The sequence below is a fragment of the Mesorhizobium sp. M1004 genome, assembly GCF_040318795.1.
Lineage (GTDB): Bacteria > Pseudomonadota > Alphaproteobacteria > Rhizobiales > Rhizobiaceae > Mesorhizobium.
This window is the reverse complement of the sequence record NZ_JAMYNB010000004.1, coordinates 338383-452185: the sequence shown is the minus strand read 5'-3', so window position 1 is coordinate 452185 and position 113803 is coordinate 338383. Positions and strand designations below refer to the sequence as shown.

Sequence of the window (113803 nt, the reverse complement as noted above, 5' to 3'; positions counted from 1 at the left end):
GCCGGCAAGACGGCGCAAGAATTCGTGCCGTAGCGCTCCAGTTTCGAGCACGCGCTGCGTCATGTACCCATCCTCTGCCGCAAGCCCGCGAGGATATGCCCGAGCGGCGCGTTGGACAGCGTGATGGCAATCAAGATGATCGCCCCGACGATCATCTTGAAAGCATAGGGAGAGATGCCGAGGAGGTTCAGCCCGTTTTGCGTCACCGACACAAGAAACACGCCAAGGATGCAACCGAGCACGGTGCCGCGCCCGCCACCCAGTCTGGCACCGCCAAGGACTACCGCTGCCAGCACGTCCAGCTCGCGCCCCACCAATGCGTTGGGCACGACTTCCTGGGAATAGTGCACCTGCACAAGTCCCGCGATCCCGGCCATCAAACCAAGCCAGCCGAAGGCAATGAAGTGCATCGCCGCGATGTTGATACCGAGGCGACGGGCGCCCTCCGGGTTGTCGCCAAAAGCGTATAGCTGCCGTCCCGTGGTGGTATACCGGATAAGCCCCCAGGTGGCGGCGACGCAGACCGCCATGATCGCAACCGGCAGTGTTAGCTCGGCCCAATTGCCATTCGCCTGTTTGAACTCGAAAAGCACAGTGCGATGCGTCCACCATGCAGGCAGATTGTAGATCGATACACCGTGCGTGAAGAACATCAGCAGGCCGAAAAAAATATTGAAGGTGGCGATGGTGACAACGATTGAAATGATCTGGAAATAGTAGATGAGGCCGGCGTTCACCGCACCCAGGGTGATCCCGACAATTGCCGCCAAGGTGAGGCCGATGAACCAATCACCACCTCCCATTTGGGCTAGAGCCAGCGCCACGACGTATTGAACCACTGACGCGGCCACAGCGAAGGAGATGTCGATGCCTCCCGCGATCAACACCACCAGCAGCCCAACCGCGAAGATCAGATTTGTCGAGCTTGTGTTGAGCAGGTTGAAGAGATTGGCAATGGTGAAGAATTTGTCGCTCGCAACCGAGAGACCTGCGCTCATGATGAGAAGAACCACAACGAGCCATGTCTCGGTGGGATGAGCCCGGAAGAGCTTGCCGCGGTTACGCATAGACGGCAGCTTCCAGGTCACCGAGCGGGATGGCGTGCGGATCGTATTCGGCGACTATCTTGCCCGCAGCCATATGAAGGATACGATCGGCGTTGAAATAGACCTCCGGCACTTCATCGGATATCAGCAGAATCGCCAGGCCTTCGGCAGCGAGCTTGGCGACAATCTCGAAGATGCCGGCCCGCGCGCCAACGTCCACCCCCACGGTTGGCGAATCAAGAATGATCAGTTTCAGGCCGACCGCCAGCCATTTGGCGATGGCCACCCTTTGCTGGTTGCCGCCCGAGAGCGTGGAAATCGCATCGGTCTGCCGCCCGACTTTTATCGCCAATTCCTCGATCCAATGATTGACGAGCGCGTCCTTCTTCTCCGAGGAGATCAGCCCTCGATCAAGGATCTTGTCGAGCACCGGGATAACGGCGTTGTCGGCGATGGACTGAGCTTGTATGAGACCAAGGGACAAGCGGTCTTCGGAGAGATATCCAATACCCGCGCGGATTGCGTCGCGGTTGGAGTTCAGATGAAGAACCGTCCCGTTGAGTGCGATGCTGCCGCCGTCTGGGCGCAGCATGCCGAAAATAGAAAGCGCGAGTTCTGTGCGACCGGCGCCGAGTAGCCCGGTCAGGCCAAGCGTTTCACCTCGCCGTATTGTCAGCGAAACGTCGTCATAGTCGCCTGCGCGGGTCAATCGATCGATCTTCAACACGACGGGTGATCCACTAAGGTTTCTCGTGCTCACGGTTTGGTCGAACGTCTTGCCGGTCATCAGTTCGGTGAGGCGTGATTGGGTCATTCCGGCGGTCGGGAACACCCCAACGACCTTACCGTCGCGCAGAACGGTGACGCGACTTGAGATCTCCAGAACTTCCGCAAGGCGATGGCTGACGAAGACGATGGCCATGCCTTCATTCGAGAGTGTTCGAACGATCGCGAGCAACCGGTCTGTTTCCGATTGAGTAAGCGACGATGTGGGCTCGTCCATGAAAATAACCTTCGCATCGCCGGCGAGCGCCCGGGCGATGGCGACGATCTGACGTTGGGCGATTGCAAAGCTACGCAGAGGCGCGTCGACATCGAGGTCGGCGCCAAGCCGCACCAACAGCCCTCGCGCCACCTCGCGAATGCGCGAATGATCGACGAGCCGAGGCATGTTGCCGAGGACAGTTCTGATCCCGATATTTTCCGCGACTGTCATTTCAGGAAACAGTGCGAGGTCCTGCCAGATGACTTCCACCCCGGCGCTGCGCGCCGCAGCCGGCGACATGATGTCGACAGACTTTCCGGCGATCGACATGTTTGCGCCGGCTAGCGGCTGACAAACGCCGGTGATTACCTTGATCAGGGTGCTCTTGCCGCTGCCGTTCTCACCGGCGATGCATTGCACTTCACCCGGGAGAACCTCGAAGGCGACATCCTGGAGGGCTCTAACGCCACCAAATGTGACGCTTATGTTGCTAAACGACAGAACCGATGGGAGGTCCTGCGTCGTAGACGCGACGAGGTTCACGGCGGGCCCTTCTGAAATGACAAGGATGGGGCGTGCCGGGATTGATTTGCCACCCCGGCACGCCAGCCATGGTCCGCCATCTAAAGCCCTAGGGCTGCAAGACCATCGACCGTTTCGACCGTGATAGGCTGCACAGCGTCCACGATGATGGTGCCGGTTTTGAAGTCAGGGTGAACGACACCCAGACCTTCGATCGTCATGCCGTCGGTGATTTCACCGCCGCCCGCCAGAAAATCAGCCATCGTTACGAATACTTTGCCCGCTTCCAGAGGATTCCACATATAGCCGCCGTCAATAATGCCGGATTTGAGCATTGCGCTGCCTTGGCTAGGCGAGAATGAACCGACAAGAACCACCTTGTCACCAAGCTTCTGCTCCTCGATCGCGCGTCCGGCGCCGATCGGTCCCTGACTGCCGAACGTCAGGAAGCCGCCGAGGTCAGGATTGGCGGCAAGCACATCCAGAGCCGTCTTTCGGCTGTCATCGGCGCTCTCGGCGACGCCATATCTGTCGCCAACCATCTGCATGTCGGGAAAGTTCTTCTTCAGGTAGGCGATTGCAGCATCGGCCCAGGCATTGTGTGCGGGCACAGTAAGAGAACCTACGTACACCACGTACTTGCCTTTGCCGCCCATTTTCTCGGCAAATAGCTTAGCATGGGCCTCACCGAAACCAACGGCCGAGACCATTTCGAAGTCCCAATCAGCGTTCACCTGGTCCGGCGATTCATGAGTTATAACCTTGATGCCCGTTTCGCGCGCCTTTTTTAGAACTGGCTCGAGAACGTTTGCATCATTCGGCACGACCCCAATTACGCTGACGCCCTGAGCTATCAGGTCTTCGATCGCGCGGACCTGAAGTGCCGGGTCGGCGCTGGTCGGCCCGACCATGAAGCCGTCGTCGCCAAGCTCTTTCGACTTTTCCTTTATTCCCGTTTCCATCGCATTGAACCAGGGAATACCGCCGATCTTCACGACGACTCCAACCTTGATGTCCTTCGCCAGTGCAGCATCCATTGTGGCGACCGAAAGAGCTGCGCCGAACGCCGCCGCGAGTATAGTTTTTGCTAACATTTAGTTCCTCCCTGATTGACGAGTTTTTCAGTTGCCTATTGCCCATGTCGGCTTTGTTTGGCCCACCCCTTTGGGCCCTACGGCATTGACGCACTCGGCGCCGCATTCCTCCCAGAACGCGCCATAAAAGACTTTGAATGCCGGCCGGTCAAGGTGCTAAATAGATTTAGCAAGGCGGTCACGCCACCAGCGTCTAAAAACATTTCTCGATTGATGTAAACGATCCGCCCTTTCGCACTCAGGCTGCACCCGTAGAAACGACATGCGATCGCCCGCGAGCCTTGGGTCGAGGCGGTGCTACCCAGATCCGAGGTGCTGATGAACGGAGTTGAACTTCTGCAACGATGTCTCGTGACAAAGAATTGCTAGTGGTCGATGCTCGATTTGGATGCCGAATCCCAATCTTCTTGGGCGCCGTCATGCTCTCCGGTTCGCCCAAAGCTGGTCGGTACGGTCACCAGCGGAAAGTGGTCTATCGAATAATTCTCCAGAAGCGAAAATCCTTCAGCAATCATCACCTCGACATTCTGTCGGACCATGGTCACATCGAAGGGCAAATGCGCCGCGAATGGATCCCAGTCGAAGCTTCCGACAACAACCCGTCCAAGCTCACTTGAGGCTAGCGTCGAAGTGAACCGCAATGTTCCTTCAAGAGCGGTCACGCCGTTGACGAACATACCTGAGGGCAGATGCCCAAGCTGAGCGTATCGTGCAGCGAGAGACCGAGCAGCGTTGGTCGGTGCGTATCCGCAGCAGTCAATCGTGCCCGGGCCCGTAACAATCCCATGCGCTGCCAGCGCATCGTGAAAACCCAGCAAACGGCTACGTGTTGCGTCATCATCGCTGACCCCGCCAAAGAAGAAGAGATCTTCGGTGGAGCCCCCTCGTTCTTTCAATTTCTGAACAATGATCTCTGTGAGCGCCTTGGCGCCCCCGTAGTTGTCAGAAACAACTGAGGGAGCCCGACGGCCTGGCAGATCGATGTTGATGCACCGGACGCCCGCTGCCCGGCACAGATCATTCAGCGGATCGGGGTCACGAACGCCTGCAAGGAAGAGAAATTCCACCTGCTGAGCCAGCAGGGTTTCCGTCACACTCAACTCGTTATCAGGATTGCGATGGGTGCTGACGACGATCGGGCACAAGCGGTGGACGCGGGATTCCGCTTCAAAGGCTTCGGCCAATCCGGCGAAGAAGCGATTGCGGTAATGTGGCAAGATCATTCCAGCGAGTCCGGATCGGGAAAGCCGCAATCCTCGTGCCTTGAGGTTGACAGCATAGCCAAGCCGCTCAGCCCAATCGAGGATGGTCGCTGCGGTTTCCGCCTTGATCCGGTGCTGTTGCCACGAGCCATTGAGGACGAGACTGACGGCGGTCGGGGACGACTTTGCCGCCACCGCGATATCATAAATCGTTGACTTGCGTCGGACAGACTTTCTCGCCATTGGTGACGCTCCCGCTGGGAGATGCAGTAGACGCTAGTGCGGGGTCAAGGCAACATCTCTAAATTGCGTCAAACGGTTTGGAGGAGCGACCCCACGGAAGGACGCGGCCTCTCGTGCCTCCGGTCCGGTCTCCCTGATTGTCTCGATCGTTGCAATGACAGCGCCAGGGAAATCGGCAGATTTGGGATTTTCCCTGAAGCTTCGTTCAGCGTCACTGGAGACACCAACCCCAGTGTTTCGGCTTTGGTCTCCCCGATGATCAATCACCTTGCAAAGGTCGACGAGAAGTTTCGATCAGTTTGGAGCCCACCGTTGGCGATGGTCGGGCGCACGCGTCACGATCGAGTCCTCCGTTTCAATAGCGGGAAGATGAAAGCTTTGGGTTTCTGAGTCTCTATCTGGCCCCAAAAGGGTGCTGCCGGATGCGCCTTCGTCTCCGGGCGTTGTTTGCGTACTTGGCCGAGGTGCCCTTGCTTGGCAAGTTCCTTCCGCGACAAGGTCTGCTCGACAGCATTTTCGTCGCTATTGCCAATGCGGAGCCCCGGAGGATCAAAACCGGTTAGCAGCATGATGCCGACGGTTCAGAGCAAGCGACTCAGATTCCCGATTTGCTCAGAGTCTCCCAGCCTGTGGCTCTCCGTGCAGCGGGCCTTGAGCGTCTGGCTCGACCTTTTTGAAAGCTCGCCTCCAATCGCTGGACGAGTTTGGCGGCAAGGCTAGTCGTCTCCATCGGTGTTATGATCGATGCCAGGGAGGCCGCCTGGACCATGGCGTGAACTCATTGCCGTATGCTGGCAGTGCAAGGCAATGAACTGACTGCACAACATGTAGGTGCATTCGTGGATCAAATTTCCAGATAGCCAAACAGCGCACGTATCTCGATTAGGTGGCAAGGAGTTGCGAAAGCTATGTTCGCAGTTTGAGAATCGTCCGATATGCCGCACAACGATGCCGGCAAGACGAGCCGAGGATGATCTGAGGCAATGTTCAGATCCAAGAAGGACGGTTACCTGTGACCCAGAAAGGAATCACACTAAAGGACGTTGCCGCAGCGGCTAAGGTGTCGCGCGCCACGGCCGCGCGGGCGCTCAACAGCTATGGTTACGTTGGCGACGAGACGGCGCTCCGCGTGCTTGAGGCAGCCGAAAGGCTGGGCTATCGGGCCAACCTCGTCGCGCAGGCGCTGCGCAGCGGACAATTGCCGATCATAGGCTTCGTGCCCGGCGATATCCAGAATCCGTTCTTCGCCCGAATCGCGCACGACATAGAGGTGGAACTGCGCAAGCACCGCCACAATCTTCTGATTGCCAGCAGCGAGGAGAATGTAGAACAGGAGAAAGAACTGCTTGAGAGCCTTCGCTCGCTCAGCATTCGCGGCTTCATCCTTGCCCCAACGTCTGCAACCGACAGCCAGCATATTGTGCAACTGGCCCGCGAAGGCGCACCGATCGTGCTCATCGACCGCGTGGTAAAGGACCTGCAATGCGACAGCGTCGTCGTCGACAACGAGGGCGGGGCACGCGAGGCAGTGGACTATCTGGTTGGCAACGGTCACCACCGGATCGGTCTTTTGCGCGACGAGTCACGCATCTTTACGGCACAGGAACGCTTGGCTGGCTACCAAAACTCGCTCCACTCGCATGGGATCGCAATCGATGAAGCGCTCATCGGCGTATCGCGCTCGACCGTCGAGCACGCCATCGAAGCCACGATCCGCCTGTTCAGCCGGCGCAATCGCCCGACCGCACTGTTCACGGTGGACAGCCTCATGACGCAAGGCGCGCTTCTTGGCCTGCGTTCAATGGGGCTCTCGATTCCGCATGATGTGTCGGTGGTTGGCTTCGATGACTTCAACCTCGCCACGTTCACCGATCCGCAGATAACGGTCGTGGCGCAACCCATCTCCGAGATCGGACCGCTCGCCGCCAGATACCTGCTGGAGCGGCTTGCCGGCAAAAAGGTTGCACCGCGCCGTACCCGATTTCAGACCCGCTTGATCGTACGCGGATCGGTTGCCCGGCGCGCTGTGCGCTAAAGAGCAAACCCCTCGATTTCGGAGAATTTCGTCTAAAGGACTTGCCATTGGCGAAATTGCGTGCCCATTATTGCTTGTGAGATCGATCTCACATTGGGAAAACGAGCTAGACGGCCCACCGACGCCTAAGGCGGGCTAGAGGCCTGTAACATGCGAAATACAAGGAAAACGTCATGCTGAACTTCGATAGGGACCGCTTCGTGAAGATCCAAAGCGGGGCCGTCGCCGTCGCAGGTGAGGTTCGCTCACTCATGCGCACACTGCTGGCAGATGGCGTCGAGCGGCTGTTTTTCATGGGCACCGGCGGCGTGCAGCTTCTAACCTTGCCCGCGATCGAGTTGGCGCAGCGCTGTTCCACCTTCCCGGTGAGCGGTGCCTATCCGGCGCAGGTCGTGATCGATCCGCCCGCCGGTCTCGACAGCAAGGCCGTGGTGGTCATCCCGTCCTTGTCGGGCACGACCAAGGAAGGCGTCGAGCTCATGGCCTTTCTGAAAAAACGCGGTGTGCGCACGATTTCGCTCACCGGCCATTCGGATACGCCAATCGCACGGGAGGCTGACCACAATTTCACGAACTTCGCCGAAGACGACACCTCGTCGGAATCCTTCTACCTGCAGACGCTGCTGATCGTCCTGGCCCTGCTGGAAGAGCGCGGCGAATATGATGATTTTGATGGCACTGTCGCCGAACTCAAACTGCTGCCGGATCTGCTTGCCGACGCCAAGGCTGCCTTTGAGGACAGGGCGGCCGAACTGGCCCAGACAATCAAGGACGATACCTATCACATCTTCACCGGCGCCGGCTCGGTGTGGCCGGAGGCACACTATTACGGCATGTGCATCCTCGAAGAGATGCAGTGGATTCGCACCCGCCCGGTGCACGCCGCCGACTTCTTCCACGGTACGCTCGAGTTGGTCGAGCCGGGCGTCAGCGTTTTCGTGTTCAAGGGCGAAGATGCCCTTCGGCCCCTGGCCGACCGGGTCGAGAACTTCGCCAGGCGCTACACGGACCGCGTTCGCACGCTGGACGCGGCCTCGGTCAAGTTGCCGGGCATCTCCGCAAAGGTCCGCGGCATGATCTCGCCGGTTCTGCTCGCCACCTTGCTCGAGCGGCTGAGCGCCCATCTCGAGGTGCTGCGCAACCACCCGCTGACCACCCGTCGCTACTACAAACGCGTGGAATATTGATCCCCTCTTACCTCTGAAGGAGCTATCCATGAAACGTTCGCTGCAAGTCGTGGCGGTCACGGTGGCCGCGGTATCATCATTGGGGTTGTCGATAAGCGGCAGTTCCGCCGCTTCGCCGGCTGTCACGGCCGACCCAAACGCCAAGGTGGAATACACCGGCACGCTTTCGGTCCTGACCAAGTTCGGGCTGCAACAGCTGTCGCCCTATTTCGTCAACCTGGCACAGGCCTATGAGAAGCTCCATCCGGATGTGAAGGTCGAACTTATCCAGGAGAGCGACGACAGCGTGAAGGGCAAGACCAAGACGCTGGTCGCTTCCAACTCGCTGCCCGATATCTATTTCTCCTGGACAGGCAGTTGGGGTGGCAATTTCGTGCGCGGCAATCGCGCCGTTGATCTCACGCCCGTCATTGCTGCCGATACCGAGTGGGGCAAGTCGCTGTCTCCAGCCGCCGTCAAGGCGTTCCAGTACAACGGCAAGTTCTATGGCATTCCGCTTTACCAGGATGCCAAGTTCATGGGCTACAACAAGCAGATCTTCGCCAAGCTCAGCCTCAAGGCACCCGCCACTTTCGAGGACTTGCTGACCAGCTGCGATGCCATCCGCAAATCCGGCGTGACACCGATCTCCTTCGGCAACAAGGAGGCTTGGCCGGCGATCCACTTTGCAGGCCAGCTGCTCGCCTACAACGTGCCGCAGGCAACGCTGGAACGCGACTTCGATCCGGCCACCGCCCAATACAGCGATCCAGGCTATGTCGCAGCACTCAAGCAGTTCAGCCAGCTTGTCGAGCGCTGCACCGATGGCGCCGGCGTCAACGGCACATCCTATGCCTCGGCTCTCCAGGCCTTCACCAACGCCCAGTCGGCCATGTACTACCAGGAAATCATCGAGTTCGATCAGGCCGCCACGCCGGAGTCGGCGTTAAAGCCCGCCGATTTCGGATTCTTCCGGCTGCCGGTGCCCGCCGGCGCCAAGGGTGACGCCAAGTCGATCGAGGGCGCGCCGGAGGGCTACATGATCAATGCGGCATCGAAGAACATCCCGCTGGCGATCGATTTCATGAAGTTCGTGACCTCGAAGGAAAATGCGCAGGTCTTGTCTGCGCCACCCTATGGCCAGCCGAGCGCCACCATCGGCGGCGCCTCGGAATCGAACATGAGCGCGGCTGTGGTCGATGGCCTCAAGGATATCAACGCCGCCTCATACCTCATGCCCTGGCTGGATACGGCCAACCCACCGCGCGTCGCCGCCGTCTGGCTGTCCAGCCTGCAGGCGCTGGCGGGCGGCTCGATGACGCCCGAGCAAGTGATGGACGAGGTGCGCAAAGCCGCATCCGCGGCCAAATAAAGCAGGCGAGCATGGCAAGGGCCTCGGACACAGTGGACAGCGGCGCCGACATCGGCGTCGCCAGGCCGCAACGGCCAAAGAGCCGGCGGGCCTGCTTCGCCAACCTGTTGTCGTTGCGATGGGCGGCGATCGCGCTCATCCTCATCGGCTGGTTCGTCTATTATCCGATCGTCGACAATTTCATCGTCAGCACCACCGACCAGGACATCTACACCGGCGAGGTCACCAATGTCGGCCTCGCCAACTACGACCGGCTGCTGCATGACCCGGTCGTGCTGCTGGCGCTGTGGAAAAACTGCCTCTACGCTCTCATCTCCGTCATCTTCCAGGTCTTCGGCGCGTTCCTGCTGGCGGCCATTATCGAGGACCTGAAAAGCGAAAGCTGGCGCCGGCTGTGGCGCGCCGTCTATTTCGTGCCGTCGGCAATCTCGATCACGGTGACCGGCCTGCTGTTTTATTTCATCTACCAGCCGCAGATCGGCTTGCTGGATGCCGCGCTCAGCCGTGTTGGACTGAGCCAGCTCGTCATGCCTTGGCTCGGCAATGAGCACACCGCCATCTATGCCATCATCGCCATGAGCCAATGGCAGGGTTTTGGCTATTCGACGCTGCTGTTCGCCATTGCCATCCAGAAGGTCCCGCGCGACCTCTACGATGCCGCAACGATCGACGGCGCGGGTCCGCTTCGCCGCCTGTGGAGCATCACCTTTCCGCTCACCCGGGAAATGACGGGGTTGATGATCATCGTCACCATCACGGGCGCGTTCCAGGTGTTCAACGAGGTTATGGTGATGACCGCAGGCGGGCCCAACAACAGCAGCCAGGTGCTGGGCACGTGGCTCTACCAGAAGGCCTTCATCGAGGACAATTTCGGCTATGGCGCGGCGATCGCCGCCGTCATCTTCATGTTGACCATGCTCACAGGCGCGGCACAGCTCTGGTACACCAAGCGCCGCCGGGTGCAGCTATGAGTGCGATGGTCGCAGCCGGTCGCAGCCGGCACGTCAATGTGTGGTCGGTCATAGCCAGGACATTGCTCTATTCGTTCCTGGTCTGCCTCGGTGTCGTCGTCATCTATCCGCTGATCTGGATGGCGCTGAGCGGCTTCAAGGACAATGCACAGATCTTCGGCGATCCCTTCGCCCTGCCCACCCGTTGGTCGTGGAACAATTACCTGCAAGCGTGGAACCAGGGCGTGCGTGGCTACGTGACAGTCTCGGTGCTGGTGACCGTCGCTTCGGCTATATGCACCGTGCTGATCAGCGCCTGGACGGCCTTCGGCCTGACCCGCACCAAGATGCCGGCAAAGCCGCTGGTTGTTGCCATCGTTCTGGGCGGCTTGATGCTGAGCCCCACCGTGGCGATCATTCCACTGGTGAAGATGTTGCAGGCGCTCGGTCTCTACAACACCTACTGGGCACTGATCATTCTCTACACGGCGTTCCGTGTGCCGTTCACCACCTTCCTCATCCGCGCCTACATGCTGGATCTGCCTGAAGACATCGACGAGGCGGCGACGATGGATGGCGCCAGCGAGGGTCAGATCTTCTGGCGCATCACCTTGCCGCTGTGCCGGCCGATCATCATTTCCTGCGTCATCCTGCACGTCCTGTTCGCCTGGAACGAATATCTCTTCGCCATGATCTTCACGAGCGGCTCGGATGTGCAGACGCTGCCGGTCGGACTGACGTCGATCATGGCAACCCACGGGACCAACTATGCCGTGGTGTTCGCGGCCATGACGATCTCGGCGCTGCCTATCGTGATCGTGTTCTTTGCCGCGCAACGCTACTTCATCCGTGGCTTGGCCGAAGGCATCGGCAAATAACAATTCCCGAAAGGAGCCTTCATGCCGCAGCTCGCTGCTCATCAGCTGATCGGAGCCAATTTCAGCTTCCAGCACTTCCCCTTCGATGAGGTCGCCAGGACGATCCGAGGCTTTGGCCTGCGCGAGATCGAGCTGTGGGGGATTGCCCAGCATCTGGACCTGTTCCACGCCACGGACGCACGTGTCGAATCCGTTCGCCGGGTACTCGCCGACAACGAGCTGTCGGCCTGGTGCTTTACGCCTGAGCAGGTGTTGTATCCAATCAACATTGCCTCCGGCGACGCCGCACTGCGCCAGGACAGCATCGAGCGGTTTTGCCGTGCAGCCGACATCTGCGCGGCGCTTGGCGCCCGCTATCTCTTCCTGACGCCCGGCCGGGGCTACGAGAGCGAACCCCGGCAACCGGCATGGGACCGCGCGGTCGGTTCGATCGGCGAGATCGCCCGGCGCGCCGCCGCAAACGGGGTGCGCTGCCTGCTCGAGCCGTTGCAGCGGTTCGAGAGCAACCTCGTCAATGATGCGGCAGGCCTGCGCCAAATGCTGGATGAGGTGGGCGCCGGCAATATCGATATCGTGCTCGACACTGTCGCCATGGCCACGGCCGGCGACACCGTGGCCGGCTATGTCGACCTGTTCGGCTCGCGTCTGGCGCATGTCCATCTGGTCGACGGCACACCAGGCGGGCATCTGGTGTGGGGGGAGGGCACGCTGCCGCTCGGCCACTACGTCAGCGAACTCGCGCGCCTGGGCTATGCCGGAAAGTTCACCTTCGAGCCGTTCGGCAACGGCTCCTACGCGCTCGATCCGGTAAAAGCCTGGACACGCTGCCTTAGCGCCATCGCGCCATACCTCAATTGCGCAACGGTGCCGGCATGACGTCGAAGAAGCTTATCGCGGTCGGGGACAATTGCCTTGATGCCTATTTGACCAACAACTTGATGACGGTGGGCGGCAACGCCTTGAATGTCGCGGCGCAATGGCGGCGCAACGGCTGGTCCGCGCGCTATTTCGGCGCCGTCGGGAACGATCCCGAAGGCGACGTGGTGCTTGCCGAACTGCAAGGTGCCGGCCTATCCCCGGACGACGTCGAACGGCGTCGCGGCGATACGGCCGTCACCTTGCTGCGCGATGAATCCGGCGACCGGAAGTTCCTGCACGAATCCTTCGGTGTGGGCGAAAACTACATGCCGGCGCCCGCGCATTATGCGGTCATCGCCGCGGCCGACTGGGTGCATCTCGGCACCAACGCCAACAAGCACCTTGTTCAACGATTGGTGGCGGACCATGTGCCGTTCAGCATCGATCTATCGACCGCCCATATGGCGCTGCCGCTCGACGGTGTCCCGCTTTTGTTTGCGTCCGGACCGGACGATGTCGATGTTCCCATCGAGCCATCGCTGGGCGCGCTCAGGGCGGCCGGCGCAAGGCAGGTAGTTTTGACCTGTGGTCGACGCGGCTCCTACTTCGACGATGGCACGAATGTCGTGCATGCGCCGGCGACGCTTGTCGATGTCGTGGATACGTGTGGCGCCGGCGACAGTTTCATTGCCACTTTCCTCGCCGGCTTCCATTTCGGCGGCCTCGGCGCCCTGGAGGCATTGCACAGGGCGTCGATCGCGGCGGCGCAGACCTGCACCCATCTAGGCGGGTTTCCCCAGAGACCGCGTCCGATACCCGATTGGCTGCCAGCCAAATATGCCAGCTTCATTGTCGATGCGCAGGGAGCCCAAGCGTGAGTACACTTCGTTTGCGGCAGCCTGCGGTCGCGCTTCCATCTGACCGGTCGTTTTGGCTGCAGGACATTGCCGCCGCCCCTGCGAGCGAGCCATTGCGAGGCGACGAGCGCGCCGACGTGGTGATCGTCGGTGGCGGCTATACCGGTCTGTGGACGGCGCTGCGGATCCTTGAACTGGCGCCGCAAACGCGGGTGGTCATCCTTGAAGCCGATCTGTGCGGATCGGGGGCCTCGGGGCGCAACGGCGGTCAGGTCCATTCATGGTTCGCCGAAATCGACCAGATCAGTGCGGTCGTCGGTCTCGAGGAAGCGCGCCTGCTGTGCGCCGACACGGTGGCATCGATCGCGGAGCTGAAGACGCTGCAGCAAAACGGCACCATAGACATGGACCTGAGGCTGGACGGATGGTTGTGGACAGCAAGCTCCATTGCGCAGGAAGGCGCTTGGGAGACCGCCGTGGCCTTGACGGCGGCTGTTGGAGAAAACCGTTTCAGCCCGCTGACAGCCGAGGACATTCAACGCCGCACCGGTTCATCGGCCTCCTATGTCGGCGTCGTCGAGACCACTGCCGGCACGGTCCATCCCGCCAAACTTGCCATCGGATTGCGCAAGTTGGCACTGGCACGCGGCGTCATCATCCACGAGCGCAGCCCGGTCCTCGCCATCGAACCCGGCATGACATGCACGGTGCGCACGGCGCATGGCGCGGTACGGGCTGACAAAATCGTGCTTGCCGCCAACGCCTGGCTTTCCGCGCTGCCGGAACTGCGGCGGCATCTTTATGTGGTCGGCAGCGAGGTGATTGCCACTGCCGCCGTCCCCGAACTGCTCGACAGCATTGGCTGGCGCGACGGCGCCTCGATCTGCGATTCACAGGCCCAGGTGCTCTACTACCAGCGCACCATGCGGGGCAGGGTGGTCTTCGGCCGTGGCAGCGGCAACGTCGCCTTCAGTGGAAACTTCGGCGCCAGCTTCAACCGCAGTCCGGAGCACGGCCGCGACAATATGCGAGAGCTGCATCGGGTCTACCCGTCGCTGCGTGGTGTGGCGATCGAATATGACTGGTCGGGGCCGATCGACTGCGTGCCTGAACACGTTCCTGTCTTCGACCACCTGCGCGATCATCCCAACATCTTCTACGGCATGGGATTCAACGGCACCGGCATCGCGCAGACGCCGATCGCCGGACGCATTCTGGCGAGCCTGGTGCTCGAGCGAAAGGATCGCTGGAGCGAAAGCGGTCTGGTCGGCATCGAGCGGCGCATGTCGCTCCCACCTGAACCGCTGCGTTACCTCGGCGCCAGGCTTGTCGGCGCCGCGGTGCGCCGCAAGAACGAGGCCGAGATGCACAACCGCAAGGCCGGCAGGATCACCAATCTTCTGGCGGCGCTGAAGCCAGGCAGGCGCAAGAAGTAGCCGGGCATCTGGCTCATCGTCATGCTCTTCAAACCATGAGCCGGCACGTGCCGTCCCGATGACGGTGGACGCGGCATTGCGATCAGGGTGTTTGCTGGGTTGATCGACGTACATTCTTAAAGCGGAGTGCGTCGACCTTGTTCTAACGTATTCATGTGGGCCGTACCGCCGCCAGGCCTATGCTTGGCGCACTTGCGGCTTTCCATCCGAAGGCGGGCCAACGGATCCGCGCGCAATGATGGCGGTCGGCAAAACGAGCCTTTCCGCCGGGCGGGAATCTCCCTTCAATCGCCGGATGAGCAATTCCGCGACGCTCTTGCCAAGCGCGTAGACGGGCTGGTCGATAACGGTGATGGGCGGCGTGGTGACGCTCGTCCAGTCCGCATCATGGAAAGTGATGAGCGAAATGTCGTCGGGAACCCGCAGGCCGCGCTCGCGGGTCACCTTGAAGATCTCCAGCGCAATGACGCTGTCGGAGGCGAGGATCGCCGTCGGCCGATCCGGCGCCGACAGCATCTCGCCGGCAACCCTGCGCGTTTCGGTGGGGCTTGTCGCGCCAAGGCGAACAAAGCGTTCTGGCCGATCAAGTCCGGCCTCTCGGCACACGGTGAGGAAACCGTCGATGCGCTCACGGACCGACGAGGTGTAGATCTGCCCGAGATCGCGGTACTCGTGCCCTTCGGCGTCGACCGCGGTCACATAGGCAATGTTGCGGTGGCCGGCATCCGCTAGAAAGCGGGTCGCCAGCATGGCGATGCCGCGATCGTCGGTCGTGACCGTATCGACATCCAGATCTGCCAGCGCCCTATCCAGCAGGGCAAGCGGTCGGCCCGAGCGGTGGATATCGCGCAGGTGCGCGATGTCGCGCGATTCCGACGGCGTGACGATCAGCCCGTCGACGCGCTTGCCGATGAGCAGTTTCACGGCCGCCTTTTCCGCCTCGATCTTCTCGCCGGAATTGGCCAGGATGACGTTGAACCCGGCTGCCTTTGCCGCGTCGCTGATGCCGCGTACCGCGAGGCTGAAGAACGGGTTCTCGATGTCGCCGACAACCACGCCGATGATGCCGGAGCGGCCGGTCGTCATGCTGCGGGCGAGCTCGTTCGCACGGTAGTCCAAAGCCTTGGCCGCGGCCATGACTTCCGCGCGGATCATGTCGCTGACGACGCCGTATCCGCCGAGCACGCGCGCGGCTGTCGCTTTCGAAACATTGGCCGCACGGGCGACGTCGCTGACCGTTATCGACGGGGTCTTGGGGTCGGTTCTTTTCATCGGATGACGACTACAAGAGTTGTTGACGGGAGGTCAACGTGGCGATAACGATTAACAAAGAGACCGGTCTCACACAATATGAGACCGGTCTCTTTAGAAGGAGTGGAGCCGAGAGGCGTGACGGACCGTGATTTCGGCAAGGGCATGTCGGCGCGCCAGATGGCGGCTCGACGGAAATACCAAGAAGAACAGACCTTCAGAGTGGAGAAAGACATGAGCAGCAAAGAAATTCTCAAGTCGTTGATGTGCCCGGTCAGAACCGGCGCAATGGCTCTTATGGCGATGTGCCTCGGCGCCGGGCTGGTTTCAGGAGCGGCCGCCGCGGATGACAATCCCTATGGCCTCATTGATGCGAAGGTCATTAGCGTCGGAACCATGGGCGATGCCAAACCCTACGCTTTCACCCAGGCCGATGGGTCGTTCACCGGCTTCGACATCGAATTGTTCCGCAACGTCGCGAGCCGCCTTGGCTTCAAGCCCGACCAGGTGATCTTCACCGGCCAGGAATTCTCGGCGCTGATGCCTTCGGTTGCAAACGAGCGTTTCGATGTCGCGGTCGCGGCAATCGGCACGACGGAAGCACGCAAGAAGACCGTCGACTTTTCCGACGGGTATATCGCAGGCTATCTCTCCGTGCTTACCGCCGACAAGGCGATCACGGCGGCGGACGGGCTCAAGGGCAAACGTCTCGGCGTCGTACAAGGCACGCTCCAGGAAATCTACGCGGCGAAGAATTTTGTCGGAACCGATCTCGTCAAATTCCCCGACAACAACTCCGCCGTTTCGGCGCTTAACAACGGAACCGTGGATGCCCACTTCCTCGATTACGAGGCCGCCAAGGACTATGGCCTTCGCTACCCGAACCTGAAGATCGCGGTCAATATTCCTTCCTTTGACGCGCCGGCCGGCTTTGTCCTTCGCAAGGGCAACGACAAGCTCCGCAATGCGCTGAACACCGCCCTTCACGCGGCCATGCAGGACGGCACCTGGAAGACGCTTTATGAAAAGTGGTTCCCCGGCTCGCCGATGCCCGACCAGTATCTTCCCAAGAAGTAGACCGTACCCGGCCGCTGGCTCTCATGCCGGCGGCCGGATTACGCCGCCGTCCTTGATGCGGACGATGTGAATAGCGCAACCGAAAGGGGGGCGAATGAACTGGCTCGAAAACCTGCGGCGCAGTTTCCTCGACTGGCAGGCCATGGCGGACGTGCTGCCCAGCATGATCACCATCGGATTGAAGAACACGTTGATCCTCGCCGCCGCGTCGACGGTGCTGGGTGTCATCCTCGGCATGATCCTGGCGGTCATGGGCATCTCGCAATCGCGCTGGCTGCGCATTCCGGCGCGGGTCTACACGGATATATTCCGTGGGCTGCCGGCGATCGTCACCATCCTGCTGATAGGCCAGGGCTTTGCCCGCATCGGCCGTGAAATCTTCGGCCCTTCGCCCTTTCCGCTCGGCATTCTTGCGCTGAGCCTGATCGCCGGCGCCTATATCGGCGAAATCTTCCGCTCGGGCATCCAGAGCGTCGAGCGCGGGCAGATGGAGGCCTGCAGGGCGCTCAGCATGAGCTACGGCCAAGGCATGCGCCTGATCGTGATCCCGCAAGGCATCCGCCGCGTCTTGCCGGCCCTCGTTAACCAGTTCATCGGCAACGTCAAGGATTCAAGCCTTGTCTACTTCCTCGGTCTGCTCGCCTCGGAGCGCGAGATCTTCCGTGTCGGTCAGGACCAGGCAGTGGTCACCGGAAACCTCTCGCCATTGCTTCTGGCCGGCGTGTTCTATCTCGTCATCACCGTGCCGTTGACCCATGTGGTCAACTACATCGACAACTCGCTGCGGGTCGGAAAGCAAAAGGCCAGCCTCGTCATCAGCGGCCTGGCCGAAGTGAGCGAACTGGAGGGCGCCACCGGCAGTGCACTTTCGGAGGCCGGCTCTGATGCCCGCTCAGCGCTGCCCCGCTTCAAGGGCGGCAGTCTCGCCATTACCGATCTCGACATGGCCTATGGCGACCTCGATGTTCTCAAAGGCGTCAGCCTGGCAGTCAAGCCTGGCACGGTCACATGCGTGATCGGCCCATCAGGTTCGGGCAAGTCGACCCTGCTGCGCTGCCTCAACCGCCTGGTCGAGCCCAAGGGCGGTGAGGTGTTGCTCGATGGTGCGAGCATCCTGGCGATGAAGCCTGAAAAACTGCGCCGGCGTGTCGGCATGGTTTTCCAGCAGTTCAATCTGTTTCCCGACCACACCGCGCTCGAAAACGTCATGCTGTCGCTGACCAAGGTAAAGGGGCTCCCTGTACAGGAAGCTGAGCGCATCGCCGAGGCGCGCCTTGCCGACGTCGGGCTTGCGACCCGCAAACACCATCGTCCAGGGAGCCTTTCCGGTGGCCAGCAGCAGCGTGTGGCAATCGCTCGTGCATTGGCGATGGACCCGGAGGTCATCTTGTTCGATGAGGTAACGAGCGCACTCGATCCAGAACTGGTGAAGGGTGTGCTCAACCTCATGGCGGATCTCGGCCGGCGCGGCATGACAATGGTCGTGGTGACGCATGAAATGGGCTTCGCCCGCAAGGTCGCCGATCAGGTCGTCTTCATGGATGAAGGCCGCATCATCGAGGCCGGCACGCCTGCCGCGATTTTCGACACGCCGAAAAGCCCGCGTCTGAAGCACTTCCTTGCCGAAGTGCTTTGATCACGCATGAGCCCTTCAAGACCCAAACCAACCTCCACCAGTGAAAGATATCTCATGGCTGCATCACATCAGGTTTCCAAGGTCGTTGTTGTCGGCGGCGGCATTTTTGGCGTCTCCTCGGCCGTTCATCTTGCAAGGCTCGGCATCGAGACCGTGCTGGTCAATGATGGACCGCTCGCCAAGGGAGCTTCCGGCCGCTCGCTCGCCTGGATCAATTCGGCGCGCAGGCGCTCGGCTGAATATCATCGCCTGCGCATGATCGGTATCGACCGCTACCGCAGTTTGTCGGCGCGATGCCCGGATGCCGCCTGGCTGCGTTTCGACGGTGGCCTGACGTGGGATGCGGACGATGCCTCAAACGAGATCGCCGATGTCTTCGCTCACGAAAAACGTCTCGGCTATGATGCGCAGCATCTGTCCGCGGACGCCATAAGGTTGGTCACGCCGGGTGTCTGCGCAAGCGCTGTCACGCCTCAAGGCGCGATCTTCAACGCGGGCGAGGGCTGGGTCGACCTGCCGTCGCTGATCGAAATATTGATCGCGGAATTCGTGGAGCGGGGCGGCCAGGTGGTCACCGAGGCCGGAAGCGCTACCGTCACCGTCGCCAACGGCCGCGCCACCGGCGTCACCACCACCAGCGGGATCAGCTTCGCCGCCAACGCGGTGCTTCTGGCGACCGGTGCGGATGTGCCGCGAATGGTCGCCGTGGCCGGTCAGCGTATTGCCGATGGGACACCGATCGCGCTGCTGGTCAGGACCAAGCCAGTCGACTTGCCTCTACGCGCCGTGCTCAACACGCCGCGCGTCGCCATCCGGCCGACGCCTGATGGCGCCCTCGCGCTCGATTCTGCCTGGTCGGAAGAAGAGGTGGTAGTCAATCCGGACGGCACTTATCGCATAAAAGCATCAACCATCCAGGGGCTTCTCGACGAAGCGTCGAATGTTCTCGACGGTCATCCGAAATTGGAATTGGAGAGCTACGGTGTCGGGCCCAAGCCGATCCCCGGAGACGGCGAGCCGGTCTTCGGCCAGTTGCGGGAGATCGAGGGGTATTACGTCGCCTTCAGCCACAGCGGCGCAACACTTGGCTTGATTGCCGGCGAACTGCTTGCAACCGAGATCGCCACCGGAACAGAGCACCCACTCCTTGCAAGCTTTCGACCGTCTCGATTTTCACTTTAGCCCGCCAATTCGCCTCGGAATGGGATGTAATGTGGCATGCCTGGAGTTTCGCTAGCCGAGACGGCGGCCGCCTGGCCGCTTACGCGCACCGAACCTGACACCGGAACATTTTCTCCACGTTGAAGTTGGACAGCGCCAGGACCGTCTTTCGTCCAAGCTCAACCAGCGCTGAGAAATTCCATGACCAACCAACACCCCAAGACTAAACAGCCCACGGACAAGGATCTGCGAGACAACCCGGGAATCGGCACCTCGAAGGGCGCGGTCAAGGGCGGCGATATGCTCGACGAGAACGATGCTCTCGATGGGGACAATACGTTCGAAGGCGATGTCGAGAACGACGTCACGCCTCAGGGCGGCATCAACCCTGACCAGACCGGACGCACGAACAAGTAGGAGGCGCCTTGCCATGGCCGGCCGGAAGACCCACGAGCAGCAGCTGCGCATCATCGAAAAGCGCGAGAACACCAGCAAAGCCGGCGACGATTTCAATGCCGAGGATGAGCTGAAGAGAACCAAGCAGGAGCGCGAGGCGCGGCAAGACGGCGCCAATCTGCGCGACGAGGGCGTGGAATTGACCGACAAGGACAATCGCCAGATGATCCGCGGCGAAAACCAGGAGAGCGAGCACCGCAAGCGCAGGCAGGACGACTAAGCCTGTCGTCTTTAAGGCTATCGAGGAGCCATGCCAGACTACCGGCACGCCAGGCACCGCATGGTCGAGGCGCACATCGCCCGCCGCGGTGTGCGCGACGAACGAGTCCTTTCGCCACTGAGGCGAATCCCGCGCGAGAAATCGTCGACGAGGGGTGCGAGGAGTTCGCCTATGGGGACGGTCCGGGCGGCGTTGCGCTCTGGCTATAGGGACTTGCGAAGACGCGACCTGAACATCGGCCAGCTCTGCCGCGAGAGCTTTTGGCGATCAGACAGCCTCGGCCACTACATGCAATCCTCGGCCTCGCAGCAGTTCGATGCCTTCGTCTGTTCGATCGCACCTCGCCTGTTCAGCCGCTGACTGCCGAACAGCGCCTCATCGGGTGGTACTGAGACCTTTGCCTTCGGCACCTGAATAGGCGGCCTTGCCTTCGGGCACGGAACATCTCACCGACTTTCTGGTTAGGCAGGCCGGATGAAGGGAGCTTTGCGCATGGCCACTAATTTGGAAGACGGCAAGACCGCTCAATGTTCCGACGACTTGCATGGCGGCAATCGCGGCGGCGACAAAGACCAGCGTAAGACTGACAAGACCGCGAACAAGAGCAGCCAGGCGGCGGGATCCGCATCGCGGTAGGACTGAGACATGCCGACCGCCGCGGACATCCTCATCGAGACGCTGATCGACTGGAACGTCGATATCATCTTTGGCCTGCCGGGCGACGGCATCAATGGCATCATGGAGGCGCTGCGCAGGCGGCAGGACCGTATCCGCTTCATTCAGGTGCGACACGAGGAATCCGCGGCGTTCATGGCGTGCGCCTACTCAAAATGGACAGGCAAGCTCGGTGTCTGCCTCGCAACTTCCGGCCCTGGCGGCACACACCTCCTGACGGGCCTCTACGATGCCAAGCTCGACCAAGCGCCGGTGCTCGCCATTACCGGCATGCAGTTCCACGACCTAATCGAGACCTTCACCCAGCAGGATGTCGACTTGACGCGCGTCTTCAGCGATGTCGCCGTCTTCAACGCGCAGGTCTCCGACGCGGCGCATATGGAAAGCCTGGCCGGTCTCGCCTGCAGGTCGGCGCTGGCAAGTCGCGGTGTTGCGCATCTGTCGATCGCCAGCGATGTGCAGGAGCACACGCTCGACCAGGCCAAGCGCTCGAAGCGCAACAGACCGTCGCATACGCCGGATCGTTGGTTCGAAGGAAGCAGGCTTCCCGACGAAGAACAACTTGCGAAAGCCGCCGAGATCCTGAACGGGGCGACGAAGGTCGCGATCCTCGCCGGTCGGGGCGCGCTTGGTGCCAGGCACGAGTTGGAAGAGACGGCGGAGCTGCTTGGTGCCCCCGTCGCAAAGGCCTTGCTCGGTAAGGCTGCCTTGCCCGACGATCACCCGCTGACGACTGGCGGCATCGGAATTCTCGGCACGCTGCCGTCGCAGGAAATCATGGAGGAATGTGACGCGCTGCTCGTCGTCGGCTCGACCTTTCCCTACATCGAATACTACCCGAAGCCGGGACAGGCGCGCGGGGTGCAGATCGAGCGCGACCCGCAGCGCATCGGCCTGCGCTATCCCGTTGAGGCCGGCCTTGCCGGCGATGCCGCCGTGACGCTGCGATTGCTGAACAGGCGCCTGAAGCGCAAGGATGATCGCAGCTTCCTCGAGAAGGCGCAGGCGGGCATGCGACGCTGGCGCGAGATGATGGCGCAGTCGGAGCAAAAGGCCGCCACTTCGCTCAAGCCCCAGGTGGTTACACGCGCATTTGGGAAACGATTGCCCGATGATGCGATCCTGGTTGCCGATTCCGGCCAGAACACCGAGATGGCGGCCCGCCATATCGAGCTGCGTGACGGGCAGGCCTTCGGCGTCTCGGGCGCGCTGGCCTCGATGGCATGCGGACTGCCCTATGCGATCGCCGCGGGCCTGGCCTTTCCCGGCCGGCCGGTCTTCGCGGTCGTCGGCGACGGCGGTCTCGCGATGCAACTCGGCGAGTTCTCGACGGCAGTTCGGTACCGGGTCCCACTCAAGGTGCTCGTGCTCAAGAACGGCATGCTCAATCAGATCGCCTGGGAGCAGATGATGTTCCTCGGTAACCCGCAATTCGCCTGCGAACTCCAGCCCATCGACTTCGCCATGGCCGCCGAAGCCATGGGCGGCATCGGCTACAGCGTCTCTCGCGCCGAGGAGGTGGAAGGTGTTCTCGACGCTGCCCTGGCTGCTGAGGGTCCGGTGGTCATCGAGGCCGTGGTCGACCCGTACGAACCGATGATGCCACCGAAGATGCCACCGGATTATGCGAGAAATTTCCGCAATGCGCTACCGGATACCCCCGGACGCGCGGAAATCGAGGCGAATGTGGCGCAAGAGCCGCTTAGGTCGATGATTACCGCCGGCGAGAAAGACTGACCACACGCAAGAAGGAGCACGAGTTGAACAAGACCGACAGCGGCACCGCAAATCGCGGTTCGCCGGACCTCATGGGCGGCGACCAAGCGTGCAAGGCCGAGGAATGGGGCGGTGGCTCGAAAGCCGCCAAGGGACCGATCACGGAACCGGATCGACACAACCGCAACTCCAACCAAAAAAGGACCTGACATGCAGGATGCCCAGCAGAAATATCCTCAGCCGCCGCTTCCCGAACAGCAGCAGGACATGCCCGGCTACACCGACGAGATGGATCCACGGCCCGACCACGGGGAGGAGAGCTATCGCGGCAGCGGTAAGCTGACGGACCGCGTCGCGCTGATCACCGGCGCGGACTCGGGCATCGGCCGGGCGGTGGCTATCGCATTTGCACGCGAAGGCGCCGACGTCATCATCTCCTACCTTGAAGAGGACGAAGATGCGCAGGAGACGGCGCGCTTGGTCGAGGAAGCGGGGCGCAAGGCGGTGCTCGCACGCGGCGACATCTCGGACGAAATCTTCGCGCGGTCGCTTGTGCAGCGAGCTATCGATGAATGCGGGCGCCTGGACATCCTCGTCAACAATGCAGCCCACCAGGCGTCGTTCGAGAAGCTTGAGGACATCAGCGCGGAGGAATGGGATCTCACCTTTCGCACCAATGTCTATGCGATGTTCTATCTGTCCCAGGAAGCAGTGAAGCACATGGAAGCCGGCTCAACCATCATCAACACATCCTCGATCAACGCGACCAGTCCATCGCCGGCACTTCTTGCCTACGCCACTACCAAAGGAGCGATCGCCAACTTCACCGCCGGACTTGCAGGACTGGTAGCTGAACGCGGCATTCGGGTAAACGCGGTCGCTCCCGGGCCGATTTGGACGCCGCTGATCCCGTCGACGATGCCCTCTGAGAAGGTCAAGGAGTTCGGCAAGAACACGCCGCTCAAGCGTCCCGGGCAACCGGCAGAGCTTGCAGCGACCTATGTGCTGCTTGCCTCGGAAGGATCGAGCTACACCACCGGCGCACTCTACGAGGTCACCGGCGGACGGCCGATGCTTTGAGCGAGCGTACCTGCCAGCTCCACGGCGCCCACTCCCCGTAGCACACCGACATGTGGCGAGGCTCATGCCGATCAGGATCGCGGACAACCGCCACGTCCGCAAACTGGTCGAGGCGGATGCCGAAGCCTCCCACCAGACCCTGAACCGGAGGTTGGTAGACGGGAAGCTGACTTCATTCCGGGTCAACCGGAGCGTCAGCTTTCGGGGAGGGGCAAACGCTGGGTGAATGTCCCCGATAGGCGCATTGCAGCCATGCCGCCGTCGCGTTGTGAGACTGATTTGGCGACCAGCAAAACAGCAGCCTCTACGACTCGTCCCTCTCATCGCGCAAATTAGACACAACGCGGCGGTTCTGCGACCTACAGGCGGAGTCGGGGCAGTCGCGGACCAGCCTGTCCTTGCCGTAGCCCTTGGCCCACATGCGGTTCCGGTCTATGCCGCCGGCGGCGAGGTAGTCCATCACCGCATCGGCGCGCTGCTGTGACAGCGCCGTTTCGCTTGCGCCGGGATCGTCGGCGAAACCCTGCAGCTTGAGCAGCCAGCGCGGATGCTTTGTCAACCAGGCGATCTGGGTGTCGAGGGTGGCCTTGGCGACAGAATCGAGCGCGGCCGAACCTTTCGTGAAGTAGGTGCGGCGGCCGACATTGAGGATAAAATCCTCCTCGCTGCCCGGCTGCACGTTCTGGAAGCCGGCAATCTCGGCGTTGGTGACGTCAGGCGTCGACGGGGCCAGCGTGTTGCTGGTCGAGCAGGATGCGGCCAGAACCAGCAGGCCGGCGGCGAGCAGCCGGCGCGTGTTTTCAATCATGCGGTTCATGATGCGCCAATCATTCGACAGTGGTGGAAGCGGGCGCCTGGTCGGCGATGTGCGGCAGGACCTCCACTGCGGTGCCGATCGGGCACCGCTGGTAGAGGTCGATGATATCTTCGGGGAACATGCGGATGCAGCCGCTGGAAGCGTCGGTGCCGATGCTCCATGGCTCCAGCGTGCCATGCAGGCGGTAGCCGATGTCGGCGCCGTCGCGGTACAGATAGAGCGCTCGCGGCCCGAGCGGATTGTTGGACGCGCCGCCCGCGATCATGGGCGGCAGGTCCGGCTTGCGCTCGCGCATTTCGGGGGGCGGGACCCATTGCGGCCACAGCGCGCGGCGATCGATCGTCGCGCGGCCGTACCATTTGAAGCCTTCCTTGCCGACGCCGACGCCGTAGCGGATGGCAGTCTTGTTTTCCATGATGAGGTAGAGGAAGTGGTGGCGGGTATCGACCACGACGGTGCCGACCGGCTCGCTGCTGAAATACTTGACGATCTGGCGATGCCATCTCTTGTCAATCTTGGCGAAGTTGGTCTTGCGATAGACGAAATCGTTATCGCTGGCGGTACCGGCGAAAAAGGATTTTGCCCCCGCGGCTTGAACAATATTGCTGGTTCCACCGACCGCGACCAGCGCCAGACCGCCGAGCACGACACCCCTGCGTGATAAAACCATCGGCAATCCCCCATGCCTTAAGCCTGGCGAACCATAGTTGAGAATGATTTCGGCTCAAAGTGGAAAAATGCTGCAGTGGGTGGGCCGCAAGCGGTCTGTCCGCTTGACGGCAAAATAGCGACTGCCCGCCGGCTCACGCCGGCGAGCTTTTTTGTGCGGACGGGAACATCCTCGCTCCAAGGGTGTTCTGTCACACCCGGCTCGTTCTTCATCGGTCGTGCCGGTGACCAAGATGTCCCCTCATTCATCATGGTCGGCCCGCGCAGCCTTGACCGCACGCGCGGGCCATCCCATCACAAGGCCCGCTGGCTCACGCTGGCGGGTTTTTTCCGCGTCCATGCGCCGACACTCATCTTCGCGTGCCTGTCACAACGAGCCAGGCGGATTCCAGTATCCGTACGCGGCGAGGAGGACTTGCGACATGCCTCGCTGCGGGATTTTCGCGATGAGTCACCTGGCTCCCGCTGAACGCCATGGCCTGACCACCGGGCGCGTTGGACGACCTTCAAGTCAAAAAAGCCCGCGGCAATCGCACCTTAGGCGAAGAGGCTTTGCTTTGTTGATGCAGTTGTCATCGCATCAATCGTGGGTAGCAACGCGGTTGTTGCGTGTTGTTGGAGAGATGGGGTTTCCCGAAAAGAATGAACATGCGCAGACAAAAGAAGCGAGCAGGATGGCCGTGAGTACATCTGCCAAATATCTATTACCTCATATGCGCTCGCTCCTCGGAAGGCGATCCCGCCACCCTCTCGACAGTGAAGATGGCGGGATCTCAACCGGCGACAAGGGACTTCGATCGACGGTGGGTTTCCAATTCGGCGTCCGGCTGCGTGTTCCGCCGTTCGGGCTTCTTCCAACCGCAATCAGACGTAAGTCCTATCCCATAAGACTGATGCCAAATTCGGAACATCCGCTGAAGCATTGCGTTCGGCAGCGTGAAACCCCAAGGCAAAGGATGACTAATCATGTCGAATTGCGAGACTGCAAAATCACATTCGTTAGGAAATCGCGTGGCTGATCTCACAGCCAAGATGCGTGAAGCGCAGATTGACGCGGGTGAAATGATGGCCTTCCACAAGGTTGCAACTATGTTGGAGGACAGCCAAGGACGTATCAATGGCGACGACTTGATCGCCGCATCCTTCGTTCTGCTGGAAGACCGAGCGCCCGAGTGACCTTGCGTTGGTCGGCTTCGATCGTTCCTCGATCAGCAATGCGAAGCCTTTTTTGTCACGGCTGGCGTCTCGCGGGACTGCGGGAATAGCTCAAGCCTAAAGGGTGCTGGCCGGGCGGCTAACAGCCAAGAGACACCGCTTCGGGATCGGCCGCCACGCGCCCGCTTTGTCCGAGGGAGGGCATTCCCTTTGAAGACAGCTACGGCGTGTCCTCGCTATCAGTGCCATGCATGCTGGAGCCATGCATGAAGGACTGGATCTCGTCCGCATCGATCTTGCCATCACCATTCTCGTCAATGCTACTGAACATCCTGCCCACCGCGCGTTGAACCTCGTCCTCGGACACCGATCCGTCGCCATCGGTGTCCAACAGCCCGAACATCAGTCGCATGCCGGCACCGCGCATCATCTGATGATGCCAGCGTCCAGCCATTCTGTGTCCACGATCGCGGTCACCGTGGTTCTGCCAACGGTCGCCATCTTCATCGTGGCGGTCAGCATCCTCGTTGCGATCGCCTTGATAGCTGCGACTATCTTCCTCGCGGAAACCCTCTTCGGAACCGCGATCCTGCTGCATTCTCTCCCGGACTGCTTGCTCAACCATCTGGCGGATCATTTCGCGTGTTGGTGCATCCGCTTGTCCGGTCGCATCCGGCAACTGTCCGGCGGCCGGCGGTTCGGTCGCCGGAGCGGGTGCAGGTGTGGAGGGGGATGGTGTTCCGCTTGTCTGGGCGAGCGCGGGGGAGGTCAGGACTACGAAAACGGCGGCCGCGGCCGTCGTGCTGTGCGGAAATCTCATGGCATGCTCCATCAGTGCCTTCGCTTGGAAGGCCAAACTGGAGCTCGATCTGATTGTTCCCCGAACGGGATCAGGTCACGGCGAAGTTACAGGGGCATGCCCCCCGTCCGAGGTAGATCAGGGTCTTCGTCAGGGAATAATTTCGGCTCTTCTTCCCTAGGCACAAGAGGAAGCCGGCACCCATTTTTGCGGGCAATGAACGTTGGACATTCGGCCTCGCCAATTTTCTGCCAGTCGATCATACCGACGCACCAACTCCCTCTGCGTCCTCTCCTTTCGTGGAACGGAAGCCGTTTCGACCGCACGGGTCAATCGCGAATCCCGCGTCCATATGCTGCGCGGCCATGATGCATATTTTTTATGTCACGGACCTCTGTCCGTCTGGACACGATGTTAGCCAGCGCTAAATCAGAGCAATGCGACGCCTCCTGCTGGGACTTACAGTTTTTCTCTTTTGGACCACGTTGCTTCAGGCCGAGGCGTGGCAGCCCTTCGGCGTCCGACAGCTTGGCTTTAGTTTCGATATTCCTCCGAATTTCGTCCTGACCCAGAATTCGGAGCAGGGCGCGGCTTTTCAGGGCCCAAGAGACGCGTTTCTGGTCGTTTGGGGCGCGCGACTGGGCAAAGCAAGTTTTCGCGCCGAGATCGAACATCGCATGATCGAGGACGAAAAGGCCGGTTGGCGACTGACCTATCGGCGCCTAGCCCCGAAATGGGCCAGCTACTCCGGGGTCAAGAATGGCGAGATTCGCTACGTCCGTGCAATTATGGTCTGCAACCAGCGTGCCGCGCTTTTCACAATGAATTATCGGAAATCCGAAAAGAAACCGTATGACCCTGTTGTTGTGCGCATGGTCCGGTCCCTGAGAGCGGAAGGATGTTAGCCAGCAAAGAGCGAGGTTGCCGTACTGTGCTTCCCTCGGCTAAGGGCCAGTGGTCAACCCGGCTCCCCAATAGCCTCGCCCAGTCACATGAAAGCAGGCACCGGCAGATATGCAGCCGAACGTTCTCACGCTGGCTCAGCCGCTCAAAGCCCATCACCGAAAAGCTGCTTAGTGCGGTCGCCAGCTAGAGCTACCACTGAGCCATTCCCGCTGCGGCTGGGTAGCGCCTCAGTTCCGTACGCGTTCATACCAAGAACGGGCGGGGCGAACGTCCTGATAGAGCTACGGCTGTAGAAGCGCGCCGCCAAACTGCGCCCACAAGCGCTCGCACTCTCTCGCCCTTAGGCTCGGGGTACCGGGCGCGCCATAGAAGACCATGGCGCCGCGAATGTCGTATCCAAGCACCGAGGCGTTGGCCACGAACTGGATGGCTCTTCCCAAGCTGGTGATGCCGATGTCGACCTCAGCTTTGTTGGTGAGGTCGACCACGCCTACTATTTCCGCATTGGCGCTCCTGCCCGCCAAAACGGCCGTCGACATCGCATCATGCACGGCAAGAAGCATTTCGGTGAGTTGCCCGGTGGAAGGGCTCTACAAACGCTTAAACGTCAGGTTTGTTCCCAACTGGCCCTGGCGGCTTTCCGACGACCAAGAATGCGACTGCGATTACGCGTATCAATAGAATCACTGCGAACAGGATTGCCATGATTTCCGCACTGTGTCGGATCACTCCGCGGCGAAGAAAACCCCGCAACATATCTCAGATAGCGGCGGGTGTTCGGCTGTAAGAACCAAACTGGGTCCCGCGGCCTCTCATGTGCGCGTAGGTGACATCGTCTGCTGGACCGAACGGTCAAGCCGAAGAGCCCAGTTCCTCTCGGCATCGAGCAGTTCATTCTGCTCAATCAAGCCGTTCATAAACAGCCTGAGTATATGCGCAGCTATGCGCTCTCCGTTCTGCGAAGCAAGAGGTAGGGCGCGCTCTTTGCAGACCGTGTGACAAACCTGGGCGAGCATCTCAATCTCGCTTGGCCCCAAAAACCGACCCGGATACAACATACCGTTTTCCTGTTGGAGAGTTGGAATGGCTATCCATTACGCAGGGTCACCGGCAGCCACAATCAACTATGATAGTGAGATGTCGAGTCCCGGTGGAAAAAAACAGTGAAGTCCCAAAAGTGGTCGCGCTTGTCTCCGATTGACAGATGCCTCGACGCTACACCGACCAGCGCTACCGCACCCGCTTCATCGACGCGGCTTTGCAAAGGCCTATGACCAGTTCGCTACCAGCTGCCGGACCGCCCAGGCGAGCATGCCGCCGGCCCTCCCGAAGCGCGATGTGGATGAGGCAGCCTTTTCCGTATACATCCAGTTGTTACGTTGCGCATCTGCTTCGGTTCGAAAACTCGCCGCGAGCCTGGCGTGCTCGCGTGTCCGGGCCGAAACAGCCCACATGTTGATAACGACATCGATGAGGCTGCCGCCGACCTCGTTGGCATAGGATGCTTCCCGGCATGGGCATCGACCAATGCCCCGGGCCGACCAGCACGAACCTGCGGGGGCTTTCCCGGAACAAAGCGTCGACGATCCGGTTCGGCAGGAAGCGGCCAAAATTCATGCCATCGGAGATGCCGAGGCAGATGACAGATGAAAGGGAAGCTGAAGATGACGAAGTCTCGCGACCGCACCGTTCCCGGCGACGGCAAGATCGAAACCGGCCCGAACACATCTCCGCAACAGGATCCGGCAGAGGGGTCGCGCGAGACAATCGATCGCGAACTCGAGCGGACAGACGACGATAATAATTCCGACGAAGCGGAACGCTTGCGCCGAGACCTGCGGAAAGGGGTGGCGGAAGAGACCGAGCTTCCCGAACGCGGCTCGGCCTGAGGATCGCCGGAACCTTGCCAAGGCAAGAGACATGGAAGGCTCGACGCCGGTCAGATCGCTGCTTGCTTCGTGCCTTTAACGCACCGGCCACACAACCCATGCGCGGCGGTGACCCAGGAGACGGCGAGAACGGCCGCGCGACGGTCCACTCTGTTCCAGCAAACTCGGCTCGCCGAGAGCTACCACCTCTGGCGTTAGGGCCTGACGAGATGCCACCTGTCCAGGTCGCATGGCGCCAGGGGTTCGGCAATCTCTATCAGGCTGCGCCGGCCTCCTGGCTGCGCTGCGAGCGGGCACGGTCGCGGGCTGCGGCAGTGCCTCCGGGAAAGCCGCTTCGATCGCTGTAGTCGCGTGGCTTGGTCCCGCTCCGAGAGTGGCGCGCGGTCACGCTTTTCGCAGCGATGATGTCGAGCAATGTGATGCCGGCGACCATGGCAAGCGCAAGGCCTACATTATCGCGCTTTGGGTTGCCAGGCCGATACGCTGTCAGCAATGTCGCGATATCCAGGCCGTCGCCGGCCACCCGGCTCCACAGCCCGGCTTGCTTGTCCACTGAAAGCGAGAGTATGCCGCTGCTTATTTCCCGCGCCCCATAAGCGCGGATCAGATCTTCCTTGCCGCGCATGCCGAGCGCGCCGGCAATCCGCTCGGCGCCAACCAGCTCGGCGACGCCAAGCGCGATGCTGAACCAGCCGAGCTTGCGGGCAAGGCCATCGGATGCCCCGACCGCACTCTGCCCAGTCTTCAGCACTTTGGGATCGCCAGGCGATCGGGTGATGTTGGTAAGTTTGGCAATCACGTTCATGACGATTTCCCTACGGTTTCAATACAACCTTGATGCAGCTGTCCTGCTTGTCGCGAAACACCTTGTACATCTCGGGTCCCTGCTCGAGCCCCACGGTATGGGTGATGACGAAGGATGGGTCGATCTGGCCATCTTCGATGCGGCGCAACAGATCCTCGGTCCAACGGTTGACATGGGTCTGCCCCATTCGGAAGGTGAGCCCCTTGTTCATTGCCTGTCCCATCGGAATCTTGTCGACCAGCCCGCTGTAGACGCCGGGGATCGAGATCACGCCGGCCGGCCGGCAGACATAGATCATCTCACGCAAAACGTGCGGTCGATCATTTTCCATCAGCATCAACTGCTTTGCGCGATCGTACACGGTATCGGGCTGGGCCAGCGAGACGTGGCTTTCCATGCCGACGCAATCGATGCACTTCTCCGGGCCCTTTCCGCCGGTGAGTTCCCGCAGTCGTTCGACGACACTTTCCTCGGCGAAATTGATGGCGATGGCGCCGCCGGCCGCGGCCATGGAAAGCCGTTCCGGCAGGCAATCGATCGCCACCACCTGTTTCGCGCCGAGCAGCAGGGCGCTGCGTATGGCCATCTGCCCGACTGGGCCGCAGCCCCACACCGCAACCGTATCGGTAGGCTCAATGTCGCACTGTGCCGCCGCCTGCCAGCCGGTAGGAAAAATATCGCCGAGGAAGAGAACCTGCTCGTCGGTAAGGCTGTCAGGCACCTTTACGTGCGTGGCATCGGCAAACGGCACACGCATGTATTCCGCCTGTCCCCCGGGATAGCCGCCGGTCAAATGAGTGTAGCCGAACAGACCCGCGGTGGTGTGCCCGAACACCTTGTCACCGAGATTCTTCTTGCGGTTTGTGCGTTCGCAAACCGAAAAGTTCTGTCGCTTGCACTGGTCGCACTCACCGCAGATTATGGTGAACGGCACGACGATGCGGTCTCCCTCCTTCAGAGCGCCGTTGACGCCCTTGCCGACCTCGACGACCTCTCCCATCATCTCGTGGCCCATGATGTCGCCGGGCAGCATGGCTGGCACATAGTTGTGGTAGAGGTGAAGGTCGGAGCCGCATATGGCACAACTCGTCACCTTGATGATCGCGTCACGTTCATCCTCAATTTCCGGATCCGAAACCTGATCGCAGCGTATGTCTTCCTTGCCGTGCCAGACCAACGCTCGCATAGCTTGCTCCTATTTTCGCAAGATCTGTGGGTAGGGACCTCGCGCCTGTCCTAAGCGGGCCGATGCCTGGTTGGATCGACTGTGCCGCTGCTTGTCGAACCACAGGGGCGGACCGATGTTCCGGGAGCTCGAGAGAATTTTTGGGCCATTCCAGACCCGCACCTTGGAAGGATCTGTCGCGGGCACCAGCGGCCTTCGCGGGCGCGTCGGGGCACGAACCGCCGGAGCCCGAGCCACGAATGGACGTACTCAAGTGTACCAAAGAAGGTCCGTCCGCAGGTGTCCCTTCGCGGCGATCGACACCTCATCTGCTCGATTCTCGCGGCCATAACCGGCATTCTCTTCCTCGCCCTCACAGGTCGGCCGAGGCGCTCAAGGGTCAGCGCTGTGACCGGAGCAGGTAGGAGATGCCGCTCACCGGCGGGCGCGCAGCCCGACCGACGCGATCGACATGAGGTGGATGGGCGCCATCGCGACGGCGGCTCTAGCGGAGTATTTCGCAGAAATACAATGATTAGCGGGCAGGGCGGACTGCTAGCCGTGCGCAGCGATGAACATGGCGACGGCCGACCGGCAATAGGATTCGATTTCGTTGTCGTCCGCTGCTCTCGCGTCATCGAAGCGTGCGATAATCAGGAGATCGGATCCTTTGAAAAGCGCGGCAAACAAGCGGGCGGACCGGAGAGGATCGGGCACGTTCAGAACCGCCTTCGCGTGCAACTGACGCAACAGGGCCTCGATTTGGGCGATGACATTGGCGGGGCCGGCTTCGTAATGGAGCTTGCTTAAGGACTTTGGATTCGTCTGGTCGGCCATGACCATGGCTTCGACATTGCGGACATCTGATCTCAACAGCGTGCGAAGTAGGGATGATCCCACCGCCATGAGCTGATCCTCGACCGAACCGCCGACGCCTTCAAGAAGGGCCTGTGGTGCAAACAACTGATGGCAGCCGGACGCGATGGCCGCGCTGAACAGCGCCTCCTTGTTCTCGAAGTGCCGATAGATGCTGAGTTTAGATATCTTCGCCCGCTGGGCGACCTTGTCCAATGTGGTCGCTTGAAAACCCAATTCCACAAAGAGTTCGGACGCAGCGTCGAGTATCGTTTGGCCAAGCGCCTCGTTGGCGGGTCGGCCGCGCCGGCCCTGGCTATTTTCGGTCACGACAATTCCAGTCCTTGACAGTATCCTAATTCTTGGATTACGATACCATGTAGTTTCTGAAATGCGCAAGCCGATGGGTAGGTTTGGTCCAACCAGCCCCTCATCCACAACACGGAGCCCATCATGGATGACGTCATCATCATCGGCGGCAGCTTTGCCGGTCTCGCCGGTGCCCTGCAACTCGGCCGTGCCCGCCGTAAGGTCACCGTTCTCGATACCGGCCTGCCGCGCAACCGCTTCGCCGGCCACTCGCATGGCCTGCTCGGCCACGATCACAAGCCACCGCTGGACATCCTGGCCGAGGCGCGGCGGCAGCTGGCGCGCTATCCCACGATCAAGCTGGTCAATGCCCGGGCCGACAGCCTCTCCGGGGCCATCGACGATTTCTCCGTCCTCACTGGCGATGGCGGAAGCCTCGGCGCGCGCCGCCTGATCCTGAGCTATGGCGTCGCCGACCAGATGCCTGATGTTCCGGGCTTTGCCGAAGGTTGGGGCACGTCCATCGTGCCCTGCCCCTATTGCGACGGCTTTGAAGTCGCCGGCCAGCATTGGGGCCTCGTCTGGTCCGGCCCACAGTCGATGAATCAGGTCAGGCTGTTCCACGATTGGACCGACAGGTTGACGGTCTTCGCTGATGGTCACGACATTCCGCCCGATATCTGGGCCGGTCTGGCGCGCCGCAACATACCTGTCGTCGACGGCCGGATCAGCGAGATCGCCCATCACGGGGGGCATAACGCCACCGTCAAGCTCGATACCGGCCCCAATGTCGCGGTCGACATCCTGTTCGCGCATCCGCGCAACAAGCCGTCCGCAAGCCTGCACGAATCACTGGGCCTCGCCACGGTCGATACGCCCCTCGGCGTAATCCTCAAGGTCGACGAGCGCCGCGAAACCAGCATGCCCGGCATCTACGCCGCGGGCGACCTCGCCAACCCCCTCACGCCGCCATCGGTCACCCTGGCAATATCGCACGGCGCGATGGCGGGCATCTTCGCCCAGCAGTCGATGCTGGTGTGAGAGCGCAGATTCCCTTCTCCGGGGTGCCGCGGGCTATCGTATTCTGAAGGTTGCGGGCCGGTGTTACGGAACGTCGGCCCGCTCTCCCCCGAGGGGCGTCTTTGGCCGGCCAGCCTTGAGAACTCAACTGGGCTGCCTGCATGACGGCGATCGCCGACATCGGTTATCAAGCTCAATCACGCTGGAAAGCATGAACCACGTCGACGTCGACATCGCCGGCGGGCTTACGGTATGGGGACCGGTGGCGGAAGATTCGCCACCGCGGTCGGCACCTCGATGCTGCGACGCTACTGCGAAGAACGGTCGCGCCCAGCAGCGCTTCTGGCGGAACTCTCAGGCGGCCACGACGCGGGCCAGCAGTGACGCGGCCTCGGTACCAGCCAAGCCAAGGTCACGGACGCTGCTCATGTGATTGGCCCCGCCAAGGGTGGTGCGCGAAACAGTCAGTCCCTGTGTGTCAAGGTGGTCCGTGAAGAGTGCGGCCTGGCTGTGGAACGGCGGCGTTTCATCGGCGCCGACCGAGATATCTACGCCCACGGATGGATCGAAACTGTGGTCGATCGGCGAGAATCGGCGGGCCTCCTCGTCGGTGATCGCGATCTCCGCGGCAAGGAACGACATCTGCAATGGCTTCAGGTCGTAAAGGCCGCCAAGCAGCAGCGCAGCTTTGATGCCGGAAGGCCGCTCGTCACCGTCGAAAAGCATTGTTGCCAGATGCGCACCGGCGGAATGACCGCTAACGGTCAGCAGGCCGGGATTGCCGCCATGGTGTGCGACATTGTCAAATACCCATCGCTTGGCGCGGCGCACCTGGTCGACGATCCTGGCCATCCTGACGGTCGGCATCAGCGCGTAGTCGACAATGACCGCGATCGCACCTGCGTTCGTAACGGTCTCGGCGACGTAGGAATAGTCGCGCTTGGAGAACATGCGCCAATAGCCCCCGTGGATGAACATGTGCACCGGCAGGCGGTCCCGTTTGCCCTCGGGAAAGAACAGATCCACGGTTTCGGTGGCGTCAGCCCCGTAGGCGACATCGGCGACCATGGGAACATTCGCCCTGGTCTCCTCGCTTCTGCGAACGATCTCGGCGACGATGTCATCGAACTCGACCACATGATCGCGAATGCGAAACGGATCTTTGGCGTGATGTCCGCTCACAGGGTCACGGCGATGTACTTGGCCTCCATGAACTCGGCAACGCCGTGCTTCTGACCGCCTTCGCGGCCTAGCCCGCTCTGCTTGACACCTCCGAAAGGCGCCGCCGGATCCGACATCAGGCCGCGGTTGAGCGCGATCATGCCGGACTCGATCTTCGATGCCACGCGCATCCCCCGGCCCAGGTCGCGCGTATAGATGTAGGCAGCGAGACCGTATTCGGTGTCATTGGCTTTGGAGATGACATCCGCCTCGCTTTCGAAGCGACTGATCGGCGCCACGGGACCGAAGATCTCCTCGTGAGCCATGGCAACGTCGGCCGGCACGTCCTTGAGCACCGTTGGCGGATAGAAAAAGCCTCTGCCTTCAGATACGCCGCCGCCACACAGGATTTTGGCGCCGCGGGCAACGGCGTCCTGCACAAGCCGGTCGATCTTGTGCACAGCCTTCCTGGTGATCATCGGCCCGCATTCTGTGTCTGAGTCTGTGCCCGGGCCCAGGTTGAGTGCCGCCATGCGTTTGGTCAAGCCTTCCGCGAAAGCATCATGGATGCCGGCCTGGACGTAAAGCCGGTTGGCGGCCGTGCAGGCTTCGCCGGCGTTGCGCATCTTGGCAACCATCGCACCGTCGAGGGCTGCTTCCAGGTCGGCGTCGTCGAAGACGATGAAGGGTGCGTTGCCGCCAAGCTCCATGGAACAGGAAATGACGTGCTTTGCGGCTTCGGCCAGCAGCACGCGGCCGACGCCGGTCGAGCCGGTGAAGGACAGCTTTCGCACGCGCGGATCGGCCAGCATGGCCGCCGTCACCGGTCCGGGGGTCGAGGTCGTCAGGACGTTGACGACGCCGGGCGGCACGCCGGCTTCCTCGTAGAGCGCCGCAAGCGCATAGGCCGTCAGCGGTGTCTCGCTGGCGGGCTTCAGGACCACCGTACAGCCGGCCGCCAGCGCCGGAGCGATTTTACGTGTCGCCATGGCGGCTGGGAAATTCCATGGCGTGATGAGCACGCAAATGCCGATGGGCTGGTAGTCGACAATGATCCGGTTCGCGCCCGAGGGTGCAAGGCCGAACTCGCCGCTGATGCGGACCGCCTCCTCGGCGTTCCAGCGGAAAAACTCAGCGGCGTAGGCGACTTCACCGCGCGCATCGCGCAGCGCCTTGCCGTTCTCCAGCGAGATCAGCGCAGCCAACGTCTCCATCCGTTCGGTCATCAGTTCGAAGCAGCGCCGCAGGATTTCCGATCGCCTGCGTGGCGGGGTCTCGCGCCAGCCGGCCGCCGCCTTCGCGGCAGCGTCGACGGCGGCGGCGGCATCAGTGAGCGTTGCATCGGGAACCGCAGCGATCACGGCTTCAGTCGAGGGATCGACCACTTCGATCACGCGGCCCTCCGATGAGGGCCGCCAGCGTCCGCCAATGTAGAGACCGTGCGAGACCGTGGCGTAGTCGAACATATCTTGATCCTCGTCGGATATGCCTGCGGCAATGTTCATTGGATGAACTCCTGGTCGATCACATCATGGTGGCGGACATGTCGCCGTCATAGGCAGCCCTGACCAGCCGTCGCATCGCGGTGCGGTCGAACGGACGCGGATTGTTCTTGATCAATCGGTCGATGCCGAGCGCCTGCTCGGCCGTCCAGTCGATCTTGTCTTCGGGAAGACCCAGTTCGGCCAATGTCGGGGTGATGCCGATGGCGCCAAACAGCCGGCTCACCTCCCGGATGGTGGCGTGCGCCAAGGCATCGGCGCCGCCGCCCTGAAGGGAAAGGCCAAGAGCAGTGCCGACTTCCGCAATCTCCGCGGCTGCTGCGGCCAGATTGTAGGTCATCACATAGGGCAGCATGGTGGCCACTCCCAGGCCATGCGGGGTGTGGGTAAGCGCGCCAACGGGATACTGCACCGCATGGGCGGCGGCCGTTCCCGCCGTACCGAAGGCGCAACCGGCGGCCAGCGCTCCCATCATGACGTCGGCGCGCGCATCCTCGTCCGATCCGTCGCGATATGCCTTTTCCAGACTGCGGCCGAGCAGCCTGATGGCCAAAAGCGCGAAATGGTCGGTCAGAGCGCTCTTGCCGATGAACACGTGCTGTTGCGGCAAATGAGGGTCCGCGCCGCGTTTGGCCGCTGTGAAGGCCTCGATTGCGTGCGTCAGCGCGTCGGCGCCGGCGATCGCCGTCAAGGACGGTGGACAGGTCACCGTCAGATCCGGATCGCAAAGCGCCACTGCCGCGATGAGATGCGGACTGGCGATACCCACTTTCAGCGTCCGATCTGGGTCGGAGATCACGGCGACGGGGGTCACCTCGGAGCCTGTTCCAGCCGTCGTCGGCACTGCGATTACCGGAAGGGTAGGGCCGGGTACCTTGAACTCGCCATAGTAGTCCTCGAGCTTGCCGCCATGGCTGAGCAGAAGTGCAGCGCATTTGGCCATGTCGAGGCAGCTGCCGCCCCCGATTCCGATCACCATGTCGGGCTTGAAACCCTTCGCCTGCGCAATGCAGGTGGCGACGCTGTCGCGCGGCACATCCGGCAGCGTTCGGTCGAAGACCAGCGCCTCGATCGCCGCGTTGTGCAAGCCAGCCAGAATCTCGGCGAACTGCGACGTCGCCGCGAAGCGCTCATCGGTACAGACGAACGCACGCCGCCCATATTTGGTGGCAATGGCAGGCAGGACATGGCGCTGGCCTTTGCCAAACAGAATCTCGCTCGGCAGGCGCGCCGCTGCAAACAAGCTCATGCACAAGATCCTGCGAAGACGGATTGGAAGCCGACAGGCTTGGCTTCGTGCCAGAGGCCGACCTCGGCGCTGCAGGTCATGATCATGCGATATCCCCATAAAATCGTATAGGATATAGGATTGAGTTTCGCGAAGCATCATGTTAGTGGGTGGTTCTGTCAAGAGGCAAACGATGCAGAACACGGACCTGACGGTTGACAATGAAGCCCGTGCGACCCGTCGTATTCAGCGCGCCAACAGTTTGGCTGGCGACGTTTACGAAGCAATATTCGCGCAGCTCATGTCTTTGAGGATTGCTCCGGGATCGCGCATCACCGTCGACAATCTCGTCAAGGAATTCAACGTCTCGCATACCCCCATTCGTGAAGCGCTTGGCAGGCTGGAGGGGGAAGGGCTGGTTCTGAAAACCCACCTGATCGGCTATCGCGCCGCCCCACAAATCACCCGCCGGCGCTTCGACGAGCTTTACGAGCTGCGTCTATTGCTTGAACCTGCCGCCGCGGCCAAAGCCACCGCAACAATGGACGGCGAGCGCCTTGCCGCGCTGCAGGAGGCGGCCGGCGTCATGGCTCGGCGGGTGGGGAAAGACGAACGCCTGCGCTATTCGAACTTCGCCCGTCAGGATGCCATCTTCCACGACAAGATCGTCGAGTTCGCCCAAAACGAACTCATTCGCGAGACACTGAATCACCAGCATACCCACTTCCATATCTTCCGGCTGATGTATCACTCCAGGGTGACCGAAGAGGCGCTCGACGAGCACGAGGCTATTCTCGCTGCCTTTGCCGCGGGCGATCCGGACGCCGCCGAAAAAGCCATGCGTGCGCACATCGAAAATTCGCGGGACAGGCTCCTGCCTGCGTTCGAGTAGCCTGGTGATGTTGCTTGTCAGAGGCACCCTCAAGCGCGGCGCGCCGCTGTCCGCCCAGCCTGCCGCCTACGAATTCTATTCCCCGTTCTGAGCCGATTTCGATCCCGGGAAGCGAGGCGCGCAGTGCACCTCGCCCCTGAAACAAGCCGAGAGGAAAAGACATGCCAGCCAAAAAAATCCTGATGCTGACCGGTGATTTCACCGAGGAGTATGAAATCTTCGTCTATCAGCAGGCGATGGAAGCGGTGGGACACACCGTTCATGTCGTGTGCCCCGACAAAAGCGCCGGAGACATGATCAAGACATCGCTGCACGATTTCGAGGGCGATCAGACCTACACCGAAAAGCCCGGCCATAACGCGCTGATCAACAAGACCTTCGCCGACGCCGAGAAGCAGCTGAGCCAGTACGACGCTGTCTATTGCGCCGGCGGTCGTGGCCCCGAATACATCCGCACCGACAGGCGGATACAGGCAATGGTGCGCCATTTCCACGAGGCGAAAAAGCCGATCTTCACGATCTGCCATGGCGTCCAGATTCTGATCGCGGTCGACGGCGTCGTGCGCGGCAAGAAGGTGGCGGCGCTCGCCGCTTGCGAGCCGGAGGTGACGCTTGCCGGCGGCATTTATATCGATTTGTCTCCCACCGACGCCTATGTCGATGGGACCATGGTTTCAGCCAAAGGCTGGACCGCGCTTGCGGCGTTCATCCGTGAATGCCTGAAGGTGCTGGGAACGGAAATCCACCATTCTTGAACCGTTTGTCCCGGCGCATCCCTGAGGGGATGCGCCGGCTCCCTCAACGGCGCGGCGACTTCCGTCATTTCATCAAGTTCAGATCAGGAACCTGCGGCAGGTGTGCTCCAGAACCTTGTGCCATCATCACCTCGGACGCCTTTAAGGCGCTGTCGCATCGCGTGCGTGCACAGCGCGCCATCCTCGTTGACCTTTCCCAGCTTGACGGGTCCGAACCCGAGTTGATGGACTCAATGGGAGGTTGACATGAAGTCGGCGCCCGGGAGCTGTCAGGGCTTCACGAACCGAAACGCGAAGCGATCGGTCTCGCCCTTGATCGCGGGATCGAACACCTTGATCGAGTGCGGGTCATCCTTATTCACCAGCACGGTGCTTTCCGCGTCCAGTACGAAGCCGGCCGCCTCCACCTCCTCGCGGACGAATGCAGGGTCGATCCGATGCAGCGACCGGGTGTCGCTCGTGCCCGACCCAGTGGCGGCGGCGTGGTCGACGATAACGTAGGACCCACCGGGTTTCAGCCGCTTGTAGACAGCTCGATTGAAGTCGGCCGCCGTCGCACCCTTCTTCTGGATCAAGGCGGTGTGAAGATCGTGGTAGAACAGGTGCAGCCATAGGACATCGGCTGGCTGCGTAATCTCCGGCATCGCGACGAGATCCGCCGAGGTGGCTTCGACGTTCTCTCGGCTCGGCTCCTTCGCGAGCGTTCGCATGAGGCCGACCGGATCGTTCTTGAAGTGGGCGACTTCGGCCGGCACGAAGCTGTAGACCCGCCCCTCTGATCCGACGATGTCGGAGAAGAGGCGCGTCCAGTCTCCGTCGCCAGGGTAAACGTCGATCACGGTGGAGCCCGCCTCGATTCGTGCGAACCGGATTAATTCGGACACCTTGGATTGGTCGTACATCGAAATCTCCTTAGGAGTGGATATTCTTCTCGGTGCTCATAGTGATTTCTCCATTTGCTCGGATCGGATCGAGCTTGATCCGATCCGAGTTCCGATCGCGTGCGTCGTCTCTTTGCCGAGGACGTCGCGCTCGTCAGTCGAATTTGACCAAGTCCTTGAAGATCAGATGGCCCCATCTGTTTCCGCGCGCCTGGACCAGCAGGCCACCTTCCGACACCCCGCCAAGGTTGATCGGCGCGAAACCGAGATTTTCCGCAAGCTCCCCAATCCGTGTTGCGGCAGCGTCATCGTCGCTTGCCAGGAACACGACCCTCCGGCCACCATGTACGGCCGGATCCTGATCAAGCACCGGGGCGACCAGATGGTTGAAGCCCTTGACCAGTTTTGCGCCAGAGAAGGCCTGCGCGATGAACTTGGAAGAAGGTTGTCCTCCCAGTTCCTCCGGGGGCACGCCATAGGCATTGGTCACATCGATGATCGTCTTCCCCTGCCAGGTAGGGAGCGCCTTCGCGACATTCGGGTGCGCCTCGAAGCGGACAGCCAAAAAGATGATGTCCGCCTTGATGGCTTCCGCCAGTTTTTTGGGGATGATCGTGGGTCCGATCGCGGCCGCATCGGCGGCAAAGCTTTCCGGGTCGCGTGTGGTTGTAACGGAAACTTCGATGCCGTTTCGGGCAAACGCCTTGGCAAGGGCTTGTCCGATATTGCCGAATCCTACGATTGCATAGTTCATAGTACTTCTCCGATCTGGTGCTAATGCCGGGGTCAGACTTGCGCCATGCCTCCGTCGACGGCGAGATCCACGCCGGTGACGAAAGAACTTTCATCGGAGGCGAGGAACGTTACGGCAGCCGCGATTTCCTCTGGTTTGCCCCTGCGACCCATTGGGATCTGTGACGCAAACTGGGCGGCCGCTTGCTCGGCTTGCTCAGGGGTAAGGCCAGTCATTGTCTCCAAGGCCGGCGCCTCGATTGGTCCCGGACTCATTGCATTGACGCGGATTTTGCGGTCTTTGAATTCCAGTGTCCAAGCGCGCGCGAAGTTGCGTACAGCCGCCTTGCTCGCGGCGTAGGTACTAAACCCTGGAAGCCCCAACACGTTCGACACTGAAGAATTCAGGATGATCGAACCGCCGTCTTTGAACAGGGGAAGGGCCTTCTGCACCGTAAAGAACAGACCCTTCACGTTCACATCGAAGGTCTGATCAAAATGTGCCTCGGTAGCGACGGCGAGCGGTGCGATCGTCCCCGCGCCGGCGTTGGCGAAGAGAATGTCGATATGACCATGTTTCACCTTCACGACGGCATAGAGGCGATCCAGATCTTCCAGGAGCGACACGTCACCCACGACCGTCGTAACGTTTTTCATGATGAAGGCTGCGGCCTCCTTCAACTCCTTCTCTCTTCGCCCGGTAATCACGACGTGCGCTCCTTCTTCTACGAAGCGCTTGGCTGTGGCCAATCCGATCCCGCTGCTTCCGCCCGTGATGACTGCGATCTTGCCTTCGAGTTTTTTCATAATTCTTTGTCTTTCGTTGCGCGCGGCCCAGGTACGGACCGCGCTGGGGGTCAGAGTTGAGCCAGGCCGCCGTCGACGGCGACTTCGCTGGCGGTCATGAAGCTGCTGTCCGGCGACGCGAGGAAGGCGGCCACGGCCCCGATCTCCGCCGGATTGGCCATGCGCTGGAGCGGAGTCATCGCGCCGTAGGCCTTCTGGCCTTCCTCGCCCAACGCCTCCTTCGCGAGTTCGGTCGCCGTCGCCCCGGGCGACAACACGTTTACCCGGATGCCGGTGCCCTTCAGGTCCTCCGCCCAGGTCCGCGCCAGGTTGCGCACTGCCGCCTTGCTCGCGCTATAGGCAGTGAACCCCGGAGCGCCCGTGGTGCCGGCGCTCGACCCGGTCAGGATGATCGAACCGCCCTGGCTCATCAGCGGCAGCGCCTTCTGGACCGTGAAGATCGTACCCTTCACATTGGTGTCGAAGGTTTCGTCAATGTGCCTGGCGGTGATCTGCCCGAGCGGAAGCGGACTTCCCGCCCCGGCATTGGCGAAGACGATATCGAGGCTTCCGCGCTCGGCCTTCACCGCAGCGTAGAGTCGGTCGAGGTCGGCCTCATCCGAGACCGAGCCCTTAACCACGCGGGCACTAGGCCCAAGGTCGGCCACGGCAGCGTCGAGCGCTTCCTGCCGGCGGCCGAAGATGAAGACGAAGGCGCCCTCCTCGATAAAGCGCTTGGCTGCGGCGCGGCCGATGCCCGTAGCGCCGCCGGTTATCACAGCGGTCTTTCCATTCAGTCTGTTCATTTCATGCATCCTTCGTTTCGCCGTCTCGTGTCTTTGGCTGTACGGGAAAGTCCCGCGAGAGCCTCAAGATGGGTTCGCCGAAGTCGGGCGGTGAGTGCGCAATCGCGCACATCGCTGGTGCGAAAACGATCCAGCTAGATGATTGAACGCCACGATGACCGCACGAACTTACGGCTGATCGTGTTAGTATGGGCTTTTGCAAGCCGCACTGCGCTGCGCAGGAATGCACCATGATCGACTGGGATGACGTCCGCTACTTTCTTGCCGCCGCGCGCGGCGGCTCGGTGCGTGCTGCCGCCGCGCACCTCGGTGTGAACCACTCGACCGTGCTGCGACGCATCGCTCAGTTCGAGGAACGCCTCGGGGCGCAGATGTTCGAAAAGCTGCCTTCCGGCTACCGCTTGACGGCTGCGGGCGAAGAGGTCCTCGATCTCGCGACCCAGATGGAAGCGTCGTCGCACCAGCTGGAGACGCGAGTCTTCGGTCGTGACCAGAGCGCGCGCGGGCTTTTGCGGGTGACGCTTCCACCGTTCCTCGCCACACACCTGCTCATGCCGGATCTCGCCGACTTCGCGCGTTTGCATCGCGACATCGAGATGGAAATCTTGTCGTCCGGTGAGCTGGCAAATCTGACCAACCGAGAGGCCGACGTGGCGATCCGCATTGTCGCCGACCGCAAGACCCTGCCGCTCAATCTTCACGGCCTGGAGGGACCGGAGCTGTTCAGCGGCGTCTACATGTCTCGCGATCGGCTAGCCGCGTGGCGTGCGGGCACGCCTGATCCCATCCGGTGGATAGGCATAGACAATCATGGAATTCCGGACTGGGCGCGCGAGGGAGAAGTTCACGTCACGGGAGTACCGTTCAGGACACCTGACGCCGAGACGCAGATCATCGCGGCGCACCAGGGGATTGGGATAACGAAACTGCCGTGCTTCGTCGGAGATGCCGACCCCCTGCTGGTGAGGGTGCCGGGGATCGACGTGCCCATGCATGGGACACTGTGGCTTCTCACGCAAGGCGAGACACGCAAGACGAAGCGGGTGCGGCTCTTCACCGAGTTCGTATCCCGCAGGCTCGCCACGTACGCTCCGCTTCTCTCGGGGCTGTCCATATCGCGCGACTGACGCCCGGCAGGTCCGCCGGCAACGCTTCCCGCAATCCGGGTGGAAGCCGAGCTGCGATCGCCTGAAGCGGCGTGTTCAATCCGCGAATCCAGTGGGAGTAGGAAACGGCGGCAGTAGCGTAGAGGTACCAGCCTAAGCTCGACCTCTTCCCACACCATGATCAGATAACGATGCCACTGTCTTCAGCGCGCCATCGAGCATGTCGCCTTTCTCGTCTTTCAGCGCAGCTTCGCGCAACCGCCTGATCCAGTCGGCAGCGTCATCGCGGCCCTTGACCAGATCGAGCGCCGACAGCACGCGATCGAATTTGGACTGGGCGCGGAGGTGGGTGTCGCTGTAGCCCTTGATCAGCCGGCGGCAGTTCAAGATTTCGACGGCGAGCGCGTAGTCCTGAGGCGCGTGGCTGAGCGCCAGCGCATACCAGCGCTCCAGATGCGCCGTCTCGACCTTGTGGCGCAACAGGCGCCGCCGCCAGCGGCGCAGGCCGCCGATGAACCAGAGGACCGCAAAGCCGGCAAAGCTGTCGGTGCGGATGCGCCGGCCATGATTGATGCGCCGGTCGAGAAAGCCTGCAAGTTTCGGTCGGTTCTCGATGTAGCTGCCCAACCCCGCCGGCAAAGTGCCGCAGAACTCCTCGATGCGCGGATGGAAATACTCGGTCACCTGCAGGATGGAGCCGTTCTTGACGCCCACCTCCTTGCGCACCCGCCGGTCACGCGTCGAACGTGTCTTGAGATCGGCGACGCGGATCATGTCGTCGTAGCACAGCGCGTTGGCCAGATGCTTGGCGGCAACGATGGACAATGCATGGGCATGGCCGGGATCATCGAGCGCAACGGCCTTGTCCAACCGGTCGAGATAGTCGCGGCCATAGGCGATGTCCTGGTAGTCGACGACCTTTCTCAGGCCTCGAAGCGCCATGTCGCGCACCGCCGCGGGCATCAGGTCGATGCGGGCGGCCAGCGCCTGCCAACCCTGCAGCAGGTTCTGCGGACCGCTCACGCGCCCTGCACCCGGAGCGGGTTCGACCGGGGCCGGTTCTGCCGGCTCTGGCGCGGGGACCGTCGTACCGCGCGCGCGGTCGTAGGCTACGGCGAAGGCAGCGAGGCTGGCTTTCGCGCCTCGGCCGCCGGCGCCGATCGCTTGCTCATAGCTTTCACGCGTGAACGGCAATGCGTCGGAGCCGGCCAGCGCGCCAAGCAGGCTGGCGGAAATCATCGAGCCATTGTCGGCGGCGATCTTTTCCATGTCGAAGGCGATGAAGCGTTTCGATGCAGCTTCCGCCGTCGCGTGTACCTTGGAAGACGAGGCCCGGCCGTCACCCGGCTCGATCTTTTCCGACACCGCCGCAATGCGATGCGAAGAAGCAATGAGCGTGGTGCGATCGGGCGTGACGAAGCCCCTGATGATGGCGCGGCCGGCTTCCATCAGCTCGGCGGCGATCAATATGTCGACGTCGCCCTGCGAAGGCGACAGGGCAAAGACCGGCAGCCGGCCGGTGTCGCGGGCCATCTCGACGTAATAGATCGTAGCGCCGGTGCGCTGGGCGACGCCGGCGACGGAGGTCGATTGCGCGACGTAACCATTGCGCTCGGCGACATCGGTGATCCAGTCGGCGAGCACACCGCCGCCCTGGCCACCGACCGCGAGCAAAGCGAGTTTGATCACCGGCTCGGTATCGGCGGCACCGGATTTCGGGCGCAAGGGCGAAGCCTGGTCAAGCATCGGCGAACGTCAACCTACGGCTCTCGCGGCGGCGCTGCATCAGGCCGATCACGGCGCGGCGAGCGCTTTCCAGGAAACGGTCCCAGCGGCCCGGATTGTGCACGACATCGGCGCGGTAGAAGGATGGGCACAGCACGGCGGCGTCCGCCACCTCCCCGCAATTGCCGCAGCCGACGCAGCTCTGGTCGATCGATGCCACCGGATCGTCACGCAAGGGATCGTCGAGCGATTTCACCGACAGCGACGGGCAGCCGGACAGCCGCATGCAGGCGTGGTCGCCGGTGCAGATGTCCTCGTCGACGCCGAATTTCGGCTTGACGACACGGGTCCCTCCCTTGATCGCCTTGTCGACCAGCGGCTTTTCGCGACGCTGGCGGTTGAGCATGCATTCGGAAGAGGCGACGATGACCTTTGGTCCCTTTTCCTCCGTCGTCAGCGCCTCGCGCAGCGTGTCCTGCATCTTGCCGACATCGTAGGTGCGGTCGATGTGGCGCAGCCATTTGACGCCCATGCCCTTCACCGCTTCGGTGATCGGATGCTTGGTCGACTTGGTCTTGTTGCCCGCACGCGACGACAATATGTCCTGCCCACCGGTGGCGGCGGAGTAAAAATTGTCGACGATGACGATGACGCCGTCATTCTTGTTGAACACCGCGTTGCCGATCGAGGAGGTCAGGCCGTTGTGCCAGAAGCCGCCATCGCCGACGAAGGAGATCGACCTCCGTTTGGCGTCGGGCGAATTGAAGGCTGAAGCCGAGGCCGGCCCGAGCCCGTAACCCATGGTGGTGGCGCCAAGCTCGAAGGGCGGCATGATCGAGAACAAATGGCAGCCGATGTCGGAGGCGATGTGGTGCTTGCCGAGTTCCTGCTCGACCAGCTTTGTCGCGGCAAAGATCGGCCGCTCCGGGCAACCGATGCAGAAGCCCGGCGGACGGCCCGGCACGACATTGATCAGGTCGGCGGTGTCGACGCCGTCGCCGACCTTGTTGGGCGCGCGCACCTCGCCCGGCAAGAGATGCGAGGCCTCGGCGCGCAGGAAGGCGCCGATGCCGTCGAGCATGACCTGGCCGGTGTATTCGCCGGCCATCGGCAGATACTCCTTGCCGACCAGCCTGGTACCGCGCCCGGCCTTGTGCAGCATGGCGGCAAAGGCTTGCTCGATGTAGTTGGGCTGGCCCTCCTCGACCACGAGCACCGCCTGCTTGCCTTCGGAGAAAGACAGGAACTCATCGTCTATCAGGGGATAGACGGCGTTGAGCACATAGAGCGGCACATCCGTCTCGCCGTAGGTGTCGGCAAGGCCGAGACGCTGCAAGGCGCGGATGACCGAATTGTACATGCCGCCCTGCATGACGATGCCGACCGAACCGTAATCCGAGCCGAAGAATTCGTTGATCTTGTTCCTCGCGATGAAATCGACAGCCGCCGGCCAGCGTTTTTGCACCTTCTCCTTCTCGTGCAGGAAGGAGGCGGGTGGCAGCACGATGCGGCCGGTGTCGCGGCGCGGCGCGTCGAGCGCATCGGCCACCGTCATCGGCGGGCGCTTGTTGTCCTTGGCTATGAAGTGGCCGTGGACGTGGCAGCAGCGGATGCGCACCTGCAGCATCACCGGAGTATTGGACGCTTCGGACAGCTCGAAACCATCCTCCACCGCCTTGACGATCGAAGGCAGGTTCGGGCGCGGGTCGAGCAGCCAGACCTGGCTTTTCATGGCGAAGGCATGGCTACGCTCCTGCATGATCGAGGAGCCCTCGCCATAATCCTCGCCGACGATGATCAGCGCGCCGCCGGTGACGCCGCCGGAGGCGAGATTGGCGAGCGCGTCGGAAGCGACATTGGTGCCGACAGTCGACTTGAAGGTCGCCGCGCCACGGATGGGGTAATGCACCGAGGCCGCCAGCATGGCGGTGGCGGTGGCTTCCGAGGCGCTCGCCTCGAAATGCACGCCGAGTTCGCCCAGAATGTCCTGCGCGTCGGCCAGCACGTCCATCAGATGGCTGATCGGCGCGCCCTGGTAGCCGCCGACATAGCCGACGCCGCATTGCAGCAGCGCCTTGGTGATGGCGAGAATGCCTTCGCCGGCAAATTCCTCGCCGGCGCCGAGCCTGAGTTTTTCGACTTCCTTGGCAAAAGACCGTTCGGCCATTTTTCCAACCTTCCGTTGCCGGCGGTGCGGCCGGCGCCTAACGTCTAGATGTCGTGCTTGCGAATGTTCTTCAGCATCTTCTGCAATGTGGCGATCAGCGCCGCGTATTCGGCGTCGTCGACATCGTCGAACATCGCCTCGAACGCGTCATGCATTGCCGGCCAGGCGCGCGCGAACTCGGCGCGGCCGTCATCGGTCAGGAAGACATGGCGGATGCGGCTGTCTGTGACGCCTTGCTCGCGCCGCACGAAGCCTTGCCCTTCCAGCGTGTCGAGCGTGCGGCTCAAGGTCGACTGCTCGATGACGGTGTAGACCGAGAGGTCGTTGACGGTGACGCCGTCGGTGACCGACAGCACAGCCAGCGTGCGGACCTGCGGAATGGTTAGGCCCTGCTTGCGGAAATCGTCGCGCAAGGTTGCGTTGTAGCGCCCCATGATGCGGTTCATCAGATAGGGCGCGAATTGCTGCAGGCCGATCTGGCCGAGGGTCGAGATGTGCTGGCGCTTTTCCAGAACCTTCTGCTCCATCACAGCCTCCCCGCCAGGAGAAAGCCGGAACCGCCACCGAGGCCCGCGCCTGGATGGGTCGAGGCGCCGATATGGTAGAGGTTCTTGATGCCGGTCTGATGGTTGCGGCTGGTCTTGAACGGCCGCCAGAGGAACGACTGGTCGATAGTCGACGAGCCGCCATAGGGGTCGCCGCCGACCAGGTTGATGTTCATCGCTTCGAGATCGGCCGGCGAATAGGCGCGGCGCGCAATGACGCTATCCTTGAAGCCGTCGATGTGGCTGGCGAGGATCGCCTCCGCGCGGTCGGCATAGGCCTCGCGCAGCGCGTCGGTCCAGCGGCCGCCAGCCGGTGCATGCAGCGCGCCTGCGGCGTCGCCCTTGATGTGCCTGGGCGCCTCGGGCAGTTGCAGCCACAGGATCGCCTTGCCCTCCGGGCAGCGCGACGGATCGAGCGCATGCGGCTGGCCGACGCAGATGGTCGGCACTTCGGGCAGCATGCCGCGCGCCGCCTCGTTGCAGGCTTTCGAGACGCCATCGAGCCCCGGCGTCAGGTGCAACAATGCCACCTGGTCCAGGCCATCACCGCGCCATGCCGGCGGCTTGTTCAGCGCATAGTGAATCTGGAAATTGCCTTTGCCGTAGCGATATTTCTGTGTCGCTTCGACATCCGCCTTGGGAGCCTCGCTGCCGAGCAACCGGTGGTAAAGCTGCGTCGGCGTGACCGAACAGATGACGCTCTTGTTTGCTGTAATCGTTTCGCCCGAGGCGAGCCGTACGCCGGTCGCGCGGCCACCGCTCTGGACGATCGAGGCGACATCGGCGGCGGTACGGATGTCGCCACCACGTTCCCTTATCAGAGCTTCGAAGGCGGTGAGCAGGGTCTTCGCTCCACCCTTGACGATCGGCGCCCCGGCCGCTTCCAGCGCGAAGGCAATGACCTTGGCGATCTGCCCTGAGAAGGCGTCTTCCGGTCCGAGCCCGGCGTGCAGCACCCAGGGCGCCCACAGCGCGCGGATTGTCTCGGACCGATAGGTGCTTTCCAGCCAGCTGCGCGCCGGCACCAGTGCTTCGCCGAGAAAGGTGGCAAGGCCGCGTGGGCTGCGCCGCCAGGCATCGCCGGCCAGCAGTTTCGCCGTCGGATAGGACCACAGGCTGCCGCCGAGCAGGCCGAACAACAGGCCGGCATTGCGCTCGATGCCGCTGACATCGTCCGCATACCGGTCGCCATCGTCGGCGGCAATCGCATTGATTGCCGCGACATTGGCGGCGCGGTTGGTGGTGAGCACTGCATGACTGCCGTCCGGCCGCAGCACGCCGGTTGGCGTGCCGGTGTGGCAGAACTCCAACCCATGCCGCGCGAGGTCGCCGCCCAATGCCGCAAAGGCCGGCGAGGTGATGAACAGCACGAAGGTGGTTGCCATCACGTCATGGATGAAGCCGGGTGCGGTGATCTCCTCGGTACGCATGCAACCGCCGATGCGGTTGTTGCGTTCGAGGATGAGCACCTTCGCGCCCTTGCCGCCGAGCATCGCCGCGCAGACCAGCGCGTTGATGCCGCTGCCAACGATGATGTGATCCGGCTGGCTCACCGTGGCGTGCTCTCACCTAGCCGTTGGATACAAGCGCCAGCGCGCGGATCGGGCTGCCGGTGCCATGTTCGATCTTGAGCGGTGCGGCGATCAGGATGGCGCCCTTCGGAGGCAACTGGTCGAGGTTGCAGAGGCTGGCGAGGCCATAGCGGTTCGCCTTGTGCATCAGCGTGTGGGCCGGAAATGGCGGCTCCATGCCGCCGGCCTTGCCGGCATCGGTGCCGATCGTCTCTGAGCCCCAGCCCTTGATATCCTTGCTGATCAGGAACTGGATGGCTTCGGCTGTCGGACCTGGCGTATGTGGGCCGGTTTCGTTGGCGTTGAGGAATTCGGCTTCCGAGCCATTGCGCTTATACCAGTCGGTGCGCATGACCACCCACTCCCCGGCGTTGATGGCGCCATGCTTGGCTTCCCACGCCTTGATGTGGTCGACGGTGAGCAGGAAGTCGTGGTCGGCGGCGGCTTCCTTCGAGCAGTCGATGACATTGACCGGACCGACGAAATTCTGCGCCGGAATGGTGTCGGTGGCGCCGTCCGGATAGTCCTTGCCGCTGATCCAATGCTGCGGCGCATCGAAATGCGTGCCCGAATGCTCCCCAAGCTTCAGCCAGTTCCATGCCCACCACGGGCCGTTCTTGTCATAACGGGAGATGTTATGGATCTCGACCTTTGGCGTGTCGACGGCAAGCTCCGGCGGCAGCTTGATAAGAGGCGTATCGGGTCCGAGTTGCGCAGAGAGGTCGACCACCCTGATGGCGCCTGAAAGCAGCTGGCCGGCGACTTCGCCGAGGAGTTTTTGCGTGTCCATGGTCTGAAGTTCCCTCTTCTGGTGAAGATCCAGGCTCGTCTCGGCCCTTAATATCCTACTAGACGAAAACATATGCATCTGCAATTATCTTTAAGCATAAAGGAAATGGGAACGGGGCGTGAGCGAGTTCGACGCCATCTTTGTCGGGGCGGGCCACAACAGTCTGGCGTGCGCTGCGCATCTGGCGCTCAAAGGCTGGAAAACCGGGATTTTCGAGCGCAGTGCAGCAATCGGCGGCGCCGTCCAGACCCACGAATACACCCTCCCAGGCTTCCGGCACGATTTCGGTGCGATGAATCTGAGCCTGTTCGCCGGCTCCGCCTTCCACCGGAAATATGCAAATGAATTGAAAGCACAGGGTCTTGAGTTCGCGCCGGTCGCCGACTGTTTTGCCAGCGCCTTCCCGGACGGACGCTGGTTCGGCGTCAGCAACGATCTGGAAAAAACCACCGGCCGCATGGCCGCTTTCTCCGCCGCCGATGCCGCGACCTGGCGTAGACTGGTCGCCGCCTTCCCGGCAGAGGCCGAGCATCTGTTCCGGCTGCTGGGCTCGCCGATGAGTGCCCGCGCGCTTGCCGGCACCGCCTGGAACCTGTGGCGCAAGAAGGGCATGTCGGGCGCATTCGACACCGCTCGGCTTTTGCTGTCATCGCCGCGCGCCTGGCTGGAGGAAAATTTCGAGTCCGCGCATGTGCGGGCAACGCTTGCCACCTGGGGCATGCATCTCGACTTTGCACCCGACACCGCCGGCGGCGCCGTGTTCCCCTATCTGGAATCCATGGCCAACCAGACCTTTGGCATGGTGATAGGCAAGGGCGGCGCCGACACGATCATCCGGGCGCTGGCAGGTATGGTCACCTCGGCGGGCGGCAAGATCGTCACAGGGACAGAGGTTGCCGAAATCACCGTTTCCGCCGGCAAGGCGACCGGCGTGCGGCTTGCGTCCGGTGAGACGCATACGGTAACCAAGGCGGTCATTGCCGGCGTCGCGCCCAGGGCGCTGACCGGCAAGTTGCTGCCCAACGGTTCCGGCGACACCGGCTTCGACACGGCTATGCAGAAGTTCCGGCACGCGCCGGGCACGATGATGATCCATCTGGCGCTCGACGACCTGCCGGACTGGCGCGCCGGGGCCGAGCTGCGGCAGTTCGCCTATGTGCATCTGTCGCCCTCGCTCGACGCGATGTCGCGCACCTATCAGCAGGCGATGGCGGGCATGCTGCCGGACCAACCGGTGCTGGTCGTCGGCCAGCCGACAGCGGTCGATCCGTCACGCGCGCCGCAGGGCAAGCATGTGCTGTGGGTGCAGGTGCGCATGCTGCCCGCCGAAATCCTGGGCGATGCGGCCGGCAAGATCGCGCCCGCGCATTGGGATCAGGTCAAGGACGTCTATGCCGAACGCGTGCTCGACACCATCGAGATCTACGCACCCGGACTGCACGCGAAAATCCTCGGCCGTGCAGTGTTCTCGCCAATCGACCTCGAGCGTGAGAACCCCAATCTCGTCGGTGGCGACCAGGTCTGCGGCAGCCACCATCTGGCACAGAATTTCCTGTTCCGCCCGGCGCGCGGTTATGCCGGCTGGAACACGCCGGTCGGCAATCTGCATCTCATAGGCGCCGCGACATGGCCCGGCGCCGGCACCGGCGCGGCCTCCGGCTTCATGCTCGCGCAACAGCTTGGCGGGAGGTAGCTCGCAAGATTTCATGAAGGCGACGAGAGGCAAGGCGCTGCTGCCCACGAAGCCCGGATCGATAAACTGATAGTGCCGCGCAAAGACAACAAAACCAACAAGGGGAACGACCATGACAATCAACAGACGAGAATTGCTGGGATACAGTGCCGCGGCACTTGGGGTGGCGGCGATCGGCCTGCCTGAGATCGCCAAGGCGGCAGCGGGCGAGCTGACCATCGCCTATAACGTCAACCTGCCGTCCTGGGATCCGACCACCGGACCCTCGGCCGTCAACCCGACGATCCAGGGCCTCTACCAGTCGGTGTTCGACCAGTTCATTCCGCAAAAGCCGGACCTGTCCTTTGCGCCTGGCCTGCTCACCGAATGGGGCTGGAACGAGGATCGCACCAAGGTGACGATGACGGTGCGCGAAGGCGTGACCTGGCATGACGGCTCGCCCTTCACGCCCGAGGACGTGGTCTGGTCGCTGCAGCGGGCGGGCGACGAAAAGACCGGCAATCCGATCCAGTTCGTCTGGAAGAACGTCAACAATTTCAAGATCGACGGCAACAAGATCACCGGCGACGTCGTGCAGTTCGATCCGGTCTACTTTAAATGGATGTCGTTCCTGACCGGCTACATCCTGCCGAAGGCCTATTATGAGAAGGTCGGCGCCGAAGGTTTCGAGAAGGCGCCGATCGGCACCGGCCCTTACATGGTGGAAAAATTCGAGCGAAATGCTTTCCTCCGACTGAAGGCCAACCCGCACTATTGGGGCGACAAGCCGGCCTTCGAGAATGTGACGATCAAGTTCGTCACTGATGCGGCGAGCCGCGTTGCCGAAATCGAATCCGGTTCCTCGCAGGTGACGCTGGAGGTCCCCTATGAAGAGTATGACCGGCTGATCGCCAAGGACGGGCTTGCCGGCTCGTGCAAGCCCGTTTCCGACATCGGCATGATCTTCTTCAACGACATCGAAGCGATGCTGGACAAGAACGTCCGCCAGGCCGCCGTCATGGCTGTGGACAAGGAGCTTCTGGTCAAGCGGCTGCTGCGCGGCTATGGCCAACCGATCGCTACGCTGGAGACCCCGGAGTACACGGCCTTCGACGCCTCGATCAAGGTCGAGCACAATCCGGAAAAGGCCAAGGAGCTGCTCGCGGCTTCCGGCTATTCGCCGGAAAAACCGGTCAAGTTCACCATCCAGACGACCAAGGGCTTCAAGCCCAAGGATTATGAGATGATCCAGGCGATCGTCGGCATGTGGCGTAAGGTCGGCATCGAGGCGACGATCGAGGTCTACGAGATCGCCAAGCACTATGAACTGCGCGCCGCCGACAAGCTGGCGCCGGCCGCCTTCTACAATTGGGGCAACGCCATCGGCGACCCGACGACGTCGACGGGTTTTGCCATGTATGGGCCGAGCCCGCACTCGGTGTGGGACAGCCAGGATCTGATCGACATGATCAATCCGCTCTGGGGCGAGAAGGACGAGGCCAAGCGCATCGCCGGCTGGAAGGCTGTCGACAAGTATATCGCCGCGCAGGCCTATGTGCTGCCGCTGATTCAGTATGCGCAACCGATCGTGCATGCCAAGGGCGTCAACGTGGTGCAGCATGTGTCCGGCGCGCTGCTGCCGGCGCTGATGACCCCGGCCTGATATCGGCTTGTGGGCGCCACCCTTCGCTGAGCGGCCCCCTCATCCGGCCCCTTCGGGCCACCTTCTCCCCCTGGGGAGAAGAGACCAGCTCAGCCGTCCGTGACCTCTTCTCCCCTCGGGGAGAAGGTGGCCGCGAAGCGGACGGATGAGGGGGCTCTTCGTTAGAAACGCACTGGGCCTACACCAGAATGCTCCTGCAACGATTCCTGATCCGTCTGCTGACGATGCTGATTACGCTGTTCGGCGTGGCTGTCGTCGTCTTCGTCGTGATCCGCGTTGCGCCCGGTGACCCGATCGCCATGCTGCTGCCGCCCGGTGCGACGAATGCCGACATCGACCGGCTGCGTGCACTTTACGGGCTCGACAAGACCATCGTGCAGCAATTCTTCATCTGGCTGTCCGGTGTTGTCAGGGGCGATTTCGGTACCTCGATTTCGCTCCGGCAAGATGTGCTCAGCCTTGTCTTCAATCGTTTGCCGGCAACGCTGGAACTCGCCATCATCGCGCTCGTCATGGCGGTTGGGCTCGGCGGCACGACGGCGATCCTCGGAGCCCGTGAGCGCGGGACGGCGGTCGAAGCCGGCATCGATATCGCCAGCGGCGCAGCCCTTTCCATTCCCGATTTCCTGTGGGGCCTGGTGCTGATCCTTTTGTTTGGCGTGCTGGTGCCGATCTTCGATATCTCCGGCCGCGTGTCGCCGCAGCTCGACCTGCCCTTCGTCACCCAGTTCTATTTCTTCGAGAGCTTGCTTCGGCTGCGCTTCGACCTGACCTGGGATCTGCTGAAACACATGCTGATGCCGGCAGTAGCCTTGGCATTGCCGCTGGCGGCAATCATCGCGCAGTTGCTGAAACAGTCGCTGAAGGAAGTGCTTGACCTCGACTATGTCGTGCTGGCCCGGGTGAAGGGGTTTTCGGAAACGCAGGTTATCCTGCGCGAGGCGCTGAAGAACGCTGCCTTGCCGACACTGACTCTCGTCGGCGTCCAGTTCACCTTCCTTGTCGGCGGCACGGTCATCGTCGAGCGGCTGTTTTCCTACGAAGGGCTCGGCAACATGGCGATCGATGCCGTCATCAACCGCGACCTGCCGCTGATCCAAGGCATCGTGCTGGTGTTCGCGCTGCTGTTCGTGCTGATCAATCTTGGCGTCGACATGATGTACGCGCTGCTCAATCCGAGGCTGCGCCATGGATGAGGCACGCATCGCCCGGCGCGGACTCGGCCCGAGGCTGTGGCTGGCCGGCGGCTGGCTGCTGCTGGCGCTGCTGGCCGCGATCTTCGCGCCGCTGGTCGCACCGCAGGACCCGCTGGCGCAAGACCTGATGCTGGAACGGCTGCCGCCATTCTGGATGAGTGGTGCGGAATCCGGCTATTGGCTGGGCACCGACAGCCTCGGCCGCGACCTTCTCTCCCGCCTGATCTTCGGCGGCCGCATCGCCTTCATCGTCGCTTTTGCGGCGGCGATTGCCGCCTGCCTCGTTGGCTCGACACTCGGACTGGTCGCCGGCTATTTCGGTGGCTGGGCCGACCGGATCATTTCGCGCATCGTCGATGTCTGGATGGCGTTTCCGCCGGTGCTGTTCGCCATCCTGCTGGTCGCGGTGCTCGGCACTGGCCTCAGCTCCGTCATCCTCGCCATCGCCATCATCGACTGGACGCGCTTCTGCCGCGTGATCCGCGCCGAAGCGATGGGCCAGTCGCGCATGGACTATGTCGAGAACGCCCGCATCGCCGGCTATGGCCGCATCGGCATCATGCTGCGCGAGGTGCTGCCTAATGTGGTGCCGTCAGTCGTGGCGCTGCTGTCGCTGGAAATGGGCATCGCCGTCATCGTCGAGGCGATCCTGTCCTTCGTCAATCTGTCGATCTCGACCGACGATCCGACCTGGGGCGGCATCATCGCCGAGGGTCGGCTGTCGATCCACCAGGCCTGGTGGGTGCTGGTGTTTCCGCTGATCACGCTGATCCTTACCGTGCTGTCGTTCAGCCAGTTCGGCGAGGCGCTGAAGACGCGCTTCGATCCGGTGCTGCGATGAGCGCTTGCCTGGATATTGCCAATCTGAGCGCCGTGCTGCCGAACGGCCAGCGCGTGCTGCGCTCGGTGTCGCTCTCCGTGCAGCGGGGTGAGGTGCGTGCTCTTGTCGGCGAGAGCGGCGCCGGCAAGACGATGATCGGCAAGGCGGTGCTCGGTGTGCTGCCGTCAAGCGTGCGCATCGTCGAAGGCGCCATGCAGCTCGAAGGCGAAGACCTCGGCAGGCTGCAGCCCAAGGCAAGGCGCACGCTGATCGGCGCCCGCACGGCGCTGATCCCGCAAGATCCGTTGACTGCGCTCAACCCGTCGCGCCGCATCGGTCCGCAGATGACTGACCGGCTGGTGCGCATTCTCGGCTGGAACGGTGACAAGGCGGACAAGCGTATCCGGCAATTGTTGGATGAGGTGCAGATCCGCGATCCCGACCGGGTGCTGAAATGCTATCCGCACGAGCTGTCCGGCGGCATGCGCCAGCGCGTGCTGATCGCCGCCGCCTTCGCCGCCGAGCCACGGCTGATCGTGGCCGACGAGCCGACAACCGCGCTCGACGTTACCGTGCAAAAGCAGATCCTGCGACTGATCGCCGAGCTGCAGCGCGAGCATGGCACCGCGATCCTGTTCGTCACCCACGATCTCGGCGTCGTTGCAAAGATCAGCCAGCAAGTGTCTGTGCTCTACGCCGGCAAGGTGGTGGAAGAGGCTGACACAGCCGCTCTCTTCGCCGCGCCTGAGCATCCCTATACGCGGGCATTGATGGCCGCTACGCCGCGCTATACGGATCCCTTTGCCTCGCTGATGCCGGTGGACGAGACCGTGCTGGCCGGGCTTGCCGCTGAGATCGATGCGGCAGACCAGGCGTGGAGGCGGCCGCATGGTTGAGCCGCTGTTTTCCGTGCGCGGGCTGAAGGTGGCGCTGCCCGACATGACCCGCAAGCCGCTGATCGGCCGCGCGCCGCTGGCCGAGATTTTGAAAGGCCTGGATTTCGATTTGCCGAGAGGTTCGGTGACCGGCATCGTCGGTGAATCCGGGTCCGGAAAATCGACGCTCGGCCGCACGCTTGTCAGACTTCTGGAGCCGAGCGTCGGCAGCATCCATTTCGAGGGCCGCGATATCGCCCATCTGCCGGATGCAGAGCTGCGACCTCTGCGCCGCGACCTGCAGATGATCTTCCAGGATCCGATGTCGTCGCTCAACCCGCGTCGCACCATCGCCAGCATCATTGCCGCACCGCTCAAGCAGAATGGGCTTGGCGACAGGCTTAGGGAACGCGTCGCCGAGGCATTGCATCGCGTCGGCCTGCCGCAAAGCTTCGCCAGCCGCTATCGGCATGAACTGTCGGGCGGCCAGCGCCAGCGCGTCGGCATTGCGCGCGCACTGGCGCTGTCGCCGAAATTCGTGCTGGCCGACGAGATCGTCTCCGGCCTCGACGTGTCGACGCAAGCGCAGATCCTCACCTTGCTGGAGAAGCTTGCAGCGGAGATGGGGCTGACCGTCGCCTTCATCAGCCACGATCTGTCGGTGATCAGGCGGCTCTGCCAACAAGTCATCGTCATGCGCGAAGGCAGGATCGTCGAGGCGAGCGCCACCGATGCGCTGTTCGACAATCCCAAGGAGACCTACACGCGCGACCTGCTTGCCGCCATTCCGCTGCCCGAGATCGATGCGGACTGGCTGCGGCCAGCGGCGAAAGCGCCGGAATAGGATTGTTCATCTGCACGCCCAACAGCGGGCCTCGGACGTGCAGAAGAGCAAAATCAGCCCGCGAACGGAGGGTAACATGAACTATGCAGCCCGCGGCACGATGCTTGCCGCGATCCTGTTCGGCTCGATGGGAGCGGCCTCGGCCGATTCGATCCCCGGCATGCGCGGCGACGACCACACCGGCATAACGGTTCCCGACATGAAGCAGGCGGTCGACTTCTTCACTGAGGTCGTCGGTTGCAAGAAGGCGATGTCGTTCGGGCCCTTTGCCGACGACAAGGGCACCTTCATGCAGGATCTTCTGGGCGTCGATCCGAAGGCTGTCATCGAGCAGGTCACCATGGTGCGTTGCGGCTATGGATCGAACATCGAGCTGTTCAAATACACCGCGCCTGACCAGAAGGATTTGACGCCGAAGAACAGCGATATCGGCGGCTTCCACATTGCCTTGTATGTCGATGATGTCGCCGCGGCGAAAGCCTATCTCGATGGCAAGGGTGTGAAGACGCGGATGGGGCCGCTGCCGGTCAAGGAAGGTCCGGCCGCCGGCCAGACCATCCTCTATTTCCAGGCGCCATGGGGATTGCAACTGGAGGCGATCAGCTATGCCGATGGGATGGCCTATGAGAAGGGCGCCGAGACCGTTCTGTGGAGCCCGAAGAACCCGGAGAAGTGATTTCCGGAGCGTGCTTGCGGGACCGATCCACAAGCGCGCCACCCCGTGCCCAGACAATCACTTCACTATGAAACTTTAAGCTTGAAATACCTCACCTCTGGCGCGATACTTGAGATGCAGCAAGCGAAGAGGAGATCGCACGGATGAAGGTTGCGGTTCTCGGCGGCGGACCAGCCGGCCTCTACTTTGCGATTTCGATGAAGCTCAGAGACGCCGCGCACGAGGTCACGGTGTTCGAGCGCAACCGCGCCGACGATACGTTCGGCTGGGGCGTCGTGCTGTCGGCCGAAACACTCGACAACCTTGCCAAGAACGACCCGGTCAGCGCCGTCTGGATCAAGAAGCATTTCGCCTATTGGGACGACATCGCCGTCATCCATGACGGCGTGCGCACGGTCTCGTCGGGACACGGTTTCTGCGGCATCGGCCGCAAGCGGCTTCTGATCCTGCTGCAGCGGCGTGCCCGCGAACTCGGCGTCAAGCTGATGTTCGAAAGCGATATCGCCGACCCTCAGCCCTACATGGAGACGCATGATCTGGTCGTCGCCGCCGACGGGCTGAACTCAAGGGCGCGCAACACCTTCGTCGAAGTCTTCAAGCCCGACATCGACACCCGCAAATGCAAATTCGTCTGGCTCGGCACCAACCAGAAATTCGACGACGCCTTCACCTTCATCTTCGAGAAGACCGAGCATGGCTGGGTGTGGGCGCACGCCTATCAATTCGACAGCGAGACAGCGACCTTCATTGTCGAGTGCAGCGAACAGACCTGGGCTGCCTTCGGCTTCGGCGCCATGTCGCAGCAGGAATCCATCGCCGTCTGCGAGCGCATCTTTGAGAAACATCTCGGCGGCCACGCGCTGATGACCAATGCCAATCACATCAGAGGTTCGGCCTGGATCAATTTCCCGCGCGTGCTGTGCGAACGCTGGTCCTACAAGAACCTGGCTCTGATGGGCGACGCGGCGGCCTCGGCACATTTCTCGATCGGCTCCGGGACCAAGCTCGCATTGGAAAGCGCGGTGGCGCTGGCCGAATATGTCAAAACCGAACCGGACCTCGACGCCGCCTTCCGCAAGTATGAGGATGCGCGCCGCACCGAGGTGCTGAAGCTGCAGTCGGCGGCGCGCAATTCGCTGGAGTGGTTCGAGGAGGTCGAGCGCTATCTCGGCCTCGATCCGGTGCAGTTCAATTATTCGCTGCTGACCCGCTCGCAACGCATCAGCCACGAGAATTTGCGGCTGCGCGATGCCAAATGGCTTGAAAGCGCCGAGGAATGGTTCCAGCGCCAGGCAGGGGCAGGCGGCAACAGGCAGCGCCGGGCACCGATGTTCGCGCCGTTCAAACTGCGCGACATGCAGCTCAACAACCGCATCGTCGTTTCGCCGATGGCGCAGTACAAGGCAGTCGATGGCTGCCCGACCGACTGGCATTTCGCCCACTATGCCGAGCGTGCCAAGGGCGGCGCCGGGCTTGTCTATATCGAGATGACCTGCGTCAGCCCGGAAGGACGCATCACGCCCGGTTGTCCCGGCTTCTATGCGTCCGAACATGAGGTGGCGTGGAAGCGGCTGGTCGATTTCGTCCACACCGAGACCGAGGCGAAAATCTGCGCCCAGATTGGCCATTCCGGGGCCAAGGGCTCGACCCGTGTCGGGTGGGAAGGCACCGACGTGCCGCTTGCCTCGGGCAATTGGCCGGTCATGGCGGCCTCGGCGATTGCATGGTCGCCTGAGAATCAGGTGCCGAAAGCCATGGACCGCGCCGACATGGACGAGGTGCGTGACCAGTTTGTCGCGTCCACCGAGATGGCAGATCGCTGCGGTTTCGACATGCTCGAGATCCATGCCGCGCATGGCTATTTGCTGTCGTCCTTCATCACGCCGGTCACCAACCAGCGCACGGATGAGTATGGCGGTTCGCGGGAAAATCGCATGCGCTATCCCCTGGAAATCTTCCATGCGGTGCGCGCCGCCTGGCCGACGCGAAAGCCGATCTCGGTGCGCATTTCGGCCAATGATTGGGTCGGCATCGAAGGTGTGACGCCGGCCGATGCGGTGGAGATCGCGCGCATGCTGCACGAAGCCGGCGTCGACATCTGCGACGTCTCGGCAGGTCAGACCTCGATTGCCGCCAAGCCTGTCTATGGCCGCATGTTCCAGACACCATTCTCGGACCGTATCCGCAACGAGGTCGGCATGGCGACGATGGCGGTCGGCAACATCTATGAGCCGGACCATGTCAATTCGATCCTGATGGCAGGCCGCGCCGACCTGGTGGCCCTGGCACGGCCGCATCTCGCCGATCCCTACTGGACGCTGCATGCGGCGGTGAGGCTCACTGACCGTGGGGTCAAATGGCCGGATCCCTATCTTCCCGGACGCGACCAGATCTACCGGCTGGCCGAGCGCGATGCGGCGGCGGGGCTGAAAGTATGACGACGGCCTTGGCGATTTCAGGCAAACATGCGCTGGTCACTGGCGGCGGCTCCGGCGTCGGCCGGGCCATAGCACTCGTGCTGGCCGAGGCCGGCATAGAGGTGACCATATGCGGGCGGCGCGAGGCCGAGCTTGCCAAGGTGGCTGGCGAGAACGACCGCATCCACGCCATGTCAGCCGATGTTGCCAACGAGGCGGCGGTGACATCGCTCTACGCGCAAGCGGAAGCCGTGCGCGGCCCGTTCGACATCGTCGTCGCCAATGCCGGCATTGCCGGCAGCACGCCGGCGCACAAGACCTCGCTTGCCGACTGGCAGCGCACGCTCGACGTCAATCTGACCGGCGCCTTCCTGACGGTGAAGCCGGCGCTGGCCGGCATGGCCGCGCGCAAGGCGGGCCGGATCGTCTTCGTCGCCTCGACCGCAGGGCTGAAAGGCTACGCCTATGTCGCACCCTATGTGGCGGCCAAGCACGGCGTCGTCGGGCTGATGCGGGCGCTGGCCGCCGAGACGGCGAAATCCGGCGTGACCGTCAACGCCGTTTGCCCGGGCTTCGTAGAGACCGGCATGCTGGAGGAGTCCATTCAGCGCGTCGTGGAAAAGACCGGCCGCTCAGTCGAGCAGGCGCGGGCGAGCCTTGCCTCGACCAACCCGCAAGGCCGTTTCATCCAGCCGCAGGAAGTTGCCGCGGCGGTGCTCTGGCTGTGCGGCGATGCGGCTGCGTCGATTACCGGACAAGCAATTTCGATCTCAGGAGGCGAAACATGGTAGCCGGCCCATTGCCCGCGCCGTCGGGACCCGGCAAGGACCGGCTGCGTCTCTGGATCAGGCTGCTGCGCGCCTCGCGCACGATCGAAGCGGAGCTGCGCGAGCGCCTGAAGAAGGAATTCGATACGACGCTGCCGCGTTTCGACGTCATGGCCGCCCTCTACCGCGCGCCGGAAGGCATGCTGATGAGCGATCTGTCGCGCTTCCTGCTGGTATCCAACGGCAATGTCACCGGCATCGTCGACCGGCTGGTTTCGGAAGGCGTGGTCGCGCGCGCGCGCCGCAATGGCGATCGCCGCACATCCATGGTGCGACTGACCGACGAGGGTTCCAAATCTTTTGCCGCAATGGCCGCGGCGCATGAGGGTTGGATCGGAGAATTGCTGGCCAAGGTCAGCGAGGAGGATGCGCGCCGGCTGACCGGCATGCTGACCTCGTTCCGCAGCAACTGGGAGGGACGCGAATGAGTTCGATGGCCGGCCTCAAGCCGAAGCACTTCCTTTGGGAAGTCGAAGGCAGGATCGCCAAGGTGCGGCTCGACCGGCCGGAGCGCAAGAATCCGCTGACCTTCGACAGCTATGCGGAACTGCGCGACACGTTCCGCGATCTCGTCTATGCCGACGACGTCGACGCCGTGGTGTTCCTGCCCAATGGCGGCAATTTCTGCTCGGGCGGCGATGTCCACGACATTATCGGCCCATTGGTCAAGATGGACATGAAGGAATTGCTCGCCTTCACCCGCATGACCGGCGATTTCGTCAAGGCGATGCTCAACTGCGGCAAGCCGATCATCGCGGCGGTCGACGGGGTCGCGGTCGGCGCCGGCGCCATCATCGCCATGAGCGCCGACATCCGCATCGCCACGCCGGAGGCCAAGACCGCTTTCCTGTTCACCCGCGTCGGGCTTGCCGGCTGCGATATGGGCGCGTGCGCGATCCTGCCGCGCATCATCGGCCAGGGCCGTGCCGCCGAATTGCTCTACACCGGCCGCACGATGACGGCGGCGGAAGGCGAGCGCTGGGGCTTCTACAACAGGCTGGTCGATGCCGCAGTGCTCGAGGCCGACGCGCTCGAGATGGCGGCGCGCATCGTCTCGGGTCCGACCTTCGCGCACGGCATCACCAAGACACAGCTCAACCAGGAATGGTCGATGGGCCTCGACCAGGCGATCGAAGCAGAAGCGCAGGCGCAGGCGATCTGCATGCAGACGCGTGACTTCGAGCGCGCCTACAAGGCCTTCGTGGCCAACGAAAAACCGGTGTTCGAGGGCAATTGATGGCAGACAGGAGCTTCCTCAGCTGGCCGTTCTTTGAAGATCGCCATCGCGAACTGGCCGAAAGGCTGGAAGCATGGTGCGCGATAAACCTTCCCGTCGATCACCACGACGTCGATGCCGCCTGCCGCGAGCTGGTGGCGAAACTTGGCCGCGACGGCTGGCTGAAGCCGACGGCGCTCGATACCGACAATCCGGGACCGCTCGATGTCCGCACCTTGTGCATCACGCGCGAGACGCTGGCGCGCCATGACGGGTTGGCCGACTTCGCCTTCGCCATGCAGGGGCTCGGCACCGGCGCGCTCAGCCTGTTCGGCACACCCGACCAGCAGCAATGGCTGGCAAAGACCAGGGCCGGCAAGACGATTTCCGCCTTCGCGCTGTCGGAGCCACGCTCCGGGTCGGATGTCGCCAACACCGAAATGACCGCGATCCGCAATGACGACTTCTATATCCTCACCGGCGAGAAGACCTGGATTTCCAATGGCGGCATCGCCGATCTCTACGTCGTCTTTGCCCGTACCGGCGAGGCGCCGGGCGCTAAGGGACTTTCCGCCTTTCTCGTACCCACCGACACCAAGGGGCTTGGCATCGCCGAGCGCCTTGAAGTGATCGCGCCGCATCCGCTGGCGCGGCTTTCCTTCGATCAGGTCCGGGTGCCGGCCTCGGCGCTGATCGGCAAACCGGGAGACGGCTTCCGCATCGCCATGTCGGTGCTTGACGTGTTCCGCTCCACGGTCGGCGCGGCGGCACTCGGCTTTGCCCGCCGGGCGCTGGACGAAAGCATCAGCAGGGTGGCCGAGCGCAAACTTTTCGGCGCTCCGATGGCAGAGCTGCAGATGGTGCAAGGCCATATCGCCGACATGGCGCTGGACATCGATGCCGCAGCGCTGCTGGTCTACCGCGCTGCCTGGACCAAGGACATGGGCGCGGCTCGTGTCACCCGCGAGGCGGCGATGGCCAAGCTGTTCGCCACCGACAAGGCGCAAGAGGTGATCGACAAGGCTGTGCAGCTGCATGGGGGGGACGGCGTCCGCAAGGGCCATATCGTCGAGAGCCTCTATCGCGAGATCCGCGCGCTACGCATCTACGAGGGCGCATCCGATGTGCAGAAGGTGGTGATCGCACGGCAGGTGATGGGCGCGGCCTGACGGCGATGTATTTGATTTGAGATTGATCTTTAAGAATACCGGGGAGGCTTGAAAATGCACGAGATCCTGCAGCCGGAGGGCTGGGCGAAACCGGTCGGCTACGCCAACGGCATTGCTGCGCGCGGCAGGCTCGTCTTCGTGGGCGGACAGGTCGGCTGGAACGGGCAGTGCCAGTTCGAGACCGACGATTTCGCCGGCCAAGTGCGGCAGACGCTGCAAAACATCGTCGCCGTGCTGGCGGAAGCCGGCGCGGAGCCTCGGCACATCACCGCGATGACCTGGTATTTCACGGACAAGGCCGAATATCTCGGCAATCTCAAGGGTACAGGCGAGGCCTATCGCGAGGTGATCGGCCGGCATTTCCCAGCGATGGCCGCCATGCAGGTGGTGGCGCTGGTGGAAGATCGCGCCAAGATCGAAATTCAGGCAACCGCCGTCATTCCGGATTAACGAATTCGTTATTCCCGGATTGGTCAGCAGCGCAGCCCCGCCCGCTTCAGCAGCGGAAATACGTGGTCGCAGAAATAGGGCAGTTCCTGGGTGTAGTTGACGAACGACAGCGCGATGCCCTGGTAGCCATGCCCGGCTATTGCCGCCATCTCGGCGGCAATCGTCTCCGGCGTTCCAACCAGCGGGTAGGTGCCGGCGCCGCCGGCGAAACGCTGCCGGTAGCGGTCATAGGCATGCGGGTCATGCGACTGCGAGAACTCCTTCTTGCCTGCCATATGAGCATCGACCGCATCGTGGTCGACCAGATCGACGGCATAGCGCGTGTAGTAGGCCTGCGCCTCTTCCATGGTTGGACGGCAGACGACATGCGCCACCGTGTAGACGCCGACGTTGCGGCCAACCTTGTCGGCCCGCTCGCTGATGTCGGCGACATGCTTGCCGGCATCGCTCATTTCCGAAAAGGTCGTGAACAGATAATCGCATCGGGCGGCGGCGAAATCCCGGCCCGGGCCACCGAAAGCAGCGTTCATGGTCACCGGGCGTGGAACCTGCAGGCTCGCCGGCCGGCTCACCGCCTCCTTGAGGCGATAGTAGGTGCCTTCATAGTCCAGAGGCTGGTCCGAGGCGTAGAGCTTTTCCAGGATTTCGATCCATTCGGCGGCCTGGTCGTAGCCCTTCTCGACCAAAGGCGTGCCGAACATGCCGAATTCCTTCGGGTTCCAGCCGCAGACGATGTTCAAGCCGGCGCGGCCCTGGCTGATATGGTCGACAGTTGCCAGCGCCTTGGCGGCATAGAGCGGATGCACCAGCGGCACATGCACGGTCATGAACAGGCCGATCTGCTCGGTGGCCACGGCCAGAGCTGCTGCCCAGGTGAAGGTCTCGAACGACCATTCGCGCACCTTGTTGCGGCCGCCAAAGCCACGCCAGCGCGCGATCGGAAGCATAAATTCCAGCCCGGCGCGGTCGGCGATCTGCGCCGCCGTCAGATTGTCCTGCCAGCTTGCCGTCCAGCGTTCCGGCACATCGGTGATGGCCAGACCGCCATCGGCATTGGTCGAAAAGACGCCGAGCTTCAGTTTGTTCGAGCCGTGCAGGGGATGCGTTTTGATCATCATGGGAACTCGTGGCGGGAGACCGACACGCTAGGCCGGCGCAAAAATATTTCAAGCCTGAAATAGCTTCGCCTCGCCGCCGATTGCGGATATGAATTTGGAGGGGAAAAGGGGATGGATATGAGCGCGTTCCGTCAGAAGTGCATCGGCAAGACCAATCTCGTCGGCTCCTTCGCCGCTATTCCCCATCCCGTCGCCGTCGAAGTGATGGCGCTCACCGGCCTCGACTTCGTCTGCATCGACTGGGAACATGCCCAGATCGCGCGCGACACGATCGAAACCATGGTGCGCGCGGCCGACGTGCATCGCGTGCCGGCCATGGTGCGTGTTCCCGGTCATGCGCCGGAAGCTATCCAGGCGGCGCTCGACAGCGGCGCACAAGGCGTGCTCGTGCCGCGCGTCTCGACCGCTGCTCAGGCCGAGGCGGCGGTGAAAGCCTCGCGCTATCCGCCGCTGGGCGAGCGCGGCGTCGGGCCTGGCCGCGCGGCCGGCTATGGCTATCGCATTCCCGAATATCTGGCCGCGGCCAATGACAGGGTGGTCGTCGCGGTCCAGGTCGAGACATCGGAGGGGCTGGCCAACATCGAGGCGATCGCGGCCATAGACGGCATCGATGTGGTCTTCGTCGGCCCCGGCGATCTCTCCGTGTCGATCGATGCGATCGGGCCGAAAGGCGTGGACAAGCTCAATGAGGCGATCACAAGGATCATCCGCGCGACCGTCGCGCATGGCAGGACATCGGGTATATTTTGCGCCAGCCCACAGACGATCAGCCAGTGGGCCGCTATCGGCGCGAGCTTCTTCGTGCTGGCCAGCGATACGATGTTTCTTGGCGCCGGCGCTGCGGCCAACTGCACCGCTGCGCGCGCCGAGCTGCGGTAGACGGGCGGGATCGGGCAAAAACTTTTTAAGCTTAAAACTTTTTCCTTGAAAAGCGCAGCACATTGGATAGCATCCAAACTCGATGGCGACTGTCGTGCCGGTGGGGCTTGCCGGGCAGTCCGTCGCGGTGCTCCGGGTGGGAGGGGTTTCAGTCCTTGTCGTTCATACTGCCCCAGTCATCGTCCAGCGCGCGTTATGCTTTCGACGGCGTACGTGCCCAGATCCGTGACCTGCACACCGAAAACATTGCCAACCTTGCCGTGCGCGCCCGAGAACTGGGCGACGTGATCGCGCTCTGGTACGGCGAAGGCGACATGGTGACGCCCGCTTTCATCCGCGACGCGGCGAAGGCCGCCTTCGATGAAGGCCAGACGTTCTACGTCCCTAACATGCGTGGGCACCCCCTACTGAACGAGGCGCTGTCGGAATACCAAACGCGCATTCACGGCCGGACGATCCCGATTGCGCGCACCACGGTCACGCCCGGCGGCATGCAGGCGCTGTACCTGGCGCTGGAACTGCTGGTCGATACCGGCAGCAACGTCGTCTATGTCGCGCCGCAATGGCCCAACATCCACAACGCCATCCATCTGATCGGCGGCGAGCCAAGGCCGTTTTCGCTCGACTTCAAGGGCGACTGGCATCCCGATCTCGACCGGCTGTTCGCCACTTGCGATGCGCGCACACGCGCGATCTTCCTGTCGACGCCGTCCAACCCGACCGGCTGGACCGCGTCGCGCGAGGAGATGCAGGCGCTGCTCGACTTCAGCCGGCGCACCGGCATCTGGATCATCTCCGACGAGGTCTATGGCCGGCTCTATTTCGACGGCAATGTTGCTCCTTCCATCCTGCAGATCGCCGAGGATGGCGACCGGGTGCTGTCGGTCAACAGTTTTTCGAAGGCGTGGGCGATGACCGGCTGGCGCATCGGCTGGCTGACGCATCCGTCGGGGGTGGCCGACCAGCTTGGCGCCATGACGCAGTACATCAACAGCGGCACCGCCGCGCCTATCCAGGCAGGCGCTGTCGCCGCCATCCGCCAAGGCGAGCCGCTGGTCGAGGAGATCAGGCAGCGGATCAAAACCGGCCTCGACCTTGCCTATGACAGGCTGGCCCAGATTCCCGGCATCATCCTGCCGACGAAACCGCGCGGAGGCATGTATGCCTTCTTTGCCATGGACGGCGAAAGCGACGCCCGGCAGGCCTGCGCCAGGATACTGGAGACGGCGCGCGTCGGGCTGGCTCCCGGCCACCTCTTTGGAAATTCGGCAGCGGCCTTCCTGCGGATGTGCGTGTGCCGTGAACGCGACCAGATAGCGACCGCGCTCGAGCGCATGGTCGCCGCCATGAATTGACGCCCCGCTGGGAGGTGGGACGGCAACAAACCGTGCGGGAGCAAACCCGCCCGATCACAACCAGAGGGAACACAAAATGAGCTTCACTCGTCGCAACCTGCTTCTTCTCGCCGCCACGATCGGCATCGCTGCCGGCCCGGCCACCGCCTTTGCCGCCGATGTGCTCAATGTCGGCGCCTACCCGACCAATCCGCCCTTCGAATACAAGAACGAGAGCGGCACGTTCGAGGGCTTTGAAGTCGACATCGTCAACGAAGCGGCCAAGCGTGCCGGCATGACCACCGACATTGCCGACCTCGGCTTCCAGGCGCTGTTCGCGGCTGTCAGTTCCAACCGCATCGATGTCGCGATCTCCTCGATCACCATCACGCCGGAGCGACTGAAAACGCTGTCCTTCACCCAGCCCTATTATGACTCCGACATGGGCATTGCGACGAAGACCGATAGCGCTGTTAACACCGAGGCCGACCTCAAGGGCAAGATCGTCGGCGTGCTTTCAGGCTCGACCGGCGAGACCTGGGTCAAGGCGCATCAGGAGGCTGACGGCTACAGCGACGTGAAGGGCTATGACACGCAGCAGAACCTGCTGCTCGACCTCAGCGCGGGCCGCGTGGACGCCGCCGTCAGCGATATTCCGGGCATGGAATACTCCTTCACCAAGATGAAGGACCTCAAGGTCAAGCAGCGCATCAAGACCGGCGAACAGTACGGCCTGATGATGAGCAAGGACCATCCGCTGCTCGGCAAGCTGAACGACGCGCTGACCGCGATGAAGAAGGACGGAACGCTGGCCGCGATCCACAAGAAGTGGTTCGGCAGCGACGCGCCAGCCGATTCCTCGACGGTCAAGGAAATGCCGCTGCCCAAGGCCTGACCGGCAATGCACTTAAATCGTGCCGGCTCCCGGGCCGGCACGATTCATTTCACGCTCCGGCGCCTGCTGCCGCACGGATAGCCTCATGGGAGGCAAGGTCGATTGGTTTTAACTTGAGCATCCTTTGCTCTGGGGTTCGGGAACGCTCCCATGTCGCTGATCGACACCTTCTTCAATCCTGACGTGATCATGTCCAGCCTGCCGGCGCTGTTGCGTGGCTTCCTGAACACGCTGCTGCTCGGCATTTTGAGTATCGGCATCGGCATTCCCATCGGCCTGGGGATCAGCCTGTTGCGGCTCTATGCGCCGAAGCCGCTGCGCTGGCTGGCGGTCGGCTACACCGACATCTTCCGCGCCCTGCCGGTGCTGGTGGTGCTGATCCTGATCTATTATGCGCTGCCCTTCCTCGGCATCCGTCTGTCGTCCTGGGCCTCCGCCGTGACGGCGTTCGCCATCATCATGTCGGCCTATTCAGCAGAAGTGTTCCGCTCCGGCATTGAGAGCATTCCGAAAGGCCAATTCGAGGCAGCACAGGCGCTCGGCCTGCCTTTCCTTTTGACCTTGCGCAAGGTGGTGCTGCCGCAGGCGATCCGCGTCGTCATCCCGCCGATGACCAGCAATTGCGTCTCGATGTTCAAGGACACGTCGCTCGCTTCCACCGTTGCGCTGCCTGAACTGTTGAAGGAAGCGACCAACGCGCAATCGCTCTATGCCAATCCCTCGCCGCTGATCGGCGCCGCTTTGGTCTATCTCATCTTCCTCTGGCCCATGGTCCGCCTCGTCAGCCTGCTCGAAGACCGCTTCAAGACCGAGAAGACGCGCTGACCTCATCAACCGTCCCGCTTCCCAAGCCATTCGCAGGAGATACAGTTGAGCAATTCCCAAGCCGCCGGCGGCTTTCCGGTCGACACCATCCGCGCCATGTTTCCGGCCTTGCAGCGCGCCGGTGATTTCATCTTCATGGACAACGCCGCCGGCGCGCAGATCCCGCAGAGCGTGCTCGACGCGGTGACCAATCACCTGGTCTCGCACAATGTGCAGCGTGGTGGTCGCTATGGGCGCTCGGTCACGGTCGACCAATCGGTTGCGGATGCTCGGACGAGCGTGGCCTTGCTGATCAACGCCTACAGTCCGTCGGAAATCTGCTTCGGCATGAACGCCACCTCGTTCATTCGCCTGGTCAGCCTCGGCATCGGCCAGATGCTGGCCAAGGACACAGAGCGCGACGAGATCGTCATCACCGATATGGACCACGACGCCAACATCGCCACGTGGCTGGCGCTGGAGCCCGCCGGAGCCAAGTTCAAATGGTGGCGCATGCGCGAGGACGGCAACCTGCATGTCGACGACCTCAAGCCGCTGGTTTCCGATCGCACCCGTCTTGTCGCCTGCACGGTGACCGCGCATTCGATCGGCTCGATCGTCGACGTCGCTTCGGTGGCCGCGATCGCGCATGCGGCCGGCGCCGAAGTGTTCCTTGACTGCGTGCATTACGGACCGCACGGGCTGATCGACGTGCAGGCCTGGGACTGTGATTATCTCGTCTGCTCCGGCTACAAGAATTTCTCGCCGCATATGGGCTTTCTGTGGGGCCGCTTCGAAACGCTGAAGCGGCTGCCGACCTTCCGCGAGGATTTCATCCCCGACGAGCCGCCTTACAAGGTCGAGGCAGGCACCTTCATCTACGAGAACGTCTCAGGCATGGATGCCGCAGTGCAGTACCTGGAACTGATCGGCCGCAATCTGGCGCCCTCCAACAACCGCTCGCGGCGCGACAACATCGTTGCCGGCATGGGCGCCATCCGCGATTACGAAGTGCTCCTGGCGCGTGAGATGCTCGCCGTGCTCAAGGGATGCAATGCCACGATCTACGGCGTCGCCGAGGAAGCCCGCATCAACGAACGCGTGCCGACATTCTGCTTCAACATCGGCAAGCTGTCGCCGCAGCGGATCGTCGAGGAAATGGCTGACATGCAGATCGGCATCCGCGACGGCCATATGTATGCGCCCCGGCTGATGAAGCGTCTCAACCTGTCGATGGACAGCGGCGCCATCCGCGCCTCGCTGGTCCATTACAACACTGTCGACGAGGTCAGGCGTTTCGGCGAGGCACTGCGCGCCGTCATCGCAAGGCTGTCGTAGCTGGTCCTTAAACCTCTCCGGCGCGGAACATCGGCCCGCCCTTGTGGGCCGGGAAACCATAGCCGTTGATCATCACCAGATCGATGTCGGAGGCACGCGCCGCGATGCCTTCGGCGAGTAATGCCTTGCCCTCGTCGGCCATTGCCGCCAGCAAGCGCGTGACGATCTCATCGGGCGAAAAGCGGCGCGGCACGATGCCCTTGGCCGCTCGCACGGCCTCGATCAGCGCCGTTACTTGCGGGTCGCTCCTGCGCTCGCCGTCGGAATAATCGTACCAGCCGCGCCCGGTCTTGCGGCCGAAGCGGCCGGCCTCGCACAGCCGGTCGGCGATCTCGACATAACGTGCTTGCGGATCGCGCATCGCCGCCTGTCGCTTGCGCCGCGCCCAGGCTATCTCCAGCCCAGCCATGTCGTTGACCGCGAAGATCCCCATCGGGAAGCCCCAGGCCTCCAGCGCGGCATCCACCTCATCGGGTGCTGCGCCATCCTCCACCATGAACTCCGCCTCGCGGCGGTAGGCCGAATAGATGCGGTTGCCGATAAAACCCTCGGTAACGCCGCACACGACAGGCAGCTTGCCAAGCTTCCTGACGAAGGCGATCGCCGAGGCGAGCACATCGGGCGCCGTCGCCGCGCAATCCACCACTTCGGTTAGCCGCATGACGTTGGCCGGGGAGAAAAAATGCAGGCCGACGATCCGTTCGGGCCGGGTGGTTGCAGAGGCGATCTCGTCGGGGTTGAGGTAGCTGGTGTTGGTCGCAAGGATGGCGTCCGGGCGGACGATACGTTCGAGCTTCCGGAAGAGTTCGGTTTTTACCGCGAGATCGTCGAACACTGCCTCGATGACCAGATCGGCCTGCACCAGCCTGCCGGCGTCGCTGGCCGCTTCAAACCGGCTCAGCGCCTCCCTGCGCGCATGATCGGTGAGACGGCCGGATTGGACCGACTTGTCGAGAAGCCCGGCGATACGCTCGTATCCTTTTGCCGCGGCGTCGTCGTTCTGCTCGATGCCGATTACGCGATAGCCGGCATTCAAGGCCGAGACCGCGATGCCTGCACCCATCAGGCCGGTTCCGACGATACCGACGGTCTCGACCTTGCGAGGCGTGACACCCTCCAGCCTGTCGACTTTGCTGGCTTGCCTCTCGGCAAAGAAGACGTGGCGCAACGCTGCCGCTTCGCGAGAATCCCGGAGGCGCAGGAAGGTCGCGCGTTCGTCCGCAAGACCGTCCTCAAGTTTGGCCGTGGACGCGGCCTGGACCAGTCTCACGGCTTCTGCAGGCGCCATCTGCCCTCGGTTGCGGGAAAGTACCTTCTTTGCGGCTGCCGCGTCGGCCTCAGGTTGCGAGCGCGGGACGGAAAGCGCGCCCGTGCGCCACAGCGGTTGGCCAACGAGACGGCGGGCGACATCGAGCGCGCCTTCGGGAAGATCGTCTGCAATGGCATCGATCAGACCGAGAGTGAGCGCTTCGTCGGCTTTCGCGGGCCGACCCGTGCCGATCAGGTCGATTGCGGCGACCGTGCCGATGAGGCGGGGCAGGCGTTGGGTTCCGCCGGCCCCAGGCACTAACCCGAGCTTGACCTCGGGCAGGCCGAAGCTGGCCGCCTTGCTGGCCACCCGGTAGTGGCAGGCCAGCGCAATCTCGCAGCCGCCGCCGAGCGCCGCGCCGCCAACTGTCGCGACGACCGGTTTCGCGAAGCTCTCGATCGCTTCGATCACTTCAGGCAGTGTGGGCTCGATAGCGGGCTTGCCGAATTCCTTGATATCGGCGCCACCGATGAAGGTGCGCCCAATGGCGGTCAGCACCACGGCAGACACTTCATCCGACGCCGCACGCCCAAGCGCAGCCATCAGTCCGGCCCTGACATGGAAGGACAGCGCGTTGACCGGCGGATTTTCGATCGTGACGACGAGAACGCCATCGACGATCTTGCCTGTGACACTCTCGGAAAATCGTGCTGTGTTCATGGAGTTTTATCCCGGAACGACGGCAAATCTTCCTCCTCCTTCTGCTCTCCGCCAAATGCCGGTGTCCCGGCTCGGACGGATGAAGCGCCATGGGGTTCTTCAAATAATTTCAAGCTTAAAATAATTAGAATTCAAAAAACTTCAAGCCTACCGGAGTCGACTGCAAAAGGCGTCGCTACCACGACGGTGATCGGTCAGACTTGACGGTTGCACTGCGGTGCCGGGTCAAGGCGAGTTTGTGGAACCCTTCGGCAGCAGGGCTTTGAAATAGTCGATCGTCTGTTGCAGCCCGGCTTCCAAAGTCACCGTCGGCTCCCAGCCGACAAGCCTTTTGGCAAGGGTGATATCGGGCTGGCGGTGCCGCGGATCGTCTTGCGGAAGATCGCGGTAAATTATATCCGAACCTGATCCGGTCATCTGCGTCGTCAGTTCGGCCAAGCGCCTGATCGTTACTTCCCTTGGATTGCCGATGTTTACTGGACCGGTCACCTCCGGCCCCGTATCCATGAGGCGCAGCATGCCGCTCACCAGGTCGTCGACGTAGCAAAACGACCTTGTCTGTGAGCCGTCGCCGAAAATGGTTATCGGTTCACCACGAAGCGCCTGCACGATGAAATTTGAGACAACCCTGCCGTCTGCCGGGTGCATGCGCGGCCCGAACGTATTGAAAATCCGCGCGACCTTGACCCACAAGCCATGTTGTCGATGATAGTCGAAGAACAGCGTTTCGGCGCAGCGTTTGCCTTCATCGTAGCATGAGCGCGGCCCGATCGGGTTTACATTGCCCCAGTAACTCTCGGGCTGCGGATGCACTGACGCGTCACCATAGACCTCGCTGGTGGAGGCCTGAAAGACTTTGCATTTCAGCCGCTTTGCCAGTCCAAGAACATTGATGGCGCCGTGCACGGCGGTCTTGATCGTCTGAACCGGGTCGTACTGGTAGTGAACAGGCGAGGCCGGACACGCCAGGTTGTAAATCTCATCGACTTCGACGTAGAGCGGAAAGGTCACGTCATGGCGCATGAATTCAAAGCGGGGATGCTTGGCCAAATGGTCTATATTGCGCTTTGATCCGGTGAAAAGGTTGTCGACACACAAGATTTCGTCGCCTCGTTCCAACAGGCGGTCAATAAGATGCGAGCCGATAAACCCTGCGCCCCCGGTAACGAGAATGCGTCTGCGGCTGTCATAGAGTCTGGCCAATTTCTCCTCCCAGGCAAATGCTGATCGACCACATATCGGTCGCCACACGCAGGATACGACGTGTCCGCAGCCGATGCACAAGGACCAAACTGAAATTTCGCAGATCCGCTCGGTGCCGATGCGAGTTCCGATCCGGGCATTTGGTTTGAAGGCACGATTGAGGCCGATAGTGGCCTATGGATTGGCAGCAGAGAATATCAGCCCTGTCGTCAGGGCCGCCGCTGCGTAGATGGCCGGCAGAACCTGACGGTTCACCCCAATCCGCAGCAGAGAGTGGCTCGAAACCCGGTCCTGCTGGATTTTATCCACAACATCGATGGCATCGGCGGATGGCAACATGAAAAATGGCAAGGACCATTTTTCGTGAGACATTCCTCTTCGCGATAGAGCATCGTTGAATTGGCCAACAGCCTGCCATACAAGCACGTCGGCTCAACAGGTGGCTCGAGGAACCCCACGGATGTCCGAACGCATTGCAGTTATCGGCCTGGGTTATGTCGGCCTGCCGGTAGCCATTGCCTTTGGGAAGGTTTTCCCCGGCACCATAGCTTTTGACATCAGCGAGCGTCGGATCGGGGAATTGCGTGGCGGCGTCGATCGTACGGGGGAAGTTGACGCAACGGCGCTCAAGGAGACCTCGGTAGGGCTGACCACCGATCGGGAGATGTTGAAAGGCGCTACTTTCTTCATCGTTGCCGTGCCAACCCCTATCGACGCAAATCGCGCTCCCGATCTAGCTTCTTTGAAACTGGCGTCCGAACTCGTCGGCGAGGCGGTGAGCAAAGGCGCCGTCGTCGTTTTTGAGTCGACAGTCTATCCAGGTGTGACCGAAGATTTCTGTGGGCCGATCATCGAGCAGGTTTCCGGCCTGCGACATCCCCGCGACTTTGCCCTCGGCTATTCGCCCGAACGCGCCAACCCCGGCGATCGGGAACACTCGCTGCAAAAGATCGTCAAAGTCGTCTCCGGCGAGAATAACGAGACGCTGGAGCGCGTCGCGAACGTTTATGGCCGTATCATAGATGCCGGCGTCTACCGCGCCCCGTCGATCAAGGTGGCCGAGGCAGCGAAGGTTATCGAGAACACCCAGCGCGATCTGAACATCGCGCTGATGAACGAACTGGCAATGATCTTCGAGCGGCTCGATATCCGGACGCAGGATGTTCTTGATGCTGCGTCGACGAAATGGAACTTCCTTCCCTTCAAACCGGGGTTCGTCGGCGGCCACTGCATCAGCGTCGATCCATATTATTTGACCGCCAAGGCCGAGGCCGAAGGTTACCATCCGCAGATCATCCTCGCCGGACGTCGCATCAATGACGGCATGGGGGCCTTCGTCGCCCAGCAGGTTGTCAAACGGCTGATTGGTTCTGACACGCCCGTCAAAGGGGCTTCTGTCGGCATTCTCGGGCTGACATTCAAGGAGGACGTGCCGGATTTGCGCAACAGCCGCGTTTTCGACATGGTCAAGGAACTAAGGCAGTTCGGAATTGTCCCCAAAGTCCATGATCCCCTTGCCGATGTCGAAACCGCTCGGCGTGATCACGGCGAAACAATCCTGCCGCTCGATGAGATAAACGATTTGCAGGCGCTTGTTCTGGCGGTGCCTCACAGGCAATATCTCACCAACGAAAGAGCGCGTCTTTTTCAAATGATCAGGCCGGGGGGGACACTGTTCGATGTCAAGTCGGCCATCAAGCCCAATGAAGTTCCCGACAACATAAAATACTGGAGCTTGTAAAGCTCGCCTGAAATTAACGCTAGGATATGCAGTGACATCAAGCAGACCGATACTGATCACCGGCGCAGCCGGGTTCATAGGGTTTCATCTTTGCCTGAGGCTGCTTGCCGAAGGACGCCAGGTTATCGGCCTCGACTCCATGAACGAGTATTATGACGTCAGCCTGAAGCAGGCTCGTCTCGAGCGGCTGAAAGCGTTTTCGAATTTTTGTTTCGAGCATGCCGATCTCACGGAGCGGGACCCTATTTCGGAGCTCTTCCTCTCGGCCGCGCCGGAGGTTGTCGTCAATCTCGCGGCGCAAGCCGGCGTACGCTATTCGATCAGCAATCCGCACGCCTATGTGGAAAGCAACCTCAGCGGCTTTGTCAACATCCTGGAAGGATGCCGGCAGGCCTCCGTCGGCCATCTGGTCTATGCATCGTCGAGTTCGATTTATGGCGGCAGCACCCGCATGCCGTTTTCCGTGCACGATCCGGCGGACCATCCGCTCAGCCTTTACGCCGCAAGCAAGAAGGCGAACGAGCTGATGGCGCACACATACAGCCATCTGTTTCGACTGCCGACCACCGGGCTGCGTTTTTTCACCGTTTATGGTCCGTGGGGGCGGCCGGACATGGCGCTGTTCATCTTCGCCAAGGCTATCCTCGCCGGCGAGCCGATCGAGGTCTTCAACTATGGCAACATGCAGCGGGATTTCACCTATATCGACGACATTGTCGAAGGTATTATCCGCGTCATGCAGCAACCCGCGACACCCAATCCTGAGTGGAAAAGTGTCGCGCCAGACCCAGCGACCAGCAACGCCCCGTTCAGGATTCACAACATCGGCGGCAATTCGCCCGTTCAACTGAACCGATTGATCGAGGTGCTCGAAGACGCGCTGGGACGCAAGGCAAACCGCAACCTCAGGCCACTTCAGCCAGGCGACGTTCCGGCAACTTTCGCCAATGTCAGCTCGCTCGAGGAGGCGACCGGCTTCAAGCCCAAAATCCCGATCGAAATAGGGGTTCCGCGCTTTGTCGAATGGTACCGGGAGTTCTACCGAGCATGATCGGACGCTTCGCCACCTGGAGGCGGCTGGCTCCTGACCAGCCATGGCTGGCGCATGCCGCTCGGAAAACTCAATAAGCCGCAGCCGAACTGGGTGTCGCCTGAAGGCGGTCAATATCTTTCCGGGGCGGCGCACCGAACAGGCGACGATATTCTCGGCTGAACTGCGAAGGGCTGTCATAGCCCACCGCGAACCCGGCCGTGCCTGCGTTTGCGCCGCCGGCAACCATAATCCTTCGCGCCTCCTGCAGGCGCAGCTGCTTCTGGTATTCGAGCGGGGTCATGCGCGTAATCGCCTTGAAATGGGCATGAAGGGACGACGCGCTCATGCCTGATGCCGCCGCAATCTCTTCGATGCGCAGTTGTGCCTGGAAATGATTGCGGATCGTGGCGATGGCGCGGCTGACCTGGTTCAGGTGGCTGTCCACCGACGCCATCTGGCGAAGCGTGTCACCGTGCGGTCCGGTGAGGAGCCGGTAAAGGATTTCGCGTTCGATCAGCGGCGCCAGCACGGTGATGCTCTCGGGGCGATCGAGCAGCCTTACAAGCCGACAGGCGGCATCAATCAGGTCGGGGTCACTTGGATAGGCAGCTAACACCGGCAGATCCCTGCTGGGGGATGCACGTCCTTCTTTCACAAGCAGTTCGGCCAGCGCGGTGGAATCAAAATCTATCTTGCAACAGAGGTAGGGCGCCGCCGGGCTCGCCTCCAACACATGCCCGACCAGCGGCAGGTCGACCGAGACGAGCAGGTAGCTCGATGCGTCATAGACCACGCTCTGGTCGGCCAGCGAGACGCGCTTCGATCCTTGGGCGATTATGCAAAGCGACGCCTCGTAGACCGCAGGCACGGGTGCACTGGGCTGGTTGGCGCGAATGAGCGACAGCCGCGGCACCGCAGTGCCGGCCATGCCAGATTTCGGCGCAAAGTGGGTGATCAGCTCGGCGAGTTCATTGATTTTCTCCATGCCGCATAAATCTTCATGGCGCGAAATGTTGCAAGGCATTTTGAGTTCATTTGGAGGATCGTGCAAACTCTTTGGACGATCACGCTACCGCCCTTTGCCGGTTCGCCGCCATCTATCTCCCCGTCACCGCAGCGAAAGGAAACGATCATGACGGGACTTAAAGACAAGGTTGTACTCATCACCGGCGCCTCCAGCGGCATCGGCGAAGCGACGGTTCGGGAACTTGCCGGTGCCGGCGCCAGACTGTTCATCGGGGCCCGCCGCACCGAGCGGCTCAAGGCGCTGGCCGCAGAAATAGGCAAAGGCGTCGCGTGGCGCGAACTCGACGTGACCGATGCGGCGAATTTCGACGCCTTTGCCGATGCCGCTCATGCCGAATTCGGGCAGATCGATGTGCTGGTCAACAATGCAGGCGTCATGCCGCTGTCGCCGCTTGCCGCGCTGAAGCGCGATGAGTGGTCTCGCATGATCAATGTCAACATCGGCGGCGTGCTGAACGGGATCGCCGCGGTGCTGCCGCGCTTCGTCGCCCAGAAGAATGGGCATATCGTCAATGTCGCCTCGGTCGGTGCGCATATCGTGCTGCCCACCGCGGCGGTCTATTGCGGCACGAAATATGCCGTCTGGGCAATCACCGAGGGGCTGCGGCAGGAGCATGACGACATCCGCGCCACGATCATCTCCCCCGGAGTGACCGCAACCGAACTGGGCGACGATATCAGCGATCCTCAGGTCGCCACGGCTCTGAAAGAATGGCGGCAGAAGTCGCTCACACCGGACGCCATTGCACGGGCGATCCGTTTTGCGCTTGATCAACCCGATGGCGTGGACGTCAACGAAGTGATCGTGCGGCCAACCGCTGCCAATATGTAGAACTTGCTGCCGGATGCCGGCTTTCGGCGAGCTAGGGCGCTCTCCGAGATCCGGCAACGGCCCACCCCTTAATGCACCCGCCCTCAGCCTCTGGCGCAACTCCCGCGGGCCACATCGTACCGGCTCTCGAACGCGCGCGAAAAATGCGCACTCGAATTGAACCCGCAAGCAAAGGCGATTTCCGAGATCGTGGGCGACGCTCGGGCGGGCGACAACAATTCTTCCTTGCTGCGCTCCAGCCGCCTGTCCCAGACGAAGCGTTCCGGTCTCGCGGCAAGGCCGGTGCGCCGCTGGGAACTTAACCTGCTAATCATCTCCCCTGCGACGGTAGAGATGTCAGGCTTCGCCGGCCAGGCGCGCTGAAATCAGCCGCGCCGCCTTGATCACCGCTTCGCCCTGGCTGGCCGCCATGCTGTCATCGGCGCGTGACACAGGCGAGGCCACCGCCAGAGTGCCTAAAGGACGGCCATCGGAGCCGAGGATTGCCGCGGCTATGCTGTGGACGCCTTCTTCATAGCCTTGGGAGCTCGAGGAATAGCCGCGCTTGGCGGCAAGCCGGATCGCCTTCATCAGCCTGTCGGGCTGCGTCACCGTGTGTGGCGTGAAGGTCGGCAACGGCTTGTCGACATAGGCCTCGGCCGCTTCCCGAGGCGAAGCGGCGAGAAAGGCGATGCCGGAGGCGGTGCCGTGCAAGGGCAGCACCTGGCCGACATCGACATTGACCCGGTTGGCCTTTGCCGACAGCTCGACATGGACCGTCAGCAGTGCGCCGGCGCTGAATTCCGACAGATGCACCGTCTCGCCGGTTTCCAGCGCCAGCTCGCGAACCACAGGTGCTGCCACGCGCACGAAGGGAAAATGCGCGTCGCGAAACCGGGCCAGCCGCGACAGGCCGGCGCCGAGCCGGTAGCGGCGGCTTGCCGGCTCTTGTTCGATCAGGCGGTGGTCGGCCATCGCCATCAGCAGGCGCCGCGCCGTCGCCTTGTCGAGGCCGGTTTTGCGGGCGAGCTCGGACAGGCCGATCTCCGGTTCGCCGAGCGTGAACTGTTCCAACAGCGATATCGCTTTGCCGACTGTGCTCATCGTGCATCCTCAAGATACTTCGCATGGGAGGGAAGCCAATCCACCTTGCAGTCCGCTCATAGCACATAAAATGGTGGTTCAAATAACGAACCGTTTGGAAGCGACAAAAAACACCAGCAAGTTTCGCGGCGACATCAATCTCGATGCGCCGCGCCGTGCGCGGGGTGATGCTGCGCGGCAACACCTATCAACAGGTGGATCAACTCGGCGGCGCCGTGCCTGGCCGGCGTGTCGGCCCAAACGCCTGATCCTGGCCGGCGCGGAAGCTTCAACTCTGCCCCAGCTGCGCGCGGCGCCAGGCGGCGGGCGCCTGGCCAACCCGCTCCCGGAAGAAGCGTGAGAAATAGGCCGGATCTTCGAAGCCGATTTCGTAGGCGATGTCCTCGACGGTGCGCACGGTGAACAGCAGCAAGCGCTTGGCCTCCAGCAACCGTCGCTCGCCGATGAGTCGCTTGACGCCGCTGCCAAGCACCGTATGGGCGGCCTTGTCGAGAAGATGCGGTGTCGTGGCCAGCGCCTCGACGTAGCGGTCGACGGGCCAGTTGTCGCGGAAATGCGCATCGACCAGACGGCGCAAGCCGCGCGCCAATGCAGCATCGGAAGAACCGGTGGCATCCTTCACCTCGGGACCAAGGCGCGCGATGTGCGAGAGCGCGACGGCAATCAGCGCCGGCAGGGTCTTGTCACTCCCGGCCTGCGCCTCGGCATATTCCGTGGCGATCATCTCCAGCACCGCCGCAAGCCTTTTCCACGCGACGTGCTGAGGAAGGCTATCGGCAAAGACCGGCCGGTCCAATGGCAGCAGGCTGTGAGCGGCTATTGCCGCAAGCGCATCATCGGCGACCGAAACGACGATGGCGTCGGTGCCGGGCCCGATCGAGAAGCCATGCACGATGGTGCTCGGCACGAAGCTGACGGCCGGCGCCGAAAAGTGCCAGGATTGATCCTCGATGCGATAAGTGCCGGAGCCGCTTGTCCAGTAGGTGATCTGGCCCATTTGCGGATGCTTGTGCGCGGCAACCTGGCCGAGATGAATGTTGCTGCGCGCAAGCACCGTCTCGACATGCAGGAAGCCGACTTCGAGCGGCCGCACCGGCTCGCCATAGACAAAGAAATCAGGAATGGAATTGAGGCTCATGGCGCCGGAAAAAGTCCAATCGGTTTTGCCGTTACGTCCTAACCGATCCTTGCCAGGAGAGCTAGAGTTGATGCCATAAGTGGAGGAACATCATGCGATCGGAAGACTTTCGTGCCGACAATGGGCGCCCGTTCACCGGGGCCGAGTATCTGGAGAGCTTGCGCGACGGCCGCGAGGTCTACATCAACGGCGAGCGCATTGCCGATGTCACCACCCATCCGGCGATGCGCAATTCGGCGCGGTCGCTGGCGCGCCTCTATGATGCGCTGCACGATCCCAAGCGGCAGGGCACGCTGACCTCGCCTACCGATACCGGTTCGGGCGGCTACACCCACAAATATTTCCGCGTCGCCAAATCCTCCGGCGAACTCGCGGCGCAGCAGACCGCGATCGCCGAGTGGTCACGCATGTCCTATGGCTGGATGGGCCGCACGCCCGATTACAAGGCGGCACTGATGAACACGCTCGGCGCCAATGCCGACTGGTACGGCCCGTTCAAGGACAATGCGCTCGCCTGGCACAAGCGTGCGCAGGAAGCCGTGCTGTTCATGAACCACGCCATCGTCAACCCGCCGATCGACCGCCACAAGCCGGCCGAACAGGTGAAGGATGTCTTCGTCCACATCACCAAGGAGACCGACGCCGGCATCTATGTCTCCGGCGCCAAGGTGGTGGCGACGTCCTCGGCGCTGACCCACTACAATTTCCTGGCGCAGAGCTCGGCGACGGTCACCGAAGATCCGTCGCTGTCGGTCATGTTCATCGTGCCGATGAATGCGCCGGGGGTAAAGATGTTCTGCCGCGTCTCCTATGAGCAGACGGCCAACACGGCGGCGGCTCCGTTCGACTATCCGTTGTCGTCGCGCTTCGACGAGAACGATGCCATCCTGGTGCTCGACAATGTCTTCATCCCCTGGGAGGACGTGCTGGTGCTGCGCGACGCGCAGAAAATCCTGTCCTTCCATCCGGCTTCGGGCTTCATGCATGGCTATTGCTTCCAGGGCTGCACACGCTTTGCCGTCAAGCTCGACTTCCTCGCCGGCCTGCTGGCCAAGGCGCTGCGCGCCACCGGCGGAGATGCCTTCCGAGGCAACCAGGCGGCGCTGGGCGAGGTCATCGCGCTCAGGCACATGTTCTGGAGCTTTTCCAACGCCATGGCTTATAATCCGATCCCCTGGGCGAATGGCGCTGTCCTGCCCAACCTGGAAGCAGCCCTTGCCTACCGGGCTTTCATGTCGGAAGCCTACCCGCGCGTCATCGACACGGTGCGCCGGGTGATCGCCTCCGGCTTGATCTACCTGCCGTCATCGGTGCGCGACTTCAACAATCCCGAGATCGACAAATACCTCGCGCAATATGTGCGCGGTTCCAACGACATGGGCCATGTCGAGCGCATCAAGATCATGAAACTGTTGTGGGACGCGACCGGCACCGAGTTCGGCGGCCGCCACGCGCTCTACGAACTCAACTATGCCGGTGCGCCGGAAGAGGTGCGGCTGCAGGTGCTGAAGGGCGCCGAACGCGGCGGCCGGCTGAAGGCCATGGAAGAACTGGTCGACACCTGCATGGCCGACTATGACGAGAACGGCTGGACGGGAGATACCTGGCTCAATCCGCTCGCTTCTACGGCCGGGTGATGTCAGATGGCCACGCAGATTTCGAAGGCCGATTTCCGCGACGCCATGGCAAGGGTCTGCGCGCCGGTCAACATCGTCACGACAGATGGTCCGGCCGGGCGCGGCGGCTTCACCGCCACCGCCATGTGCAGTGTGTCGGACGAACCGCCGACACTGCTGGTGTGCATGAACGGCCGCTCGACGCAGGCCGCCATGTTCCTCGCCAACCGGCGCTTCTGCGTCAACGTGCTGACGCATGACCATATGCACCTGGCCGGCAAGTTCGCCGGCGCGACCAGGGACATGGAGGCACGCTATTCGGCGGCGCGCTGGCAAACGCTGGCCTCAGGCACGCCGGCGCTGTCCGATGCGATCGTCAATTTCGATTGCGAGATCGAGGATGTGCACATAGTCGGCACGCATAATGTCATGATCGGCCGGGTTATCGACGTCAGGCACGGCAGCGGCGGCTCGGCGCTGCTTTATGTCGACCGCAATTACACGCAGCCGACGCGGCTTGGCAGTTTTGGCGGCTGAGCGGGAGCAGTCAGTTCTCGCCGGCGATCAGGCTCTCCAGCAGATCGAGCAATTGCTCGAGCCTCTCATGTCCGAAGCGCTGTTCGATGTCGCGGTAGATGACGAGGCGTTCCGGCGACAAGGCATCGATAAGGGCGGAGCCCGCCGGGGCGATCGTCAGCACGACACGGCGGCCATCGCCTTCCGCCCTGTTGCGGGTGATGAATTTTCGGCCCTCGAGCGTCTTGATGATGCGTGTCAGGCTGGGCGGCAGCACCGAAGCGCGATCGGCAAGTTCCGTCGCCTCGACAGGGCCGGCCTCGCTCAGAACGCGCAGCACACGCCATTGCTGTTCGGTCACGTCATGCGCCGCCAGCATAGGGCGAAACCGCGCCATCACCACTTCGCGGGCATGGAGCAGCGCCATCGGCAGAGAACGACGGGTGTTTTCAGGCAGCAAGAAGCAGCGTCCCCAATGATGCGGGCGGTCGGCGGGACCGCACGCCAAAACCTGACCTTTCCATCCCGTATCGTCGCCTCAACTTGGATGCAAGGCTTGACTTCAGTGATGCTGCATGTAATTAACGCGTTAACTACAGCAGCGCAACAATCCGGGAGGCGAGACGCGGTGCCTCACTTTTCCATCGAGTATTCGGCCAACCTCGATGCCAAGGTCGACATGAGCGAATTGTGCGCGCTGGTGTTGCGCACCGTGCTCGGCACCGGGCTGTTTGAAACCGGCGCGGTGCGGGTGCGGGCCTTCCGTGCGGAAGCCTATGCCATCGCCGACAGCCTGCCGGAAAACGCTTTCCTCGACATGTCGTTTCGCATTGGAACCGGGCGCAGCGCCGAGGACAAGAAACGAACCGGGGAGGCGGTCTTCGCCGCGGTGAGCGAATACCTTGGCCCCCTGTTCGATACCCCGCATTTCGCTCTTTCCCTGGAGATAAGGGAGATCGACCCGGTACTGAGCTGGAAGAAAAACGCAATCCATCCGCGACTGCGCGGCAAGTGACGGAAGCTGATATGTCCGACCTCGAAGGCAATCTGAAAAAGGCCGAGGCCTATCTGGCCCGTTTCAAGCGCGACGGCGTGCTGAACCAGATCGGCGGCGAAGCGGTGCCGGCGGTGGATGGCTCGACCTTCGAGAGCATGTCGCCGGTCGATCTCAAGCCGCTGGCCAAGGTCGCGCGTGGCAGTGCCGCCGATATCGACCGCGCCGCCAAGGCGGCAAAGGCGGCGTTCCCGGCCTGGGCCGCCATGCCGGGCGACGGGCGCAAGAAGCTGCTGCACAAGATAGCCGATGCGATCGAAGCGCGCGCCGAGGAGATCGCCTTCGTCGAGTGCATGGACACCGGCCAGGCGCTGAAATTCATGGCCAAGGCCGCGCTGCGCGGCGCCGAGAATTTCCGCTTCTTCGCCGACCGCGCGCCGGAAGCGCGCGACGGCGAGACGCTGCGCACGACAGGCCAGGTCAACATCACCACGCGCGTGCCGATCGGCCCGGTCGGCATCATCACGCCGTGGAACACGCCGTTCATGCTGTCGACATGGAAGATCGCGCCGGCGCTGGCGGCAGGCTGCACCGTCGTCCACAAGCCGGCCGAATTTTCGCCGCTGACCGCTCGCCTGCTGGTCGAGATCGCCGAGGAGGCCGGCCTGCCGAAAGGCGTGTGGAACCTGGTCAACGGCCTCGGCGAGCACGCCGGCAAGGCGCTGACCGAGCACCCTGACATCAAGGCGATCGGTTTTGTCGGTGAGAGCCGCACCGGCTCGATGATCATGAAACAGGGCGCCGATACGCTGAAGCGCGTGCATTTCGAACTGGGCGGGAAGAACCCGGTGATCGTCTTCGCCGACGCCGATCTCGAACGTGCGGCGGATGCGGCCGTGTTCATGATCTACTCGCTCAACGGCGAACGCTGCACCTCATCGTCGCGGCTGCTGGTCGAAGCCTCGGTCTACGACACATTCACGGATCTGGTCGCGGAGAAGGCAAAGCGCATCAAGGTTGGCCATCCGCTCGATCCCAAAACGGTGGTCGGTCCGCTGATCCATCCGGTGCACGAGGAAAAGGTGCTGTCCTATATCGAGATCGGCAAATCGGAAGGCGCGGTGGTAGCCGCCGGCGGCGGCAAGTTCGCCGGTCCGGGCGGTGGCTGCTATGTCAGCCCGACGCTGTTTACCGGCGCCACCAACAGGATGCGCATTGCCCAGGAAGAGATTTTCGGGCCGGTGCTGACTGCCATTTCCTTCAAGGACGAGGCCGAAGCGCTGGCGCTGGCCAACGACACCCAATACGGCCTGACCGGCTATCTCTGGACGTCGGATGTTACCCGCGCCTTCCGCTTCACCGATGCGCTGGACGCCGGCATGATCTGGGTCAATTCGGAGAATGTGCGGCATTTGCCGACGCCGTTTGGCGGCGTCAAGAATTCCGGCATCGGCCGCGACGGCGGCGACCATTCCTTCGATTTCTACATGGAGACGAAGAACATCGCCTTCGCCACTTCAGCGCACGCGATCCAGAAACTCGGCGGCTGACCGGAGGACATCGGATGCCACTGCCCAAACCAAACCTCTATCCCGCCTTCAACATCGTGCGCCTCAGCCATGTCGAACTGGCGGTCACCGACCTTGCGAAATCCCGCGCCTTCTATGTCGACACGCTCGGCCTGCAGGTTACCGACGAGACATCGGAAGCCATCTATCTAAGGGCGTTGGAAGAGCGCGGACACCACTGCATCGTGCTGAAGAAGGCCGGCAGCGCCGAAGCCCGCGATCTCGGCTTCAAGGTTTTTTCGGATGAGGATCTCGACAAGGCCGAGCATTTCTTCAAGGCAAAAGGCCTGCCGGTCGAGTGGGTCGAGCGACCGTACCAGTCGCGCACCTTCCGCACCCGCGACCCGCACGGCATTCCGCTCGAGTTCTTTGCCCAAATGGAAAGGCTGCCGCCGATTCATCAGAAATATGCGCTTTACAAGGGCGTGAAGCCGCTGCGCATCGACCACTTCAACTGCTTCTCGCCCAACGTCGACGAGTCCGTCGCCTTCTACAACGAGCTTGGCTTCCGCGTCACCGAATACACCGAGGATGCCAGTAGCGGAAAGCTGTGGGCGGCCTGGACGCACCGCAAGGGCGGCGTCCACGACATCGCCTTCACCAACGGTGTGGGTCCGCGCCTGCATCACGTCGCCTTCTGGGTGCCGACACCGCTCAACATCATCGACCTGCTCGATCTGATGGCGACGACGGGTTACCTCGCAAATATCGAGCGCGGCCCCGGCCGGCATGGCATTTCCAACGCCTTCTTCCTCTATGTCAGAGACCCGGACAATCACCGCATCGAGATCTACTGCTCGGACTACCAGACGGTCGATCCGGATCTGGAGCCGATCAAGTGGGACCTCAAGGACCCGCAGCGCCAGACGCTGTGGGGCGCGCCCGCGCCGAAAAGCTGGTTCGAGGAGGGCAGCACCTTTGCCGGCGCGGCCGCACGCCAACCGGATTTGACGGCGTCGCCGATCATCGCACCGTGACCACAGACGCGAACCTGACGGAGACCGGGATGACTGCACCTGGGCGGCTCGCCACCTTCACCGTCGGCGGCAAGACGCGCTATGGCGTGGTCACAGATAAGGGCGTCGTCGACCTGTCGGCGCGGCACAGCCAGTGGCCGACGCTGCGCGAAGTGATCGAGGCCGGCGTGCTACGGCGGCTGGCGGAAGAGGCCGAAGCCTACGCCGTCGATTTTCCAGTCGGCGCCATCGCTTATGAAATCCCTCTGCCGTCGCCGGAAAAGATCATCTGCGTCGGCGTCAACTACCCGGACCGCAACGAAGAGTACAAGGACGGCCAGGCCGCGCCTTCCAACCCGTCGCTGTTCATCCGCTTCCCCCGGTCCTTCGTCGGCCACCACGCGCCGCTGGTGCGGCCGCCGGAATCGCCGCAGCTGGACTATGAGGGCGAGATCGTCATCGTCATCGGCAAGGGTGGACGACGCATCGCCGAGAGGGATGCGCTTGACCATATCGCGGCACTATCCCTGTGCAACGAAGGCACCATTCGCGATTGGGTACGGCACGCCAAGTTCAACGTCACGCAGGGCAAGAATTTCGACCGCACCGGCTCGCTCGGTCCGTGGCTGGTGCCGTTCACCGACGAGGCGCAGATTGCCGACATCGCGCTGACCACCCGCGTCAATGGCGAATTGCGCCAGCAGGACCGCACCAGCCGGATGATCTTCTCGTTCCGCAAGATCATCGCCTATGTCTCCACCTTCACCACGCTGGTGCCAGGCGATATCATCGTCACCGGTACGCCGACCGGCGCCGGCGCCCGCTTCGACCCGCCGATCTGGCTGAAGCCGGGCGACGTGATCGAAGTCGAAGCCGACGGCATCGGCGTGCTCCGCAACGGGGTCGTCGACGAGGCAGCATCGTGACCCCCGAGCAAGTTGAAGATGCCGCGGCAAGGCTGTTCGAAGCCGAGCGTTCGCGCCGCCAGATCCGTCTGCTCAGCCTCGATTTTCCCGACGCGACGATGGAGGATGCCTATCGCGTCCAGGCAGCGCTGGTGAAACGCAAGACCGATGCCGGGCTGACCCCGAAGGGCTGGAAGATCGGCCTGACATCGAAGGCGATGCAATATGCGCTCGCCATCGACACGCCGGATTCGGGCGTGCTGTTCGACGACATGTTCTTCAACGACGGCGCGACGATACCCGTCGGCCGCTTCATCCAGCCGCGCGTCGAGGCCGAGATAGCCTTCGTCATGAAGGCGCCGCTGAGGGGCCCAGGCGTGACCATCTTCGACGTGCTCAACGCCACCGATTATATCACGCCGGCGCTCGAAATCCTCGACACGCGCATCGAACGCGTCAATGCCGAGACAAAGAAGGCGCGCACTTTCTTCGATACGATTTCCGACAACGCCGCCAATGCCGGCATTGTCATCGGCGGCCGGCCGCAACGACCCGATGAAGCCGATATGCGCTGGATCGGCGCCATCGTCTCGCGCAATGCGGAGGTCGAGGAGACCGGGCTTGGCGCCGGCGTGCTCAACCATCCGGCGATGGGCATTGCCTGGCTGGCGGACAGGCTCGCCCGCTACGGCATGTCCATCGCGGCCGGCGAGGTGGTGCTGTCCGGATCGTTTGTGCGCCCGGTCGAGGCGCGGCCCGGCGATACCATCGTCGCCGACTTCGGCAACTCGGGAACGGTCAGCATCCATTTCGCCAAGAGCTGACGGCTCTCATCGGCTCGTCAGTTGGGCTGTTCGCCGCGCAGGTAGTCAATCACCACATCGGCTGCGATGGTCGACATCCGCAAGCCGACATCCCTGGTGATGTCGCCTTCGACGCGGCTTTGCACCCAGCCAAGAAAGGCGAAGGCACGCAACGCGGCGAATAGAGGCAATGCGGCGATGTCCTGCGGGATCAGCGCACGCTCTTGCTGGTAGCCGTCAAGCAAAGCGGTTTCGATCAGCGGGTAGATCGCCTCCTCGCGGTTCTGATAGAGGGCGACGGCAAGGTCGTACATGTGCCAGCCATGGCCGCAATCGTCGAAATCGATGATGCGCACCGCGCTGTCATGGATGAGCACATTTTCGCGCACCAGATCGGCGTGGATGATGCCGAAATTGCGCGCGCTGCGCTCATGTTCCGACAGCGCCTTCACTGCCTTGTCGCGCGCCTGCAAGACCAGCGCGCGGCGAGGACCATCGAGAAAGGGCGAGGTCTCGAACCGGCCCCAGACCGGGTTCGCACCGAAGAAGCCGTCGAAGTCCCAGGCATGGCGGACGAAGCCCGCGGGCGGCGTCCACGAGGCAGTGACATTGTGCATATGGGCGATGGTCCGCCCGATCGCCGTGAAGATCTGGATCGACTGGTCGGCCGTGTAGGCCAGTGGCACGCCGCGTGCGCCCACGGCGCGGCCCTCCAGCCAGCTCAGGCAATCGGCCTGCCGGGGCTGCGCCGAGGTGGCCGTTCTGACAAGCACGAACGGATCGCCGGCCTGTGTTGCGACGCAAGACGGCGTGGCGACGCCGGCGGATTGCAGGAAGCCCATCCATTGCAGTTCCGAACGCAGCGCGGCGTCCGTGTGGTAGCCGAGCCGGTGGATGCGCATGGCTGCCGGCTGGCCATCCGGCAGCCGCACGCGGAAGACGGCGTTCTCGCGGTGCTTCAGAAGTTCCGGCTCAGAGTTGCGGACGCCCCAATGTTCGAGCGCACGCCTGGCAAGCTCCGTGACATCGGCTGCCGTTTCGGGCTGGGATTGGGTGGAAACAGAATTCACGCCGGCACTCCGCCGACTTGGCCCAGCACCTCGTCCAGCAGGCCGATCAGGAACTCGGCATTGTCGCGCGAGAACGGCATGGGCGGGCGGATCTTGAGCACATTGCCGTGGATGCCGGTCTTGCCCATCAGCACGCCGCGATGGCGCATGCGATTGGCGACCTGCTCGGCAATGTCGGGCGCCGGTTCGCGCGTGTCGCGGTCGTGGACCAGCTCGGCGCCGAAGAACAGTCCGGCCCCCCTGACCTCGCCGATGCACTCATGCCGATCGGCCAGCGGGCGCAGCAGGCCAAGCGCATAGGCGCCGACGTCTTGCGCGTTGGCGACAAGGTTTTCCTGTTCGATGACGTCGAGGACGGCATTGGCGACTGCGCAGGAGACCGGGTTGCCGCCAAAGGTGTTGAAGTAGCGGAAAGCGTCGCGGAAGGTCGCCAGTATCTCCTTGGTGGTGACCACGGCCGCGATCGGATGGCCATTGCCCATCGGCTTGCCCATGGTGACGATGTCGGGGACGAAGCCGGCGCGCTGATGGCCCCAGAAATGGCTGCCGGTGCGGCCGAAGCCGGGCTGCACTTCGTCGGCGATGACCAGACCACCGGCTTCGCGCACGGCCCCCAAGGCGTCGTCGAAAAATCCGGTGGGCAGAGCCGGGAAACCTTCATTGGCGAGCAGCGGACACAAGATGATGCCAGACAGGCCAATGCCATCCTGTGCCAGCGAGGCGATCGCTTGGCGCACGGCGTCGCCAAAGGCCTTGCCATTGGCCATCGCATCGGGATGGCGATAGCTGTCGGGGGCCGGCACCAGCCTGACATGGGGGGCGCGGCCGCGGATCGGAGGCATGCGCGTGCTCAGCTGCGAAACCGCCGTCGTGTTACCATGATAGGTGGCGTCGGTGGCGATGATGCCCATATTGCCGGAGGCGGCCTGCGCCATGCGCAGCGCGATGTCGTTGGCCTCGCTGCCGGTGCAGGTCAGGATTGCGGTGGCGAGGCTTGCATCGAAGGTCGCCGTCAGCCGCTCGACATAGTCGAGAATTGCGGTGTGCAGATAGCGTGTGTGGGTGTTGAGCAGGCTTGCCTGACGGCACAAGGCCTCGACCACATGCGGGTGGCAATGGCCGACATGGGCGACGTTGTTGTAGGCATCGAGATATTTGCGGCCGTCGGCATCGTAGAGCCAGACGCCTTCGCCGCGCACCAGGTGCACGGGCTCGTCGTAGAACAATTGCGATTTCGCGCCGAGCAGGCGGGCACGCCGCTTGACGAGCGCTTCCTCGCTCGGGTTCTTCTCAGATTGGGTCATTGCGTACCAAACTCCATTGCGTCAGCGGGTCTATCAGGCCCTCGAAAGACCTGCATCGATGGCCTCGCCGATCTTTGCCACGTCGGCGGCGCTGATGATCAGCGGCGGCGACAGGATGATGTTGTTGCCGGACACGCGCAGCATGACGCCGGCGTCATAAGTGGCTTCCGAAACCACGGCCATGGTCTTCTTGTCCACCGGCTTTTTCGTCGTGCGATCGGAGACCAGCTCTAGCGCAGCCATCAGGCCCATGTACCTGATGTCGCCGACGATCGCGTGCTTGGCTTTTAGCCCCTCCAGCGTCGCCGCGAGCTCGATGCCGCGCGCGGCTGCGTTCTCGTCCAGGCGAAGCCGTTTGGTCTCGGCAAGTGCAGCCAGCCCTGCCGCGCAGCCGACAGGATGGCCGGAATAGGTATAGCCATGACCGATCGCCCCGAAGCTGGTCTTGTCGGCCTCGAAGACGTCGGCGACCTTGGCGCCGATCAAGGTGGCGCCGAGCGGGAAATAGCCCGAGGTGATCGCCTTGGCGATGGTCATGAAATCCGGCTTCACGCCGGATAGCCGCGAACCCGACCAGGCGCCGGTGCGACCGAAGCCCGTGACCACCTCGTCGGCGATCAGCAGGATTTCGTGGCGGTCGCATATCTCGCGCACCAGCGGCATGAAGCTGTCATGCGGAACGATGACGCCTCCGGCGCCGAGAACCGGCTCCATGATGAAGGCGGCAATGGTGTCGCCGCCCTGGAAGGCGATCTCGTCCTCCAGCGCTTTGGCGCACAGTTTGGCCAGCCGCGCCGGATCGGTCTCGTCGAACGGATTGCGGAAGGTCCAGGGTGCGGGAATGTGGAAGACGCCGGGCATAAGCGGCTCATAGTTGCGGCGGAAATTGGCGTTGCCGTTGACTGACGCGCCACCGAAATGGGTGCCGTGATAGCCCTTCTTCAGCGCGAGGAATTTTGTCCGGTCGCCCTGGCCGCGGATCTTCCAGTATTGGCGGGCGAGCCGCAGTGCGGTTTCGACCGAATCCGAGCCGCCCGAGGTGAAGAAGGTCCGCACCATGCCTTCCGGTTCGAACCATTCGCTGAGTTCGTAAGCGAGCTCGATCGACGGGCCGGTCGACGTGCCGCGAAACCCGGAATAGTAGGGCAGGGCGCTGAGCTGGTCGGCGATGGCCTTCTTGATCGGGTCGCAGGAGTAGCCGAGATTGACGTTCCACAGTCCGCCAACCGCATCGAGCACGGTGTTGCCGTCGATGTCGGTGACCATCACGCCTTCGCCTTTCATGATCACCTTTGGCGGGTTGGCCCGCATCTCGGCCGGGTGTGCCATCGGATGCCAGATCGGCTTGGCGTTTTTCTCGGTGAGGAAATTGATGTCGCGCATCGCAAGGCTCCGCAAATGTCTCAGGAGATGAGGTCGAAATGGCCGAGGGCCTCGGCATAGGAAAGTGCCGGCCGCGCGACGTCGAAATGAACGGTGCGCATGCCGACGGCACGGCCGCCATCGACATTGCGCTGCTGGTCGTCAACGAACACACAGGCGCGGGCAGGCAGGCCAAGCGCCTCGGTCACCAAGGCATAGGCGCGCGGATCGGGCTTGAGGATGCGGGTATAGGTGGCGTCGACGATGGTGTCGAACAGCTCGAGCAGCGGCAGCCGCTGACGGAAGCCGGCGCCATAGAACAGATCTAGCTCGTTGGACAGGATCGCCAGGCGAAATCCCGCCGCATGCACGGTCCGGATGGCGCGGACGGCTTCGGGCCGCACGATCTTTTCCGGCTCGGCTCCGCGTGCGCGCTGGACGAATGTCTCCATTGCCTCCCAGTCCTCGCCGACGAGCCGGCCGACTTCGCTGGTGCGGGTGCGCCAATAATCGCGCTCGCTGATGTCGTTGGCCTGCATGGAGCGCCACAGCGGATCTGAATCCGGGTCGAACGGCCCGTGCCATTGCAGCGTTCCCGGCGCGAGGCCGAGCGCCTGTTCGGTCAAGGCATGGGTCTCGAAAAGGGTCCGGGTGACGACGCCGCCGAAATCGAGGACGAGCGCCTGGGCAGGAACAGCGCTCACGCAGCCACTCCCTTGGCCGGCATGCCGCGCGGGATGATGCCTTCCTCGACCCAGCGGTCGAAGATTTCGAGCGCCTTGCCGACGAACTCGTCGCTGTTGATGTGGGCGTCGATCTCGTGGAACTCGACGCCGGCGGGAATGGCCTTGCGCATCTCATCGGTGAACGCCGCGAGGGCTTCGGGTTCGTACAGCGGCTCGCCCTGCGCATCCCATTCCTGGATGCCGCCGGAGGGCAGGATGAAAGCGGAGCGCCCCTTCGACGCACCGAGCTTGGAGGCGATGGTCCTGGCGACTTCACGGCGGTCGGCGGCATCGACGGTGATCGAGCCGATCAACCTGTTATGAGCATGGAATGGCCGCTGCGCGAACTTTGTCGGCAGCGCCTGCCAGGTCGGCAAATCGACCATGTCTACGGCGCCAGGGGCTGCGATCTGCGGAATGCCGCGGGCGCCGGCATTCTCGAGCCGGTCGGCGCCGGAGCTGACGACCGAACCGGCAAGATAATTGGTGATCTCCTGCAGGCTGAAGTCGAACACCGCGCAGAAATGGTCCTGGCTGGCGATCGATTCGAAGGCCCGGCCCCCCATCCCGGTGGTGTGAAAGACTGCGACGTCATAGCCGCGCTGCTCCAACGCCGGCTTCAGCGTCTTCATATAGCGCAGGCAACTGCTGCCCAGCGAAGTCATGCCGATGGTCGGTCCGACCGCCGGGGCCGAAGCACGGGATGCAAGCACGATCTTCGCCGCACCGACCACCGCGCCGCAGGCCTGGGAAAGGACCAGCTTGCAGATGGTGTTGAGGCCGTAGAGCCCGCCTGCCCACAGGATCATCATCAGGTCGGGCGCGACACGCTCGGGCGGAATGAGATGCGAGTAGGCGATGGTCGAGACGACGAATTTCGGCACGCCGAGCGGCAGGCACAGCGCGACATCGAGCGCCAAATCGGTTCCCATCGAACCACCGATGGCGATGAAGGCGTCGATCTCGCCGCGCTGGTGAAGCTGGCGCACCAGCTGAACGGCGCCGACGGCCATCAATGTCATGGCGGTGTTTTCATCGCCGCTCGAGACGATTTCGGCCATCGTCACGCCAGCGGCCCGCGCAACGGCATGCTTGTCGTGATCGGGACTATAGGCGGGGGCGCCCAGCACGCTGACATCCATCATCACGGCGCGGCCACCGGATGCCTCGATACACGCTTTCATGAACAGCAGTTCGTCGGTCTTGGTATCGCCCGTGCCGATGACCAGGATGCGGGGCGCCATATCTGCAGACATCAGGCCTGCCTCCTCAGGGTTTGCAGGTTTTCGCCATTGAGGCGCATCGAAATCTCCCGTGCCGCGGTCACAACCGCAAGCCCTCGTTCCACGATCGCAGCCGGTGTCGTCCTGGCCTTCGGGGCTGCCACCGCAATTTTCCCCAGCGCAAGTCCATTGGCGGCGCGGATTGCAGCCGCGACGCCGATCACGCCGTCCTCATGGCCCTGGCCGCAGATCGAATAGCCGCGGTCGCGCGCCTCGCCGATCGACTTTGAAATGGCGGCCGGCTCGACGAGGGTATGATCGGTGAAGGCCTCAAGCGAACCTGTCAGGCATGCTTTCACGGTCGCGTTGTCGGCGAAGGCGAGATAGGCGATGCCGGAGGCGGTGGAATGCAGCGGCAGAAGCTGGCCGACATCGATGTTCACCCGGTTTGCCCAGCTTGAATGCTCGACATAAACGGTGATCAGTCTGTCGACGCCGAATTCCGACAGATGCACCGTCTCGGTTGTCGAACCCGCCAAATCCTGCGCCACGGGAATTGCCGTTTGCAGGAACGGGAAGCAGGCTTCGCGGATACGCGCCAGCCGCGACAGGCCGGCGCCGAGGCGATAGTGCCGCGTGCCGGCATCCTGCTCGACGAAGCCATGGCCGCCCAGCGCCATCAGCAGCCGCCGCGTCGTCGCCTTGTCCAAGGCGCACCGCCGCGCGAGATCGGAAAGTCCGAGCTCGGGCTCGTCCGCCGTGAACAGCTCCAGAAGTGAAATCGCCTTGCCGACCGTACCCATCCAGCCTCCCGCTCGGATAGAAACTTAATGTGTGAATTAACTTGACAGGCATCCGCATTCTTTGCAAGTCTATATTCAAAATAAGGGTTCAAATAATGAACCGATGACATTCAGGGAACAGGCCGAGCGGCCGCGAACCCAGGGGTTCGTAAGACTGGAGGGACAAATGTCAGCAGTTTCGGAACAGGCGCCCGCCAACAGGCTGCGCAAGAACAGTCTTGGCGTCGGCGCTATCACCTTCATGGTGATTTCGGCGGCGGCGCCGCTCACCGCGGTCGCCGGCGGCACGCCGCTCGGCATGCTTATGGGCAACGGGGCGGGCTTTGCCGGAACCTATCTTATCGTGACCGTGTTGCTGCTGCTGTTTGCGGTCGGCTACGTCGCCATGTCGCGCCATGTCGGCAATGCCGGCGCCTTCTATGCCTATGCCGCGCGCGGGCTCGGCGGTTTTGCCGGCGGCGCAACCGCAATCATCGCGATCCTGTCCTACAACGCCATGCAGATCGGGGTCATGGGCCTGCTGGGGGCCGCGACCGCCGGCCTGTTCGCCGGCTGGGGCATCGACCTGCCCTGGTGGGTGTGGAGCTTCATCGCCGTCGCCATCGTCGCGGTGTTGGGCTACCGCCAGGTCGACCTCTCGGCCAAGATCCTGACGGTGCTGGTGCTGTGCGAATACATCGTGGTGCTGGTGTTAGACCTCGCCATCCTCAAGACCGGTGGCGACAGCGGCCTCTCGGCGGCGCCGTTCAGCTGGAGCCAGATCGTCAGCGGCTCGCCCGCCATCGCCATCCTGTTCTGTTTCGCCGCCTTCATCGGTTTCGAGGCGACGACGATCTACGCCGAGGAAGCCCGCGACCCCAAGGTGACCATTCCGCGCGCCACCTATTTCTCCGTGCTGCTGATCGGCGTCTTCTACATGGTCACGGCCTGGCTGATGGCGGTCGGCGCCGGCGTCGACAAATTGTTGCCGGCACTGCAGGCGCTTCAGGATCCGACGACTTTCCTGTTCGGCCTGTCCGACCGCTACGCCGGAACCATGCTGTCGCACGCCATGGGCATCCTGTTCGTGTCGAGCCTGTTTGCCGGCGTGCTGGCGTTCCACAACGCGGTTGCCCGCTACATCTACGTCTCGGGCCGCGAGAAGCTGTTGCCTGAAGCGATCGGCGTGACGCATTCAGTGCACCAGAGCCCGCATGTCGCTTCCGTCATCCAGAGCGTGTTGGCAGCGATCGTCATCGGACTGTTCGCGATACTCGGCCTCGATCCGGTTCTGGCGCTGTTTTCCTGGCTGACCAATGTCGCGACGCTGGGAGTCATCGTCATGATGGCGGTGGCCTCGCTCGCCGTGGTGATGTACTTCCGCGCCAACCCGTCGACGCAGGAGAATGCGCTGAAGACCACCATCCTGCCTGGGCTGGCCTTCATCGCTTTCGTCGTCATCATCTACCTGATCGTCATTAATTTCGGTGGCCTGTCCGGGGCCGGTGGCTTCCTTGGCGTGTTGCTGCCGGGGCTGGTGCTGATTGCCGCGGTGGTCGGCCTGCTGCTTGCCGGTGCGTTGAAGAGCCGGGATCCGGTTGCCTTCGAAAATCTCGGCGTGCCGCTGAAGGACTAGGACAAAGGACAAGGGGGTAGCGCGTTCGGCGCCGCCCCTTTCCATCGCAAGGGAGTAACGGCGTTGAGCTTTGCCGAGAGCATCACCGTTGAGGCGCTGGAAGCCGATCCGTATCCGATCTATGCGGAACTGCGGCGCAGTGCGCCTGTCGCTTTCGTGCCGGCGGTCAATCTCTGGTTCGTCACCCGCTGGAAGGACGTCGAGACCGTCGCAAAGTCACCCGACATCTTCTCCGCCGTCGTCGGTACGTCTCCGGTCGAACGCTCGTTCGGCAAGCCGACCATCCTGACCACCGACGGCGAAACGCATAGACAGCTGCGCCAAGGCGTCGATCCGAAATACCGGCCGCGCACCGTCGCCGCCTATGCCGGCGATCTCGTACGGTCGATTGCCGAACCTTTTCTCGACCGGATCGCCGAACAAGGCTCCGCCGAGCTGATGGCGGATTATTTCGAGCCGGTGTCGACGCTCAGCCTGGCGCGCTCGCTTGGCCTTGCCGACACCGACATGCCGACGCTGCGCCGCTGGTTCTATGGCCTTGCGCAGGGCGCCATCAATTTCGAGAACGACCCGAAGCGGCAAGAGATCGCCGACGCGATCAGCGCCGAGGTCGGCGCAGCCATCCGGCCGACTCTGGATAGACTGGCGCGCGCCCCCGACGGCTCGGCGCTGTCGCATATGCTGCATGACGGCATGCCGGAAGGCACGACGCGGCCGATCGATTTCTTGATGCCAAGCATCAAGGTCATCCTGCTTGGCGGCATGCAGGAGCCCGGACATGGTGCCGGTTCGATCCTCGCCGGCCTGCTTGCGCATCCCGAACAATTGCGGCAGGTGCTCGCCGATCACGAGACGTTTGTGCCCAGGGCTGTCGATGAAGGCTTGCGCTGGGTGGCGCCGATCGGCACCCAGACGCGGCAGACGACGCGGGCGGTCGAGCTTGGCGGCGTAACGATCCCTGCCGGCGCCGCGGTCGCTGCACTTGTCTCCTCGGCAAGCCGCGACGAGAGCCGCTTTGCCGATCCAGACCGCTTCGACATCAACCGCAGGGAAGGCAATCATGCCGCCTTCGGCTTTGGTCATCATTTCTGTTCGGGCCGGTTTTTCGCGCGCGAGCAGATGTGCCTTGCATTAAGGCTGCTGCTCCTGCGCTTCCCCGATCTCAGTCTGGTGCCGGGCAAGGTGCCGGTGTTTCGCGGCTGGGAATTCCGCGCGCCAACCACGTTGTATGTTTCCTTGGGAGTCCGCCACCAATGATCAGCCAGAATGCCATCGACGCGCTGCGCAAGACGGAGATCGGCGAGCGGGGCTTGTTTATCGATGGCGCACAGGCCGCAGCGACGAGCGGCGCGACGCTGGCGGTGATTTCGCCGATCGACGGCCGCGCTTTTGCCAGCATCGCCGACGGCAATGCCGCCGACATCGATCGCGCGGTCCGATCGGCGCGAAACGCATTCGAGAAGGGTTTATGGTCACGCGCCGCCCCTGCCTTTCGCAAGAAGGTGCTGACGAAATTTGCCGAGCTGATCGAAAAACATGTCGATGAGCTGGCCGTGCTTGGCGTGCGCGACAACGGCACCGAGATCGGCATGGCCTACAAGGCCGAGCCGCTGTCGGCGGCCGGCACCATCCGCTACTACGCCGAGGCGATCGACAAGGTCTATGGCGAGATCGCGCCGACGGCCGACAATGTGCTCGGGCTGATCCACAGGGAGCCACTCGGTGTCGTCGGCGTCATCGTGCCGTGGAACTTCCCGCTGATGATCGGCGCCTGGAAGATTGCGCCCGCACTGGCCACCGGCAACAGCGTCGTCGTCAAGCCGCCGGAGATCGCCTCGCTGACCTTGCTGCGGCTGGCCGAACTCGCAAGCGAGGCTGGACTTCCCGAAGGCGTGTTCAACGTCGTTACCGGGCATGGTGCTGTCGCCGGCGAAGCGCTTGGCCTCCATATGGATGTCGACGCCATCGCCTTTACCGGATCGGGGCCGGTCGGCCGGCGGCTGCTCGAATACTCCGCCCGTTCCAATTTGAAGCGGGTCTTCCTCGAGCTTGGCGGCAAGTCGCCCAACATCGTCTTTGCCGACGCTCCGGACCTGAAGCAGGCGGCGGTCGTCTCGGCCAACGGCATCTTTCGCAATTCAGGCCAGGTCTGCGTGGCGGGCTCGCGTCTGCTCGTCCAGTCGTCGGTCTATGATCTTTTCATGGACGAACTTGTCTCGGCAACCACGCGGCTCAAGGTCGGCGACCCGCTCGATCTCGCCAGCGATATCGGTGCGGTATCGAGCGCCGAACAGCTGGACAAGAATCTCGGCTTCGTCGCCATGGCGCAAGCCGAAGGCGCCCGTCTCGTCGCCGGTGGCGAACGGATACTGACCGAGACTGGCGGCAGCTACATGGCGCCGACGATCTTCGAGAACGTGACGCAAGAGATGCAGTTGGCGCGCGAGGAGGTGTTCGGACCGGTGCTCGGCGTGATGCGCTTCGAGACCGAGGAGGAGGCGGTGCATCTCGCCAACTCCACTGTCTACGGACTTGCCTCGGCGGTGTGGACCGCCAATCTTTCCACGGCCCATCGCATGGTGCGCGCCATCAACGCCGGTGTCATCCACGTCAACACCTATGGCGGAGCCGATATCACCGTGCCGCTTGGCGGCGTCAAACAGTCCGGTTTCGGCCGTGACAAGTCGCTGCATGCGCTGGAGAAATTTGTCGACCTCAAGACCGCCTGGATTGCGCTCTGAGCCTTGCGGAAAGGCCAGCGTATCTGCTCTTTTCGTCAAGCTTGGCCTCAGAAACGCCACGCTGGTGCTGGTTGGCGGCGATCGCGTCACCGCTATCGGCAGTTCCGACTAGCGTGGTGTCGTGGGTCCTGGTTTTGCGCGGAAAGCCGTGTTGCGGCCGGCCGGTATCACGGCGTCCTACTCCGTTGTGCTCGCTTTTTTTCTGCGCCGATTGGTGTGCGACTGGGCGACGGCCATTCGTAATTCGGGTGTGATCTCCAAAGGCGCATTCTCTGTCCCATGCGGGTCTTGCAGCCCCTGGACGTGGACGGTCGGGAATGGGAGTTCGATGCCCTGCTCCTTGAAGGCCTGGCGGAGGCGCAAAAAGAACCTGCCTTTCATGCTGAAGGCGCCTCCAGGTCTGGTCGTAACCTTGACCCTCAAGACGATGCCGTACTCGCCGAACTCCTGCACGCCCTGCATCTTGATCGGTTCGATCACCCAGTGTTTGAACTCCGGATCTTCGGCCAGTTCCAGGCCAATTCGCTTGATCAGTTTGCGAGCAAAGTCGATATCGGTGTCATAGCCAACGGTGATGTTGAATTTGTCGGTGACCCAGTCACGGCTCTGGTTCTGCACGGCGCCGAGTTCACCGAAAGGTATCGTGAACAGCGGACCACGATGGTGGCGCAGCTTCACCGAGCGCAGCGAAAAGCTCTCCACCGTACCCCTGTAGCTGCCCGATGAAATGTATTCGCCGACACGGAAAGCATCGTCGAGCAGATAAAACACGCCAGAGATCACGTCCTTGACGATGGTTTGCGCGCCAAAACCCACGGCGACGCCGACGACGCCGGCGCCGGCGATCAGCGGGCCGATCTGGATTCCGATCGAAGCGAGCATCATCAGCACCGCCATCACGATGATCACCGCGAGCAGAATGTTCTGAATGATCGGCAACAGCGTGTGCAGCCGCGCCTGATGCGGATCGAGGGTGAGGATGTCCTCCTCGCCCATCACGGCTTGCGGTATCGCGACGCCCAGCTTTCGTTCGATCAAGGCTTTGATGATCGACCAGCCGAAATCGGCAGCAAGGGCAATGACCACGACGTTGATCAAGCCGCGCAATATGAGCATGGTGGTCGTATCGCTGCCGCGCATGGATTGCATGTCCAGGCCCAGTACGCGTGCGAGAAGGTAAGCCGCCGCGAGGATGAAAATCATCCGGATACCGCGATCGATGACAGCGATCGTCACCGCCGGGATCGTCGGCCGGCCCGCATCTTCCGAACCGGGCCGCAGGACGAAATTAACCCCGCGCTCTGTCAGCACAATTGCCAAAGGCAGGAAGAATGCGGTGAAGGTAAACCAGAAGAATGTGTAGAGGCCGGCAATGCGTTCGAGGAACAGAACGACGAAATAAGCCGTCAACAACCATGTCACTGCCGTGTGACCGCTGTGGCGCGCGCCGTCTCGCTGCGTTCTTGGCCGACGCCAAATGGCCAGCAGGAAGAGCAACAGCAATATGAAATCGGCGCCGACGGACAGGACCATCATTCCGTCCTGGTCTATGCCGAGACCCGGCAAGAGGACAAACGCGGCGGCGAAGAAGGCGAAAACGCCGACGATCCGGGGCAGCCAATAAGCCCAATGGTCAGCAGCTCCGTCGGTGATCGGCAGGGCACGAACCTCGATGGCGTGCTCGACCTCCATGAAAGAAGGGACGAGTGTGGCCATCACGTATAGGCGCACAGCCCACGTAAAGACCGCAGCCATCAGAAATGTCAGCACAATCTCGCGGATGAGCGCTGGCCAGTCGAACAGCATGAACGCACCGGCGCTGCCCAGCGCGAACGAGCCGATCATCATGCTGGAATAAAGCGTGCGGCCGCCGATCTTCTTGGCCCGCCCGATGGGCGTATCTCTGGGTTGCGCGATGATCCAAAGACGAAATGGACGGGTGAGCTTGTATATTGCCCAGGTGAGCGCCAGGCCGGCAGCGATAAAGATCGCAATCAGCACCAATATGCTGACGGGGCCCTTGCTGGACATATCGTCCATGGTATTGGCCCGGACGCGCGCGAACTGGTCCGGCAGCGAAGGCAAGGTTCGCACGATCTTTTCGATGTGATGCTTGATCCGATCGAGCGTCGAGGATGCCATAGTATTCATCTGGCCCGGTGCGGGCACGGCGTCGGCCGGCGGAGCGCTAGTCTCGGCAGGCGCTTCCGTCGATCCTGCGCCCTGATTTCGTTGCTCGGCCACCCAGGCCTTCACCGACGGATCGTCGAGAAGCTCGAACAGCTGTTTGACCTTGTCGGGCGTGACGGCGGCCGGCGCCTGGGCCTGTGCCGGACCAGCCAACAGGAGGGCGATGCCAAGGACGAGCGGCCCGGCTATCAGGACGAACATCGCCGTCAGGTTCCCGGGACGCCGTGCTGGGCGCGCCGGCTCCCTGGCCCCCAATCGTCGTTTCATGAGCAGCATCGTGCGGTAACCTTCCGGTCAGATCGGCGAGCAAGGACAGCTATGTCCGTCGTTGCCCCCACCTTTAACAAGCCGATGTTGCGGTGCAAGTCTCATCGCACCTAGACCGTTGGGTAGGCACCAGGCGACCGGCAAGGCTGTCATCACCAGTGCCAGCGTTGCGCTGCATTCCTTGTCCCGACCACCTAGACCGGGTCATTGTCGGTCGTCGGTTGCTCCGCGGCGGGAGCCTGTGACCATGCCGCGTTGCACAATTTTGCGACCTTGCCCACAATGCACGCATGGTCCGCAGCTCACTCGCCGTCCTGGTCATCGACGAAAACCGTATCCGCGCCGCGATCATCGAGGCAGGTTTGCGCGAGGCCGGCCATGAGCGGGTCACCGTCATCCACGACGTGACCGGCATTGCGCGGCGGATCGCCGAGATCGAGCCGGACGTCATCGTCATCGACCTGGAAAACCCGAACCGCGACATGCTGGAAAACATGTTCCAGCTGTCGCGTGCGGTGAAGCGGCCGATCGCCATGTTCGTCGACCGATCGGACCAGGCATCGATCGAAGCGGCGGTCGATGCCGGCGTTTCGGCCTATGTCGTCGACGGCCTCAGGCAAGAGCGCGTCAAGCCGATTCTGGACATGGCGGTCAGCCGCTTCAACGCTTTCTCGCGCATGGCGCGCGAGCTGGAAGAGGTTCGAGGCGAGCTTGAGAGCCGCAAGGTGATCGACCGTGCCAAGGGCATCCTGATGAAGTCGCGCGGCCTGACCGAAGAGGCCGCCTACACGCTGCTGCGCAAGACGGCGATGAACCAGAACCGCAAGATCGGCGACATTGCCCAGAGCCTGGTGACTGCCGCCGGGCTGCTCGGGCCGTCGGAGGACGAATGAGCATGAGCGCTGAGCACCAGATCACCGCCGGCTTCATGCCGCTCTTCGACAGTGCCGTGCTGGTTGCGGCGGGTGAGCTTGGATTCGCCGCGCGCGAGGGCATCGATCTCACACTGCACCGCGAGACCTCCTGGGCCAACATCCGCGACCGCATCGCCATCGGCCATTTCCACCTGGCGCACATGCTGGGGCCGATGCCGCTCGCCTGCAATCTCGGGCTGACGCCGCTTGCTTCCGAGACCATCGTGCCGTTTTCGCTCGGGCTTGGCGGCAATTGCGTCACCATCTCCAACGCCGTCTGGGAAGGCATGGCGGCACACGGCGCCATACCCGATCTCGAGCCCGCGCGCGCGGGCGCAGCCCTTCGTGCCTTCATTCGCGAGCGCGCCGGGGCTGGCGGCGATCCGCTGCGCTTTGCCGTGGTGCACCCGCATTCGGGGCATAATTACGAACTGCGCTACTGGCTTGCCGGATGCGGCATCGATCCGGAGCGCGAGATCGAGATCGTCATCGTGCCGCCGCCCTTCATGGCCGATGCGCTGGCCGCTGGGCGGATCGACGGCTACTGCGTCGGCGAGCCCTGGAACAGCGCCTCGGTCGCTGCCGGCACCGGCCATATCGTCACCGTCAAGGCGCTGCTGTGGCGCAACAGTCCGGAGAAGGTGATCGGCGTGCGCAAGGCCTGGTCGCAGGAGAATCCGGTCGCGCTGGCAGCATTGCTGCGCGCGCTGCATCATTCGGCGCGCTGGTGCCAGGATCGGGGCAACCACGCCGAACTGGCTGGTGTGATGGCTCAAGCTGGCTTCCTCGGCCTGCCACCAGCTGTCCAGATGCCGATCCTGACCGGCCATCTTGAACTGGGCGGCGGCGCCGAACTGGATGTCGACGACTTCTTCCTGCCCTTCGACAAGGCGGCGAACTTTCCGTGGAAGAGCCATGCGCTGTGGTTCTATACGCAGATGGTGCGCTGGGGGCATGTCGAGCACACGCCGGAAAACCTTGCTATCGCCCGTGACTGCTACCGTCCCGACCTCTACCGCTCGGCGCTAAAGCCGCTTGGCGTTGCACTTCCCGGCGCCAATGCGAAGGTCGAGGGCGCGCTTAAGGTCGCCACGGCTGTCGGTGCGACCGGGGCAGGCTTGGTGCTTGGGCCAGACGGCTTCTTCGACGGTCAGACCTTCGACCCCGACGAGATCGACGGCTATATAGCGCGCCAGAACGCTCGCGCGGAAGCCTGATCATTCTCGCGCCATTCTTGTGCATTGCACAAAAAATGTGCGTGCGATTGCTGTAGTGAACAATCTTTGATCTGCTTGCGATGTCGCCTCGCATGCCGGCGTCTGGCGCGTAATGTTGATTTCATTTAGGTTTTTCGTTTCACCCAAAACTGGCACGGTTCCTGCTTTGAATTAGCCAGGCCCTTCGCGGGTCACGGAACAGGCGTCCAATGGCGGGCGCCACAGGCAAAGCTGCCGCTCAGGTCAACGACGCGATCCCGGATGTACGGACGCGCGAGGCCTGGACGGCGGCTTTTTTGTTTTGGGCCACTCGACGAAGCGTTCAACCGGAGATCACGATGAAAGAAAAAATAGGGAAATGGATCGGGACGGGAACATCGCTCAAGGATGTGACGCGCCGCGATTTTCTTGTCAGCAGCGCCATGACGGCCGGCCTGTTCGTGGCGGCCCGCAAGCTCTTCCCCTCGGGCGCCTATGCCGCCACGACCGCTCCGGAGGTCACCGGCGCCAAGCTCGGCTTCATCGCGCTGACCGACGCGGCGCCGCTGATGATCGCCAAGGAGAAGGGGCTGTTCGTCAAGTTCGGCATGCCCGACGTCGAGGTGCTCAAGCAGGCCTCCTGGGGCGCGACGCGCGACAATCTGATGCTCGGCGGCGCAGCCAACGGCATCGACGGCGCTCACATCCTGACGCCGCTGCCCTATCTCATGCACATCGGCAAGGTGACGCAGAACAACCAGCCGATGCCGATGGCTATCGTGGCGCGGCTCAACTACGACTGCCAGGGCATTTCGGTTGCGCAGGAATACGCCGGCACCGGTGTCGGCCTCGACGCCTCCAAGCTGAAGGACGCCTTCGCCGCCAAGAAGGCGGCCGGCAAGGAAATCAAGGCCGCCATGACGTTCCCGGGCGGGACCCATGATTTGTGGCTCCGTTACTGGCTGGCCGCCGGCGGCATCGATCCCGACAAGGACGTCTCGACCATTGTCGTGCCGCCGCCGCAGATGGTCGCCAACATGAAAGTCGGCAACATGGACGTGTTCTGCGTTGGCGAACCGTGGAACGAACAGCTCGTCCACCAGGGCGTTGGTTTCACCGCCGCCACCACCGGCGAACTGTGGAAGGGTCATCCCGAAAAGGCGCTCGGCCTCCGCGCCGAATTCATCGACAAATACCCGAACGCCACCAAGGCGATCGTGATGGCCGTCATGGAGGCCCAGCAATGGTGTGAGGCCGCGGAGAACAAGGACGAGATGGCCGCCATCATCGGCAAGCGGCAATGGATGAACGTGCCTGTCGCCGACATTGTCGGCCGCCTCAAGGGCGACATCAACTACGGCAATGGCCGCGTGGCCACCGGCACTGACCTCTACATGAAATTCTGGAAGGGTGGCGTCTCCTATCCCTACAAGAGCCACGACAGCTGGTTCCTCGCCGAAAACATCCGTTGGGGAAAATTCGCGCCGACCACCGACATCAAGACGCTGGTCGATCAGGTCAATCGCGAGGATATCTGGCGCGAGGCGGCGAAGGATCTCGGCGTTGCCGCAGCTGATATTCCGGCCTCGCCGTCGCGCGGCGTCGAGACCTTCTTCGACGGCAAGATTTTCGACCCGGCCAACCCGTCGGCCTATCTCGACAGCCTGAAGATCAAGGCATCGGCTTGACCAGCGCAAACGGCGCGTTGCGCCGTTTGTCGCCCCAGCGCAACGGCGCTTCGCCGTTGTCGCCCGCATCGACCCCGGAGTTATTGTCAGACATGTCCATCCAAGCCATTGAGGAAACCACGGTGAAGGCGTTCCCCGCCAAGTCTGCCGCGGTCATCGCTTTCACCGCCAAAGCGCGGCGCCGCTTCGACCCGATCGCGATCGCCGGCAGGCTGGCCACCGCCCTGGTGCCGCCGGTCATCGTTATCGCCTTCATGCTGGTCGTGTGGCAGATCGCCTGCTCGTCGCCGACCGCCAGCCTGCCGCCGCCCAGCCAGGTGTGGAACGAGGCCTATGACCTGATCGCGCATCCGTTCTTCAACAACGGCCCGCAGGATATCGGCCTTGCGTGGCGGGTGCTGATCTCTCTGCAGCGCGTCGCCATCGGCTTCGGCCTGGCGGCGATCGTCGGCGTCGCGCTCGGCGCCCTGGTCGGCCAGTCGATCTGGGCCATGCGTGGCCTCGATCCGGTGTTCCAGATACTGCGCACCGTGCCGCCGCTGGCCTGGTTGCCGCTGTCGCTGGCTGCTTTCCGCGATTCCAGCCCGTCGGCGCTGTTCGTTATCTTCATCACCTCGATCTGGCCGATCATCATCAACACCGCCGTCGGCGTGCGAAACATTCCGGAAGACTACCGCAACGTCTCGCGCATCTTGCGGCTCAACCAGTTCGAATTCTTCGTCAAGATCATGGTTCCGGCCGCCGCACCCTACATCTTCACCGGCCTCAGAATCGGCATCGGCCTGTCCTGGCTCGCCATCGTCGCCGCCGAAATGCTGACCGGCGGCGTCGGCATCGGCTTCTTCATCTGGGACGCCTGGAACTCGTCGCGGCTGCCCGACATCATCGTCGCGCTCGCCTATATCGGCGTCACCGGTTTCTGCCTCGACCGCCTGGTCGCTGCGGTCGGCGCTTTCGTCACCCGCGGCACAACGGCAAAGTGAGGAGAGGGCGATGACGGCCTATCTGAAGCTCGACCATATCGACAAATCCTTTGCCCGCGGCGGTCAGGTCAGCGAGGTGCTCAAGGACATCAGGCTGACCATCGACAAGGGCGAATTCGTCTCCATCATCGGCCATTCCGGCTGTGGCAAGTCGACCTTGCTCAATCTGATCGCCGGGCTGACCAAGGTTTCCGCCGGCGCCGTGCTGCTTGAAAACAAGGAGGTCGACAGCCCCGGACCCGAGCGCGCCGTGGTGTTCCAGAACCACAGCCTGCTGCCATGGCTCACCGTCTACGAAAACATCAGCCTGGCGGTGTCGAAAGTCTTTGGTCGTTCCAAGAGCAGGACCGAACGGCATGACTGGATCATGCGCAATCTTGATCTCGTGCAGATGGCCCATGCCAAGGACAAGCGGCCGGCCGAAATATCGGGCGGCATGAAGCAGCGCGTCGGCATTGCCCGGGCGCTTGCCATGGAGCCGAAGATCCTGTTGCTCGACGAGCCGTTCGGTGCACTCGACGCGCTGACGCGCGCCCATCTTCAGGACGCGGTCATGGACATCCATTCCAGGCTCGGCTCGACGACGATCATGATCACCCACGATGTCGACGAGGCGGTATTGTTGTCCGATCGCATCGTCATGATGACCAACGGTCCGGCGGCTACCATCGGCGAGGTGCTTGCGGTGCCGCTGGCACGGCCGCGTCGCCGCGTCGAACTCTCTTCCGACCGCACCTTTTTGCGCTGCCGCGAAGCGGTGCTGAAGTTCCTCTATGAACGTCATCGCTTCGTCGAAGCCGCGGAGTAACGCCATGACCGAAAAGCTCGTCATCATCGGCAACGGCATGGCCCCTGGGCGCATGCTGGAGCATCTGCTCGAACAGGCGCCGGGCCGCTACACCGTGACCATCTTCAACGCCGAGCCGCGGGTGAACTACGACCGCATCATGCTGTCGCCGGTTCTCTCCGGCGAAAAGGCCTATGAGGAAATCATCATCCACGGCGACGGCTGGTACATCGCCAACAACATCACCCTCTACAAGGGTCACAAGATCGTGGCCATCGACCGGGCGGCCAAGACCGTCACCTCCGACCACGGCGTCACCGAGCCTTACGACAAGCTCGTCATCGCCACCGGATCAGTGCCTTTCATCATTCCGGTGCCCGGTCACGATCTGCCGGGCGTGCTGACCTATCGCGACCTCGACGATGTTCAGGCCATGATGCTTGCCGCCCAGTCGCGCGCCAAGGCCGTGGTCATCGGCGGCGGCCTGCTCGGGCTGGAGGCGGCAGCAGGTTTGAACGCCCAAGGCATGGACGTCACCGTGCTGCATGTCATGCCGACATTGATGGAGCGTCAGCTCGATCCAGCCGCCGGCTATCTCCTGCAGCGCGCGGTGGAACAGCGCGGCATCAAGGTCATCACCAAGGCCAACACCCAGGCGATCACCGGCAACGGCAAGGTCGGGCAGGTGGAGCTTGCCGACGGCACCATCATCCCGGCAACGCTGGTGGTGATGGCGGTCGGCATCCGGCCGAATGCGGCGCTGGCCAAGGAGGCCGGCATAGCCGTCAATCGTGGTATTGTCGTCGATGCCGGCATGCGCAGCAACGACCCCGACATCTACGCGCTCGGCGAATGCGCCGAGGTCAACGGCCAGGTCTACGGGCTGGTCGCGCCGCTCTACGAGATGGCGCGCGTTGCCGCGAACCAGTTGGCCGGCAACGAGGCAGCGGCCTTCGTCCACATGGACACGCCGACCAAGCTCAAGGTCACCGGCATCGACCTGTTCTCGCTTGGCGACTTCGCCGAAGGCGAGGACCGCCAGGAGATCGTGCTGCGCGATGCCGCCGCCGGCGTCTACAAGCGCCTTGTGCTCAAGGACGACCGCATCATCGGCACCGTGCTTTATGGCGAGACGGCGGATGGGGCCTGGTTCAACGATCTCAAGAAGAAGCAGACCGACATATCGGAGATGCGCGACACGCTCATCTTCGGCCAGTCCTACCAGGGGGGTGCCCCGCTGGACCCTATGGCGGCCGTTGCAGCCTTGCCGGATGATGCGGAAATCTGCGGCTGCAACGGCGTTTGCAAGGGAAAGATCACCGGCGCGATCACGGCCAAGGGCCTGGCTTCGCTCGACGACGTGCGCGCCCACACCAAGGCATCGGCTTCCTGCGGTTCGTGCACCGGGCTGGTCGAGAAGCTGATGGTGCTGACCATCGGCGACAAATACAACCCGGCCGCCGTGCAACCGATGTGCGGCTGCACCACGCTCGGCCATGACGAGGTGCGCCGGCTGATCATCGCCAAGAGCCTGAAGACCATTCCCGCCGTCATGCAGGAGCTGGAATGGACGACCTCCTGCGGCTGCGCAAAATGTCGGCCGGCGCTCAACTACTACCTCGTCTGCGACTGGCCGAACGATTACGCCGACGACTATCAGTCGCGCTTCATCAACGAACGCGTCCACGCCAACATCCAGAAGGACGGCACCTATTCGGTGGTGCCGCGCATGTGGGGCGGCGTCACCAACGCCGCCGAACTGCGCGCCATCGCCGACGTCGTCGATAAGTTCGAGATACCGATGGTCAAGGTCACCGGCGGCCAGCGCATCGACATGCTGGGCATCCGCAAGGAGGATCTGCCGGCGGTGTGGGCCGATCTCGGCCAGGCCGGCTTCGTCTCAGGCCATGCTTACGCCAAGGGCCTGCGCACGGTGAAGACCTGTGTCGGCTCCGACTGGTGCCGCTTCGGCACGCAGGATTCGACCGGCCTCGGCATTCGCATCGAGAAATTCATGTGGGGCTCGTGGACCCCGGCCAAGGTTAAGATGGCGGTGTCGGGCTGTCCGCGCAACTGCGCCGAGGCGACCTGCAAGGATGTCGGCGTGATCTGTGTCGACAGTGGCTACGAGATCCATTTCGCCGGCGCCGCCGGCCTCGACATTAAGGGCACCGAAGTGCTTGGCCTGGTCAAGACCGAGGACGAGGCGCTGGAGCATATCGTCGCGCTGACGCAGATGTATCGCGAGCAGGGCCGCTATCTCGAGCGCATCTATAAATGGGCCAAGCGCATCGGCATCCCCGAGATCAAGCGCCAGATCATGGACGACGGCGCCAAGCGCAAGGCCTATTACGAACGCTTCGTCTTCAGCCAGAAATTCGCCCAGGTCGACCCGTGGTCGGAACGCGTCTCCGGCAAGGACAAGCACGAGTTCCGGCCAATGGCTTCTGTCGGGTTTGCGCAGGCGGCGGAGTGATCAAAATGGACTGGATATCGATCGGCTCACTCTCCGACATCCCGCGGCGTGGCGCGCGCTGCGTCGACACACCCGAGGGTAAGATCGCCGTCTTCCGCACGCAGGACGATCAGGTCTACGCCATCGACGATCATTGCCCGCACAGAGGTGGGCCGCTGAGCCAAGGCATCGTCCACGGCACCGCCGTCACCTGTCCCTTGCACAATTGGGTCATCTCGCTGGAGACGGGCAAGGCGCTCGGCGCCGACGAGGGCGCCGTGCGCACCATTCCTGTGCGGATCGAGGGCGAGCTCCTGTTCATTGCGCTGAAAGCGCTGGCCAGCCGCGCGGCCTGAAGCATGGAACTGGGCGAAGCGCGCGAGGTGAGGACCACCTGCCCCTATTGCGGGGTGGGTTGCGGCGTGCTGGCGAAAGTCGCCGCGGACGGTGAAGTCAGCGTCCGCGGCGACCCCGACCATCCAGCGAACTTCGGCCGGCTCTGCTCCAAGGGCTCGGCCCTGGCCGAAACCATCGACCTCGACGGCAGGCTGCTCTACCCCGAAATCCACGGTCGCCGTGCCGGCTGGGACGAGGCGCTCGACCGCGTCGCTTCGACCTTTTCGCAAACCATCGCCGAGCACGGTCCTGACTCCGTCGCCTTCTATGTCTCCGGCCAGTTGCTGACCGAAGACTACTATGTCGCCAACAAGCTGATGAAGGGCTTCATCGGCTCGGCCAATATCGACACCAATTCGCGGCTATGCATGGCCTCCTCGGTTGCCGGCCACCGCCGCGCCTTCGGCTCCGACACCGTGCCCGGCACCTACGAGGATCTCGAGCTCGCCGACCTGATCGTGCTGGTCGGCTCCAATCTCGCCTGGTGCCATCCCGTGCTCTTCCAGCGCATCGCGGCGGCCCGGGAAAAACGACCGGAGATGAAGGTCGTGCTGGTCGACCCGCGCCGCACCATGACCGCTGATATCGCCGACATTCACCTGGCGATCGCGCCGGATGGCGACGTTGCTTTGTTCACTGGTCTGCTCGCCTGGCTCGGCCAGCACAACGCACTCGACCGCGGTTACATCACCGCCCACACGACCGGCTTCGGGCAAGCGCTCTTCGCTGCCTCGAAACTCGATCTTGCCGGCGTTGCCGCCGCCACCGGCTTGAGCGAAGAGGAGCTTGCCCGCTTCTATAGCCTGTTTGCCACCACCGCAAAGACAGTGACGGTCTACAGCCAAGGCGTGAACCAGTCGTCTTCGGGCACTGACAAGGTCAACGCCATCATCAACTGCCATCTCGCCACCGGCCGCATCGGCAAACCTGGGGCAGGACCGTTTTCAGTGACCGGCCAGCCCAACGCCATGGGCGGCCGCGAGGTCGGCGGCATGGCCAATATGCTGGCCGCCCATATGGAGATCGAAAACCCCGAGCACCGCGACCGCGTGCAGCGTTTCTGGAATGCGCCGGCCGTCGCCCCAAAGCCCGGTCTGAAGGCGGTCGAGATGTTTCAGGCGATCGCCGCCGGCCGCATCAAGGCATTGTGGATCATGGCCACCAACCCGGTCGACTCGATGCCGGATGCCGATGCCGTCGAGGCGGCGATCAAGGCTTGCCCGTTCGTCGTGGTTTCGGATGTGCTGGCGAGCACGGACACCATGCGCCACGCCCATGTGCGGCTGCCCGCCGCCGCATGGGGCGAGAAGGACGGCACCGTCACCAATTCAGAGCGCCGCATCTCGCGCCAGCGCAGCTTTCTTGCGGTGCCCGGTGAGGCGCTGCCGGATTGGTGGATCGTTTCGGAAGTGGCGCGGCGGATGGGGTTTGACGAGGCGTTTTTCTACTCGTCGACAGCGGAAATCTTCGCCGAACACGCCGCGCTGTCCGGGTTCGAGAATGACGGCGCACGGGATTTCGATATTGGTGGTTATGCTGGTGTTGATAAGGAGGCCTATGCAGCGCTTGAGCCTTTCCAATGGCCGGCGCCGAGCCCAGCCACCCCCCTCTGGCCTGCCGGCCATCTCCCCCGCAAGGGGGGAGATCAGCCGTCGCCTCGGCCTTCGCCAATTACCAACGATGCAGAAGATATGCCGGCGTCAAAGCTGCCAATCTCCCCCCTTGCGGGGGAGATGTCCGGCAGGACAGAGGGGGGTGTTCAAGCGGGACTTGACCCTTCCAGCACCCGCTTCTTCGCCAACGGCAATTTCTACACCCCCGACCGCAAGGCCCGCTTCATCGCCATTCGTCCCATCGTCGAGACACGAACCAGCCCGGACTATCCGCTGATCCTCAACACCGGCCGTGTTCGCGACCATTGGCACACAATGACCCGCACTGGGAAAAGCCCACGTCTCTCCCAGCACATGGCCGAGCCCTTCGTCGAGATCCACCCGGCGGATGCCACGCATCACGGCATTGGCGACGCCGACATCGTGCGCGTCTCCAGCCCGCGCGGCGATGTGCTGGTGCGCGCGCTGGTGACGGCACGCCAGCGCCAGGGCAGCGTGTTTGCGCCGATGCACTGGACTGACCAGTTTTCGGCAAAAGGCCGGCTCGACTCGCTGACCGCGCCTCTGACCGATCCGGTTTCCGGTCAGCCTGCGCTGAAACATGTCGGCGCCCGTATCGAGAAATTCGCCGCGAGAGCCTTCGGCTTCGCCGTGGTGCGCCGCAAGCCGGTGGCGGTCGCAGCAGATTACTGGGCCGTGGCCAAATGCAAGGGCGGCTGGCGGGTGGAGCTTGCCTTTGCTGACGACGACATCGACTGGGCTGGTTTTGCTGGTTCGCTTTTCGATGTTCCCGTAGCCGATACGCTCGCTTATCACGACCGCGATACCGGCCAGCATCGTATTGCTGCCTTCGACGACCAGCACCTCGCCGGGGCTTTGTTTATCGCGTCGGGACCGGTGGCGGTTTCGCGGGGTTGGGCGGCACAGCAACTCCAGGAGGTTCACACCAGCCAGCGCGAACGCTTCAGGATCGTCGCTGGTCGCGCCGGCGCCGATCGGCCCGATGCGGGCGCGACCGTCTGCTCCTGTTTCAGCGTCGGGGTCAACCAGATCGCGGCGGCAGTGGCAGCCGGGTGCGCGACAGTCGAAGCCATAGGCGGCGCCCTGAAGGCCGGCACCAATTGCGGCTCCTGTCGGTCCGAGATCCGGGCGGTCATCCAGGCCAATCGGGTTCAGGCTGCGGAGTAGATGCGGCTGGATGGGGAGGGGATCTGACGGATATCCTCTGGGGCCACCACGGTCATCGATTGCGGAAGGTGTGGCGGTCCTTTTCGGGTCGCTGTGAGTGCGCCGGCAGGGGGATCACCTGGCTTGGCTGTCTAATCCAGCCGGTCGCGCAGGATGCTCCAGGGGAGCAGCATATTCGGTGCATAGCGCACGAGGTTGTGCAGCGGGATCGGCGCTGGCGGTGCGAAGGGGAGCGGCAGATATCGGGCGTCCGTTCCGCTCGCCCAGTCCGCCAGCACTTTGCCCATTACCATGGTCATGGCGATGCCGCGGCCGTTGCAGGCGAAGCCGGCGATCAGGCCCGGGCCGAGGTCGATGAGGCGCGGCAGGAAATCCGGCACCACCGCCGCCACGCCTGTCCAGCTGTAGGCAAGCGGCGGCAGGTCAGGCAAATCGAGATGCCTGGCGAGCCGTCGCCAGATCGTTTGCGGCATGCGCGTCTCAGCGCCGGCTCCGACGACATGCATGCCGCCGCTGATCAGCCGGTTCTGGCCATCGAAGCGGCACGTGAACAGGTTGCGCCTGGTGTCGCCGACGCCCTGGCCGCCGGGCAGCAGGCGCGCGCGTATGGCCCGCGACAGCGGCGCAGTGGCGATCTGGAAGACTTTCAGCGGGATATAGGTCCGCGCCAGTGTCCGGTTCAGTGCCCCGCCATAGGCGTTGGTGGCGATCACCACCTTGCCCGCACGCACGGCGCCGGATGCGGTCGTCAAGGT

General features: G+C 62.6%; 106 protein-coding genes (2 of these 106 running past the window's edge). 64 read left to right on the top strand and 42 right to left on the bottom strand.

Going from position 1 to position 113803, the window contains the following annotated elements:
• The 5 genes from NKH54_RS11425 to NKH54_RS11405 all read right to left on the bottom strand — a co-directional run.
• Nucleotides 1–63: the beginning of an ABC transporter permease gene (locus tag NKH54_RS11425; protein WP_353028235.1), read on the bottom strand. It extends 963 nt beyond the left edge of the window; the window shows 63 of its 1026 coding nt (coding positions 1–63); it begins with the start codon at nucleotides 61–63; its stop codon lies off the left edge, out of view.
• The gene (locus NKH54_RS11420) at nucleotides 60–1067 is read right to left on the bottom strand and encodes an ABC transporter permease (protein WP_023726211.1); all 1008 of its coding nucleotides are present in this window, start codon (nucleotides 1065–1067) and stop codon (nucleotides 60–62) included. Before NKH54_RS11420 ends, NKH54_RS11425 begins: the two co-directional genes overlap by 4 nt.
• The gene (locus NKH54_RS11415) at nucleotides 1060–2574 is read right to left on the bottom strand and encodes a sugar ABC transporter ATP-binding protein (RefSeq protein WP_050593934.1); all 1515 of its coding nucleotides are present in this window, start codon (nucleotides 2572–2574) and stop codon (nucleotides 1060–1062) included. Before NKH54_RS11415 ends, NKH54_RS11420 begins: the two co-directional genes overlap by 8 nt.
• An 80-nt stretch (nucleotides 2575–2654) precedes the next feature.
• Entirely contained in the window at nucleotides 2655–3647 is a 993-nt protein-coding gene (locus NKH54_RS11410) for a substrate-binding domain-containing protein (protein WP_031209051.1), read from the bottom strand.
• A 365-nt stretch (nucleotides 3648–4012) separates the two neighbouring features.
• Nucleotides 4013–5092 (bottom strand): substrate-binding domain-containing protein, encoded by a 1080-nt coding sequence (locus NKH54_RS11405; protein ID WP_023692318.1) that lies wholly within the window; start codon nucleotides 5090–5092, stop codon nucleotides 4013–4015.
• Nucleotides 5093–6104: 1012 nt separating this feature from the next.
• On the opposite strand from NKH54_RS11405, the gene NKH54_RS11400 reads away from it, so the two are divergent.
• The 8 genes from NKH54_RS11400 to NKH54_RS11365 all read left to right on the top strand — a co-directional run bounded on the left by NKH54_RS11400 (nucleotide 6105) and on the right by NKH54_RS11365 (nucleotide 14644).
• Nucleotides 6105–7127, top strand: coding sequence for a LacI family DNA-binding transcriptional regulator (locus NKH54_RS11400; protein WP_031251278.1), 1023 nt, complete (start codon nucleotides 6105–6107; stop codon nucleotides 7125–7127).
• 173 nt (nucleotides 7128–7300) lie between these two features.
• The gene (locus NKH54_RS11395) at nucleotides 7301–8314 is read left to right on the top strand and encodes an SIS domain-containing protein (RefSeq protein ID WP_023686869.1); all 1014 of its coding nucleotides are present in this window, start codon (nucleotides 7301–7303) and stop codon (nucleotides 8312–8314) included.
• A 28-nt stretch (nucleotides 8315–8342) separates the two neighbouring features.
• Complete coding sequence (locus NKH54_RS11390) at nucleotides 8343–9665, top strand: ABC transporter substrate-binding protein (RefSeq protein ID WP_023686870.1); 1323 nt, start codon at nucleotides 8343–8345, stop codon at nucleotides 9663–9665.
• An 11-nt stretch (nucleotides 9666–9676) separates the two neighbouring features.
• On the top strand, nucleotides 9677–10636 hold the full coding sequence (locus tag NKH54_RS11385; RefSeq protein ID WP_353028234.1) for a carbohydrate ABC transporter permease: 960 nt from the start codon (nucleotides 9677–9679) through the stop codon (nucleotides 10634–10636).
• Nucleotides 10633–11493, top strand: coding sequence for a carbohydrate ABC transporter permease (locus tag NKH54_RS11380; protein ID WP_023667749.1), 861 nt, complete (start codon nucleotides 10633–10635; stop codon nucleotides 11491–11493). Before NKH54_RS11385 ends, NKH54_RS11380 begins: the two co-directional genes overlap by 4 nt.
• A 21-nt stretch (nucleotides 11494–11514) precedes the next feature.
• Nucleotides 11515–12369, top strand: a complete 855-nt coding sequence (locus tag NKH54_RS11375) for a sugar phosphate isomerase/epimerase family protein (RefSeq protein ID WP_353028233.1) — start codon at nucleotides 11515–11517, stop codon at nucleotides 12367–12369.
• Nucleotides 12366–13229 carry a PfkB family carbohydrate kinase gene (locus NKH54_RS11370; RefSeq protein ID WP_353028232.1) on the top strand — a complete coding sequence of 288 codons (864 nt, stop codon included), beginning with the start codon at nucleotides 12366–12368 and terminating at the stop codon, nucleotides 13227–13229. Before NKH54_RS11375 ends, NKH54_RS11370 begins: the two co-directional genes overlap by 4 nt.
• Nucleotides 13226–14644 (top strand): NAD(P)/FAD-dependent oxidoreductase, encoded by a 1419-nt coding sequence (locus NKH54_RS11365; protein ID WP_353028231.1) that lies wholly within the window; start codon nucleotides 13226–13228, stop codon nucleotides 14642–14644. Before NKH54_RS11370 ends, NKH54_RS11365 begins: the two co-directional genes overlap by 4 nt.
• Nucleotides 14645–14821: 177 nt before the next feature.
• Here the strand turns inward: NKH54_RS11365 and NKH54_RS11360 are convergent, their stop codons facing one another.
• On the bottom strand, nucleotides 14822–15916 hold the full coding sequence (locus tag NKH54_RS11360; RefSeq protein ID WP_353028230.1) for a LacI family DNA-binding transcriptional regulator: 1095 nt from the start codon (nucleotides 15914–15916) through the stop codon (nucleotides 14822–14824).
• Between the two features lie 213 nt (nucleotides 15917–16129).
• Between NKH54_RS11360 and NKH54_RS11355 the strand changes: the two genes are divergently transcribed.
• The 10 genes from NKH54_RS11355 to NKH54_RS11310 all read left to right on the top strand — a co-directional run bounded on the left by NKH54_RS11355 (nucleotide 16130) and on the right by NKH54_RS11310 (nucleotide 23916).
• Entirely contained in the window at nucleotides 16130–16972 is an 843-nt protein-coding gene (locus NKH54_RS11355) for an ABC transporter substrate-binding protein (protein WP_023732310.1), read from the top strand.
• Between the two features lie 94 nt (nucleotides 16973–17066).
• On the top strand, nucleotides 17067–18608 hold the full coding sequence (locus tag NKH54_RS11350) for an amino acid ABC transporter permease/ATP-binding protein (protein WP_353028229.1): 1542 nt from the start codon (nucleotides 17067–17069) through the stop codon (nucleotides 18606–18608).
• 54 nt (nucleotides 18609–18662) lie between these two features.
• Nucleotides 18663–19790 (top strand): NAD(P)/FAD-dependent oxidoreductase, encoded by a 1128-nt coding sequence (locus NKH54_RS11345; protein WP_353028228.1) that lies wholly within the window; start codon nucleotides 18663–18665, stop codon nucleotides 19788–19790.
• Between the two features lie 180 nt (nucleotides 19791–19970).
• Entirely contained in the window at nucleotides 19971–20186 is a 216-nt protein-coding gene (locus tag NKH54_RS11340; RefSeq protein WP_023667757.1) for a hypothetical protein, read from the top strand.
• Nucleotides 20187–20199: 13 nt separating this feature from the next.
• A complete protein-coding gene (locus NKH54_RS11335) occupies nucleotides 20200–20445 on the top strand; it encodes a hypothetical protein (RefSeq protein WP_353028227.1) in 246 nt (81 codons plus the stop codon).
• Between the two features lie 213 nt (nucleotides 20446–20658).
• Nucleotides 20659–20805 carry a hypothetical protein gene (locus NKH54_RS11330; protein WP_353028226.1) on the top strand — a complete coding sequence of 49 codons (147 nt, stop codon included), beginning with the start codon at nucleotides 20659–20661 and terminating at the stop codon, nucleotides 20803–20805.
• Between the two features lie 132 nt (nucleotides 20806–20937).
• A complete protein-coding gene (locus tag NKH54_RS11325) occupies nucleotides 20938–21081 on the top strand; it encodes a hypothetical protein (RefSeq protein WP_353028225.1) in 144 nt (47 codons plus the stop codon).
• A 9-nt stretch (nucleotides 21082–21090) separates the two neighbouring features.
• Nucleotides 21091–22857 carry a thiamine pyrophosphate-dependent enzyme gene (locus NKH54_RS11320; RefSeq protein WP_353028224.1) on the top strand — a complete coding sequence of 589 codons (1767 nt, stop codon included), beginning with the start codon at nucleotides 21091–21093 and terminating at the stop codon, nucleotides 22855–22857.
• A gap of 23 nt (nucleotides 22858–22880) precedes the next feature.
• On the top strand, nucleotides 22881–23045 hold the full coding sequence (locus NKH54_RS11315; RefSeq protein ID WP_023710084.1) for a hypothetical protein: 165 nt from the start codon (nucleotides 22881–22883) through the stop codon (nucleotides 23043–23045).
• 1 nt (nucleotide 23046) lies between these two features.
• Nucleotides 23047–23916 carry an SDR family oxidoreductase gene (locus NKH54_RS11310; RefSeq protein ID WP_352652807.1) on the top strand — a complete coding sequence of 290 codons (870 nt, stop codon included), beginning with the start codon at nucleotides 23047–23049 and terminating at the stop codon, nucleotides 23914–23916.
• 304 nt (nucleotides 23917–24220) lie between these two features.
• Here NKH54_RS11310 and NKH54_RS11305 read toward each other — a convergent pair whose 3' ends face one another.
• Nucleotides 24221–24733, bottom strand: a complete 513-nt coding sequence (locus tag NKH54_RS11305) for an OmpA family protein (protein ID WP_023732303.1) — start codon at nucleotides 24731–24733, stop codon at nucleotides 24221–24223.
• A 10-nt stretch (nucleotides 24734–24743) separates the two neighbouring features.
• Nucleotides 24744–25403, bottom strand: a complete 660-nt coding sequence (locus NKH54_RS11300) for a L,D-transpeptidase (RefSeq protein ID WP_023682764.1) — start codon at nucleotides 25401–25403, stop codon at nucleotides 24744–24746.
• A 1010-nt stretch (nucleotides 25404–26413) separates the two neighbouring features.
• On the opposite strand from NKH54_RS11300, the gene NKH54_RS11295 reads away from it, so the two are divergent.
• Nucleotides 26414–26578, top strand: a complete 165-nt coding sequence (locus tag NKH54_RS11295; protein WP_023667766.1) for a hypothetical protein — start codon at nucleotides 26414–26416, stop codon at nucleotides 26576–26578.
• A gap of 199 nt (nucleotides 26579–26777) precedes the next feature.
• Here the strand turns inward: NKH54_RS11295 and NKH54_RS11290 are convergent, their stop codons facing one another.
• On the bottom strand, nucleotides 26778–27377 hold the full coding sequence (locus NKH54_RS11290; protein ID WP_023692304.1) for an EF-hand domain-containing protein: 600 nt from the start codon (nucleotides 27375–27377) through the stop codon (nucleotides 26778–26780).
• Nucleotides 27378–27793: 416 nt separating this feature from the next.
• Here NKH54_RS11290 and NKH54_RS11285 point away from each other — a divergent pair, with 416 nt between their 5' ends.
• Complete coding sequence (locus NKH54_RS11285; protein WP_023667769.1) at nucleotides 27794–28261, top strand: hypothetical protein; 468 nt, start codon at nucleotides 27794–27796, stop codon at nucleotides 28259–28261.
• 282 nt (nucleotides 28262–28543) lie between these two features.
• On the opposite strand, the gene NKH54_RS11280 is transcribed toward NKH54_RS11285, so the two are convergent.
• On the bottom strand, nucleotides 28544–28801 hold the full coding sequence (locus tag NKH54_RS11280; RefSeq protein ID WP_245260390.1) for a hypothetical protein: 258 nt from the start codon (nucleotides 28799–28801) through the stop codon (nucleotides 28544–28546).
• 1125 nt (nucleotides 28802–29926) lie between these two features.
• Here NKH54_RS11280 and NKH54_RS11275 point away from each other — a divergent pair.
• Nucleotides 29927–30151, top strand: coding sequence for a hypothetical protein (locus tag NKH54_RS11275; RefSeq protein ID WP_155922421.1), 225 nt, complete (start codon nucleotides 29927–29929; stop codon nucleotides 30149–30151).
• 256 nt (nucleotides 30152–30407) lie between these two features.
• On the opposite strand, the gene NKH54_RS11270 is transcribed toward NKH54_RS11275, so the two are convergent.
• The 3 genes from NKH54_RS11270 to NKH54_RS11260 form a co-directional block, all read right to left on the bottom strand.
• A complete protein-coding gene (locus NKH54_RS11270; protein ID WP_023667774.1) occupies nucleotides 30408–30956 on the bottom strand; it encodes a hypothetical protein in 549 nt (182 codons plus the stop codon).
• A gap of 10 nt (nucleotides 30957–30966) precedes the next feature.
• A complete protein-coding gene (locus tag NKH54_RS11265; RefSeq protein ID WP_023682758.1) occupies nucleotides 30967–32142 on the bottom strand; it encodes a zinc-dependent alcohol dehydrogenase in 1176 nt (391 codons plus the stop codon).
• A gap of 534 nt (nucleotides 32143–32676) precedes the next feature.
• Complete coding sequence (locus NKH54_RS11260; protein ID WP_023682757.1) at nucleotides 32677–33306, bottom strand: TetR/AcrR family transcriptional regulator; 630 nt, start codon at nucleotides 33304–33306, stop codon at nucleotides 32677–32679.
• Between the two features lie 123 nt (nucleotides 33307–33429).
• On the opposite strand from NKH54_RS11260, the gene NKH54_RS11255 reads away from it, so the two are divergent.
• Nucleotides 33430–34326, top strand: a complete 897-nt coding sequence (locus NKH54_RS11255) for an NAD(P)/FAD-dependent oxidoreductase (protein ID WP_352759012.1) — start codon at nucleotides 33430–33432, stop codon at nucleotides 34324–34326.
• A 333-nt stretch (nucleotides 34327–34659) separates the two neighbouring features.
• On the opposite strand, the gene NKH54_RS11250 is transcribed toward NKH54_RS11255, so the two are convergent.
• The 3 genes from NKH54_RS11250 to NKH54_RS11240 all read right to left on the bottom strand — a co-directional run bounded on the left by NKH54_RS11250 (nucleotide 34660) and on the right by NKH54_RS11240 (nucleotide 38217).
• Nucleotides 34660–35373 (bottom strand): alpha/beta hydrolase, encoded by a 714-nt coding sequence (locus NKH54_RS11250; protein WP_245271875.1) that lies wholly within the window; start codon nucleotides 35371–35373, stop codon nucleotides 34660–34662.
• 110 nt (nucleotides 35374–35483) lie between these two features.
• Nucleotides 35484–36932 (bottom strand): NAD-dependent succinate-semialdehyde dehydrogenase, encoded by a 1449-nt coding sequence (locus tag NKH54_RS11245; protein WP_245263947.1) that lies wholly within the window; start codon nucleotides 36930–36932, stop codon nucleotides 35484–35486.
• 58 nt (nucleotides 36933–36990) lie between these two features.
• Nucleotides 36991–38217: an iron-containing alcohol dehydrogenase gene (locus tag NKH54_RS11240; RefSeq protein ID WP_023710075.1), complete on the bottom strand. Its 1227-nt coding sequence runs from the start codon at nucleotides 38215–38217 to the stop codon at nucleotides 36991–36993.
• A 172-nt stretch (nucleotides 38218–38389) separates the two neighbouring features.
• Here NKH54_RS11240 and NKH54_RS11235 point away from each other — a divergent pair, with 172 nt between their 5' ends.
• Nucleotides 38390–39088 carry a GntR family transcriptional regulator gene (locus tag NKH54_RS11235; RefSeq protein WP_023710074.1) on the top strand — a complete coding sequence of 233 codons (699 nt, stop codon included), beginning with the start codon at nucleotides 38390–38392 and terminating at the stop codon, nucleotides 39086–39088.
• Between the two features lie 161 nt (nucleotides 39089–39249).
• The gene (locus tag NKH54_RS11230) at nucleotides 39250–39843 is read left to right on the top strand and encodes a DJ-1/PfpI family protein (RefSeq protein ID WP_023710073.1); all 594 of its coding nucleotides are present in this window, start codon (nucleotides 39250–39252) and stop codon (nucleotides 39841–39843) included.
• A 269-nt stretch (nucleotides 39844–40112) separates the two neighbouring features.
• Here NKH54_RS11230 and NKH54_RS11225 read toward each other — a convergent pair whose 3' ends face one another.
• From NKH54_RS11225 to NKH54_RS11210, 4 genes are all read right to left on the bottom strand, one after another.
• Nucleotides 40113–40745 (bottom strand): class I SAM-dependent methyltransferase, encoded by a 633-nt coding sequence (locus tag NKH54_RS11225; RefSeq protein ID WP_023710072.1) that lies wholly within the window; start codon nucleotides 40743–40745, stop codon nucleotides 40113–40115.
• Nucleotides 40746–40878: 133 nt separating this feature from the next.
• A complete protein-coding gene (locus NKH54_RS11220; protein WP_023667785.1) occupies nucleotides 40879–41478 on the bottom strand; it encodes an NADPH-dependent F420 reductase in 600 nt (199 codons plus the stop codon).
• Between the two features lie 32 nt (nucleotides 41479–41510).
• Nucleotides 41511–42263: an SDR family NAD(P)-dependent oxidoreductase gene (locus NKH54_RS11215; RefSeq protein WP_023710071.1), complete on the bottom strand. Its 753-nt coding sequence runs from the start codon at nucleotides 42261–42263 to the stop codon at nucleotides 41511–41513.
• 50 nt (nucleotides 42264–42313) lie between these two features.
• Entirely contained in the window at nucleotides 42314–43048 is a 735-nt protein-coding gene (locus tag NKH54_RS11210) for an SDR family NAD(P)-dependent oxidoreductase (protein ID WP_353028223.1), read from the bottom strand.
• Between the two features lie 230 nt (nucleotides 43049–43278).
• Between NKH54_RS11210 and NKH54_RS11205 the strand changes: the two genes are divergently transcribed.
• Entirely contained in the window at nucleotides 43279–44175 is an 897-nt protein-coding gene (locus NKH54_RS11205; protein ID WP_023710069.1) for a LysR family transcriptional regulator, read from the top strand.
• A 132-nt stretch (nucleotides 44176–44307) separates the two neighbouring features.
• Here NKH54_RS11205 and NKH54_RS11200 read toward each other — a convergent pair whose 3' ends face one another.
• Genes NKH54_RS11200 through NKH54_RS11180 form a run of 5 tightly spaced genes read right to left on the bottom strand, consistent with a single transcriptional unit; the run spans nucleotide 44308 to nucleotide 50952 of the window.
• Entirely contained in the window at nucleotides 44308–45900 is a 1593-nt protein-coding gene (locus tag NKH54_RS11200; protein ID WP_023710068.1) for an indolepyruvate oxidoreductase subunit beta family protein, read from the bottom strand.
• Nucleotides 45893–48046, bottom strand: coding sequence for a thiamine pyrophosphate-dependent enzyme (locus tag NKH54_RS11195; RefSeq protein WP_023710067.1), 2154 nt, complete (start codon nucleotides 48044–48046; stop codon nucleotides 45893–45895). Before NKH54_RS11195 ends, NKH54_RS11200 begins: the two co-directional genes overlap by 8 nt.
• A gap of 44 nt (nucleotides 48047–48090) precedes the next feature.
• Nucleotides 48091–48573: a MarR family winged helix-turn-helix transcriptional regulator gene (locus NKH54_RS11190; protein ID WP_023710066.1), complete on the bottom strand. Its 483-nt coding sequence runs from the start codon at nucleotides 48571–48573 to the stop codon at nucleotides 48091–48093.
• Nucleotides 48573–50144, bottom strand: coding sequence for a phytoene desaturase family protein (locus NKH54_RS11185; protein WP_353028222.1), 1572 nt, complete (start codon nucleotides 50142–50144; stop codon nucleotides 48573–48575). Before NKH54_RS11185 ends, NKH54_RS11190 begins: the two co-directional genes overlap by 1 nt.
• Nucleotides 50145–50160: 16 nt before the next feature.
• On the bottom strand, nucleotides 50161–50952 hold the full coding sequence (locus tag NKH54_RS11180) for a cyclase family protein (protein ID WP_023695181.1): 792 nt from the start codon (nucleotides 50950–50952) through the stop codon (nucleotides 50161–50163).
• A 118-nt stretch (nucleotides 50953–51070) separates the two neighbouring features.
• On the opposite strand from NKH54_RS11180, the gene NKH54_RS11175 reads away from it, so the two are divergent.
• The 13 genes from NKH54_RS11175 (at nucleotide 51071) to NKH54_RS11115 (ending at nucleotide 64777) form a co-directional block, all read left to right on the top strand.
• Nucleotides 51071–52645 (top strand): phytoene desaturase family protein, encoded by a 1575-nt coding sequence (locus tag NKH54_RS11175; protein ID WP_023726249.1) that lies wholly within the window; start codon nucleotides 51071–51073, stop codon nucleotides 52643–52645.
• A 112-nt stretch (nucleotides 52646–52757) separates the two neighbouring features.
• Nucleotides 52758–54287 (top strand): ABC transporter substrate-binding protein, encoded by a 1530-nt coding sequence (locus NKH54_RS11170; RefSeq protein ID WP_031247204.1) that lies wholly within the window; start codon nucleotides 52758–52760, stop codon nucleotides 54285–54287.
• 188 nt (nucleotides 54288–54475) lie between these two features.
• A complete protein-coding gene (locus NKH54_RS11165) occupies nucleotides 54476–55483 on the top strand; it encodes an ABC transporter permease (protein WP_023745668.1) in 1008 nt (335 codons plus the stop codon).
• Nucleotides 55476–56324, top strand: a complete 849-nt coding sequence (locus NKH54_RS11160) for an ABC transporter permease (RefSeq protein WP_023710062.1) — start codon at nucleotides 55476–55478, stop codon at nucleotides 56322–56324. The genes NKH54_RS11165 and NKH54_RS11160 overlap by 8 nt, the downstream gene beginning before the upstream one ends.
• Entirely contained in the window at nucleotides 56321–57199 is an 879-nt protein-coding gene (locus tag NKH54_RS11155; RefSeq protein ID WP_023710061.1) for an ABC transporter ATP-binding protein, read from the top strand. Before NKH54_RS11160 ends, NKH54_RS11155 begins: the two co-directional genes overlap by 4 nt.
• On the top strand, nucleotides 57192–58022 hold the full coding sequence (locus NKH54_RS11150) for an ATP-binding cassette domain-containing protein (protein WP_023710060.1): 831 nt from the start codon (nucleotides 57192–57194) through the stop codon (nucleotides 58020–58022). The genes NKH54_RS11155 and NKH54_RS11150 overlap by 8 nt, the downstream gene beginning before the upstream one ends.
• Nucleotides 58023–58098: 76 nt before the next feature.
• Nucleotides 58099–58698, top strand: a complete 600-nt coding sequence (locus NKH54_RS11145) for a VOC family protein (RefSeq protein WP_023745667.1) — start codon at nucleotides 58099–58101, stop codon at nucleotides 58696–58698.
• Between the two features lie 143 nt (nucleotides 58699–58841).
• Complete coding sequence (locus tag NKH54_RS11140) at nucleotides 58842–61136, top strand: bifunctional salicylyl-CoA 5-hydroxylase/oxidoreductase (RefSeq protein ID WP_353028221.1); 2295 nt, start codon at nucleotides 58842–58844, stop codon at nucleotides 61134–61136.
• Nucleotides 61133–61906: an SDR family NAD(P)-dependent oxidoreductase gene (locus tag NKH54_RS11135; RefSeq protein ID WP_023830410.1), complete on the top strand. Its 774-nt coding sequence runs from the start codon at nucleotides 61133–61135 to the stop codon at nucleotides 61904–61906. The genes NKH54_RS11140 and NKH54_RS11135 overlap by 4 nt, the downstream gene beginning before the upstream one ends.
• A complete protein-coding gene (locus tag NKH54_RS11130; RefSeq protein ID WP_023667803.1) occupies nucleotides 61900–62370 on the top strand; it encodes a MarR family winged helix-turn-helix transcriptional regulator in 471 nt (156 codons plus the stop codon). The genes NKH54_RS11135 and NKH54_RS11130 overlap by 7 nt, the downstream gene beginning before the upstream one ends.
• Complete coding sequence (locus NKH54_RS11125; RefSeq protein WP_353028220.1) at nucleotides 62367–63179, top strand: enoyl-CoA hydratase family protein; 813 nt, start codon at nucleotides 62367–62369, stop codon at nucleotides 63177–63179. The genes NKH54_RS11130 and NKH54_RS11125 overlap by 4 nt, the downstream gene beginning before the upstream one ends.
• A complete protein-coding gene (locus NKH54_RS11120; RefSeq protein WP_353028219.1) occupies nucleotides 63179–64327 on the top strand; it encodes an acyl-CoA dehydrogenase family protein in 1149 nt (382 codons plus the stop codon). The genes NKH54_RS11125 and NKH54_RS11120 overlap by 1 nt, the downstream gene beginning before the upstream one ends.
• 54 nt (nucleotides 64328–64381) lie before the next feature.
• The gene (locus NKH54_RS11115) at nucleotides 64382–64777 is read left to right on the top strand and encodes a RidA family protein (protein WP_353028218.1); all 396 of its coding nucleotides are present in this window, start codon (nucleotides 64382–64384) and stop codon (nucleotides 64775–64777) included.
• Between the two features lie 23 nt (nucleotides 64778–64800).
• Here NKH54_RS11115 and NKH54_RS11110 read toward each other — a convergent pair whose 3' ends face one another.
• A complete protein-coding gene (locus NKH54_RS11110; protein WP_286460991.1) occupies nucleotides 64801–65892 on the bottom strand; it encodes an LLM class flavin-dependent oxidoreductase in 1092 nt (363 codons plus the stop codon).
• A gap of 120 nt (nucleotides 65893–66012) precedes the next feature.
• On the opposite strand from NKH54_RS11110, the gene NKH54_RS11105 reads away from it, so the two are divergent.
• The 5 genes from NKH54_RS11105 (at nucleotide 66013) to NKH54_RS11085 (ending at nucleotide 71145) form a co-directional block, all read left to right on the top strand.
• Nucleotides 66013–66774: an HpcH/HpaI aldolase family protein gene (locus NKH54_RS11105; RefSeq protein ID WP_023686922.1), complete on the top strand. Its 762-nt coding sequence runs from the start codon at nucleotides 66013–66015 to the stop codon at nucleotides 66772–66774.
• Between the two features lie 155 nt (nucleotides 66775–66929).
• Nucleotides 66930–68129, top strand: a complete 1200-nt coding sequence (locus NKH54_RS11100) for a pyridoxal phosphate-dependent aminotransferase (RefSeq protein WP_353028217.1) — start codon at nucleotides 66930–66932, stop codon at nucleotides 68127–68129.
• Nucleotides 68130–68205: 76 nt separating this feature from the next.
• Nucleotides 68206–69003, top strand: coding sequence for an ABC transporter substrate-binding protein (locus tag NKH54_RS11095; RefSeq protein WP_023682726.1), 798 nt, complete (start codon nucleotides 68206–68208; stop codon nucleotides 69001–69003).
• 150 nt (nucleotides 69004–69153) lie between these two features.
• Entirely contained in the window at nucleotides 69154–69828 is a 675-nt protein-coding gene (locus NKH54_RS11090; RefSeq protein WP_023667812.1) for an amino acid ABC transporter permease, read from the top strand.
• Between the two features lie 45 nt (nucleotides 69829–69873).
• Nucleotides 69874–71145, top strand: coding sequence for a cysteine desulfurase-like protein (locus tag NKH54_RS11085; protein ID WP_023682725.1), 1272 nt, complete (start codon nucleotides 69874–69876; stop codon nucleotides 71143–71145).
• A 7-nt stretch (nucleotides 71146–71152) separates the two neighbouring features.
• On the opposite strand, the gene NKH54_RS11080 is transcribed toward NKH54_RS11085, so the two are convergent.
• The 3 genes from NKH54_RS11080 to NKH54_RS11070 all read right to left on the bottom strand — a co-directional run bounded on the left by NKH54_RS11080 (nucleotide 71153) and on the right by NKH54_RS11070 (nucleotide 74689).
• Entirely contained in the window at nucleotides 71153–73114 is a 1962-nt protein-coding gene (locus tag NKH54_RS11080) for a 3-hydroxyacyl-CoA dehydrogenase NAD-binding domain-containing protein (RefSeq protein WP_353028216.1), read from the bottom strand.
• Nucleotides 73115–73339: 225 nt separating this feature from the next.
• Nucleotides 73340–74317, bottom strand: a complete 978-nt coding sequence (locus tag NKH54_RS11075; protein WP_353028215.1) for a UDP-glucuronic acid decarboxylase family protein — start codon at nucleotides 74315–74317, stop codon at nucleotides 73340–73342.
• 174 nt (nucleotides 74318–74491) lie between these two features.
• Complete coding sequence (locus tag NKH54_RS11070; RefSeq protein ID WP_352655015.1) at nucleotides 74492–74689, bottom strand: hypothetical protein; 198 nt, start codon at nucleotides 74687–74689, stop codon at nucleotides 74492–74494.
• An 88-nt stretch (nucleotides 74690–74777) separates the two neighbouring features.
• Between NKH54_RS11070 and NKH54_RS11065 the strand changes: the two genes are divergently transcribed.
• A complete protein-coding gene (locus NKH54_RS11065; RefSeq protein ID WP_353028214.1) occupies nucleotides 74778–76058 on the top strand; it encodes a nucleotide sugar dehydrogenase in 1281 nt (426 codons plus the stop codon).
• A 31-nt stretch (nucleotides 76059–76089) separates the two neighbouring features.
• On the top strand, nucleotides 76090–77109 hold the full coding sequence (locus NKH54_RS11060; RefSeq protein WP_353028213.1) for an NAD-dependent epimerase: 1020 nt from the start codon (nucleotides 76090–76092) through the stop codon (nucleotides 77107–77109).
• 70 nt (nucleotides 77110–77179) lie between these two features.
• Here the strand turns inward: NKH54_RS11060 and NKH54_RS11055 are convergent, their stop codons facing one another.
• Nucleotides 77180–78076 (bottom strand): AraC family transcriptional regulator N-terminal domain-containing protein, encoded by an 897-nt coding sequence (locus NKH54_RS11055; RefSeq protein WP_353028212.1) that lies wholly within the window; start codon nucleotides 78074–78076, stop codon nucleotides 77180–77182.
• 147 nt (nucleotides 78077–78223) lie between these two features.
• On the opposite strand from NKH54_RS11055, the gene NKH54_RS11050 reads away from it, so the two are divergent.
• Nucleotides 78224–78949, top strand: a complete 726-nt coding sequence (locus NKH54_RS11050) for an SDR family oxidoreductase (RefSeq protein ID WP_023682721.1) — start codon at nucleotides 78224–78226, stop codon at nucleotides 78947–78949.
• A gap of 83 nt (nucleotides 78950–79032) precedes the next feature.
• On the opposite strand, the gene NKH54_RS11045 is transcribed toward NKH54_RS11050, so the two are convergent.
• The 3 genes from NKH54_RS11045 to NKH54_RS11035 form a co-directional block, all read right to left on the bottom strand.
• Entirely contained in the window at nucleotides 79033–79263 is a 231-nt protein-coding gene (locus tag NKH54_RS11045) for a helix-turn-helix domain-containing protein (RefSeq protein WP_353028211.1), read from the bottom strand.
• 22 nt (nucleotides 79264–79285) lie between these two features.
• A complete protein-coding gene (locus tag NKH54_RS11040; RefSeq protein ID WP_023686930.1) occupies nucleotides 79286–80032 on the bottom strand; it encodes an IclR family transcriptional regulator in 747 nt (248 codons plus the stop codon).
• A 268-nt stretch (nucleotides 80033–80300) separates the two neighbouring features.
• Nucleotides 80301–81170 carry a helix-turn-helix domain-containing protein gene (locus NKH54_RS11035; protein WP_353028210.1) on the bottom strand — a complete coding sequence of 290 codons (870 nt, stop codon included), beginning with the start codon at nucleotides 81168–81170 and terminating at the stop codon, nucleotides 80301–80303.
• 92 nt (nucleotides 81171–81262) lie between these two features.
• On the opposite strand from NKH54_RS11035, the gene NKH54_RS11030 reads away from it, so the two are divergent.
• Together NKH54_RS11030 and NKH54_RS11025 are read left to right on the top strand one after the other, a co-directional pair.
• A complete protein-coding gene (locus NKH54_RS11030; protein ID WP_023714917.1) occupies nucleotides 81263–82807 on the top strand; it encodes a 4-hydroxyphenylacetate 3-hydroxylase N-terminal domain-containing protein in 1545 nt (514 codons plus the stop codon).
• A 6-nt stretch (nucleotides 82808–82813) separates the two neighbouring features.
• Entirely contained in the window at nucleotides 82814–83323 is a 510-nt protein-coding gene (locus NKH54_RS11025) for a flavin reductase (RefSeq protein WP_023692271.1), read from the top strand.
• 10 nt (nucleotides 83324–83333) lie between these two features.
• Here the strand turns inward: NKH54_RS11025 and hpaR are convergent, their stop codons facing one another.
• Nucleotides 83334–83729 carry a homoprotocatechuate degradation operon regulator HpaR gene (gene hpaR / locus NKH54_RS11020; protein ID WP_023714916.1) on the bottom strand — a complete coding sequence of 132 codons (396 nt, stop codon included), beginning with the start codon at nucleotides 83727–83729 and terminating at the stop codon, nucleotides 83334–83336.
• Nucleotides 83730–83930: 201 nt separating this feature from the next.
• Here hpaR and NKH54_RS11015 point away from each other — a divergent pair, with 201 nt between their 5' ends.
• From NKH54_RS11015 to hpaH, 5 genes are read left to right on the top strand one after another with little or no spacing between them, the layout of a single operon-like run.
• Complete coding sequence (locus NKH54_RS11015; protein ID WP_023667827.1) at nucleotides 83931–84317, top strand: 5-carboxymethyl-2-hydroxymuconate Delta-isomerase; 387 nt, start codon at nucleotides 83931–83933, stop codon at nucleotides 84315–84317.
• A gap of 11 nt (nucleotides 84318–84328) precedes the next feature.
• On the top strand, nucleotides 84329–85846 hold the full coding sequence (gene hpaE, locus NKH54_RS11010) for a 5-carboxymethyl-2-hydroxymuconate semialdehyde dehydrogenase (protein WP_023667828.1): 1518 nt from the start codon (nucleotides 84329–84331) through the stop codon (nucleotides 85844–85846).
• Between the two features lie 14 nt (nucleotides 85847–85860).
• Nucleotides 85861–86841, top strand: a complete 981-nt coding sequence (gene hpaD, locus NKH54_RS11005; protein ID WP_023667829.1) for a 3,4-dihydroxyphenylacetate 2,3-dioxygenase — start codon at nucleotides 85861–85863, stop codon at nucleotides 86839–86841.
• 29 nt (nucleotides 86842–86870) lie between these two features.
• Nucleotides 86871–87746: a fumarylacetoacetate hydrolase family protein gene (locus NKH54_RS11000; protein WP_353028209.1), complete on the top strand. Its 876-nt coding sequence runs from the start codon at nucleotides 86871–86873 to the stop codon at nucleotides 87744–87746.
• On the top strand, nucleotides 87740–88549 hold the full coding sequence (gene hpaH, locus NKH54_RS10995; protein ID WP_353028250.1) for a 2-oxo-hept-4-ene-1,7-dioate hydratase: 810 nt from the start codon (nucleotides 87740–87742) through the stop codon (nucleotides 88547–88549). The genes NKH54_RS11000 and hpaH overlap by 7 nt, the downstream gene beginning before the upstream one ends.
• Before the next feature lie 17 nt (nucleotides 88550–88566).
• On the opposite strand, the gene NKH54_RS10990 is transcribed toward hpaH, so the two are convergent.
• From NKH54_RS10990 to NKH54_RS10965, 6 genes are read right to left on the bottom strand one after another with little or no spacing between them, the layout of a single operon-like run.
• Nucleotides 88567–89598 (bottom strand): phosphotransferase enzyme family protein, encoded by a 1032-nt coding sequence (locus tag NKH54_RS10990; protein ID WP_023667832.1) that lies wholly within the window; start codon nucleotides 89596–89598, stop codon nucleotides 88567–88569.
• The gene (locus NKH54_RS10985) at nucleotides 89595–90902 is read right to left on the bottom strand and encodes an aminotransferase class III-fold pyridoxal phosphate-dependent enzyme (protein ID WP_353028208.1); all 1308 of its coding nucleotides are present in this window, start codon (nucleotides 90900–90902) and stop codon (nucleotides 89595–89597) included. Before NKH54_RS10985 ends, NKH54_RS10990 begins: the two co-directional genes overlap by 4 nt.
• A gap of 33 nt (nucleotides 90903–90935) precedes the next feature.
• Nucleotides 90936–92285: an aminotransferase class III-fold pyridoxal phosphate-dependent enzyme gene (locus NKH54_RS10980; RefSeq protein ID WP_353028207.1), complete on the bottom strand. Its 1350-nt coding sequence runs from the start codon at nucleotides 92283–92285 to the stop codon at nucleotides 90936–90938.
• A gap of 20 nt (nucleotides 92286–92305) precedes the next feature.
• Nucleotides 92306–92968: an HAD family hydrolase gene (locus NKH54_RS10975; protein ID WP_023704730.1), complete on the bottom strand. Its 663-nt coding sequence runs from the start codon at nucleotides 92966–92968 to the stop codon at nucleotides 92306–92308.
• The gene (locus tag NKH54_RS10970; RefSeq protein ID WP_353028206.1) at nucleotides 92965–94245 is read right to left on the bottom strand and encodes a Tm-1-like ATP-binding domain-containing protein; all 1281 of its coding nucleotides are present in this window, start codon (nucleotides 94243–94245) and stop codon (nucleotides 92965–92967) included. The genes NKH54_RS10975 and NKH54_RS10970 overlap by 4 nt, the downstream gene beginning before the upstream one ends.
• Nucleotides 94245–95015 (bottom strand): IclR family transcriptional regulator, encoded by a 771-nt coding sequence (locus NKH54_RS10965; protein WP_353028205.1) that lies wholly within the window; start codon nucleotides 95013–95015, stop codon nucleotides 94245–94247. The genes NKH54_RS10970 and NKH54_RS10965 overlap by 1 nt, the downstream gene beginning before the upstream one ends.
• A gap of 166 nt (nucleotides 95016–95181) precedes the next feature.
• Between NKH54_RS10965 and NKH54_RS10960 the strand changes: the two genes are divergently transcribed.
• The 3 genes from NKH54_RS10960 (at nucleotide 95182) to NKH54_RS10950 (ending at nucleotide 99371) form a co-directional block, all read left to right on the top strand.
• Complete coding sequence (locus NKH54_RS10960) at nucleotides 95182–96630, top strand: APC family permease (protein ID WP_023692262.1); 1449 nt, start codon at nucleotides 95182–95184, stop codon at nucleotides 96628–96630.
• Nucleotides 96631–96693: 63 nt separating this feature from the next.
• Nucleotides 96694–97887, top strand: a complete 1194-nt coding sequence (locus NKH54_RS10955; RefSeq protein ID WP_353028204.1) for a cytochrome P450 — start codon at nucleotides 96694–96696, stop codon at nucleotides 97885–97887.
• Nucleotides 97884–99371, top strand: coding sequence for an aldehyde dehydrogenase (locus NKH54_RS10950; RefSeq protein WP_353028203.1), 1488 nt, complete (start codon nucleotides 97884–97886; stop codon nucleotides 99369–99371). Before NKH54_RS10955 ends, NKH54_RS10950 begins: the two co-directional genes overlap by 4 nt.
• A 177-nt stretch (nucleotides 99372–99548) precedes the next feature.
• On the opposite strand, the gene NKH54_RS10945 is transcribed toward NKH54_RS10950, so the two are convergent.
• A complete protein-coding gene (locus NKH54_RS10945) occupies nucleotides 99549–101837 on the bottom strand; it encodes a mechanosensitive ion channel family protein (protein WP_353028202.1) in 2289 nt (762 codons plus the stop codon).
• A gap of 281 nt (nucleotides 101838–102118) precedes the next feature.
• Here NKH54_RS10945 and NKH54_RS10940 point away from each other — a divergent pair, with 281 nt between their 5' ends.
• From NKH54_RS10940 to NKH54_RS10905, 8 genes are all read left to right on the top strand, one after another.
• Nucleotides 102119–102721, top strand: a complete 603-nt coding sequence (locus tag NKH54_RS10940) for an ANTAR domain-containing response regulator (protein WP_023667842.1) — start codon at nucleotides 102119–102121, stop codon at nucleotides 102719–102721.
• Nucleotides 102722–102723: 2 nt separating this feature from the next.
• Nucleotides 102724–103959: a CmpA/NrtA family ABC transporter substrate-binding protein gene (locus NKH54_RS10935; protein ID WP_353028201.1), complete on the top strand. Its 1236-nt coding sequence runs from the start codon at nucleotides 102724–102726 to the stop codon at nucleotides 103957–103959.
• Between the two features lie 338 nt (nucleotides 103960–104297).
• Nucleotides 104298–105626 carry a CmpA/NrtA family ABC transporter substrate-binding protein gene (locus NKH54_RS10930; protein ID WP_353028200.1) on the top strand — a complete coding sequence of 443 codons (1329 nt, stop codon included), beginning with the start codon at nucleotides 104298–104300 and terminating at the stop codon, nucleotides 105624–105626.
• Nucleotides 105627–105718: 92 nt separating this feature from the next.
• The gene (ntrB, locus tag NKH54_RS10925) at nucleotides 105719–106609 is read left to right on the top strand and encodes a nitrate ABC transporter permease (RefSeq protein ID WP_352537109.1); all 891 of its coding nucleotides are present in this window, start codon (nucleotides 105719–105721) and stop codon (nucleotides 106607–106609) included.
• 10 nt (nucleotides 106610–106619) lie between these two features.
• Complete coding sequence (locus NKH54_RS10920) at nucleotides 106620–107417, top strand: ABC transporter ATP-binding protein (RefSeq protein WP_023682696.1); 798 nt, start codon at nucleotides 106620–106622, stop codon at nucleotides 107415–107417.
• Between the two features lie 4 nt (nucleotides 107418–107421).
• Nucleotides 107422–109872: a nitrite reductase large subunit NirB gene (gene nirB / locus NKH54_RS10915; protein WP_353028199.1), complete on the top strand. Its 2451-nt coding sequence runs from the start codon at nucleotides 107422–107424 to the stop codon at nucleotides 109870–109872.
• A 5-nt stretch (nucleotides 109873–109877) separates the two neighbouring features.
• Complete coding sequence (nirD, locus tag NKH54_RS10910; RefSeq protein ID WP_023686954.1) at nucleotides 109878–110207, top strand: nitrite reductase small subunit NirD; 330 nt, start codon at nucleotides 109878–109880, stop codon at nucleotides 110205–110207.
• A 3-nt stretch (nucleotides 110208–110210) separates the two neighbouring features.
• On the top strand, nucleotides 110211–113048 hold the full coding sequence (locus NKH54_RS10905; RefSeq protein ID WP_353028198.1) for a molybdopterin-dependent oxidoreductase: 2838 nt from the start codon (nucleotides 110211–110213) through the stop codon (nucleotides 113046–113048).
• A 131-nt stretch (nucleotides 113049–113179) separates the two neighbouring features.
• Here NKH54_RS10905 and NKH54_RS10900 read toward each other — a convergent pair whose 3' ends face one another.
• A protein-coding gene (locus NKH54_RS10900) for an NAD(P)/FAD-dependent oxidoreductase (RefSeq protein ID WP_353028197.1) crosses the window boundary here: on the bottom strand, nucleotides 113180–113803 show its final stretch. 672 nt of this gene lie beyond the right edge of the window; the window shows 624 of its 1296 coding nt (coding positions 673–1296); its start codon lies off the right edge, out of view — the gene reads right to left on this strand; its stop codon occupies nucleotides 113180–113182.

Excerpts from the sequence above, each read along its gene's own strand:
- NKH54_RS10985 (WP_353028208.1), bottom strand. The coding sequence starts at position 90,902 with ATGACCCAATCTGAGAAGAACCCGAGCGAGGAAGCGCTCGTCAAGCGG.
- NKH54_RS11375 (WP_353028233.1), top strand. The coding sequence starts at position 11,515 with ATGCCGCAGCTCGCTGCTCATCAGCTGATCGGAGCCAATTTCAGCTTC.
- NKH54_RS11160 (WP_023710062.1), top strand. The coding sequence starts at position 55,476 with ATGGATGAGGCACGCATCGCCCGGCGCGGACTCGGCCCGAGGCTGTGG.
- NKH54_RS11120 (WP_353028219.1), top strand. The coding sequence starts at position 63,179 with ATGGCAGACAGGAGCTTCCTCAGCTGGCCGTTCTTTGAAGATCGCCAT.
- NKH54_RS11025 (WP_023692271.1), top strand. The coding sequence starts at position 82,814 with ATGGCCACGCAGATTTCGAAGGCCGATTTCCGCGACGCCATGGCAAGG.
- NKH54_RS11325 (WP_353028225.1), top strand. The coding sequence starts at position 20,938 with ATGGCCACTAATTTGGAAGACGGCAAGACCGCTCAATGTTCCGACGAC.
- NKH54_RS11000 (WP_353028209.1), top strand. The coding sequence starts at position 86,871 with ATGACTGCACCTGGGCGGCTCGCCACCTTCACCGTCGGCGGCAAGACG.
- NKH54_RS11040 (WP_023686930.1), bottom strand. The coding sequence starts at position 80,032 with ATGAGCACAGTCGGCAAAGCGATATCGCTGTTGGAACAGTTCACGCTC.
- hpaD (WP_023667829.1), top strand. The coding sequence starts at position 85,861 with ATGCCACTGCCCAAACCAAACCTCTATCCCGCCTTCAACATCGTGCGC.
- NKH54_RS10980 (WP_353028207.1), bottom strand. The coding sequence starts at position 92,285 with ATGCGCGACATCAATTTCCTCACCGAGAAAAACGCCAAGCCGATCTGG.
- NKH54_RS11235 (WP_023710074.1), top strand. The coding sequence starts at position 38,390 with ATGCAGAACACGGACCTGACGGTTGACAATGAAGCCCGTGCGACCCGT.
- NKH54_RS10970 (WP_353028206.1), bottom strand. The coding sequence starts at position 94,245 with ATGTCTGCAGATATGGCGCCCCGCATCCTGGTCATCGGCACGGGCGAT.
- NKH54_RS11030 (WP_023714917.1), top strand. The coding sequence starts at position 81,263 with ATGCGATCGGAAGACTTTCGTGCCGACAATGGGCGCCCGTTCACCGGG.
- NKH54_RS11180 (WP_023695181.1), bottom strand. The coding sequence starts at position 50,952 with ATGGACACGCAAAAACTCCTCGGCGAAGTCGCCGGCCAGCTGCTTTCA.
- NKH54_RS10960 (WP_023692262.1), top strand. The coding sequence starts at position 95,182 with ATGTCAGCAGTTTCGGAACAGGCGCCCGCCAACAGGCTGCGCAAGAAC.
- NKH54_RS10935 (WP_353028201.1), top strand. The coding sequence starts at position 102,724 with ATGAGCGCTGAGCACCAGATCACCGCCGGCTTCATGCCGCTCTTCGAC.
- NKH54_RS11390 (WP_023686870.1), top strand. The coding sequence starts at position 8,343 with ATGAAACGTTCGCTGCAAGTCGTGGCGGTCACGGTGGCCGCGGTATCA.
- NKH54_RS11300 (WP_023682764.1), bottom strand. The coding sequence starts at position 25,403 with ATGGTTTTATCACGCAGGGGTGTCGTGCTCGGCGGTCTGGCGCTGGTC.
- NKH54_RS11335 (WP_353028227.1), top strand. The coding sequence starts at position 20,200 with ATGGCCGGCCGGAAGACCCACGAGCAGCAGCTGCGCATCATCGAAAAG.
- NKH54_RS11280 (WP_245260390.1), bottom strand. The coding sequence starts at position 28,801 with ATGTCGACGGCCGTTTTGGCGGGCAGGAGCGCCAATGCGGAAATAGTA.
- NKH54_RS11165 (WP_023745668.1), top strand. The coding sequence starts at position 54,476 with ATGCTCCTGCAACGATTCCTGATCCGTCTGCTGACGATGCTGATTACG.
- NKH54_RS11275 (WP_155922421.1), top strand. The coding sequence starts at position 29,927 with ATGACGAAGTCTCGCGACCGCACCGTTCCCGGCGACGGCAAGATCGAA.
- NKH54_RS11340 (WP_023667757.1), top strand. The coding sequence starts at position 19,971 with ATGACCAACCAACACCCCAAGACTAAACAGCCCACGGACAAGGATCTG.
- hpaE (WP_023667828.1), top strand. The coding sequence starts at position 84,329 with ATGTCCGACCTCGAAGGCAATCTGAAAAAGGCCGAGGCCTATCTGGCC.
- NKH54_RS11200 (WP_023710068.1), bottom strand. The coding sequence starts at position 45,900 with ATGCTTGACCAGGCTTCGCCCTTGCGCCCGAAATCCGGTGCCGCCGAT.
- NKH54_RS10965 (WP_353028205.1), bottom strand. The coding sequence starts at position 95,015 with ATGGGTACGGTCGGCAAGGCGATTTCACTTCTGGAGCTGTTCACGGCG.
- NKH54_RS10920 (WP_023682696.1), top strand. The coding sequence starts at position 106,620 with ATGACGGCCTATCTGAAGCTCGACCATATCGACAAATCCTTTGCCCGC.
- NKH54_RS11320 (WP_353028224.1), top strand. The coding sequence starts at position 21,091 with ATGCCGACCGCCGCGGACATCCTCATCGAGACGCTGATCGACTGGAAC.
- NKH54_RS11125 (WP_353028220.1), top strand. The coding sequence starts at position 62,367 with ATGAGTTCGATGGCCGGCCTCAAGCCGAAGCACTTCCTTTGGGAAGTC.
- NKH54_RS11355 (WP_023732310.1), top strand. The coding sequence starts at position 16,130 with ATGAGCAGCAAAGAAATTCTCAAGTCGTTGATGTGCCCGGTCAGAACC.
- ntrB (WP_352537109.1), top strand. The coding sequence starts at position 105,719 with ATGTCCATCCAAGCCATTGAGGAAACCACGGTGAAGGCGTTCCCCGCC.
- NKH54_RS11350 (WP_353028229.1), top strand. The coding sequence starts at position 17,067 with ATGAACTGGCTCGAAAACCTGCGGCGCAGTTTCCTCGACTGGCAGGCC.
- NKH54_RS11225 (WP_023710072.1), bottom strand. The coding sequence starts at position 40,745 with ATGTACGACCAATCCAAGGTGTCCGAATTAATCCGGTTCGCACGAATC.
- NKH54_RS11270 (WP_023667774.1), bottom strand. The coding sequence starts at position 30,956 with ATGAACGTGATTGCCAAACTTACCAACATCACCCGATCGCCTGGCGAT.
- NKH54_RS11395 (WP_023686869.1), top strand. The coding sequence starts at position 7,301 with ATGCTGAACTTCGATAGGGACCGCTTCGTGAAGATCCAAAGCGGGGCC.
- NKH54_RS11250 (WP_245271875.1), bottom strand. The coding sequence starts at position 35,373 with ATGGTCGCCGATGTCGCCTACGGGGCTGACGCCACCGAAACCGTGGAT.
- NKH54_RS11205 (WP_023710069.1), top strand. The coding sequence starts at position 43,279 with ATGATCGACTGGGATGACGTCCGCTACTTTCTTGCCGCCGCGCGCGGC.
- NKH54_RS11220 (WP_023667785.1), bottom strand. The coding sequence starts at position 41,478 with ATGAACTATGCAATCGTAGGATTCGGCAATATCGGACAAGCCCTTGCC.
- NKH54_RS11065 (WP_353028214.1), top strand. The coding sequence starts at position 74,778 with ATGTCCGAACGCATTGCAGTTATCGGCCTGGGTTATGTCGGCCTGCCG.
- NKH54_RS11210 (WP_353028223.1), bottom strand. The coding sequence starts at position 43,048 with ATGAACAGACTGAATGGAAAGACCGCTGTGATAACCGGCGGCGCTACG.
- NKH54_RS11345 (WP_353028228.1), top strand. The coding sequence starts at position 18,663 with ATGGCTGCATCACATCAGGTTTCCAAGGTCGTTGTTGTCGGCGGCGGC.
- nirB (WP_353028199.1), top strand. The coding sequence starts at position 107,422 with ATGACCGAAAAGCTCGTCATCATCGGCAACGGCATGGCCCCTGGGCGC.
- NKH54_RS11405 (WP_023692318.1), bottom strand. The coding sequence starts at position 5,092 with ATGGCGAGAAAGTCTGTCCGACGCAAGTCAACGATTTATGATATCGCG.
- NKH54_RS11420 (WP_023726211.1), bottom strand. The coding sequence starts at position 1,067 with ATGCGTAACCGCGGCAAGCTCTTCCGGGCTCATCCCACCGAGACATGG.
- NKH54_RS11105 (WP_023686922.1), top strand. The coding sequence starts at position 66,013 with ATGAGCGCGTTCCGTCAGAAGTGCATCGGCAAGACCAATCTCGTCGGC.
- nirD (WP_023686954.1), top strand. The coding sequence starts at position 109,878 with ATGGACTGGATATCGATCGGCTCACTCTCCGACATCCCGCGGCGTGGC.
- NKH54_RS11385 (WP_353028234.1), top strand. The coding sequence starts at position 9,677 with ATGGCAAGGGCCTCGGACACAGTGGACAGCGGCGCCGACATCGGCGTC.
- NKH54_RS10945 (WP_353028202.1), bottom strand. The coding sequence starts at position 101,837 with ATGCTGCTCATGAAACGACGATTGGGGGCCAGGGAGCCGGCGCGCCCA.
- NKH54_RS11155 (WP_023710061.1), top strand. The coding sequence starts at position 56,321 with ATGAGCGCTTGCCTGGATATTGCCAATCTGAGCGCCGTGCTGCCGAAC.
- NKH54_RS10950 (WP_353028203.1), top strand. The coding sequence starts at position 97,884 with ATGATCAGCCAGAATGCCATCGACGCGCTGCGCAAGACGGAGATCGGC.
- NKH54_RS11290 (WP_023692304.1), bottom strand. The coding sequence starts at position 27,377 with ATGAGATTTCCGCACAGCACGACGGCCGCGGCCGCCGTTTTCGTAGTC.
- NKH54_RS11080 (WP_353028216.1), bottom strand. The coding sequence starts at position 73,114 with ATGAACACAGCACGATTTTCCGAGAGTGTCACAGGCAAGATCGTCGAT.
- NKH54_RS11150 (WP_023710060.1), top strand. The coding sequence starts at position 57,192 with ATGGTTGAGCCGCTGTTTTCCGTGCGCGGGCTGAAGGTGGCGCTGCCC.
- NKH54_RS11050 (WP_023682721.1), top strand. The coding sequence starts at position 78,224 with ATGACGGGACTTAAAGACAAGGTTGTACTCATCACCGGCGCCTCCAGC.
- NKH54_RS11115 (WP_353028218.1), top strand. The coding sequence starts at position 64,382 with ATGCACGAGATCCTGCAGCCGGAGGGCTGGGCGAAACCGGTCGGCTAC.
- NKH54_RS11045 (WP_353028211.1), bottom strand. The coding sequence starts at position 79,263 with ATGATTAGCAGGTTAAGTTCCCAGCGGCGCACCGGCCTTGCCGCGAGA.
- NKH54_RS11370 (WP_353028232.1), top strand. The coding sequence starts at position 12,366 with ATGACGTCGAAGAAGCTTATCGCGGTCGGGGACAATTGCCTTGATGCC.
- NKH54_RS11145 (WP_023745667.1), top strand. The coding sequence starts at position 58,099 with ATGAACTATGCAGCCCGCGGCACGATGCTTGCCGCGATCCTGTTCGGC.
- NKH54_RS11170 (WP_031247204.1), top strand. The coding sequence starts at position 52,758 with ATGACAATCAACAGACGAGAATTGCTGGGATACAGTGCCGCGGCACTT.
- NKH54_RS11130 (WP_023667803.1), top strand. The coding sequence starts at position 61,900 with ATGGTAGCCGGCCCATTGCCCGCGCCGTCGGGACCCGGCAAGGACCGG.
- NKH54_RS11215 (WP_023710071.1), bottom strand. The coding sequence starts at position 42,263 with ATGAAAAAACTCGAAGGCAAGATCGCAGTCATCACGGGCGGAAGCAGC.
- NKH54_RS11360 (WP_353028230.1), bottom strand. The coding sequence starts at position 15,916 with ATGAAAAGAACCGACCCCAAGACCCCGTCGATAACGGTCAGCGACGTC.
- NKH54_RS11095 (WP_023682726.1), top strand. The coding sequence starts at position 68,206 with ATGAGCTTCACTCGTCGCAACCTGCTTCTTCTCGCCGCCACGATCGGC.
- NKH54_RS11055 (WP_353028212.1), bottom strand. The coding sequence starts at position 78,076 with ATGGAGAAAATCAATGAACTCGCCGAGCTGATCACCCACTTTGCGCCG.
- NKH54_RS11240 (WP_023710075.1), bottom strand. The coding sequence starts at position 38,217 with ATGAGCTTGTTTGCAGCGGCGCGCCTGCCGAGCGAGATTCTGTTTGGC.
- NKH54_RS10930 (WP_353028200.1), top strand. The coding sequence starts at position 104,298 with ATGAAAGAAAAAATAGGGAAATGGATCGGGACGGGAACATCGCTCAAG.
- NKH54_RS11135 (WP_023830410.1), top strand. The coding sequence starts at position 61,133 with ATGACGACGGCCTTGGCGATTTCAGGCAAACATGCGCTGGTCACTGGC.
- NKH54_RS10905 (WP_353028198.1), top strand. The coding sequence starts at position 110,211 with ATGGAACTGGGCGAAGCGCGCGAGGTGAGGACCACCTGCCCCTATTGC.
- NKH54_RS11140 (WP_353028221.1), top strand. The coding sequence starts at position 58,842 with ATGAAGGTTGCGGTTCTCGGCGGCGGACCAGCCGGCCTCTACTTTGCG.
- hpaR (WP_023714916.1), bottom strand. The coding sequence starts at position 83,729 with ATGGCGCTGCTCCATGCCCGCGAAGTGGTGATGGCGCGGTTTCGCCCT.
- NKH54_RS11035 (WP_353028210.1), bottom strand. The coding sequence starts at position 81,170 with ATGAGCCTCAATTCCATTCCTGATTTCTTTGTCTATGGCGAGCCGGTG.
- NKH54_RS11380 (WP_023667749.1), top strand. The coding sequence starts at position 10,633 with ATGAGTGCGATGGTCGCAGCCGGTCGCAGCCGGCACGTCAATGTGTGG.
- NKH54_RS11110 (WP_286460991.1), bottom strand. The coding sequence starts at position 65,892 with ATGATCAAAACGCATCCCCTGCACGGCTCGAACAAACTGAAGCTCGGC.
- NKH54_RS11410 (WP_031209051.1), bottom strand. The coding sequence starts at position 3,647 with ATGTTAGCAAAAACTATACTCGCGGCGGCGTTCGGCGCAGCTCTTTCG.
- NKH54_RS11245 (WP_245263947.1), bottom strand. The coding sequence starts at position 36,932 with ATGTTCGACTACGCCACGGTCTCGCACGGTCTCTACATTGGCGGACGC.
- NKH54_RS10940 (WP_023667842.1), top strand. The coding sequence starts at position 102,119 with ATGGTCCGCAGCTCACTCGCCGTCCTGGTCATCGACGAAAACCGTATC.
- NKH54_RS11230 (WP_023710073.1), top strand. The coding sequence starts at position 39,250 with ATGCCAGCCAAAAAAATCCTGATGCTGACCGGTGATTTCACCGAGGAG.
- NKH54_RS11265 (WP_023682758.1), bottom strand. The coding sequence starts at position 32,142 with ATGCGAGCGTTGGTCTGGCACGGCAAGGAAGACATACGCTGCGATCAG.
- NKH54_RS11305 (WP_023732303.1), bottom strand. The coding sequence starts at position 24,733 with ATGAACCGCATGATTGAAAACACGCGCCGGCTGCTCGCCGCCGGCCTG.
- NKH54_RS11310 (WP_352652807.1), top strand. The coding sequence starts at position 23,047 with ATGCAGGATGCCCAGCAGAAATATCCTCAGCCGCCGCTTCCCGAACAG.
- NKH54_RS11190 (WP_023710066.1), bottom strand. The coding sequence starts at position 48,573 with ATGGAGCAGAAGGTTCTGGAAAAGCGCCAGCACATCTCGACCCTCGGC.
- NKH54_RS11195 (WP_023710067.1), bottom strand. The coding sequence starts at position 48,046 with ATGGCCGAACGGTCTTTTGCCAAGGAAGTCGAAAAACTCAGGCTCGGC.
- NKH54_RS11255 (WP_352759012.1), top strand. The coding sequence starts at position 33,430 with ATGGATGACGTCATCATCATCGGCGGCAGCTTTGCCGGTCTCGCCGGT.
- NKH54_RS11090 (WP_023667812.1), top strand. The coding sequence starts at position 69,154 with ATGTCGCTGATCGACACCTTCTTCAATCCTGACGTGATCATGTCCAGC.
- NKH54_RS11070 (WP_352655015.1), bottom strand. The coding sequence starts at position 74,689 with ATGTCTCACGAAAAATGGTCCTTGCCATTTTTCATGTTGCCATCCGCC.
- NKH54_RS11285 (WP_023667769.1), top strand. The coding sequence starts at position 27,794 with ATGCGACGCCTCCTGCTGGGACTTACAGTTTTTCTCTTTTGGACCACG.